The 83,646-nt window shown below is 71.7% G+C and carries 73 protein-coding genes, 1 rRNA gene and 1 pseudogene (1 of these 75 running past the window's edge); 19 read left to right on the forward strand and 56 right to left on the reverse strand.

The window, feature by feature from the left end:
* A protein-coding gene (locus C6Y14_RS36315; protein WP_107021227.1) for a DNA polymerase III subunit alpha crosses the window boundary here: on the reverse strand, window positions 1-722 show its 5' portion. The gene continues 2,920 nt to the left of window position 1, outside the view; only the first 722 of its 3,642 coding nucleotides appear in the window; the start codon lies at window positions 720-722; its stop codon lies off the left edge, out of view.
* A gap of 165 nt (window positions 723-887) precedes the next feature.
* Here C6Y14_RS36315 and C6Y14_RS36320 point away from each other — a divergent pair, with 165 nt between their 5' ends.
* On the forward strand, window positions 888-1,925 hold the full coding sequence (locus C6Y14_RS36320) for an ABC transporter permease (RefSeq protein ID WP_107021148.1): 1,038 nt from the start codon (window positions 888-890) through the stop codon (window positions 1,923-1,925).
* Window positions 1,926-2,147: 222 nt separating this feature from the next.
* Here the strand turns inward: C6Y14_RS36320 and C6Y14_RS36325 are convergent, their stop codons facing one another.
* A complete protein-coding gene (locus C6Y14_RS36325) occupies window positions 2,148-3,230 on the reverse strand; it encodes a S1 family peptidase (protein WP_107021149.1) in 1,083 nt (360 codons plus the stop codon).
* A gap of 286 nt (window positions 3,231-3,516) precedes the next feature.
* A complete protein-coding gene (locus tag C6Y14_RS36330; RefSeq protein WP_199854986.1) occupies window positions 3,517-4,581 on the reverse strand; it encodes a slipin family protein in 1,065 nt (354 codons plus the stop codon).
* Between the two features lie 89 nt (window positions 4,582-4,670).
* Between C6Y14_RS36330 and C6Y14_RS36335 the strand changes: the two genes are divergently transcribed.
* Window positions 4,671-5,552, forward strand: a complete 882-nt coding sequence (locus tag C6Y14_RS36335; RefSeq protein ID WP_107021150.1) for an alpha/beta fold hydrolase — start codon at window positions 4,671-4,673, stop codon at window positions 5,550-5,552.
* A gap of 122 nt (window positions 5,553-5,674) precedes the next feature.
* Here the strand turns inward: C6Y14_RS36335 and C6Y14_RS36340 are convergent, their stop codons facing one another.
* The 9 genes from C6Y14_RS36340 to C6Y14_RS36380 all read right to left on the reverse strand — a co-directional run bounded on the left by C6Y14_RS36340 (window position 5,675) and on the right by C6Y14_RS36380 (window position 15,336).
* Window positions 5,675-6,577: a S1 family peptidase gene (locus C6Y14_RS36340; protein WP_107021151.1), complete on the reverse strand. Its 903-nt coding sequence runs from the start codon at window positions 6,575-6,577 to the stop codon at window positions 5,675-5,677.
* 251 nt (window positions 6,578-6,828) lie between these two features.
* Entirely contained in the window at window positions 6,829-7,614 is a 786-nt protein-coding gene (locus C6Y14_RS36345; protein ID WP_107021152.1) for a DUF1684 domain-containing protein, read from the reverse strand.
* Between the two features lie 4 nt (window positions 7,615-7,618).
* The gene (locus tag C6Y14_RS36350; protein ID WP_107021153.1) at window positions 7,619-8,629 is read right to left on the reverse strand and encodes an LLM class flavin-dependent oxidoreductase; all 1,011 of its coding nucleotides are present in this window, start codon (window positions 8,627-8,629) and stop codon (window positions 7,619-7,621) included.
* Window positions 8,626-9,603, reverse strand: coding sequence for an LLM class flavin-dependent oxidoreductase (locus tag C6Y14_RS36355; protein ID WP_107021154.1), 978 nt, complete (start codon window positions 9,601-9,603; stop codon window positions 8,626-8,628). Before C6Y14_RS36355 ends, C6Y14_RS36350 begins: the two co-directional genes overlap by 4 nt.
* A gap of 114 nt (window positions 9,604-9,717) precedes the next feature.
* On the reverse strand, window positions 9,718-10,689 hold the full coding sequence (locus C6Y14_RS36360; RefSeq protein WP_107021155.1) for an ABC transporter substrate-binding protein: 972 nt from the start codon (window positions 10,687-10,689) through the stop codon (window positions 9,718-9,720).
* Between the two features lie 125 nt (window positions 10,690-10,814).
* Window positions 10,815-11,567: an amino acid ABC transporter ATP-binding protein gene (locus tag C6Y14_RS36365; RefSeq protein WP_107021228.1), complete on the reverse strand. Its 753-nt coding sequence runs from the start codon at window positions 11,565-11,567 to the stop codon at window positions 10,815-10,817.
* Window positions 11,568-11,638: 71 nt separating this feature from the next.
* Window positions 11,639-12,520 carry an amino acid ABC transporter permease gene (locus C6Y14_RS36370; protein WP_107021156.1) on the reverse strand — a complete coding sequence of 294 codons (882 nt, stop codon included), beginning with the start codon at window positions 12,518-12,520 and terminating at the stop codon, window positions 11,639-11,641.
* A gap of 102 nt (window positions 12,521-12,622) precedes the next feature.
* Window positions 12,623-14,494, reverse strand: a complete 1,872-nt coding sequence (locus tag C6Y14_RS36375; protein ID WP_199854987.1) for an FAD/NAD(P)-binding protein — start codon at window positions 14,492-14,494, stop codon at window positions 12,623-12,625.
* The gene (locus C6Y14_RS36380) at window positions 14,491-15,336 is read right to left on the reverse strand and encodes an amino acid ABC transporter permease (protein ID WP_107021158.1); all 846 of its coding nucleotides are present in this window, start codon (window positions 15,334-15,336) and stop codon (window positions 14,491-14,493) included. The genes C6Y14_RS36375 and C6Y14_RS36380 overlap by 4 nt, the downstream gene beginning before the upstream one ends.
* 500 nt (window positions 15,337-15,836) lie before the next feature.
* Between C6Y14_RS36380 and C6Y14_RS36385 the strand changes: the two genes are divergently transcribed.
* A complete protein-coding gene (locus tag C6Y14_RS36385; RefSeq protein ID WP_107021159.1) occupies window positions 15,837-16,811 on the forward strand; it encodes an ABC transporter substrate-binding protein in 975 nt (324 codons plus the stop codon).
* A gap of 267 nt (window positions 16,812-17,078) precedes the next feature.
* Here C6Y14_RS36385 and C6Y14_RS36390 read toward each other — a convergent pair whose 3' ends face one another.
* A complete protein-coding gene (locus tag C6Y14_RS36390) occupies window positions 17,079-18,236 on the reverse strand; it encodes a DUF5685 family protein (protein WP_107021160.1) in 1,158 nt (385 codons plus the stop codon).
* 288 nt (window positions 18,237-18,524) lie between these two features.
* On the opposite strand from C6Y14_RS36390, the gene C6Y14_RS36395 reads away from it, so the two are divergent.
* Complete coding sequence (locus tag C6Y14_RS36395; protein WP_107021161.1) at window positions 18,525-18,968, forward strand: cell division protein SepF; 444 nt, start codon at window positions 18,525-18,527, stop codon at window positions 18,966-18,968.
* Window positions 18,969-19,043: 75 nt separating this feature from the next.
* Here the strand turns inward: C6Y14_RS36395 and C6Y14_RS36400 are convergent, their stop codons facing one another.
* Window positions 19,044-20,225, reverse strand: coding sequence for an acyl-CoA dehydrogenase family protein (locus C6Y14_RS36400; protein ID WP_107021162.1), 1,182 nt, complete (start codon window positions 20,223-20,225; stop codon window positions 19,044-19,046).
* A 213-nt stretch (window positions 20,226-20,438) separates the two neighbouring features.
* Window positions 20,439-22,052, reverse strand: coding sequence for an MFS transporter (locus C6Y14_RS36405; RefSeq protein ID WP_107021163.1), 1,614 nt, complete (start codon window positions 22,050-22,052; stop codon window positions 20,439-20,441).
* A 271-nt stretch (window positions 22,053-22,323) separates the two neighbouring features.
* On the opposite strand from C6Y14_RS36405, the gene C6Y14_RS36410 reads away from it, so the two are divergent.
* Both C6Y14_RS36410 and C6Y14_RS36415 read left to right on the forward strand, forming a co-directional pair.
* Complete coding sequence (locus tag C6Y14_RS36410) at window positions 22,324-23,493, forward strand: glycosyltransferase family 39 protein (RefSeq protein WP_107021164.1); 1,170 nt, start codon at window positions 22,324-22,326, stop codon at window positions 23,491-23,493.
* Window positions 23,494-23,730: 237 nt separating this feature from the next.
* Window positions 23,731-24,759, forward strand: a complete 1,029-nt coding sequence (locus tag C6Y14_RS36415; RefSeq protein ID WP_107021165.1) for a phosphatase PAP2 family protein — start codon at window positions 23,731-23,733, stop codon at window positions 24,757-24,759.
* 420 nt (window positions 24,760-25,179) lie between these two features.
* Here C6Y14_RS36415 and C6Y14_RS36420 read toward each other — a convergent pair whose 3' ends face one another.
* Complete coding sequence (locus C6Y14_RS36420) at window positions 25,180-25,395, reverse strand: I78 family peptidase inhibitor (protein ID WP_107021166.1); 216 nt, start codon at window positions 25,393-25,395, stop codon at window positions 25,180-25,182.
* Between the two features lie 436 nt (window positions 25,396-25,831).
* Here C6Y14_RS36420 and ctaD point away from each other — a divergent pair, with 436 nt between their 5' ends.
* Entirely contained in the window at window positions 25,832-27,562 is a 1,731-nt protein-coding gene (gene ctaD / locus C6Y14_RS36425; RefSeq protein WP_107021167.1) for an aa3-type cytochrome oxidase subunit I, read from the forward strand.
* 67 nt (window positions 27,563-27,629) lie between these two features.
* On the opposite strand, the gene C6Y14_RS36430 is transcribed toward ctaD, so the two are convergent.
* The 4 genes from C6Y14_RS36430 to C6Y14_RS36445 all read right to left on the reverse strand — a co-directional run bounded on the left by C6Y14_RS36430 (window position 27,630) and on the right by C6Y14_RS36445 (window position 31,699).
* Window positions 27,630-28,478: a hypothetical protein gene (locus C6Y14_RS36430; protein ID WP_107021168.1), complete on the reverse strand. Its 849-nt coding sequence runs from the start codon at window positions 28,476-28,478 to the stop codon at window positions 27,630-27,632.
* Complete coding sequence (locus C6Y14_RS36435; RefSeq protein WP_107021169.1) at window positions 28,475-29,743, reverse strand: glycosyltransferase family 4 protein; 1,269 nt, start codon at window positions 29,741-29,743, stop codon at window positions 28,475-28,477. Before C6Y14_RS36435 ends, C6Y14_RS36430 begins: the two co-directional genes overlap by 4 nt.
* A 143-nt stretch (window positions 29,744-29,886) precedes the next feature.
* Window positions 29,887-31,185: an ABC transporter substrate-binding protein gene (locus tag C6Y14_RS36440; protein WP_107021170.1), complete on the reverse strand. Its 1,299-nt coding sequence runs from the start codon at window positions 31,183-31,185 to the stop codon at window positions 29,887-29,889.
* A complete protein-coding gene (locus tag C6Y14_RS36445; protein WP_107021171.1) occupies window positions 31,160-31,699 on the reverse strand; it encodes a hypothetical protein in 540 nt (179 codons plus the stop codon). The genes C6Y14_RS36440 and C6Y14_RS36445 overlap by 26 nt, the downstream gene beginning before the upstream one ends.
* Before the next feature lie 141 nt (window positions 31,700-31,840).
* Here C6Y14_RS36445 and C6Y14_RS36450 point away from each other — a divergent pair, with 141 nt between their 5' ends.
* Genes C6Y14_RS36450 through C6Y14_RS36460 form a run of 3 tightly spaced genes read left to right on the forward strand, consistent with a single transcriptional unit; the run spans window position 31,841 to window position 36,230 of the window.
* Window positions 31,841-32,401, forward strand: a complete 561-nt coding sequence (locus tag C6Y14_RS36450; protein ID WP_107021172.1) for a hypothetical protein — start codon at window positions 31,841-31,843, stop codon at window positions 32,399-32,401.
* 26 nt (window positions 32,402-32,427) lie between these two features.
* Window positions 32,428-35,511, forward strand: a complete 3,084-nt coding sequence (locus C6Y14_RS36455; RefSeq protein WP_107021173.1) for a branched-chain amino acid ABC transporter permease/ATP-binding protein — start codon at window positions 32,428-32,430, stop codon at window positions 35,509-35,511.
* Window positions 35,508-36,230 carry an ATP-binding cassette domain-containing protein gene (locus C6Y14_RS36460; protein WP_107021174.1) on the forward strand — a complete coding sequence of 241 codons (723 nt, stop codon included), beginning with the start codon at window positions 35,508-35,510 and terminating at the stop codon, window positions 36,228-36,230. The genes C6Y14_RS36455 and C6Y14_RS36460 overlap by 4 nt, the downstream gene beginning before the upstream one ends.
* Here the strand turns inward: C6Y14_RS36460 and C6Y14_RS36465 are convergent.
* Window positions 36,130-36,957 (reverse strand): LysM peptidoglycan-binding domain-containing protein, encoded by an 828-nt coding sequence (locus C6Y14_RS36465; RefSeq protein WP_107021175.1) that lies wholly within the window; start codon window positions 36,955-36,957, stop codon window positions 36,130-36,132. The two genes, C6Y14_RS36460 and C6Y14_RS36465, sit on opposite strands and share 101 nt — an antisense overlap.
* A gap of 232 nt (window positions 36,958-37,189) precedes the next feature.
* Window positions 37,190-37,825: a LysM peptidoglycan-binding domain-containing protein gene (locus tag C6Y14_RS36470; protein ID WP_107021176.1), complete on the reverse strand. Its 636-nt coding sequence runs from the start codon at window positions 37,823-37,825 to the stop codon at window positions 37,190-37,192.
* A gap of 562 nt (window positions 37,826-38,387) precedes the next feature.
* Here C6Y14_RS36470 and C6Y14_RS36475 point away from each other — a divergent pair.
* Window positions 38,388-39,164, forward strand: coding sequence for a hypothetical protein (locus C6Y14_RS36475; RefSeq protein WP_107021177.1), 777 nt, complete (start codon window positions 38,388-38,390; stop codon window positions 39,162-39,164).
* A gap of 160 nt (window positions 39,165-39,324) precedes the next feature.
* A complete protein-coding gene (locus C6Y14_RS36480) occupies window positions 39,325-39,819 on the forward strand; it encodes a hypothetical protein (protein WP_107021178.1) in 495 nt (164 codons plus the stop codon).
* A 93-nt stretch (window positions 39,820-39,912) separates the two neighbouring features.
* On the opposite strand, the gene der is transcribed toward C6Y14_RS36480, so the two are convergent.
* The 11 genes from der to aroH all read right to left on the reverse strand — a co-directional run bounded on the left by der (window position 39,913) and on the right by aroH (window position 50,033).
* Entirely contained in the window at window positions 39,913-41,382 is a 1,470-nt protein-coding gene (gene der / locus C6Y14_RS36485) for a ribosome biogenesis GTPase Der (RefSeq protein WP_107021179.1), read from the reverse strand.
* A gap of 81 nt (window positions 41,383-41,463) precedes the next feature.
* Window positions 41,464-42,162, reverse strand: a complete 699-nt coding sequence (locus C6Y14_RS36490) for a lysophospholipid acyltransferase family protein (protein ID WP_107021180.1) — start codon at window positions 42,160-42,162, stop codon at window positions 41,464-41,466.
* Window positions 42,120-42,815, reverse strand: a complete 696-nt coding sequence (gene cmk, locus C6Y14_RS36495) for a (d)CMP kinase (protein WP_107021181.1) — start codon at window positions 42,813-42,815, stop codon at window positions 42,120-42,122. Before cmk ends, C6Y14_RS36490 begins: the two co-directional genes overlap by 43 nt.
* 255 nt (window positions 42,816-43,070) lie before the next feature.
* Complete coding sequence (locus C6Y14_RS36505) at window positions 43,071-44,369, reverse strand: hypothetical protein (RefSeq protein ID WP_107021229.1); 1,299 nt, start codon at window positions 44,367-44,369, stop codon at window positions 43,071-43,073.
* Window positions 44,370-44,478: 109 nt separating this feature from the next.
* Entirely contained in the window at window positions 44,479-45,255 is a 777-nt protein-coding gene (locus C6Y14_RS36510) for a PP2C family serine/threonine-protein phosphatase (RefSeq protein ID WP_225891456.1), read from the reverse strand.
* Between the two features lie 175 nt (window positions 45,256-45,430).
* Window positions 45,431-46,195: a vWA domain-containing protein gene (locus C6Y14_RS36515; protein ID WP_107021183.1), complete on the reverse strand. Its 765-nt coding sequence runs from the start codon at window positions 46,193-46,195 to the stop codon at window positions 45,431-45,433.
* 39 nt (window positions 46,196-46,234) lie between these two features.
* Window positions 46,235-46,726 (reverse strand): hypothetical protein, encoded by a 492-nt coding sequence (locus C6Y14_RS36520; protein WP_159074384.1) that lies wholly within the window; start codon window positions 46,724-46,726, stop codon window positions 46,235-46,237.
* Window positions 46,727-46,916: 190 nt separating this feature from the next.
* Complete coding sequence (locus C6Y14_RS36525) at window positions 46,917-47,375, reverse strand: hypothetical protein (protein ID WP_107021185.1); 459 nt, start codon at window positions 47,373-47,375, stop codon at window positions 46,917-46,919.
* Window positions 47,362-48,366 (reverse strand): serine/threonine-protein kinase, encoded by a 1,005-nt coding sequence (locus tag C6Y14_RS36530; RefSeq protein WP_199854988.1) that lies wholly within the window; start codon window positions 48,364-48,366, stop codon window positions 47,362-47,364. The genes C6Y14_RS36525 and C6Y14_RS36530 overlap by 14 nt, the downstream gene beginning before the upstream one ends.
* A gap of 222 nt (window positions 48,367-48,588) precedes the next feature.
* On the reverse strand, window positions 48,589-49,674 hold the full coding sequence (locus tag C6Y14_RS36535) for a prephenate dehydrogenase (protein WP_107021187.1): 1,086 nt from the start codon (window positions 49,672-49,674) through the stop codon (window positions 48,589-48,591).
* Window positions 49,671-50,033, reverse strand: coding sequence for a chorismate mutase (gene aroH / locus C6Y14_RS36540; protein WP_107021188.1), 363 nt, complete (start codon window positions 50,031-50,033; stop codon window positions 49,671-49,673). Before aroH ends, C6Y14_RS36535 begins: the two co-directional genes overlap by 4 nt.
* Before the next feature lie 234 nt (window positions 50,034-50,267).
* Between aroH and C6Y14_RS36545 the strand changes: the two genes are divergently transcribed.
* The 3 genes from C6Y14_RS36545 to C6Y14_RS36555 all read left to right on the forward strand — a co-directional run bounded on the left by C6Y14_RS36545 (window position 50,268) and on the right by C6Y14_RS36555 (window position 52,162).
* Window positions 50,268-50,966, forward strand: a complete 699-nt coding sequence (locus tag C6Y14_RS36545) for a hypothetical protein (protein WP_107021189.1) — start codon at window positions 50,268-50,270, stop codon at window positions 50,964-50,966.
* A gap of 141 nt (window positions 50,967-51,107) precedes the next feature.
* A complete protein-coding gene (locus tag C6Y14_RS36550) occupies window positions 51,108-51,692 on the forward strand; it encodes a DUF6529 family protein (protein ID WP_107021190.1) in 585 nt (194 codons plus the stop codon).
* Window positions 51,693-51,709: 17 nt separating this feature from the next.
* Window positions 51,710-52,162, forward strand: coding sequence for a Rieske (2Fe-2S) protein (locus tag C6Y14_RS36555; RefSeq protein ID WP_107021191.1), 453 nt, complete (start codon window positions 51,710-51,712; stop codon window positions 52,160-52,162).
* 75 nt (window positions 52,163-52,237) lie between these two features.
* On the opposite strand, the gene C6Y14_RS36560 is transcribed toward C6Y14_RS36555, so the two are convergent.
* The 11 genes from C6Y14_RS36560 to C6Y14_RS36610 all read right to left on the reverse strand — a co-directional run bounded on the left by C6Y14_RS36560 (window position 52,238) and on the right by C6Y14_RS36610 (window position 65,349).
* Window positions 52,238-53,257: an ADP-ribosylglycohydrolase family protein gene (locus C6Y14_RS36560; protein ID WP_107021192.1), complete on the reverse strand. Its 1,020-nt coding sequence runs from the start codon at window positions 53,255-53,257 to the stop codon at window positions 52,238-52,240.
* Complete coding sequence (locus C6Y14_RS36565) at window positions 53,254-54,045, reverse strand: NUDIX hydrolase (protein WP_107021193.1); 792 nt, start codon at window positions 54,043-54,045, stop codon at window positions 53,254-53,256. Before C6Y14_RS36565 ends, C6Y14_RS36560 begins: the two co-directional genes overlap by 4 nt.
* A gap of 268 nt (window positions 54,046-54,313) precedes the next feature.
* Window positions 54,314-55,603 (reverse strand): pseudouridine synthase, encoded by a 1,290-nt coding sequence (locus C6Y14_RS36570; RefSeq protein ID WP_107021194.1) that lies wholly within the window; start codon window positions 55,601-55,603, stop codon window positions 54,314-54,316.
* Complete coding sequence (scpB, locus tag C6Y14_RS36575; RefSeq protein ID WP_107021195.1) at window positions 55,603-56,259, reverse strand: SMC-Scp complex subunit ScpB; 657 nt, start codon at window positions 56,257-56,259, stop codon at window positions 55,603-55,605. The genes C6Y14_RS36570 and scpB overlap by 1 nt, the downstream gene beginning before the upstream one ends.
* A 4-nt stretch (window positions 56,260-56,263) precedes the next feature.
* A complete protein-coding gene (locus C6Y14_RS36580) occupies window positions 56,264-57,250 on the reverse strand; it encodes a segregation and condensation protein A (protein ID WP_107021196.1) in 987 nt (328 codons plus the stop codon).
* Window positions 57,251-57,268: 18 nt separating this feature from the next.
* A complete protein-coding gene (locus C6Y14_RS36585; RefSeq protein WP_107021197.1) occupies window positions 57,269-57,844 on the reverse strand; it encodes a hypothetical protein in 576 nt (191 codons plus the stop codon).
* Entirely contained in the window at window positions 57,829-58,956 is a 1,128-nt protein-coding gene (locus C6Y14_RS36590; protein WP_079053143.1) for a ParA family protein, read from the reverse strand. The genes C6Y14_RS36585 and C6Y14_RS36590 overlap by 16 nt, the downstream gene beginning before the upstream one ends.
* A 423-nt stretch (window positions 58,957-59,379) precedes the next feature.
* Window positions 59,380-60,504, reverse strand: coding sequence for an alanine dehydrogenase (gene ald / locus C6Y14_RS36595; protein ID WP_199854989.1), 1,125 nt, complete (start codon window positions 60,502-60,504; stop codon window positions 59,380-59,382).
* A gap of 166 nt (window positions 60,505-60,670) precedes the next feature.
* Window positions 60,671-62,752 (reverse strand): tetratricopeptide repeat protein, encoded by a 2,082-nt coding sequence (locus C6Y14_RS36600; protein WP_107021198.1) that lies wholly within the window; start codon window positions 62,750-62,752, stop codon window positions 60,671-60,673.
* Between the two features lie 172 nt (window positions 62,753-62,924).
* The gene (locus C6Y14_RS36605; RefSeq protein WP_107021199.1) at window positions 62,925-63,551 is read right to left on the reverse strand and encodes an NUDIX domain-containing protein; all 627 of its coding nucleotides are present in this window, start codon (window positions 63,549-63,551) and stop codon (window positions 62,925-62,927) included.
* 130 nt (window positions 63,552-63,681) lie between these two features.
* Entirely contained in the window at window positions 63,682-65,349 is a 1,668-nt protein-coding gene (locus tag C6Y14_RS36610; protein WP_107021231.1) for a CTP synthase, read from the reverse strand.
* Window positions 65,350-65,842: 493 nt separating this feature from the next.
* Here C6Y14_RS36610 and C6Y14_RS36615 point away from each other — a divergent pair, with 493 nt between their 5' ends.
* The gene (locus C6Y14_RS36615) at window positions 65,843-67,645 is read left to right on the forward strand and encodes a glycoside hydrolase family 15 protein (protein ID WP_199854992.1); all 1,803 of its coding nucleotides are present in this window, start codon (window positions 65,843-65,845) and stop codon (window positions 67,643-67,645) included.
* Between the two features lie 62 nt (window positions 67,646-67,707).
* On the forward strand, window positions 67,708-69,399 hold the full coding sequence (locus C6Y14_RS36620; protein WP_107021201.1) for a PucR family transcriptional regulator: 1,692 nt from the start codon (window positions 67,708-67,710) through the stop codon (window positions 69,397-69,399).
* A gap of 39 nt (window positions 69,400-69,438) precedes the next feature.
* Here C6Y14_RS36620 and C6Y14_RS36625 read toward each other — a convergent pair whose 3' ends face one another.
* From C6Y14_RS36625 to C6Y14_RS36645, 5 genes are all read right to left on the reverse strand, one after another.
* Window positions 69,439-70,599: a glycosyltransferase family 4 protein gene (locus C6Y14_RS36625; RefSeq protein ID WP_107021202.1), complete on the reverse strand. Its 1,161-nt coding sequence runs from the start codon at window positions 70,597-70,599 to the stop codon at window positions 69,439-69,441.
* 330 nt (window positions 70,600-70,929) lie between these two features.
* Window positions 70,930-72,672: a DNA repair protein RecN gene (recN, locus tag C6Y14_RS36630; RefSeq protein WP_199854990.1), complete on the reverse strand. Its 1,743-nt coding sequence runs from the start codon at window positions 72,670-72,672 to the stop codon at window positions 70,930-70,932.
* A 191-nt stretch (window positions 72,673-72,863) separates the two neighbouring features.
* Window positions 72,864-73,769: an NAD kinase gene (locus C6Y14_RS36635; protein ID WP_107021203.1), complete on the reverse strand. Its 906-nt coding sequence runs from the start codon at window positions 73,767-73,769 to the stop codon at window positions 72,864-72,866.
* Entirely contained in the window at window positions 73,766-74,581 is an 816-nt protein-coding gene (locus C6Y14_RS36640) for a TlyA family RNA methyltransferase (RefSeq protein ID WP_107021204.1), read from the reverse strand. Before C6Y14_RS36640 ends, C6Y14_RS36635 begins: the two co-directional genes overlap by 4 nt.
* Before the next feature lie 7 nt (window positions 74,582-74,588).
* Window positions 74,589-75,002 (reverse strand): hypothetical protein, encoded by a 414-nt coding sequence (locus C6Y14_RS36645; RefSeq protein ID WP_404828878.1) that lies wholly within the window; start codon window positions 75,000-75,002, stop codon window positions 74,589-74,591.
* Window positions 75,003-75,056: 54 nt separating this feature from the next.
* On the opposite strand from C6Y14_RS36645, the gene C6Y14_RS36650 reads away from it, so the two are divergent.
* A complete protein-coding gene (locus C6Y14_RS36650; protein ID WP_107021206.1) occupies window positions 75,057-75,404 on the forward strand; it encodes an SCP2 sterol-binding domain-containing protein in 348 nt (115 codons plus the stop codon).
* A gap of 21 nt (window positions 75,405-75,425) precedes the next feature.
* Here the strand turns inward: C6Y14_RS36650 and C6Y14_RS36655 are convergent, their stop codons facing one another.
* From C6Y14_RS36655 to C6Y14_RS36670, 4 genes are all read right to left on the reverse strand, one after another.
* Window positions 75,426-76,400 carry an ABC transporter ATP-binding protein gene (locus tag C6Y14_RS36655; protein WP_225891457.1) on the reverse strand — a complete coding sequence of 325 codons (975 nt, stop codon included), beginning with the start codon at window positions 76,398-76,400 and terminating at the stop codon, window positions 75,426-75,428.
* A complete protein-coding gene (locus C6Y14_RS36660) occupies window positions 76,361-77,362 on the reverse strand; it encodes a FecCD family ABC transporter permease (RefSeq protein WP_225891459.1) in 1,002 nt (333 codons plus the stop codon). Before C6Y14_RS36660 ends, C6Y14_RS36655 begins: the two co-directional genes overlap by 40 nt.
* Window positions 77,363-77,460: 98 nt before the next feature.
* Window positions 77,461-78,504 (reverse strand): FecCD family ABC transporter permease, encoded by a 1,044-nt coding sequence (locus tag C6Y14_RS36665; RefSeq protein WP_107021208.1) that lies wholly within the window; start codon window positions 78,502-78,504, stop codon window positions 77,461-77,463.
* 92 nt (window positions 78,505-78,596) lie between these two features.
* The gene (locus C6Y14_RS36670) at window positions 78,597-79,625 is read right to left on the reverse strand and encodes an HAD hydrolase-like protein (protein WP_107021209.1); all 1,029 of its coding nucleotides are present in this window, start codon (window positions 79,623-79,625) and stop codon (window positions 78,597-78,599) included.
* Between the two features lie 72 nt (window positions 79,626-79,697).
* Here C6Y14_RS36670 and C6Y14_RS36675 point away from each other — a divergent pair, with 72 nt between their 5' ends.
* The gene (locus C6Y14_RS36675; RefSeq protein ID WP_107021210.1) at window positions 79,698-80,984 is read left to right on the forward strand and encodes a DUF1015 domain-containing protein; all 1,287 of its coding nucleotides are present in this window, start codon (window positions 79,698-79,700) and stop codon (window positions 80,982-80,984) included.
* 76 nt (window positions 80,985-81,060) lie between these two features.
* On the opposite strand, the gene C6Y14_RS36680 is transcribed toward C6Y14_RS36675, so the two are convergent.
* The 3 genes and pseudogenes from C6Y14_RS36680 to rrf all read right to left on the reverse strand — a co-directional run.
* Window positions 81,061-81,891, reverse strand: a complete 831-nt coding sequence (locus tag C6Y14_RS36680; protein ID WP_107021211.1) for a tetratricopeptide repeat protein — start codon at window positions 81,889-81,891, stop codon at window positions 81,061-81,063.
* A gap of 342 nt (window positions 81,892-82,233) precedes the next feature.
* Window positions 82,234-82,824 (reverse strand): annotated as a pseudogene (locus C6Y14_RS46050) (DEAD/DEAH box helicase); the annotation flags it as partial.
* A 745-nt stretch (window positions 82,825-83,569) separates the two neighbouring features.
* Window positions 83,570-83,646: ribosomal RNA gene (rrf, locus tag C6Y14_RS36690) — 5S ribosomal RNA — on the reverse strand; the annotation flags it as partial.

The raw sequence follows: 83,646 nt of genomic DNA on the forward strand, positions 1-83,646 counted from the left end.
ACCGGGCCCATGCCGGGGTCGGCGTACCGGACGGCGTTGGTGAGCACCGGGCGCACCCGCTGCTCGGCGGCGAAGCCGACGGTACGGGCGGCAAGGCGCAGGGAGCCGGGTCCGGTGCCCTCGCGTCCGTGCCAGACCGCTTCCAGGCGCAGCGCGTCGCCGTACACCTCCCGCCAGGGCGCGAGCAGTCTCGCCGCCCGGTCGGGCCGTCCGGCGGTGAGCGCGCGGCCGACGTCGGAGGCCGGGCCGAGCAGCACGGTCAGCCCCTCGGCGTGGTTCTCGGCCCGGGGCAGCAGCGGCTGCCCCTCGCCCGCATGGGCCGCAGTAACGATCCTGCAGAGATCGGCCCAGCCCTTCGCACCGTCCCGGGCGAGGAAGGTCACGCGCGGTGTCGACTCGTCGATGAAGGCACCGCCCCGCACGGGGGTTCGGCGCCGCTCACTCCGTACGGACTCTGCGGCAGCCCTTCCGACGGGCCCTCCGGTGAATCCTCCGGCGGGCTCTTCGACCGCGAGGTCGACCCCGAACAGCGGGCGCACGCCCACACCCTGCGCGGCGCAGGCCTTCGCGAAGCGGACCGCGCCCGCGACGGTGTCCCGGTCGGTGAGCGCCAGCGCGTCCATGCCCCGCTCGGAGGCGCGCTCGGCGAGGCGCTCCGGGTGGGAGCCCCCGTACCGCAGGGAGTATCCGGAGGCGGTGTGCAGATGCGTGAAGCCGGACACGCGCACCTCCACCACCAGGGGCTTTCACTCGGCCCTCGAACATTAGTTCCCAAGTTCCTCACCTCCACCATAGACCATTCCCAGGTCGCGCATCGAACATCTGTACGACATCCGTTCGGACCCGTCCCACCTGCGGAAACGTCACGGCACCCGGACCGTGGGGACATGTCACGGACAGCAGAGGCCCCGCCGAAGTCCTTCCTCTCCGAGGTCAAGGACGCGGTCACCCCGCGGGCCACGCTGCTCGTCATCGGCGTGGTCGCCCTGCAGCTGCTCTTCATCGCCTCCTACGTGGGGGCGCTGCACCATCCGAAGCCGAAGGACGTGGCGTTCGGAGTGGTCGCGCCGGGCGCCGCGGCGGGGCAGACGGTGGCCCGGCTCGAAAAACTCCCCGGCGGCCCCCTGGACCCCCGGACGCTCACCGACGAGAAGACGGCCCGCGAACAGATCGCGAACCGTGACATCGACGGCGCCCTGCTCGTCGACCCGAACGGCACCACCGACACCCTGCTGGTCGCCTCCGGCGGCGGCAAGACCCTGTCGAACGCCCTGATCGCGCTCACCACCGAGCTGGAGAAGGACCAGGGGCGCACGGTACGGACCGTCGACGTGGTCCCTGCCGACGCCCAGGACGCCAACGGACTGACCCCCTTCTACCTGGTCGTCGGCTGGTGCGTGGGCGGCTATCTGTGCGCGTCGGCGCTGGCGATCAGCGCGGGGGCGCGGCCGGCCAATCCGCGGCGCGCGGTGATCCGGCTCGCCGCGATGGCCCTGGTCTCGATCGTCGGCGGACTCGGCGGGGCGGTCATCGTCGGACCGGTCCTGGGCGCCCTGCCGGGAAGCGTGGCGGCCCTCTGGGGACTCGGCGCGCTCATCACCTTCGCGGTGGGCGCCGCCACGCTGGCGCTCCAGTGCGTCTTCGGGATCGTCGGCATCGGAGTGGCGGTCCTGCTGGTGGTGATCCTGGGCAACCCGAGCGCGGGCGGCGCCCTCCCCCCGCCGATGCTCCCCCCGTTCTGGAAGGCGATCGGCCCCGCGCTCCCCCCGGGCGCCGGCACCTGGGCGGCCCGCTCGATCGCCTACTTCAAGTCCAACGACATCACCACCTCCATGCTGGTACTGGCGGCATGGGCGGCCTTGGGCACAGCAATCACCCTGGCTGCGGGCTCACGTAACAGACAGGCTCCGCCCCAAGGCCTTTAGGGGCGCGGGGAACGGCGCAATCTTTCGGGCGCGCCCCCACCGGACCCACACCCTCCAGCCGGCCAAGGCGCACGCGAAGCGGCGCCTCCAGGGGCGCGGGGAACGGCGCAATCTCTTGGGCGCGCCCCACCGAACCCGCACCCTCCGGACAACGCGCCGGCCCCGCCCCCACCAGGCAGGTGGGAACGGGGCCGGCGCACACCCGGCAGGACGGCGGAGCCGTCAGCCGATCTGCGTACCCGTGGCGGACAACGCCTCGGTCACCGGCTGGAAGAACGTCTCCCCACCGGAGGTGCAGTCACCACTGCCACCGGACGTGAGTCCGATCGCGCTGCTCCCCGAGAACAGCGACCCACCACTGTCCCCCGGCTCCGCGCAGACATCGGTCTGGATGAGCCCGTTGACGATGTCGCCGTTGCCGTAGTTCACGGTCGCGTCAAGACCGGTCACCGACCCGTCGTGCACCTGGGTCGTGGACCCGCTCCGGGTGACCTCCATCCCGACAGTCGCCTCCGCGGCGCCCGATATCTGCTGAGCGGAGCCGTTGTAGAGGTTCACCTCGCTCGGGTGGTCCACGTCCGCGGTGTACTTCACCAGGCCGTAGTCGTTGTCGGGGAAGCTGGAGTCCGCGTTCTCGCCGATCTCCGTGCCGGAGGAGTCCGACCAGTTGGTGATCCCTTCGGTGCAGTGCCCGGCGGTGAGGAAGAACGGCTCGCCGCCCTTGACCACGTTGAAGCCGAGCGAGCAGCGGCCGCTGCCACCGGTGATGGCGTCACCGCCGGCCACGAAGGTCCTGAACTCCCCCTTCGTGCGCTTGAGTTCGGTCGTGCCGCCGAGCCCGTCGACGACCTTGGTCAGCTTGGTCAGCTCGGCACCGGTGACCGTACGGTCCGCGGTGACGACGACCTTGTTGGTCGCGGGGTCGAGCGCCCACGAGGTGCCGGGGATGGTCGCGTCCTGCTTCAGCGTCGTACGGGCGCTCTTCAGGTCGGCGAGGGAGTTCTCGACGACTCTCGCCCTGGCGCCCGCCGACTCGACGGTCTCGGCCGCGGCCGCGTCCAGCACGTTCACGACAAGGCTCTTGGCCTTCGCGTCGTAGTACGTTCCCGCGGCGTCGCCGCCGAGGTCCTTGCCGAGCGTCGAGGCGAGCTTTCCGGCCGCCGTGACCGAGAGGACCTTCGGCTCGGGAGCGGGCGCGTTCTCACTCGCGTTCGCACTCTGCAAGGTGACTCCGCCCGCGACGAGTGCGGCGATGCCCGCGCCGGCCGCGACGGCCCGTCGCCTGGATATGCGTCGGTGCTTCAACTCGTGTCCTCCTGTGGGGGGTCGGACGCGGCGGTTGTGGGGACCATCGCGACCGAAAGGTGTGTGGCAAGGGTGACGACTCATGAAAAAAGCCGCGTCCATGCCAACGGACACCGCCCACTATTCCGAGGCCGCACCGGGGCACACAAGGTCGACTTCAGGACGCGCGCACCACAACCGACGTGCGCCCCCGCACGGTTGACGCGCGTTGACAAGAACGCCGTCACACCACGTCGATCCCCATTGCAAATACTACGAGCGAGTAACCAACGCCCCTCTGTGAGGTCTAGTCCTGTCCGGATTTCGACCCTCGGGAGTCCGGATCCAGCGGTGTCTCGACGGGCGGGAGTTGCTCCTGCATCGATTGCTGCCACTGGGTCAGCAACTGCTGCGCCTGAGCCGCCAGCTCCAGCGGCCGGTCCGCGGTGCCGTCCGAGGTCTGGCCCGAAGCCCCGTCGAGGGCCTGCCGCGATTCGGCCGGCTCCTGCGGTGACTGCTGTGCCTGCGGCGCTTGCGGTGGCCGCGGCGCCTGCTGGGACTGCACGTGAGCCGTCCCCGGATGCGCCGGGTGTGCCGGATGCGGGCCGTGCCCCGGCTGGGCCCGCTCAAGGAACCGCAGCAGCTCGACCGGGAAGGGCAGCACGAGCGTGGAGTTCTTCTCCGCCGCGACCGCCACCACGGTCTGCAGCAGCCGCAGCTGGAGCGCGGCGGGCTGCTCCGACATCACTCCGGCGGCCTCCGCCAGCTTCTTGGAGGCCTGCAGTTCGGCGTCCGCGTTGATGACCCGGGCCCGCCGCTCACGGTCGGCCTCCGCCTGGCGCGCCATCGACCGCTTCATCGTCTCCGGCAGCGACACGTCCTTGATCTCGACCCGGTCGATGGAGACGCCCCACTCCACGGCCGGGCTGTCGATCATCAGCTCCAGGCCCTGGTTCAGCTTCTCGCGGTTGGAGAGCAGATCGTCCAGCTCGCTCTTGCCGATGATCGAACGCAGCGAGGTCTGCGCCATCTGCGAGACCGCGAACCGGTAGTCCTCGACCTTGATGACCGCGTCGGCGGCGGACACCACCTTGAAGTAGACGACGGCGTCCACCCTGACCGTGACGTTGTCCCGGGTGATCCCCTCCTGCGCGGGCACCGGCATCGTCACGATCTGCATATTGACCTTCTGCAGCCGGTCCACGAAGGGCATGATCATGGTGAAGCCCGGACCGCGTATCCCCGATCGCAGCTTTCCGAGCCGGAGCACCACTCCGCGCTCGTATTGTTTGACGACTCGGGCCGCCGCCATCCCGTACACCGCTCCGACGGACGCGAGTGCCACTCCCGCCGTCACCAGCTCCTCGACCATGACGACCCCCAGGGTCCGTAACGGGCGCAAAAGGTGTGTACTTCGACGGTAACTCCGGCGCGCGGACGAAGGGGAGATGGAGGACAGCGGTGCCTGGCGGGATACGGATGCGGGACGGACGGCGGCTGGCGTTCGAGGAATGGGGCGACCCTCAGGGGACGCCGGTGGTGCTGCTGCACGGCACACCGGGCTGCCGGACGGGGGTGGTGCCGCAGGACATGATCGAAGCACGCCCCGGCGTACGGTTCATCGCGTACGACCGCCCCGGGTACGGGGATTCGGACCGCGGCCCCGGTCGCCGGGTGGCCCAGGCTGCACGGGACGTGGCCGCGCTGGCCGACGCACTCGAACTGGGTCCGTTCGCGGTGCTGGGCCGGGCGGGCGGTGCCCCGCACGCGCTGGCCTGTGCGGCGCTGCTGCCGACCCGGGTACGGCGGGCCGCCGCGCTGGCGAGCCTCGCGCCGCCCTCCAGCGAGGGGCTGAACTGGTTCGAGGGGATGGCGGAGTCCCACGTCGAGGAGTTCACCCGGGCGCTGACCGACCCCGTGGACTTCTCGGAGCGGCTCGCCTCGCGGGCCGCCGAGATCCGCACGGACCCGGCGCAGCTCCTCGCGTCGATCCGGGACGGCCTCACCGAGTCCGACCGGCGGATCGTGTCCACTCCGGCCGTGAGCGACATGCTGTTGCGCAACTACCGTGCGGCGCTGCGCACTTCGGCGTACGGCTGGCTCGACGACAATCTCGCGCTGCTGAGCCACTGGGGCTTCGACCCGGCGCGCATCACCCGGCCCGTGCTGCTGTGGCACGGCGCCGAGGACACCTTCTCCCCGGTGGGCCATTTCGAGTGGCTGGCCCGGAACATCCCCCGCGCCCGCCCCGTCCTGGACCCCAAGGGGGGCCACTTCTCGGCGCTGGAAGCCCTCCCCGACGTACTGGACTGGCTGTGCGCCACCCCTAGGAGCGACGGCTGAGCCGGCGCGGGCCACGCAGGGCAGGGCAAGGGACGAGCCCCCGCACCGCGAACGGTGTGCGGGGGCTCGTCTGCTGCTGGCTGCAGGTCGGGCCGTACGGATGCTGCTTCGGTGCGGGCCGGTCAGAAAACGCTGACGCCGTAGGCGCTCAGGGCCTCGGTGACCGGCTGGAAGAACGTGGTGCCGCCGGAGGTGCAGTTGCCGCTGCCGCCGGAGGTCAGACCGTAGGCGACACCGTTGCTGCCGTAGAGCGGACCGCCGGAGTCGCCGGGCTCGGCGCAGACCGTGGTCTGGATCATGCCGTAGACGACGTCGCCGCCACCGTAGTTGACGGTCGCGTTCAGGGCGGTGACCCGTCCGGTGCGCGTACCGGTGGTGGAGCCGGTGCGGATGACGTTGGTGCCCACGCTCGGGGTGGCCGCGCTGGTGATGTCGACGCTGCCGGCGGTGCCGTCCTTGGCGATCGTGGTGTTCGAGTAACGCACCAGCCCGTAGTCGTTCGTCGGGAAGCTGGACCCGGCTGTCGGCCCGAGGACCGTGGTGCGACCGGAGTTGGAGTACCAGGTGCCCGCACCGTCGGTGCAGTGTCCGGCGGTCACGAAGTAGTTCGTGCTGCCACTGCGGACGTTGAAGCCGAGAGAACAACGCCAGCTGGTCGCGTAGATGGCGTCGCCACCCTTGATCAGCTTGTTGATCTTGCCGGGGGTGCTCTTGATCTGCAGGGCTCCGGCGTTGGCGCCCGCGGCCTGCTTGATCTTCGCGATCTCCGCCTTGGAGACAGTGCTGTCGACCGTGACGACGACCTTGCCGGTCTTGGCGTCGGTCGCCCAGGCGGTACCCGGCACATCGGCCTTGAGCACCGCGGAGTTGGCGCTCTTCAGCTGGGTCGTGCTGAACGTCGATGCGTCGCTCGCGTTCGCCGCGGGGACGGTGAACGCGGCCGCGGCCACGAGTCCGGTGCTCACGGCGATCAGCCGGGTCCGTCTCGCTATGCCACTACGGGGGGTGGTGCGCTTGGTCCTCACTGTTCGTTCCCTCCAAAGGGAAGTCGGGGGCCCGCGTGGGGTCGGGGCCCGTGAGGCGCACGCCAGAGGCAGAGTGTCCGGATTCCGGATACGCCGTGCCCCTGACAAGGCGCTGGGGGGAGTATTTGGCCGCGCACCCGAACGACGCAAGGGCGCCTTTCGGCCGTACGGCGTTCAACATACGTATGTCCCACGGGTGTTGATCTCTTCGGCGCCGATATATGGGTCGCGTACGGATCGGGCTGAGCGCGTCACCGGAGCAGATTGCGCTCTCCGGCCGCAATCTCCGCGCCCAGGGTATTCCCCGGCGGCGGGAATGGGCAGATGAAGTGGTCCGCGAATGCGCACGGTGGGAGCAGGGCCCGGTTGAAGTCCACCGTCGTGCGCCCCCTGGCGTCGGGCGCCGCAGGTCGCAGGAACCGGAAGCGGTAACTGCCGTGCCCGCTGGTGGAATCGCCGAAGACGGCCCACAGCGAACCGTCCTCCTGGACCGTCACCTGCAGCGTCAGCTCCCGGCCGTCCAGAGTGAAGGCGAGTTCCCCGCCGAGCCCGAGCCCCCGCTCGCGCCCGTCGGCGTTCCCCACGCGCACGGTCCGTCTCTCCCCGTACGGCGTGAAGCGCCCCGGCACCGACCAGCGCGGGTCGTACGAGGTGGCGTCGATGCCGCGGAACGCCTGCCGGGCAGGTGAGGCGGGGTCGAAGTCGCGTACGCCCCAGACACCCTCGCGTACGAGGACGACGAACCGGCGCTCCCCGTACGCGACCCGGGCTTCGCCCGCCGGACCGAGGTCGGCCACCAGCCTGACCTGGCCGTTCAGGGGCCGTCCGGCCACCAGGACGCCCTCGGACTCCCCCGCCGCGAGCAGCACCGCGCCCCCGTCGAGGGTCCAGCGGCCGGGCATGTCCGGAATTCGTCCCTCCGGATGATCTTCGATCCAGTGCGTTCCGCGGAGCGCGAGGGGCCCGTGGGGCGCGGAGACCGTCAGGGTGCGCTGCTCGTGCCAGTGCTTCCAGTCCTCCGCCGCGTCCGTCGTCATGCGATCAGCCCTTCCACACGGGTTCCGGCAACCCGAGGTGTGAGCGCAGCGTCGTACCGGTGTATTCCGCACGGAACGCGCCACGCTCCTGGAGCAGCGGCACGACCCGGTCCACGAACGCGTCGAGGCCGTCTGTCGCCGGATGCGGTACGAGGACGAAACCGTCGGCCGCGCCGGCCCGTACGGAGTCCTCGATCCCGGCGGCGACCGACTCCGCCGTGCCGACGAAGGACCACCGGCCGTCCGGCGCCCCGATCCCGGCGGCCCTCTCCCGCGCCTCGGCGTCCGTGGCGCCGAGTACGACGGTGGCCTCGGCCATGATCTTCAGGTCCGTGCGGTCACGGCCGTACCCGGCGAGTCGGCTCCGCACCTCGGCGTGGAGCGCACGGCCCGCCGCCGGGGTCCCGTACCGCGTGAGGAGCACCTCGGCGGTGGACGCGGCGAACGCGCGTCCCTCCGGGGAGTCGTCGGCGGGACGGATGACGACGGGGTGGCCCTGCGGGGAGCGCGGCACGGTGAACTCGCCCGCGATGTCGAAGTGCCGCCCGCGGTGCGCGAACGGGCGCACGACGCCGTCCGGCGTCCAGGAGTCCCACAACTCCCGTGCCACCTCGACGAATTCGGCGGTACGGGCGAGCGGGTCGGCGGACGCCGCCACGTTCCAGGCGGCCCGCCCGGCGCTGAGGTGGTCCAACGTGGCCAGCCTGCGGGCGAGTTCGTACGGTTCGTTGGAGGCCGTGTCGACCGTGGCGGCGAGCCCGATCCGCTCGGTGACGCCGACGAGGGCGTTCAGCACGGTGACCGGCTCGGGCCGTCCGGCCGCGTCCAGGTCGGCGAGGAGGAGGAAGTCGAACAGTCCGCGCTCGGCGGTGCGCGCGAGACGCTCGAAGGACGCGAAGTCGGCCCCGGCGGTGCTCTCGCCACCTCCGGGGAGGTACGCGGCGAGGTGCACCTGCTCGGGAAGGCGCTGGAAGGGCTCACGAGGAGGCTGCTCTGCGGGCGTCCGTACGGTCATGACGTTCCCCCTGTCACGGCGTACCGGTGGGCGGGCCTGCCCAGCCCCAGATGCTCGCGGAGCGTGCTGCCCGGATAGAAGGTGCGGAGGAGTCCGCGGTGCTGGAGCAGCGCGGCCGTGCCGTTGACCAGGCGTTCCAGGTCCCGGCGGGGCTCGACCGGGGTGAGGTGGAAGCCGTCGGCGGCACCGGTCTCGTGCCAGGCGGCGATCAGTTCGGCGAGGTCGACGGGTCCGCCGCGGTACAGCGGGCCCTGCGCGGTCTGACGCGGGCCTCCGCCGCCGTGGCCCGGTTCGGCCGCGCGCTCGCCGTCACCGAGGTCGACGGTGAGGGCGGCGAGGACCCGCAGCTCGTCCGGGTCCCGGCCGTGGGCGAGCGCGATGGCCTGCAACTCGGCCCGGATCGCCCCCACTTGGGCCGGGTTCGTACCCTGGACCAGAGCCACGTCCGCGTACCGGGCGGCGGTCGTACGCGCGTGCCGGTCGGTGGCGTCGACGACCCGTACCGGGTGGTGGACAGGGTGCGGGTCCGCACGGTCGGCGCCGGCCCACAGCCGGGCGGCCACCTCGGCGGCCTGTCCCGCCTCCTGCCACAGCGCGTCGACGGGCGCGGCGTGCCGACGACCGAAGAGGCGGGCCTCGCCCTCGGTGGTCGACACATCGATACACCAGCCCGCCCGGCCGCGGCTCACCCGGTCGAGGGTCGCCACGGCGGCCTGGACCTGGAACGGCTCGGTGTGGGTGGTGGTGACGGTCGGCACCAGCCCGATGCGGGTCGTGGCGGGCGCGACCCGCGCCAGTACGGCGAGCGCGTCGAACCCCGGCCGAGCGAAGCTGTCGCCCAGGGTCACGAAGTCGAAGCCGCCGCTCTCCGCGAGCCGCGTCAGCTCGACGTGGACCGAGACGTCGTCGTGGGCCGCCGTCTGGTCGACGGCTGCGGCCAGGTGCAGAAGCCCCCGGCCGTTCGGTGGCGTCATGGGAGGGAGAACCTTTCTGGGAGGCCCCCGTGCCGCCGCCGCGACGGCGGCGGCACGGGGCCTAGGTGAAACAGGACGTAGGTGGAACAGGACGCAGGTGGAAGGGCTCCGGCGTCAGATCTTCGGCAGGCCCGGCGGGTTGATCTCCGACTTCGGGACGGCCTCGCTCGACAGGCCCCAGCGCTTGAGCACCTTCGCGTAACTGCCGTCCTCGATCACGTGGTTGACGGCGGCGGCGTACGCGTCGACGAGTCCGCTGCCCTTCTTCGTGGTCGCGGCGATCTTGCCCTGGAGGTCGTCACCGGCGCCCGAGAGCGTGCCGACGATCTCCGACTGCCCGGCGCTGGACACGTGGTACGCGGCCGACGGGCTCGGGCCGAGATAGGCGTCGATACGGCCCGACTGGAGAGCCAGGTAGTAGTCCGTGTCCTTCTGGAAGTACTTGATGGAGACGGCCTTGCGACCCGCCTTCTCGTTCTGCTTGCTCCAGTCGACGAGGATCTTCTCCTGGTTGGTGCCGGAGGAGACGGCGATCGTCCTGCCGGCCACGTCCTCGGGCCCGTCGACCTTCCAGCCGCTGCCCTTCTTCGCCTCGAACGCGATGTTGTCGAGCCGGTAGGTGGCGAAGTCGTACTTCTCCTTGCGCTCCTCGGTCACGGTGACGTTCGAGAAGACGGCGTCGAACTTGCCGCTGTCCAGGCCGACGAAGAGGTTCTCCCAGGAGACCTCGTCGTTGTCGAGCTTCAGGCCGAGCGTGTCGGCGACGAGGGTCGCGAGGTCGATCTCGGAGCCGATTCTCGTCTTGTCGTCGGTCGCGTAGAAGCCGAGTGGCGGCGAGGCGTCGGCGCTCTGGCCGAGCTTCAGCGTGCCGCGTTCGCGGATCGCCGCCGGGACGAGCGCGGCGATCTCGTCGGCCTTCTTGCCGCGGATCCGGTTCTGGTCGGGGCCGATGTTGACGTCGCCGACCTTCTTGGTGCCGGACGAGCCCGTTCCGGTCGCCGCGTCGCTGTCACCGCCGCAGGCGCTGAGCAGCGGGGCGACGACGAGGGCTGCGACGGAGACGGCGAGGGTGCGTCGGGATGTCACGGTGAACTCCTGTGCTGGAAAGGGACGGACGGTGAACGGAGGCGGCCTCGACCGGAAAGCCGGTCGGCAGGCCGGTAGGGAATCGGCAGGCCGGTGGAGAAGTTGGTCAGGGAGCGCTCGGGACCTCAGAGGACCTTGGAGAGGAAGGCACGGGTGCGCTCGTGCTTCGGCGCGTCGAGTACGTCGCCGGGGGCGCCCTGTTCGACGATGCGGCCGTCGTCCATGAACACGACGGTGTCCGCGACCTCACGGGCGAAGCCGATCTCGTGCGTGACGACGATCATCGTGGTGCCCTGGTGGGCCAGGTCCTTGATGACGTCGAGGACTTCGCCGACCAGCTCGGGGTCGAGCGCGGACGTCGGCTCGTCGAAGAGGAGCAGCCTCGGTTCCAGGGCGAGCGCGCGGGCGATGGCCACCCGCTGCTGCTGTCCGCCGGACAGCTGCTTCGGGTAGGCGTCGGCCTTGTCGGCGAGCCCCACCCGGTCGAGCAGCCTGCGCGCCGCCTCGGTGACGTCCTTGCGGGACCGCTTCAGCGCGGAGACCGGGGCCTCGACGATGTTGTCCAGGACCGTGAGGTGCGGGAAGAGGTTGAAGTTCTGGAAGACGAACCCGATCCGGGTGCGCTGCTTGAGGATCTCGCGCTCGCGCAGCTCGTAGAGCTTGTCGCCGGAGCGCCGGTAGCCGACCAGGGAGCCGTCCACGCTGATCCAGCCCTGGTCGACCTTCTCCAGGTGGTTGATGGTGCGCAGCAGCGTGGACTTGCCGGAGCCGGAGGGGCCGAGGATGACGGTGACCTCGCCCGCGCGCACCTCCAGGTCGACGCCCTTGAGCACCTCCAGCGAACCGAAGCTCTTGTGGACGGCCCTGACGTCGACCATGGGCGCGGCAGGCCCGTCGGCCGTGCCGTCGGTGGCGGTGCCAGTGCCGGCGGCAGGGGTGGTGGGCGCGCTCATCGGGTGCTTCCCTTCGCGAAGTGGCGTTCGACGTAGTGCTGGAGGACGGAGAGCGCGGTGGTCAGGAGGATGTACCAGGCCGTGGCGACCATGAGCAGCGGTACGACCCGGCCGTTGCGTCCGTAGATGACCTGGACCTGGTAGAAGAGCTCGCCGATCGCCATGACGGAGACGATCGAGGTGCCCTTGAAGAGGGAGATCACCTCGTTGGCCGCGTTCGGCAGGATGGAGCGCATCGCCTGCGGCAGCACAATGCGGCGGATCTGCCGCAGACGTGGGATACCGAGGGCCGCGGCGGCCTCCAACTGGCCGCTGTCGACGGCCAGTACACCCCCGCGCACGATCTCGGCGGCGTACGCGGCCTGGTGCAGGGCCAGTCCCAGGACGGCCGCACTCATCGCGCCGACCAGGCCCATCGTGTCGAAGGTGAAGAAGCCCGGCCCGAAGGGGATGCCGAACTTCAACTCCTTGTAGAGATAGGCGAGGTTGAACCAGAAGAGCAGCTGCACGATCAGCGGGATGGACCGGAAGGCCCAGATGTACGCGAAGGAGACGGCCTTCAGGAACGGGCTGTCCGAGAGCCGCATGAAGGCGAGGACGATCCCGAGGGCGAAGCCCAACGCCGTACCGTACGCGGTGAGTTGCAGAGTCACCCAGACGGCCTTGAGGATCACCTCGGCGGTGAAGAACTCGGCGAACACCTCCCATTCCCAGCCGGGGTTGGTGGCGAGGCCGTGGGCGAACTGGGCGAGCAGCACCGCGGTCACGATCACGGCGGCCCAGCGCCAGGGGTGCCGCACGGGCACCACCTTGAGCGCGCCGTAGTCCTCGGGCTCGGCCGGCGCCTTGACGAAGGGTGGATCACTGGTCAGCGACATGGGGTCCTCGGGGCGGAAGGAGGGAACGGGGTGCGCGGTGCGGGCGCGGGGTGCGCCGTGGGCGCGGGTGCGGTGAACGCGCCTGCGGCTGCGGGGCGCTGGTTACGCGGCGGTGGCGCGACAGGAGAGGTCGCGCAGGAACGCCAGCGCGGCCCGCGCGGTGGCGTCGTTCTGCCGGAAGGCGGGCCCTCCGGTACGGGGCCGGGTGAAGGCGCCGGAACCCCGGGCGTCGGTGTGCGGGCCGAGCGCGAAGCGCCGTGGGTGCGGGGCGCCGGACCGGTCGAGGACGCGTCCGTCGGCGGGGTCCACGGCGAGCAGGCCCTCGGGCGTCGCGGCGGCCCCTTCGGCGTACAGCTCGCGCAGCAGGGTGTCGCGGGTCCGCTCGACCGTGGGGTGCGGCAGCCGTGCCTCGACGAGGGCGCGGGCCTCGACGTACTCGTCGGGCACGGTGGTGGTCGTGGCGCGGAAGACCCCGTCCGCGGCCGTCACGGTCATGCCGGCGCCGAGGAAGTTCAGTACGCCCGCCCGTGACAGGGCGAGCATCTGCCGCAGCCTCGGTCCGGGCGGCCCCGAGGCGAGGTAGCTGAAGAAGCCGTGCCACCAGGGCCCGATGTCGCCGAGTCGCACCAACTGCCCGTAGACGGACAGGAGTCCGAGGAACACGGCCAGGTCGGGGCTGTGCGCGGGATCGTGCCGCCGGGCGAGGTCCCCTTCGATGTAGGCGCGCAGACCGTCCTGGAGCGTGTCGTACGAGGGATGGCGTACGCCGTCCAGGGGGTGGTCGAGCGCCGCCAGATCCAGGCGGTCGGCGGGGTCGGGCACGGCGGCGGCGACCAGCGCACGGAGCTCGGCGCCGCCTGTCCCGCCTGCCCCGTCCGTTCCGCCTGTTCCGCCCGCGTCGTCGACGGCTGCGCACTTCTCGTAGCGCCGCTCGAAGTCGGTCCAGGGCATGGCCGTGCGGTCGGGGTGGGCCGCGAACAGCCGGTGGTAGTGGGCGAGGCCCAGCTCCTTCTCGACCAGCGGCCACACGTCCCGCCGGAAGTCGAACCCACCGGGCCTCGCCAGCAGTTCATCGACCTCACCGGGCCCGAAGAACCGTGGCAGCGGCGGGCGTTCGCCGGTCCAGTCGTAGCCGATCTTCGAGTGGTACGGGACCCCGCGCCGCGACCCGACGTACAGCACGGGCTCCCGCCCGGACGCCCGGTACGTCAACCCCCCGTCCGCATCGGTCTCGTAGCGGCCACCGCGGCCTTCCGTGAGGAGGACCATCAGGTCGACGAAGGCGAGCCCGAAGCCGCGTACGAGCACCGGCTCACCGGCGCCGAGGGCGGACAGATCGCTGTCGGCGGTGAAGTCGGGCGGCAGATGGACGAGGTCGTGCGCACGGGCGTACGCGGCCAACTCACGCTGTTCCGAGTCGAGTTCCGCGTCAAGATGACCGAGGGCGAGGACGACGAGGTCGGCAAGGAGCGGACGCGGCACGCCCTCCAGCCACACCTGCTGACGGCCCTCGCGCGGACCCCCGACCCGCACGGCGCGGTGGGGGTGGTGACGGACCCGGATGCCCGGCGGGAGGGCGGCGACGGTCCGCTCGTACACCCAGCGCATATAGGCGCCCTGCCGCTGCCGGTCCGCGAAGTGGCGTCCGTCCAGTTCGGCCCACTCGTGCAGGGTGGGGCCCTCCCGTACGGGTCCGGCCATGTCCACGGTGTCGTCGGTGAACATGGTGACGTCCTGGGCCTGCGAGTTCATCCACAGCAGCGGTGGCTGCTCCTCGCGCCAGATGCGTCCGCCGCCCGGCGGATACGGGTCGACGAGATGCACGTCGAGCCCCGAACCGGCGTACAGCTCGGGCGCGTTGGCGGCGATCCGCTCCAGCAGCCCGGTCCCGCGCGGCCCGGCGCCCACGATCACCAGCGACGGGCGCACCGCACCCGTCCCGCCCGCGCCGCCTGTTCCGCCCGCCCCGCTCATCGCGCGCGCTCCGAACCGCGTCCGTAGTGCCGCTCCACGTAGTACTGGCCGACGCTGAGCACGGAGGTGACGATGATGTACCAGAGCGTGGCCACCATCAGGAGCGGGATGACTTGGTAGGTGCGGTGGTAGACGAGCTGCACCGAGTAGAGCAGGTCCTGCACGGCGATCACGCTGATGATCGAGGTGCCCTTCAGCGTCCCGATCAGCATGTTCCCTGCCGGCGGCACGATGGAACGCATGGCCTGAGGCAGCACGATCTTCCACCAGCGGCGCCATCGGCTCAGCCCGAGCGCCTCGGCGGCCTCGATCTGGCCCCGGTCGACGGAGAGGATGCCGCCGCGTACGACCTCGGCGGCGTACGCGGCCTCATGCAGGGTGAGGCCGATGATCGCGACCGTGACCGGGCCGAGCAGATTCACCGTCTTCACGCCGAAGAGCGTCGGGTAGAGCGCCCCGATGTTGAACCAGAACAGCAGCTGCACCAGGATCGGCATCGACCTGAAGAGCCAGACGTACCCCCAACTCACCGCTCGCAGCACGGGGTTGCCGGACAACCGGCCCGCGGCGAGCAGGGCGCCGAGGGCGAAGCCGAGCGCCATGACGAGGCCGGTCAGCCACAGGGTGAGGCCGAGGCCGCGCAGGACCGAGGCAGAGGTGAAGTAGTCGCCGACCACGTCCCACTGGAACGCCTCGTTGCGTGCGACGGAGTTGACGGCGAGCCCGAGCAGGATCAGGACGAGGCCCGCGGCGGTCCACTGGCCGGTCCGGCGCCGGGGAACGATGCGCGAGGGCACCGCGTCTTCCGGTGCGGCCACCTTGGTGAGGGTGTGCGAGGACATGCGAAGGCTCCGTGATGCGTCGAGTCGAGTCGAACACGGGTGGTGCCTTCACGCGGATCACGGCCAAACCCCTCAGCAGGACCGTCCGTTGAGAGTACGGGGGCGTTTCCCCGGGCTGTCAAGGCTGTCCACACTGTGAGCGGTACGTCTCACGCCGGTTGACGTGCAACCGAATGCCTGTTCCACTTGTGCGCATGTATTCGCAGCAGTGGCTGGTCACGCGCTCCCACATCGACTTCGGTCGAGTGTGGTCCTCATCCTGTTGAGCTGACCCCCTGCGCGCCCGGGCCCTTCCAGGGCGGGCGCCATCCTCATTTCTTCACCCGCAGCCCCGCCTTCACACGCGCACCCCTCCCCTCGCGCTCTTCGGACCTCGTGCTCTTCGGACCTCGCGCTCCAGCACGCACTTCCTGCCCTTCAGTGCCCCCTTCGGCGCTCCCCTTCGCGTTTCCTCACCGCGCGATCCTTCGTCCCGCGCTCTGCTTCCAGGAGACCGCTCCATGCGTACGTTCCCGCGTGCCCGCACTCACCGTGCCCGCAACCAGCTCCTGCTGCCGTTCGCCCTCATCACCTCCGCGACCCTGCTGCTCACCGCGTGCGGCTCCGGCGGCGACGACACCGCGGCGGGCGGCACCGCCCAGGCCGCCGCCGGCAAGAGCAACGAGATCCCCACCACCGACGTCGTCTCCACCGTCCCGAAGAACGCGGCCGCCGCGGAACTGCTGCCAGCCGGCACCGACTCGCTCACCCTCGCCGTCAGCGTCGGCGGCTCGCCGCCCGGCACCAACTACCTGGAGGACGGCAAGACCCTCGCGGGCCAGGACGTCGACTTCGCGGACGCCGTCGCGAAGACGCTCGGCCTGCGGCTCAAGCGTGAGGCCGCGAGCTTCGAGGCGATCCTGCCGGCCCTGGACAGCGGCAAGTACGACGTCGGGGTCGGCAACTTCGGTGTCACCGACGAGCGCCGCAAGACCATCGACTTCGTCACCTACATCAACGACGGGCAGGGGTTCGCGACCCGCGAGGACAGCGACCTGGACAAGGTCACCGACCTCGCCCAGCTGTGCGGGCTGAACGTGGCGACCGGGGCGGGCACCACGTTCGAGGCCACGCTGGAGGACCAGAAGCATGTGTGCTCCGACGCGGGCGAGAAGGCGTACAAGGTGCAGACCTACAGCGAGCAGGGTGCGCTGTGGTCGTCGCTGCAGCAGGGGCGCAGTGATGTGGTGATGAGCACGATCAACGGGCTTCGGTATGCCGTCGCGCGGCAGGAGGGGCTGAAGTTCCTGAACGAGTTCCGTCGGCTGGATGTGGGGTTCGCGTTCAAGAAGGGCACGAAGCTGGCGCCTGCGGTGCAGGCGGCCGTGAACGGGCTGATCTCCGACGGCACGTACGCGAAGATCCTCAAGAAGTGGGGTACGACGGGCTCGGCGATCACCAAGTCCCAGATCTCCCCACCAGAACTCAAGGACTGACCCACCAAGACCTCCGCCCCCGCCGCCCCTACCCATTCCCGTCCACGCATGGGGGCTCCGCCCCCGAACCCCCATTGCGCAGTTCCCCGCGCCCCCAGGCACCTGGGGTCCGCCCTACCTTTCAGGGCCGCGGGAAACTCCGCAGTCTTTCAGGGGCGCGGGGAACTGCGCGGCCAGCCGCAGCGGACCCGCACCCGACAACGCGTCCCTAGGCACCCAGGGGCGCGGGGAACTGCGCAATCTGTTGGGCCGGCCACAGCGCAGCGATCAGCAGCTGCAGTCGCAACCGCAACCGTCACAACAGCAATCGCATCCGTCACAGCACTCGCAGCAATCGCAGCACCCGTCACAGCCGTCACACCGCTGACAGAACCCCGGCTTCTGCTCCCCCGACCACGGATCGTGGTACTCCCCGCAGCACATCTGACACGTACAGGCCAGCCCCACCCACACCGCGCACCCCGCGAGCAGCCCCCGCCGGTCACGCCGCGGCGGCTCGGGCGGCGGAGGCGGGCCCCCCGGGCCCGAGGGCGCGTACGGGTTGCCGTACGAAGTGGCGTGCGAGCAGGACGCCGTCCCGAACGCCCGGTCCACCGAGTTCCGCAGCTCGTGCACGAGCAGCACATGCGCCAGCTTCGCGTTCGTGAACTCCACGTCACGCAGCGCGAGCCGCATCCCGTGCAGCGCGTCGTCGGCGAGCCGCCGCGCCTCCGCGAGCGACGCCCCCGTGGCGGTGAGCGGGTTCCAGGCACCGGCGGCGGCATCGGCCGCCCGGTCCTCCACCGCGTCCAGCAGATGCGCGAGCCGCCCGAAGAGCCGCCCGGCCTCGGCGAGCGGCGCCGCGTTGCCGGGCCGGCCCGCCAGGACCGCGGTGTGCGCGAAGGCCGCCGCGGTCGCGGACTCGGTCGGCTCGGTGACGGTCAGCAGCGGTGTACCGGGCCCGGCGAGCGTCTCGATGCCCACCTGCCGGTCCACCGCGTCGACGAGCACCGCGGTGTCGAACCCGACGGCCGAGCCGGTCCTGGCGCCCGCCCTGCTCCAGTTCGTGGCAACGCGGCGCGCCGCGAGCGCCACCGGGCGGCGCGCCAGCAGCCCGTCCCCGTCGGCCATGTGATCGCGCATCTTCGCCGAGGCGAGCACCAGCGAAACGGCCGCGGCGAGCCGCGCTCCCTCACCCTGCGCTACCGATGCGCTCCGCATTCCGCGCAGCGGACAAGGCCCCGCGGTACGCCGCCACTCCGTTCCCGGCGCGGCCTGAGCCTCCGTCAGAACCGATATCAGCAAGCCGTCATAGTTCGTGACGACGCGCGCGAACTGTCCGTGGTCTCCGCGCAGTGCGAGGCAAAGCCCGCACAAATGCGCCATCCATTGGGTTTTGAGGTTCTCTCCGAGCCGATGACGGCAGGGCCTGACGATTCCGAACACGACGATCCCCCGTGGTGTGTACGACGTTGAGCTGCGGCGTCCTGGCGGCGGCTCGTTCACCCGAACGCTCCAGCCGTCACCCGTCCGCCGTGAAGAATCATATTTCACTCACAGTCAGCAGCGGTGTAGCGCAGGACCCTTGGGGTACGCGGGCTCTCGACGAATTCGCTGTGCACCAGTACCGTCACGAAACCCCAGCGCGGCGTCTATCCCCTTGGCGCGACATCCGCATCATGCACGACCATGGGGATGCGGAAAGAAGAAAGACCGCTGTGAGAGGAGGCGTCCATGGGATCGGTGCGCAAGGCGAGTGCCTGGCTTGGCCTCGTCGACGACAACGATGACGAGCGTTACTACGACGACGACTACGCCGAGGGATCCGAGACCGGGAGCCGGGAGGTCTGGGTCACGGATCCTCGGGTCAAGGTGGCATCGGAAGCCGCCGAGGAGAAGGGCCGACGGATCGGCACGGTCACCCCGGACAGCTTCCGGGACGCCCGTGGCATCGGTGAGCTCTTCCGCGACGGTGTGCCCGTCATCATGAACCTCACGGCCATGGAGGCCGCCGACGCCAAGCGCGTCGTCGACTTCGCGGCCGGCCTGATCTTCGGCCTGCGCGGCTCGATCGAGCGCGTGTCGAACCGGGTTTTCCTGCTGACCCCCGCCGACACAGAGATCGTCAGCGGGGAGCCCGCCGCCCGTCGTGTGGACGGCTTCTTCAACCAGAGCTAGGCAAGGCCGCTCACCGGACCCGTCTCCGGGCGCCGCGGTGGGACATCCCGGCCGGGGTCCTGCCGAACCGGGGTCCTACCGGAACGCGTCGAGACCGGTGAGCGCCTTGCCCAGTACCAGTTGATGCATCTCGACGGTGCCTTCGTAGGTCAGCACCGATTCGAGGTTCGTCGCGTGGCGCATGACGGGGTATTCGAGCGAGATCCCGTTGGCGCCGAGGATCGTCCGCGCGGTGCGGCAGATGTCGATCGCCTCCCGTACGTTGTTGAGCTTGCCGAAACTGACCTGTTCGGGACGGAGCCGTCCCGCGTCCATGCGCCGGCCCAGGTGGTGGGCCAGCAGAATCCCCTTGTGCAGTTCGACCGCCATGTCGGCGAGCTTGGCCTGGGTGAGCTGGAATCCGCCGATGGGCCGCCCGAACTGCTCACGCGTCTTCGCGTACTCCACCGCCGCCTCGAAACTCGCCCGCGCGGCGCCCATCGAGCCCCACACGATCCCGTACCGGGCGTGGGACAGACAGCTGAGCGGGCCCTTGAGCCCGGTGACGTCGGGCAGTACGGCGTCGGCGGGCAGCCGCACCTCGTCGAGGACCAGTTCGCTGGTGACCGACGCCCGCAGTGACCACTTGTGCTTGATCTCCGGCGCGGAGAAGCCGGGTCGGTCGGTCGGCACGACGAACCCGCGGATGCCGTCGTCGGTCTGCGCCCACACGACGGCGACGCCCGCCACGGACCCGTTGGTGATCCACATCTTGCGTCCGGTGAGGACCCAGTCGCCGCCGTCCCGCTTGGCGTACGTCCGCATGCCCGCGGGGTCGGACCCGTGGTCGGGCTCGGTCAGCCCGAAGCAGCCGATGACCTCGCCGGCGGCCATCCGCGGCAGCCAGGTCTGCTTCTGCTCCTCGCTGCCGAACCGGTGGATCGCGTACATGGCGAGCGAGCCCTGTACGGAGACGAGCGAGCGGATTCCGGAGTCGGCGGCCTCCAGTTCCAGGCAGGCGAGGCCGTACTGCACGGCGGAGGCGCCGGCGCACCCGTATCCGTCGAGCGACATCCCGAGGGCGCCGATCCCGCCCAGCTCGCGCGCCAGCTCCCGGATCCCGGGCAGCTCCCCCTGCTCGTACCAGTCGGCGACATACGGCAGCACCCGGTCCGCGGCCCAGGCCCGCACGGTGTCCCGGACCGCCAGATCCTCCACGCTCAGCAGATCGTCGACCCCGAGCGGATCGGCGGGATCGAACGGCGGCAACTTCGACATGGAGACCTCCGACGCATAAAACTAGCAGTGGTAACTACGGGCGCCTCAGACCGTACGACGCGCTACGACGCACGTCCAGGACCGCACAGAAACCACCTCTCACTGCCCCGCAGCCGCCGACGGCGGGGCCGCCCCACGGGAAACCCGCACGGTGTAGCGCCCCGCACGGGCGGAGCGGGCGGGTAAGGCTTGGGCGCGAGCCACGACGCACGGTCAGCGAACAGACTCGAAGGGCACGGGAGCACCGGAGCCCTCCCTCGGCCCCGGCACCTCAGCCCGAGAGGGCTCCCCGCACTCCATCGCCCGGGGCAACCGCAACGCCATCACCGCCCCCAGCAACAACAGCCCCGCACTCACCAGCAACGTCACATGCAGCCCGTGCACGAACGCATGCCGCGCGGCGGACCGCAGAGCCTCCCCCGACCCCCCGCCCAGCCGCGCAGCGACCTCGTACGCCTCCCCCAGCGAATGCCCCGCCGCGGCGGCGTCCCGGGGCGGCACCCCCGAAACGGACGCGAGCCCGGGCGCGTACGCCGCGTTCATCACGCTTCCGAGGAGCGCGATCCCGATCCCCGCCCCGAGCTGGTACGACGTCTCGCCGATCGCCGCCGCCCCGCCGGCCTGTTCCGGCGGAGCCTCGCTCAGCATCGACTCGTACGCGCCGAAGAGCGTGACCTCCAGGCCGAAGCCGAGCATCACGAAGCCGGTCAGCAGGAGCGGGGCGTTGTCCTCGCCGCCCATCGCCGTCAGTGTGACGACCGCGGCGGCGGTGAGGCAGAAGCCGGCGCACACCATGGTCCGCGGCCCGAAGCGCTGCAGCAGCTTCGCCCCGGCGAGCCCCGCGGCCATCGCGGCGACGGTGAGCGGCAGCAGCCGCAGCCCGGTCTCCAGCGGGGAGAGCTCCAGGACGAGCTGGAGATACTGCGCGGCGATCAGTTCCAGCCCGACCAGCGCGAGCATCGCCAGCACGATGCAGCCGACGGACGTACTGAAGGCGGGCCGGGAGAACATCGTGAGGTCGACCAGCGGATGGCGCCGCCGACGCTGCCGCCGTACGAAGCCGACGAGGAGTCCGGCCCCCAGCATCAGCGGTACCGCGGTGAAGAGGCTCAGCGGGTCCTCTCCGCCGCCGAGCCGCTTCACGCCGAGCACCACGCCGAAGAGGCCGGCCGCGGCCATCAGTGCGCCGACGACGTCCCACGGTCCGTCGCGCTCGCCCTTCGACTCGGGCAGCAGGAGCCGTCCGACGGGCAGGCTGACGAGCATGAGCGGGATGTTGATGAGGAAGACCGAGCCCCACCAGAAGTGCTCCAGGAGGAATCCGCCGAGAAGCGGTCCGACGGCCGCGCCCACGGCGGCGACGGCGCTCCAGACACCGATGGCGAGGGCCCGCTCGCGCCGGGCGGGAAAGACCTGCCGCAGGATGGACAGCGTCGCGGGCATGATCATCGCGCCGCCGACGCCGAGCAGGGCGCGCGCCGCGATCAGCACCTCCGCACTGTCGGCGAGGGCCGCGACGGCGGAGGCGACGCCGAAGAGCGCGTAACCGAGGAGGAGGACGCGTCTGCGGCCGATCCGGTCACCCAGGGTGCCGAAGAGGATGAGGAGCGAGGCGCAGACGAGCGGGTAGATGTCGACGATCCACAGCAGCTCTATCGCGCCGGGCGTGAGGTCCTCGGAGACGGCGGGCACGGCGACGTGGAGCACGGTGGCGTCGACGGCGACCAGGAGCAGGCTGACACACAGCACCACAAGGACGACCCAGCGGCTTGCACCGGCCCCGGTCTCCCGACGGCGACGCGCGGCGGCCGTGGTCGTCCCGGACATGTACGTACCTCCCAGATGTTCCCTCGCGTTCGGCGATCCGCTGGGTGGGGACTCCCTGCGACTGCGGCTCGGGAGGAGCGGTGTCCCGGCCCACGCAACAAAGGCGAGTGAGACGTCAGAGTACGCGAGTTCCTCCCGGCGCCGGGTGGCGGACCTCTCACGTTCTCCTGGGACACGTGTGGCGTGCGCCACGCCGCTCCACGCCGGGCCGTGTGCCGGAGCACGCCCCCGCCGGGGTCCGCGGTTGCGGGCCCCCTCGATAATCGAGCCCGTGACCGACCTTGAGACGCCCGCCGCGCCGCCCCGCCCGGGGCCGTCCTGGCGCCGCGCCGCGCCCGCCCTCCTCGGGTACGCGGCGGTGCGCGCGCTCGGCCTGCTGGTGCTCACGGTGTGGAGCGCCACGCGGGACACGAGCGCGCTGCGGCTGCTCTCGGCCCGCTGGGACTCCCTCTGGTACTCCCGGGTCGCCGAGCTGGGTTACGGCTACGAGGTGCGCCTGCCCAACGGCGACGTGCACTCGAACCTGGCGTTCTTCCCCCTGCTGCCGTGGCTGGAGCGGGCGGTGTCGGCGGTGTCCCCTCTCTCCGCCGCGCACGCGGGCCTGCTGGTCAGCTGGCTCGCCTCGCTCGCGGCGGCCTGGGGGATCTTCGCGGTCGCGGACCAGGTGTACGGCCGCCGGGCCGGAGTCTGCGCCGTGCTGCTGTGGGCGGTCCTGCCGGTCGGCATCGTGCAGTCGATGGCGTACAGCGAGTCGCTGTTCACGGCGCTCGCGGCCTGGTCCCTGTACGCGGTCCTGACCGGCCGCTGGCTGACCGCGGGCCTGCTCGCCTCACTGGCGGGTCTGACCCGCCCGGTGGGCGCGGCGGTCGTTGCGGCCGTGTGGGTGACGGCGATCGCCTCTTTCGTACGGGAGCGGAGCGTGCCCGACGAGGAGGGCGCGTCCTGGTGGCGGCGCGCCCTGGCCATGCTGATCGCGCCCCTCGGCGCGGCGGGCTACGTCCTGTGGGTCGGCCGTCGCACGGGCGGGGGCCCGCTCGGCTACCTCGACGTCCAGGCGGGCTGGCGCAACGGCTTCGACGGCGGTTACGCGTTCGCCCGCTTCGTCGCCGACAAGTTCACCTCGTTCCCGTCGGCCCTGGCCGGGCTGGCCCTGATCGCCGGAGTCGCCCTGCTCGTACGGCTGTACGTGATCTGCGTACGGCAGCGCCAGCCGTTGCCGCTCCTGGTGTACGCGGGGGTCGTCACCGCCCTCGCACTGTGCGCGTCGAGCTATTTCGGCTCGAAACCACGCCTTCTGCTGCCCGCCTTCCCTCTTCTCCTGCCCCTCGCCCTGGCCCTCGCGCGACGGCGAACGTCCAGGTCGGCGTGGGTGCTGGGCGGTGTGGCGGTGGCGTCGGCGGTGTACGGCGCGTGGTGGCTGAACGGGTCGGGTCCGCCGTGATCACACACGGTGGCCGGTGAGCGCCCGGAGAAGCGCACGCAAGCATTCGGTGAACGAATTCGAAAGCGCCATAAAACTCCGCTCCGGAATGATCAATCGAATTGAAGGAAGAGCGGACGGGGGATTCCATAATCCACGGCGATAAACCCCCTTCTGAGAGCAATCCCACATCACATCGTCATCACAAAGACGGTGCTTCGGCCTGGAACACAGCTCACTCGCTGTAACGTCGATTGGGTGCGTACCGAACGAAAGCTGACTCGTCTGGACCGGGTCTTCGCCCGGCTGGACCGTGAGCCGGAACGACCGGCCCACATCGACGTGCCCAGGATGAGCCGGCACCGGGTGGTCCTCTTCGCGTCCACGCTCGCCTTCTACGCGGCCATCGTGTGGGCCGTCGTGATCACCTCATGGCTGGTCCGGCTCGACTGGCAGGTCATGTTCTTCCGGCCGTACCAGCAGTGGCCGGAGATCCACGCGTTCCTCGACTACTACGTGGTCCTGGGCCAGCGCGGCCCCACCGCCGTGATGATCGCCGCCTGGCTGGGCTGGCGCTCCTGGCGGCAGCACACACTGCGCCCGCTGCTCACGCTGGGCGCCTCGCTGCTGCTCCTGAACCTCACGGTCGGCGCGGCGAAGATCAGCATGGGCCGACTCGGTCCGCACTACGCGACCAGCGTCGGCTCGAACGAGATGTGGCTGGGCGGCGACATATTTCCTTCGGGGCACACCGCCAACGCCGTCGTGACCTGGGGCATCCTCGCCTACCTGGCCTCGACGCCGCGCGCCCGCCGGTGGCTGTCCGCCCTCTCCGCCGTGGTCTCCCTCGGAGTCGGCCTGACCACGGTGTACCTGGGTACGCACTGGCTGAGCGATGTGGTGCTCGGGTGGGCCGCGGGACTGCTGATCCTGCTGGCGCTGCCATGGTTCGAGCCGCTGATCGCCCGTGCGGAGTCCGGCATCTTCGATCTGCGGGACGCATGGCGCGACCGCCGTCGTGGCGCGTCTCCGGCTCCGGCTCCGGCTCCGGCCGAGGTGCCCGTGCCGCTCACCCCGATCGGCAGCCCGGCTGGTGAGCAGGAGCCGGTGGTGCGTGAGCCGGTGGCCGCGTCCCGGCCGGCCCGGCCGCCTGGGCATATGGCCCCCGGGCCGCATCTGAGCCGCTCGGAGCGTACGCCGGTGACTCCGCTGGGCAGTCGGCGTCCGCCGCAGTCGGACCGGGTGACACGTGGCACGCAGCCCGCACGGCCCCTGGCCGGGGGCTGAACACGGTCCAGCCACGGCGGGGCCGGTACGCACACCACTCCCCCCACGCACTTCCGTCTGCGGCCCGGTGGGGGCTGACCGCGCCGTTCCCCGCGCCCCTGAAGGCGCCCTGGCCCGCGCTCTTGAGCCTGCGGCCCGGTGGGGGCTGAGCGCGCAGTTCCCCGCGCCCCTGACGGGGCGCAGCCCCGCTCTTAAGGGGCGCGGGGAACTGCGCGGCCAACCCCCACGCACCCGCGCGTACAAACGCACCGGCCCCGCCCCGCCAGGGGCACTTTCAGGGGCGCGGGGAACTGCGCGGCCAACCCCCACGCACCCGCGCGTACAAACGCACCCGGTTCCGCCCCGTCAGGGGCACTTCAGGGGCGCGGGGAACTGCGCGGCACGCCCCCACCAGCCCGTACCCGCCCCGTACCGGCCAGGTCACCCCTTCCAGCAGCGCGTGACCCGTCCGTCCGTGACCTCGAAGTTCAGGCGTCCGGACAAGTACTCCATCGTGATGATCGCCCCCGGCGGCAACGCCCGCACGGTCGACCACCCGCGCGCACGAGCCTGCCGCTCCGCACCCCCCGCGTCGAGGCCGACATACGCGTCCGGAGTGTCCGAGGGCTCCGCGGGCGGAGTGGGAATGGGTGCCATGCCGCCACGTTAGGCGCCCCCGCGCGGACACGGAACCCCGGCCCCGCCACCATCAGTCACCGGTCCCCCTCCGGTCACGCTTCTGTCACAGGACAACGACATCCGTTCCGCCCGCCCCGACATCAGCGGTTACGCGACAAGGCGTCACACGAACGGGCGGTTCCACACGTTTTCCGCCCGCCTTCGAACGTAATTCTGCGCCGCCCGGGACTATCTTCGAAGCGGCTCCGAATGCCACGGCCAAAAGCGGGTATCCGGACCGTTTTCCCTGCCTTTCCTTTCCGATTGCGCGGCTCCGCAAGGAAGTTGGCCCGCCACAGGAAATACATGGTTCAAGCACAGAGCCCACGTACGCCCCCTGTCGGAGCGCGGTGCCACGCGAGCATCATGGCGTGTGCTTCAGGAGGCCCGGGACGCGACGAGCGAGGGGGCGGCGATGGGGACGGACACCGCACAGGCGGCGCTACGGCCCGTACCGGTGAGGCGGCCGGGACGGCTGGTCGTGGACTGGCTGACGACCACCGACCACAAGAAGATCGGCCACCTCTACCTCATCACGTCGTTCGCCTTCTTCCTGGTCGGCGGTCTGATGGCACTGCTGATGCGGGCGGAGCTGGCGCGGCCCGGTACGCAGCTCATCGACAACAACACGTTCAACCAGATGTTCACGATGCACGGCACGATCATGCTGCTGCTCTTCGCGACGCCGACCTTCGCCGGTTTCGCCAACGAGATCATGCCGCTGCAGATCGGCGCGCCCGACGTGGCCTTCCCCCGGCTGAACATGCTGTCGTACTGGCTGTTCCTTTTCGGCGGGCTGATCGTGCTGGGCTCGCTGCTGGTGCCCGAGGGCCCGGCGAACTTCGGCTGGTTCGCGTACGCGCCGCTGAACAGCATGGAACGGTCACCCGGTATCGGCGCCGACATGTGGATCATGGGTCTCGCGCTGGCCGGCTTCGGCACGATCCTCGGCGCGGTGAACTTCCTGACGACGATCATCGGGATGCGCGCCCCGGGCATGACGATGTTCCGGATGCCGATCTTCACCTGGAACACGCTGTTCACGTCGATCCTGATCCTGCTGGCGTTCCCGGTGCTCGCTGCCGCGCTCCTGGTCCTGGAGGCGGACCGCAGGTTCGGCTCGCAGGTCTTCGCCTCGGCGAACGGCGGGGCACTGCTGTGGCAGCACCTCTTCTGGTTCTTCGGGCATCCCGAGGTCTACATCATCGCGCTGCCGTTCTTCGGGATCATCACGGAGATCATCCCGGTCTTCAGCAGGAAGCCGGTCTTCGGTTATCTGACGCTGGTCGGCGCCACGATGGCCATCACCGGTCTGTCGGTGGTCGTGTGGGCCCATCACATGTTCGCGACGGGCGCGGTGCTGCTGCCGTTCTTCTCGTTCGTGTCGTTCCTGATCGCGGTGCCCACGGGGGTGAAGTTCTTCAACTGGACCGGCACGATGCTGAAGGGGTCGCTGTCCTTCGAGACGCCCATGCTCTGGGCGACGGGCTTCCTGGTGTCGTTCCTGTTCGGCGGGCTGACGGGGGTGATCCTGGCCTCGCCGCCACTGGACTTCCACGTCACGGACACGTACTTCGTGGTGGCGCACTTCCACTACGTGGTGTTCGGCACCGTCGTCTTCGCGACCTTCGGCGGCTTCTACTTCTGGTGGCCCAAGTTCACCGGCAAGATGCTCGACGAACGCCTCGGCAAGCTGCACTTCTGGACGCTGTTCGTCGGCTTCCACACCACGTTCCTGGTGCAGCACTGGCTGGGCGCGGAGGGCATGCCGCGCCGCTACGCCGACTATCTGGCGGCCGACGGGTTCACGGCGCTCAACACCATCTCGTCGATCGGCGCGTTCCTGCTGGGCATGTCGACGCTGCCGTTCCTCTACAACGTCTGGAAGACGTCCAGGTACGGCGTGCCCGTCGACTCCGACGACCCCTGGGGCTTCGGCCGCTCACTGGAGTGGGCGACCTCGTGCCCTCCCCCGCGGCACAACTTCACCACGCTGCCCCGGATCCGTTCCGAGTCGCCGGCGTTCGACCTGCACCACCCGCGGTTCGCGGCGATCACCCCGCCCCAGACCCGCTCCGGCCAGGAGGACAGCCCGCAGATCCGCTTCGGGCAGGAGCGTCCGGGGGCCGGCCCCGAGCAGTACTGATCGTGTCCGCACCGTCCGCGGGCGCGTCGTGGCCGGGCGCGCAGTTCCCCGCGCCCCTTCGGGCCCCCTAGCCTGCTGCCGCCGTGACGGCCACCGAGAGGTCGTTGTCGCCCGTGTAGTACGGCCCGGCCGTCACCGTGCCGTACTCCGTCTCCACTGTGACCTTCGGGTACGTGAAGATGGGCTTCTTGTCGGCGATGTCGTCGAGCAGCCGCGCGATCCGTACCCGCGGCCCGCTCTCCCCCGCCGGACGCAGCCACAGGTCCCACACGCCCTCGGGCAGATCGCCGTAGTCCACGGTGAAGCGGAACAGCGCCTGGTCCCGCTGGACCCCGATCCTCGGCGCGTCGGCCCCCGCCCCGGGTTCCGTCTCCTCGCGGCCGGCCAGTTCGACGTACGCGTCCGGGGTGAGCGCGACCCCGTACACCTGGCCGTGGACGCCGAGGCCGCCCTCTCCTACGTGCAGTTCGCCGGCCTCCGCGTGCGGGGCGCGCAGCCAGCTGCGGACGGAGAGGTTGCCGTGCTTGGTCGCGTACGGGATACGGACGGCGACATGGCCGCGCGCGCCGCTCGGCACCCGGTCGACGAGGGAGCGCAGGTCGTTGAGGCCGGGGGTCAGGCGCTGCGGTTCGCCGTCGCCGGTCTGCGCGAAGGCGTCCCAGCGGCCCTCGGGCAGTTCGACGCCGCTGGGCAGCGCGGCGCGCAGCCGGCCGTCGGCGGCCGGGGCGAGCGGCAGCCGGACCTCCTGGACGCCGTCGCGGTGGATCAGCACGAGGTGGGTGTCACCGCTCTCGCCCGTCTCGGCCATGTCGAAGGTGAGACCGCCCGCGGAGTCGGCGAGGCAGTCGGCGCGCGGCGGCATGGCGGCGTCCTCGTCGGTGGGTGTCTGCGCGGTCTGCGGAGCCAGCGTCATCATGCGGAACGCTCCTTCCCGAATACGGTCAGTCCGGCGTCCCGCACGGCGTACGCGCTGCCGAGCAGGGCTCCTCGGGTGCGGTGCAGTGAGCCGCGCACCCGGCCGATCTTCGTGGTGCCGCCCCGTGAGACGAGACCGCCGAAGATCGATTCGTAGCGCTCGGCGATCCGGGACGGGTCGAAGCGCTCGGAGTCCTTGAGCGCCGCGTCCGCCATCCGCCGGCGCAGCGTGTCGTCGTTGATGAGTTCGAGCAGGCCGCCCGCGATGGCCTGGACGTTGCCGACCTGTACGAGGCGTCCGTCGACACCGTTGTCGATGATCTCCCCCGGGCCGTGCGGGCAGTCGGTGGAGACGACGGGCAGGCCGCAGCGCATGGCCTCGACGATGGTCATGCCGAACGATTCGAGGCTGGAGGTGACGGCGGCGATGGAGCCCTTGGCCCACTCCGGTTCGATGGGGTTGGCCGCTCCCATCAGCAGTACGTGGTTGTAGAGGCCCAGTTCGTCGATGAGGTGGCGCAGTTTGTCCTTCTGCTTCCCGCTGCCGTAGATCCGCAGGCGCCAGTCGGGCCGCTCGGCGCGCACCAGGTCGAAGGCCTTGATGAGCAGGTCGTACCGCTTGACCGGGGCGAGCCGGCCGGCCGCGACGACCCATTTGCCGTTGCCGTCCGCGGGCTCTATGCCGGGCGCGGGCACCGAGTTGGGCACGGCTTCGACGTGCACCCCGGGCAGCCGCATCTTGGTGCGGTACGCGGCGGCGTCCGCCTCCGTGGTCGTGGTGACCGCGTCGAGACGCGGGTAGGCGCCGCGCAGTTCGGTGCGCAGTCCGACGGAGTGGCTGTCGAGGGTGAGGTGCTCCTGGCCGACGCGGGCCGGGCCGCGCCTGGTCTCGCGGGCCAGGTGCACGTTCAGGCCGGGGCGGGTGCCGACCACGACATCGGCGTCGACGGTGGAGAGGTGCTCGGCGATACGGCGGTCGGTCAGGGCGCTGTACTGCTCGTAGCGGATCTCTCCCTTCGGGAAGACCCGGGCAGGTTTCCGGTAGTCGGGGTCGTCGCCCTCGTACCCGGGGCCGCCCCTGCGCAGGTCCACGAGGTGGCGCAGGCGCACGCGCGGGTTCCGTGCGAAGACCGGCTCCTCGCGGTGGCGGAGGACGGAGACGATCTCCACGTCGTGCTGTTCGGCCAGGGTGTTCGCAAGGTTGTACGTCGTCCGGATCGTCCCACCGATTCCGTAGGCGTTGTGTATAAGGAAGGAAATCTGCATGCGTCCCCGTATCTCCGGCTCGTCCAGCTACCAGAGGGTTAGACCTGGGTACGGATGCGATGGTTGGGCTTGCTTATCACTCTGTTCCCGAACAGTTGCGCCATCGGTAACCAGATGGGGGAACCTTTTGGGGCCCGCGTGCATCAGGGCTTGTAGGAGAGCTGCGGGACGTCGTGGCACTCGTGGTCCATGTCTCCCTGGCTCACCCATCCGCGGGCGTCCTCCCAGCGGGCCACCGACAGGCACGTCCTGCGCGTCCTGGGCGGTTCGGGCAGGTGCGCGAACCGGACCGGCAGCAGCAGCCCCTTCGCGGTGTACGGCTTCCCCGCGGCCATGTAGCGGTCGACGCACGCGCGCGTGACGCCCGTCCTCACGCAGGAGGTGGCCGCGTCCGTGAACCACATCGCGGCGGCCCAGCCCTCCACCTGCCACTGGGAGCGGGTCTTCAGCGCCTTCGTGCCGTCCCGGAACTCCCGTACGGCCTCGTGGCCCGTGTCCTCGTAGTTGCGGCTCGCGCCCGTCGCCCACAGGGTGTTGCGGCAGCGCGGGGAGTCCTTGTAGTCCTCGCGGACGGTGGACGTCCAGTTCTGCACGTTGGTGACCTTGGCGAGGACCTTCACCCCGACGTCGTCCATCGCCGCGCACAGCCGGGCGTTGCCGTAGGTGTCGATGGCGTCGAGGACCAGGTCGGCGCCCTGCTCCCGCAGATCGGCCGCGACAGCCCGGAAGTTGGGGAGCGCGAAGTCGACCTGCTCGGTGACGACCTCGTACCCCTCGGCCTTCAGGCCCCGGACGACGAGCCGGGCGTACGCCGCCGACGCGGGCTGGTTGTACGAGACGACGGCCGCCGTACGCGCGCCCTGCCGCTCCTTGAAGTAGCGGTAGATCTCGGTGCCGCCGTACAACTCGCCGTCCCAGCCGGGTTCTCCGTTCCTCGGCGCGAGGCTGCCGTAGATCCCGTAGAGGTGCGGCCAGGTGTCGTAGGCCGCGCCGATGGGCTGCCCTCCGATGTCGGGCACGCGCGCGCGGGAGACCCGGGAGGCGCCCGCGTAGTCGAGGGCGGTGGTGGCGACGAGGGCCACCACCTCGTCCTCGTCGACGAGCTTGTGCACGCACTCGTTGTTGCCGACGCCGCTGCCGCCGTCGTCGCACGTGCGCACCTCGACCCTGCGTCCCGCGATGCCGCCGCGTGCGTTCAGGGCGTCGAACCAGGCCTTCGCGCCGTCGCGCGGACCGGTGAAGGCGTCGCCGCCGACCGGGCTGGTGGCGCTCGTGACGATGCCCACGCGGATCGGCTCCGCGGTGGTGCTGGCGGGCGTGCGGTCGGGCCGGTTCTCGAAGTCGCTCTCGGGGAGGCGGCTGCCGCAGGCCGTGCCCGCCAGGAGCAGCAGGAACAGCAGGCCCGCGACAGCGGATTCAGCAGCCCGGCCCCGGCGAGGCATTGCCGCTCAGCGTGACCAGACCGCACAGCGTCCTGACCGACACCTTCCAGGTGCCGTCCTGTTCGACGGAGGTCCCGGCGGCGTCCGGCATGACCGTGGCGCCCTTCAGGGTGAGCGTGTACGTGACGTCCGCGCCGGTCGGCGAGGTGAAGGCGACCTTGCCGACCGTCGCCTCCACCTGTCCGCCCCGCTCGTCGCCGCTGAAGCTCTTCAGGACCGCGTCCATCGCGTCGCCGTTCTCCAGGACGGCCTGTTTCTCCTTCGTGGGGACGGCGGGGTCGAAGAACTTCTTCCAGTTCTCCTTGATCTCCTTCTCGGCCGCCGCCGGGTCGTCCGGCGCGCTCGCGCTCGGACTCGGCACGGCCTCCGAGGTCCGCTCCGCGGAGGGCGAGGGCGGATCCGTGTCGTCACCGCCGCTGTCGTCGCCGCACGCCGTGAGGGCCGGGGCGAGCAGGAGCACCGCCACCGCCAGCCCACGGCCCGTACCCCGCCTGAGATCACTCCCGAGAACCATCTGGCTCACCACCGGGTGTCGGTCCGGGCCGTGCGCGCCCGGAGCTTTCAGGGACAGCTTCCAGAAGGCATAGTGCAAGTCCGTCGGCGGACTTGGAAGACAGCCGCACACATACGGCCGGACACATCATGTGGAGCCCCCATGCGGACTGCTCGACTGCGGAATGTGCGTCCCGTCCTCTGGGCCGGGTGGGCGGCGCTCGCCACGGGCGCGGTGCTGTGCGTCCTCGGCTGGTACGGGATCTCCGGCGAGCGGTACGCGGAACGGCAGCTGCCCTACCTCGCGTCCTGCACGGTGCCCGGAGCGGCCCTGATCATCGCCGCGGCGGTCCTCCTCACCCACGGCAGGAACGCCCTCGCGGCGACTCGTGTGGAGGAGCTGTACGGGCTCCTGGTGGCGGCCGGCCCCGAGGACGCCGCCTCCGCCGACGGGCCGGCCGCCGCGCCCGTGGCGGTCAGCGGGGATCTGCTGATGGTGCCGGGCGGCACGCTGTGGCACCGCGCGGACTGCCCGCTCGTCGCCGGGAAGCCGGAAGCCCTGCCGGTCGACTCGCGGGTCCTCGCGGGCGGGGACCTGGCCCCCTGCCCGATCTGCGAACCTACGGCCTCGGACGACCCCGCGGACGAGTCCCCAGGCGCCTCCCCCGATGTCTCCCCCGGCGCCTCCTCGGACGGTCCCTCGTCCGGGGCGGCGACCGGCTGATGGCGTCACCGATGTCGTCACCACTGATGTCGTCACTGACGTACGACCTCACGCTCGCCGGGCTCTCCGTGGGCAGCGCCGCCGCGCTCACCGGGATCGGACTGGTCGTCACCCACCGGGCGACGGGCGTGCTCAACTTCGCGCACGGCGCTATCGCGATGGTGTGCGCCTACGTGCTGCGCGGGCTCACCGTCGAGTGGGACTGGCCACTCTCGCTCGCCGCGCCGCTCACCCTGCTCGTGGTGGCTCCGGCGATCGGTGCGGCGCTGGAACGATTCGTCTTCCGCCCCCTGGCCGTCCTGGGCGGCGACCCCGCGCAGACCCTCGTCGCGTCCATCGGCGTGTTCGTCCTGCTCGTCGGAGGGGCGGCGCTCGTATGGGGGCCGGGCGCGCGCTCGGACGCGCCGACGCTCGTCTCCGCGGACCCCTGGGGGCAGTTGACGGTGGCAGTCGTGCTGGCCGCCGGCGTGGGAGCGGTGATCCGCCGTACCCGCTTCGGCCGCGAACTGCGGGCCGTCGTCGACGACCGTTCGCTCGCCGCGCTGACCGGCGTCGACGCGGACCGGGTGGCCGCGGCGGGCTGGGCGTTCGGCTCGTTCACCGCGGGCCTGACGGGGGTGCTGCTGGCCCCGTACGTACGCCTGGACCCGTACGGCATGCCCCTGCTGGTCATGGAGGTGGTGGCGGTCGCGGTGGCCGCCCGGATGCGGAGCCTGCCGGTGGCGGTGGTGGTGGCCCTGGGCATCGGCGTCGCCCAGAGCCAGCTGACCCGGCTGCACCCCGGAGGCCGCCTCGAACCCCTCCTCCAGGCGGTCGGCGCGAACCTCTTCGTCGTCGCCCTGCTTGTCGCCGCCCTGGTGCTGCCGGGGATCGGCGCCCGGGACGCCCTCCCGCGCACGGCGACGGCCCGCGTGCCGACCCCGCCGGGCGCGTGGATCGTCGCGGCGGTCCTGTTCCTCCTTCCCCTGGGCTTCGCGGGTACGGACCTGCACACGGCGGTCCAGGTACCGGCGCTGGGCGTGGTCCTGCTCTCCCTGGTCGTGGTCACGGGCCGCGGCGGCCAGATCTCCCTCGGCCAGGCCGCGTACGCGGGTCTGGGCGCCCTCTTCACGGCACTGCTGGCGGCGGGCCGCTTCCCGGGCCTGCCCGAACTCCCGGAACTGGCCGCGCTCATGGCCGCCGTACTGCTGGTGGCGCCCCTGGGCCTGCTGACGGGCTGGCCCGCCATCCGCCGCCACGGTCTGGCCCTCGCCCTGGCGACCTTCGCGGTGGGCGTCGGCGTCAGCCGCTTCGTCCTCGCCCAGCCGTACGCCACCTCGGGCCTGAGCCTGGGCCGCCCGGCCGCCTTCGAGGGCGACCGCGCGTACTACGCACTGGAACTCCTCCTCCTGGCGGGCGCGGTGTGGGCCGTCCACGCGCTCCGCCGGGGCCGTACCGGCCGTGCCCTGGCCGCGATGCGGGACCACGAGGCGGGCGCGTCGGCGGCGGGCGTCCGCGTCCCGCGCCTCAAACTGACGGCCTTCGTCGCGGGCGCGGCGCTGGCCGCGCTGGGCGGCGGCATGCTCGGCATGGGCGTACGCGCCTTCGACCCGGCGGCGTACGACCCGGTCCGCGCTCTGCTGTGGTTCGCCGCGATCGTGGTGCTCGGCGCCGACAGCGTCCTGGGTGCCCTGCTCGCGGCGGCCCTCCTGGTCGGCCTGGACGCGGGCACGCGCGGCGGCGTGGCAGCGGCGGCGACAGGCATCCTGGCGGTCCTGATCGGCCGCTTCCCCGGCGGCCCGTACGAGGCCCTGCGCTCAGCTGCATCAGGCCTGCGCCTGCACCGCGAAGTGACATTGACCCCGCTGGGGGCGGGGGCGCGACGAACGGTCCGAGCGCGGCTACGGAACGCGGGCACGTCGCGGGGTTCGCGGGACGCCACGGCCGAGTCACGCTCGGCCGGCACGCCCACGGCGGAAGCACCCTGGGCGGGAACGCCCGGAAAGGGATCGCCCAGGGAGGGATCGCCCCCGCCGGGGAGGCCTGCCGCGGCGACGCTCCCGGAGGGGACGCGCCCGGAGGGGAGGCCGGCGGTGGGGAGGCCGGTTGTAGAGAGGCCCACGGTGGGGACACCTCCGGTGGAGAGGCCCGTGCCGGGGACGTCTGCCGCCACTGACACGCTGCGCTTTCGCGCCGTCGAACAGCCGCTGGTACGACGGCCGGTGCCACCGGCCGGGTCCGACGCCGACGGCTCCGGTACGCGGTGGCCGTCCGGCGCGGCGGAACGGGCCGGGTCCGACCGTGGCCCTGGCCCGTGCGCGGCCGCTGCGGGCGCGGGCGGCGCGGGCGGCCCCGGTGGCGCCGCGGGGGCTGGGGTGAGGCCCCTCCGCCCTCCGGGTGGCCGCTCGGCACCCGGCCCTCCCGTACTGCGGGCCCGGGCCCTGCGCGTCGCGTACGACGGGTTCACCGCGCTGGACGGGGTCGACCTCGATCTGCCGCCCGGCCGGATCACCGCGGTCGTCGGGCCCAACGGGGCCGGGAAGAGCACGCTGTTCCACTGCCTCGCCGGAACCGTCCGGCCGGTGTCGGGCCGCGTCGCGCTCGGGGAACGGGACATCACCCGGCTGCCCGCCCACGCACGGACACGGCTCGGCATCGCCCGCACGTTCCAGCAACTGGCCGTCTTCCCGACCCTGACCGTGGCCGAGAACGTCCAAGTGGGCGCCGAGCAGGGGCGGGTCACGGACACCGGAGCGGCGGAACGGGCCCTGCGGCTGCTCGGGCTCGACGGAACCGTACGGACGCTGCCCGCCGCGGACCTGCCCACCGGGACCCTGCGACGCGTCGAACTCGCCCGCGCCCTCGCCGCAAGCCCACGCGTCCTGCTGCTCGACGAACCCGCGGCCGGTCTCGACACGGGCGAAGTGACGGCACTGGCCCGCGTGCTGCGCGCGCTCGCCGCCGACGGAACGGCCCTGCTCGTCGTCGAGCACGATCTCGACCTGGTCGCCGGACTCGCCGACACCGTGCACGTCATGACCGCGGGCCGCGTCGTCGCCTCCGGCCCCGCCGACCACGTACTCGAAGGGCTGGACGAGTACGACGACGGGGCAGGCAGGTCCGGCGGATGAGCGCGGCCGGGATCTCGCTGCGCCACGCGCGCGTGCGCTACGGCCCACTGGAGGCCCTGCACGGCGTCACCCTCCACGCGCCCGCGCCCGGCGTCACCGTCCTGCTCGGCCGCAACGGCTCCGGCCGTACGACCGCGCTCCGCGCCCTGGCCGGCACCCTGCCCCTGTCCCACGGCGCCGTGGTCTGGGACGGCGCCGACGTCACACGTCTGCGCGCGTACGAACGGGCCCGCCGCGGCCTGTGCCTCGTCCCTGACCGCCGTGCGGTGTTCGCCTCGCTCACGGTTCGCGAGAACCTCGAACTGGCCGCCTCGGGACGCCCCTTCTCGCCCGCCCTCGACGCCTACCCACGGCTCGACGCCCTGCTGCCCCGAAGAGCGGGCACGCTCTCCGGCGGCGAGCAGCGCATGCTCGCCCTCTCCCGCGCCCTGCTGGCACGCGCGCGCGTGGTCCTCGTCGACGAGCCCGCACAGGGCATGTCCCCGACGGTCGCGGCCCGCACGTACGAGCTGCTGCGCGGCCTCGACGCCTGCGTGGTCGTGGCCGAACAGCGCCTGCCGCCCGGCCTGTGCGCCGCCCCGAACCTCGTGTACGAACTCCGGCGCGGCGCGGTCGTGTTCAGCGGCGAGGCGACAGAGAGGGTGACAGCGACGGGAACGGGGACGGGGACGGGGAGGTCTGCGGCGTCGGGTCCGTCAGGACCGGCGAGGCCGACGTGACCGGCGCGGAGGGGACGGCCGGGGGGACAGGGAGGACCGGCTGAGTCGGCTGGACCGGCTGGGTCGGCCGGGTCGGCCGGGTCGAGGGGATCAGCGGAGTCGGTGTGCTCGGGCGGCTCGCGGCGGGCGCCGGCTCACCCCCTCCGCCGGTCTGGGAAGTGAGCCGCCGTCCCGGGCCCGCCCCCTTCGGAAGCCGCAGCATCGTGCCGATGTTCAGGCGGTCCGGACGCGCCCCGACCAGCTGCCGGTTGAGCTTGTAGAGCGCCTTCCACCCGCCCTTGACGCGGTAGGCCCGGGCAATCGAGGAGAGACTCTCCCCCCGCCTCACCACATGCGCGCGGCCCGTGAGCCCGTACCTCTTGGAGCAGACGGGCCAGGCCTTCCAGCCCTGCACGCGCAGTACTTCCTCGGCGACCCTGATCTGTTCGTCGCGCGTGGCCAGGTCGGCCCGCCGCGCGTAGGCGAGGCCGCCGAACGTCCGCCAGGTGGGCTGCCAGAACTGCAGCCCTCCGTAGAAGCCGTTCCCGGTGTTCGCGTTCCAGCGGCCGGAGCTCTCGCACTTCGCAACGCAGCCCCACGGCCAGCGGTCCTTCGCACAGGCGTACGGCGCCCGGTCCGCCGTCGCGGGGCCGGACGCCGGGGTCGGTGGTGCCGCCGCCTCCGCGGGGGCCGGCAGGGCCAGAACCGCGGCGACGACAGCCGCGTACCGCATGCGCTTGATCGACATCGGGCCACGCTAGGTGGGGGTGCGGCGCCCTTCCACGAGCCGCGCGGGCGGTTGCAGGGGGCCCACCCGGTCGGCCGCGTGCGTTCTTGCCTGCGGGCCGGTGGGGGCTGAGCGCGCAGTTCCCCGCGCCCCTCAAAAGCGGGGCTGCGCCCCTGCTTTTGCCTTTGGGGGCGCGGGGAACTGCGCGGCCCGCCCCCACCGGACCCGCAGCCGAACGCAGATCCTCAGACCGTCAGACCCTCAGCCGCTGTCCAGGCACGATGACATCGGGATCCCCACCGATGACGGCCCTGTTGGCCGCATACACGCGCTGCCACGTCGTCCCATGCCGCGCCGCGATACCGCTCAACGTGTCACCACTCCGAACGGTGTAGCCACCACGGGCCGAGCCACGCCCGGTGTGCCCCACCGACCGCTCCGGCGCCTTCGCCGACTTGGACGACTTGGAGGGCTTTGACGGCGCGGCCTTGCCGGTCGCACCCGACGCGGCCCCCGCCGGAGCGTTCCCCGACGCCCCCGCGCGCGCCGCGCAGGTCGGCCACGCGCCCCACCCCTGCGCACGCTGCAGCTTCGTAGCGACAGCGATCTGCTGCGCCTTGGACGCCTTGTCGGCCGTGGACGCGTAGGCCGTACCGCCGTACGCGCGCCAGGAACCGGCGGAGAACTGGAGCCCTCCGTAGTAACCGTTCCCGGTGTTGATGTGCCAGTTGCCGCCGCTCTCGCACTGGGCGATGCGGTCCCACACCCCACCGTCCGCCGCGACGGCGTTGCCGTTCGCGGCGAGCAGTCCGAGTGGGGCGAGCAGAGCCGCCCCGGCGAGAACCGCGGTCGTACGAGCCTTACGGGTGTTGTCGGCACATTCGGACATGTATTTCCCTCTCGAAGGACCCGGGGTCCCCCGAGGCGGTACGGGACCGCCGCGTCTCGGCGCGGTCGCCCCGACCCGCCCCGTCCGCCGGAGGTGGTGCGGAGTACTGCGGGTGGTGCGAATGATGCAGGTGGTGCGTGTGGTGCGGGCGGCGGACGTACCCGAGCGGTGCTCGCTGCACACGGCGGAGCAATGTAGAGAGGAAAGAGGTCCGGTATCAACCAACTCCTCGTCATTCCAGGCCAGTTCACCGTTACCGTAGGTATCATCGATTTTGAGCCACCCACTTCATTCGTGGATTTCCTGATTTGTCGACCATTGAGCCCGGTGATCTGTGACTCACGTCACCGGGTCAACTTCCGCGCTGATCAAGGGAGTTGGCGTGGAGTGACGGATTCCGCCGCCGGGTTCACCGTGTGCGCAGGATGGTTCGATTCCGTTCGCTCTGGGGCGTGACCCCCGCCACAGATCCTCCGTTGTCTTCTTCATGAGCCGGGAACCCCTCCGGTTCACGGACCGGGAGCCCCCGGCCACAACACGCACCGCACCCGAGGAGCCCCCCGTGCCGCGCATGCTCGACGTCAGCGACGACGTACGCGCCGAGATCGGCGACGAAGAAGCCGACCGGCTGCTCGCCGGAGAGAACGCCCCGGGCAGTTACGACTGCACGTCCTGCCGCACCCAGGGCGACTCCGAACAGGAGCGCACCAGCACCGTCCTGTTCATCGGCGACGAGACGGCCGTACTCGCGTTCGCCCACGCCACCTGCCTGCCCTCGCAGGTCGTCCAGGTGACCGAGGAGCAGCTGCAGGGCGCCGTCCGGTCCATCACCGGGGACGAGCGCCCCTCCGAGGCCCTGCCCGAGCAGGCCGTCCTCGGCGTCACCAGCGGACTCATCCTGCTCGGCGGCGAACTGCACCCCGCGCTCGTCGTCGAACCGACCGGGCGCATCGCCCGGCCGGGCACCACGGGAGGGGGCGGCGACGACTTCCTGCCGCTCCTCATCGAGCAGGGCTTCATGCCGGTCAGTCAGCTCACCGAGGTGCCGCCGGTGCTGCACGGCTGGTCCGTGCTGCTCGCGATGGGCCAGCTGCACGCGGTCCTGCAGCCCAGCAGCAGCGGCGGCTCGCCCGTCGCCTGGTGGCAGGCCCATCAGCCGCTCCAGGTCACCGACAGCTGGCGGGCGGCCGCCAACAAGCACCAGCAGGTGCTGCTGTTCGCGGCCCCGGTCGGCTCCATCGGCCGGCAGCCCCGCGAGGACCTGCTGCGCGACGCCCTCGACAAGGCCGCGGTGGGCGGCCGACTGGTGGCGAGCGCGATGCCCCTCGCCGGCACCTGACCGGCACCGGACCGGCACCGGACCTGCGCCCGTCCCGCATCCGCCCCGTAGCCGTCCTGCAGCCGTCCTGCAGCCGTCCTGCATTCGATCGACAGCGCTGTGACCTGCGAAAGCGGGCCGTCGGCCGCATCCGAAGGGCGGCGGGGTCGTTGGCACGTACGTGTACACCTACGACACCCCCCGCCGCCCGCCCTACTCGTCACCGATCCCGGCCATGCGCCCGGCCCGGGACGCCACGGGCGGCTCTTCGGCCACCCCGATCTACGACGCGCTCTACGCGGAGTACCTCAGGACCTTCCGGGCCCTGCCGGGTGACCGCATCGGCGAGGAGGAGCTGGGCTTCACGGCTTTCGGGATCAGCCCGCACGGACAGGGGTCGCACGGATCGGGCCTGCCCGGATCAGGCCTGCACGCCTCCGGCCTGCCCGGATCGGGACTGCACAGCGCCGGCCTGCTCAGCAGCGGCTCGTACGGCTCAGGCGCGTACACGCCGACCGTGTACGGCATGCGGCAGGTCGCCGGGCAGCACCAGACGGGGTACGCGGCCACGCACCAGAGCCAGACGGTCACCTCCGTGTGGCAGCCGGTGGCACGGCAGCACGCCACGGGCCTGACACCGGCGGCGCTGCCGCCCGGCCCGCGCAGAGAACGCTGACGCGAGCCGAACACGAACGGGAGAGGGCCCCTGCTTCACGCAGGGGCCCTCTCCCATGTCCACCGTCCACGCACACCGCTCGCGCGGCGGCGGTTACTTCTTCTTGCCGCGCTTCTCGCGCACCCGCACCGAGATGTGGATCGGCGTGCCCTCGAAGCCGAACTCCTCGCGCAGACGGCGCTCCACGAACCGGCGGTAGCCGTGCTCGATGAAGCCCGAGGAGAAGAGCACGAACCGCGGCGGCTTGGTGCCCGCCTGCGTGCCGAAGAGGATGCGCGGCTGCTTGCCGCCCCGGATCGGGTGCGGGTGGGCGGCGACCAGCTCGCCCAGGAAGGCGTTCAGCCGACCCGTCGGGACACGCGCCTCCCAGCCCGCCAGCGCGGCCTCGATCGCCGGGACCAGCTTCTCCATGTGGCGGCCCGTACGCGCCGAGACGTTGACCCGCGGCGCCCACGCCACCTGGAGCAGCTCGGTGTCGATCTCCCGCTCCAGGTAGTAGCGGCGTTCCTCGTCGAGGGTGTCCCACTTGTTGAAGGCCAGCACGATCGCGCGGCCCGCCTCGACGGCCATCGTCACGATGCGCTGGTCCTGGACGCTGATGTTCTCGCTGGCGTCCAGCAGGATGACCGCGACCTCGGCCTTCTCGACGGCGGCGGCCGTGCGCAGCGAGGCGTAGTAGTCGGCGCCCTGCTGGAGGTGGACGCGCTTGCGGATACCGGCCGTGTCGACGAACTTCCAGGTGACACCGCCCAGCTCAATCAGCTCGTCGACCGGGTCGCGGGTGGTGCCGGCGATCTCGTTGACGACCACACGGTCCTCGCCGGCCACCTTGTTCAGGAGCGACGACTTGCCGACGTTCGGGCGGCCGATGAGCGCGATGCGGCGGGGGCCGCCGACCGCGATACCGAAGGTCTGCGCGGGCGCGTCGGGCAGCGCCTCCAGGACGGCGTCCAGCATGTCGCCGGTGCCGCGGCCGTGCAGCGCGGAGACGGGGTGCGGCTCGCCGAGCCCCAGCGACCAGAGGTACGAGGCGTCAGCCTCGCCGCTCAGGCCGTCGACCTTGTTGGCGCACAGCACGACGGGCTTGCCCGCCTTGCGCAGCAGCCGCACGACGGCCTCGTCGGTGTCGGTGGCGCCGACCTTGGCGTCGACGACGAAGACGACCGCGTCGGCCGCCTCGATGGCGAACTCGGCCTGCGCGGCCACGGACGCGTCGATGCCGAGGACGTCCTGCTCCCAGCCGCCGGTGTCGACGAGCTTGAAGCGGCGGCCCGCCCACTCGGCGTCGTAGGTGACGCGGTCGCGGGTGACGCCCGGCTTGTCCTCGACGACGGCCTCGCGGCGGCCGATGATGCGGTTCACCAGGGTCGACTTGCCGACGTTCGGCCGGCCGACGACGGCGAGGACCGGGAGCGGGCCGTGGCCCGCCGCCTCGATCGCGCCCTCGATGTCCTCGGCGTCGAAGCCCTCTTCCGCGGCGAGCTCCATGAACTCCGCGTACTCGGCATCGCCAAGCGCCCCGTGCTCGTGCTCCGAGCCGTCGGGCTGGATCTGGTCGTTCATGAAGTCCGTACCTCGTTCATCGTGGTGATCGGTGGAACCGCCCGTATCGGACGATCCACTACTCAAGTACTCAAGTGTTACTCAGCGCCCGGTGAGACGCCTGGCGTTTTCCAGGTGCGCGGAGAGCTGCTTCTGGATGCGCACGGTCGCCTCGTCGAGCGCCTTGCGCGTACGCCGTCCGCTGCCGTCGCCCGCCTCGAAGGGGTCGCCGAAGACGACGTCGACCCGGCTGCGCAGCGGGGGCAGCTGCTTTATCAGCCGTCCGCGCCGCTCGGTGCTGCCCAGGACGGCGACCGGCACGATCGGGGCCCCGCTGCGGACCGCGAAGTAGGAGAGACCGGCGCGCAGCGAGGCGAAGTCTCCCTCGCCACGGGTGCCCTCGGGGAAGATTCCGAGGACGCCGCCGTCGTCCAGGACGCCCAGCGCCCGGGTGATCGCGCTGCGGTCGGCGATCGTGCGGTCCACCTTCACCTGCCCGATGGCGAGCAGGAAGGGGTCCAGCGGGCCGACGAACGCCTCTTTCTTGATCAGGAAGTGCGTGGGCCGGGGTGCCACCCCCATGACCATCGGGCCGTCGATCATGTGGGAGTGGTTGACGGCGAGGATCGCCGCACCGCTCGCCGGAACCCGCCAGGCCCCGAGGACGCGCGGCTTCCACAGTCCGTACATCAGGCCGACGCCGATACGGCGGCCGACGTCGGCCCGCCGGGCTGTCGGCGCTGCGTTCGGAGCTTCGCTCACTTCGCGGCCCGCTTCTCCTCGACGAGGGTGACGACGCACTCGATGACCTGCTGGAGCGTGAGGTCGGAGGTGTCCACCTCGACCGCGTCGTCCGCCTTCGCGAGCGGGGAGGTCTTGCGGGTGGAGTCGGCGGTGTCCCGTTTGATGAGCGCCTCGCGGGTGGCGGCGACGTCGGCGCCCTTCAGCTCACCGCTGCGGCGGGCGGCGCGGGCCTCCGGCGAGGCGGTGAGGAAGATCTTGAGGTCGGCGTCGGGCAGCACGGTCGTACCGATGTCCCGGCCCTCGACGACGATGCCCTGTCCGGCCGCCGAGGCGATCGAGCGCTGCAGCTCGGTGATCCGGGCGCGCACCTCGGGGACGGCGCTGACCGCGCTGACCTTCGAGGTGACCTCCTGGGTGCGGATGGGGCCCGCGACATCCGTGCCGTCGACCGTGATGGCGGGCGCCGCCGGGTCCGTACCGGACACGATGTCGGGCTTGCCGGCCGCGTCCGCGATGGAGGCGGGGTCGGCGATGTCGATGCCGTTGTTCACCATCCACCAGGTGATCGCCCGGTACTGGGCGCCCGTGTCCAGGTAGCTCAGGCCGAGCTGCGCCGCGACGGCCTTCGAGGTGCTCGACTTGCCGGTGCCGGAGGGACCGTCGATGGCGACAATCACGGCCGGGGTGGTCCGGGCGTCGGTGGATTCCACGGGTGCGGACACCTTCCTGGTACGGGGTACTGGCTGGTTCGGGCACGAGCGCGCCCCGAACAAGGTTACTGGCTCCCCGGGCCCCGGCTTACGGACCCCGCGGCGCCCCGGCCCGCGCCCCCGCCGCCACCTCCGCCGCCACCTCCGCTGCCGCCACCGTCACCGCGTCCCTCGCCGCGTCCCTCGTCACCTCCGTCGCCGTGTCCCTCGTCACCTTCGTCGCCACCTCCGTCGCCGATTCCGTGACCGCCTTCGTCAGTGTCCCTGCGCCAGGTTCACGACGATCACCAGGACCAGGACCGCCACCAGGATGGTCAGCCCCAGGGCGAGAGGCCGTCCGGTGTCCGGCAGCCAGGTCGGTGCCTGCCGCGACGGCGGCCCGGCCTGTTCCCGCCGCCGCTGCCGCCGCTTCTGCTGCGTCGGGTGCACCGGCTGCACCGGCTGCATCAGGTGCATCTGTTTCGTCTGCCTCGACGCGGCGGAGGCGGCCGACGGATTCGGCCCGGTCGGTGAGGTGTCGTTGAACACGTCGTGCCCCGTGACCGCGGCCCGCGCGCACCAGGGGCAGGTGGTCAGATGGGAGCCGTGGCTGTGCCGCGGCCGGTCGGGGCAGACCCGGGCCAGGCGGCGTTCCTCGTCGAGGGCGCGCAGCCAGTCCTGTGCCTGGGGCCGGGCGGCCGGGTGGGTGACACCGGGGCCGAAGGCGCGGCGGGCGAGGGCGAGCAGTGCGGGCGGCAGGATCGTCGGGTCGACGACACCGCGCGGGACGATCACACAGCCGGGTGCGGCGACGTAGGAGCGGCTGGCCGCGATGTTGTCCTTGACCGTCGTCTCGGACTCGCTGTCGCGCGGCACGCCTCCGAAGGGGTGGTTCCCGGCGGTCAGGAGCTGGTAGATCAGCACAGCGAGGGCGAAGTCGTCGCTCTGCCGGGTGGCGGGGCCGCCCGCCAGCCGTTCCGGGGCGGCGTAGTCGGCGGTCTGCATCAGACAGGGGAACTCCTCGTGCGTCGCCGGGTCGGTGAAGGCGATGGAGTCGCAGTCGAGGAAGGTGACGAAGCCGTTGGCGTCGACCACCACGTTGTTGCTGGAGAAGTCGCCGACGACCAGACCTTCGTAATGCATCCGGGCGGTCATGAAGGCGAGGTTCCAGCCGACGCCGAGCATGAACCGCCAGTCGGTGCGCTCCGGGAACAGCCGCAGTCGCTGGGCGCGGGTGAAGAGGCCGACGAGCTGGACGTGCCCCGGCTCGCCGAACCGGCGCATCGCGTAGCCGAGGAACTCTCCCCCGGCGCCCCGGGCCACCGCCGTGGGCCAGGCCAGTTCCGGCGGCTGGCCGGGGCCGATGGGGCGGCCGCCGAGCGGGGTCAGGGTCAGCATGCGTTCCAGGCGGCGCTCCTGTTCCGCGCCGGGCGGCTCGCGGTAGAGCTTGACCACGATCTGCCGGTGGTCGGCGACGGGGTAGACGGCAGCCTGTCCGCCTCCCTTGAGCGGTTGCGGGCCGAGCGTCACCCGCCGTCCGTCGAGGAGGACACGCTGCCCTGTCGGGGCCGTCACGAGCCGGGCCCCGTCACCCACGGGCCGGAGTCCGTACCGCTGGAATCCCGGCGGCCGACGCCCCGACGACCGGCGCCCCGACGACCGGGATCCGGACCGCCGCCCCGGCTCATGCGCTCACCGCCCTGCCGGTGCTGCCCGTTCTGACCGCCCGGAGCAGTGTCTTGTCGTCGGCGTTGAGGGCGGTCAGCCGGTCGGAGCGCAGCAGCGCCGCCAGGTCGTCCTCGTCCCCCTCGGGGTCGTCGCCCGGGGTGTCCAGGGACCGCAGGACGGCCGAGGTGAAGGAGGCGTTCGGTACCGGCGGCCGGCCGCCGAGCGCGGCCTGGGCGAGCCCGTCGGTGGACAGGAGCACCCCGTCGACGCCCTCGTCGAGTACACAGGCGGTGCTCACCCTGTCCTCGGCCCCGGGCGAGGTGAGGAAGACGGTCTCGTTGCTGTACTCACTGACGGCGGCGGGCCGCGGCAGCAGATGGAACTGCCGCTCCCCGTCACCGGTGCGGCCCGCCCGCAGGACGACGAAGCCGTCGCCGACCGAGAGGTGGCCGAGCCAGGCGGGAGTGAGGACCACCACCGTGAGGGTGGTGGCGAAGTCGTACGCCTCTCCCCCGGTGCGGTGCAGGAACTCCTCGCAGACCTCGCGGAAGGTCTCGGTCAGCAGGGTGTGGACGGCCTCGCCGGGCGGGCAGCGCCGGTCGGCCCGGCGGGCGAAGTGCTCGGTGGCCAGCTCGACCGCCAGCCGGGCCCCCTCGTCGGACCGGCTGCGGCTGCCCGCCCCGTCCGCGACCGCCAGCACGGTGGCGTCATCCGCGTCGGCATGCCCCCAGGCGTCCTGGCACGGCGCCCCGCTCCGCCGGTGCCGGTACCCCTCGACACTCAGCCCGTGCACCCGCCACGCCCCATTCACGCCGTCACCCCGCTCCGGTCGCCCACCCCGCGCATGCCTCCTGTCCCCCGCATGCCTCCCATGCCCCTCACGGCTGCCATCCCTCTCACGGCTGCCGTTCCTCCGCCGGCCGGCATCCCTCTCATGGCTGCCGTTCCTCTCGTGGCTGCCATCCCGTTCATGCCTCCCAGGCCGGCCGCTGCGTCCTGAACTGGGCGAAGATCTTCTCGAAGACCTCGTCCCCGGCGCCGCGCTGCTCGGCGTTGGCGCTGGCCGACATCATCTGGAGCAGTTCACGGAACGGGAAGCCGTGCAGCCGTGCGTTGAAGGCGGGCGCGAGGGCCTTGAGCACCTGCTCGCCCATGTCGGAGATGTCGCCGACCCCGATCGCGTACAGGCGGTACTTCCTGGCGAGCTGGTCGTCCGTGAGCGTCGGTACGAGGCGCTGCCAGGCGTTGGTCCAGCGGCCGGTGCCGTCGGTGGGCAGGCCGTCCGTGACCAGGCAGATCTGCGGGCGGTAGTACTGCAGTCCGCCCGCGCGCAGCTCGGCCTTGCGGTCGGCGACGATCCGTACGGCCAGTTCGAGGGCCTCGGTGAGCAGGGTGACCCCGGCGGCGCCCAGGACCGGGGCCTGGAACGCGTGTGCCGGCACGAAGGGGCTCACGGGGACTTGCGGGGGCAGCGGCTGCGCCCCTCTCCAGGCGCACACGCCCTGTCCGCCGAAGGTGACGACGGCGACCTCGACGCTGTAGCTGAGGCTCACGTCGTCGTGGAGTTCGCGGGTCCAGGAGCGCAGCGCGTCGTTGAGGGTCTGGATGGGCGGGCCCGTCATGGAGCTGGAGGTGTCGAGGCAGAGCACCAGCGGAAGGCGCTGTGCGTTGTTCTCGAACTCGATGTCCGCGTACGACGCCGGGAGCGTCCGGGGCTGCCGTTCGTTGCGCATGGTCTCTCCGCGGGGCAGTGGGTCGGGCGGTTCGGGCGGTCAGTCGTGCTCGTCCGTGGTCGGCGGCCGGTGCTGGCACGGGACGGCGAGCAGGACGTCCGCGGGTCCGGAGGCCCCCTCGGGATCCGCCCGCGCGGGGTCCGTCACGTCGACCGGGGCGCCGGGCGCGGGCGGCGGGGTGCCGGAGTCGGTCCACTCGGCCCGGTGGAGGCAGTGGTCCAGCTCGACGTACCCCTGCGGGTGCAGTCCGGTGCGCACGGTGGCCGTCCGGCGCGGCACCTCGGCTTCGCGGTCCCGGCGCCGGCGCCTGCGGGGGAGGGGCAGGGGCCGGGGCGTGCCGCGGTGGCGGGGGCCCCGGGCGGGGTCGGGTCCGTCCGCGGCGGGGCTCACGCGGGTGCGGTGGACGGCGAGGACGACCAGGGCGAGCAGGAGGGCGAGGGCGGTGGCCGCGCCGACGGCGAGCCAGATCAGCGTGCGCTTCTCGCCGGCCGCGGCGGTCACGGAATGCACGGCGGCCACGTCGGAAGACATCGACAGCATGATGGTGCGACCCATGACACCCCCGTCTGCCACCCCGCTCGGTACGCCGCTCGGCACCCCGTCCGGCACCTCGTTTGACATCCCGTTCGGGAGCGGGAAAGCACATCGCATATTAGAGGCGAATATCGGCCTGCCGGATAGCCGTCGGGACATTTCGTGGCCGTCTTACGAAGCCCTTTTTCTAGAGGCGGAACACCTCCTGGCACCTGGTGAACATATGTCGCGCGTGTTCCGCCCAGTCACTGGCCAGCTGCTCGAAGTCGTACGGCGTCATACGGCTGGTGAGCGGCAGGACGCAGACTCCGGCGAGGCAGGGACGGGGGCCGCGGACGTCCCAGACGGAGAGCATGGGGATCAGCTGTTCGGTATTCCACGCATTCGCCGCGGCGGCGGCCGGAGCCAGCTGGTCCTCCCGTAGGACATGACCGTCCGTCATGAAGGCGACGAGCAGTTTCCTGGTGGTCATGAAACGAATGGTGACCACGCCGCCCGTTTCGGGAACGGCGAATTCCAGAGTGACGGAAGTGGAATCCGAGACGGCCGGTCCTGCCCGGCTGCGGCCGGCCCAGTTCTCGACCAGTCGGCGCCAGTGGGTGCCCACTTCGGGGAGGGGGCCGAAGGCGGCGTCAGCGTGCGCCACGGCGGGCCGCCTCCCTGACCATGCTGCCGGTCAGCCCGGCGTCGAGCAGTGCCTGCGCGTGCAGCAGCAGGCAGGAGGGGACGCTCGGGGTGAGGCCGCGGTCCCGGTCCGGTCCCGCCTCGACCCGGGCGGCCAGGTCCTTGACGCGGTCCCGGACGGCCTCGGCGACGGCGGGCGGCGGCCAGTCCGCGGCGTCCCCCACCCCGGTGAGGAACTCGCCCAGCAGGGCGTCGAGGCCGGGCCGCTCCCCGGGCTGCCGAGCGAAGCAGCGGGTGAGGGTGGCACGCAGGGCGTCCGGTACGTCGTCCAGGTCGGGTGAGCCGTCGACGACCCGGTAGATCACATCGGCGGCGTCCCCGAAGGGCGGGTGGCCGGCCGCCGCGTAGACGAGCACGCCGGCCAGCGAGAAGACGTCGCTCGGCGGGCCGACCGGCCGGGCCATCAGCTGCTCGGGCGACATGTAGTGCGGGGTGCCCATGGCGATGCCGGGCCGGGTGAGCTTGGGCGCTCCGGACAGCAGGGAGATGCCGAAGTCGATGACGCGGGGTCCGTCGGCGGCCAGCAGGACGTTGGCGGGCTTGAGGTCCCTGTGCACGACCTGGCCCGCGTGGATGGCCTGGAGCGCCTCGACCAGGCCCGCGCCCAGGACGCGTACCTGCGTCTCGGTGAAGGGGCCAGCGGCGCGGACGGCCTCCGAGAGGGCCGGGCCGGGTACGTAGACGGTGGCCAGCCAGGGCGGATCACCCTCGGGGTCCGCGTCGACGACGGCCGCGGTGAAGGCGCCGCCGACGGCCCGGGCGGCCGTCACCTCCCGCGCGAACCGCTGCCGGAACTCCGGGTCGGCCGCGTACTCCGGCCGCACCACCTTGACGGCGACGGCCCGCCCGCCGGGCGACCGGGCGAGATACACCCACCCCATGCCGCCCGATCCGAGCCGCCCCACGATGCGATAGGCCCCCACCCGCAGGGGATCGCTGACCGGCGTCCGCACACGGCCCACCTCCTTCGCGAGGAGAAACACGGAGATACACGGAGAGGAGTTACATGAGGAGTTACATGAGGAGTTACGTAGAAAAACGCAGCGATACCGAGTGTGCCCCGAACCTCCCCGCCGCGAAGCCCCGTCGACCCACATCTACGGCCGAACCACGCACACTCCGCCCACGCCGCGCCCCTGCTGCCGGACCGCCCCGCCGACACCGGACACCCGGCCCTACTGCCGAACCGCCCAGCCCCGCTCCCGCAGCGCCGCGGTCAGCACCGCCGCCGCGGACGGCTGCACCGACAGCTCGATCAGACCCACCTGCTGACCGGTGGCGTGCTCGATCCGGACATCCTCGATGTTGACGCCCGCGCGGCCCGCGTCGGCGAAGATGCGGGCCAGCTGGCCCGGCTGGTCGTCGATGAGGACGACGACGCTCTCGTACGTGGCGGGAGCCGTGCCGTGCTTGCCGGGGACGCGGATCTGGCCGGCGTTGCCCCGGCGCAGGACGTCCTCGATGCCGGTGGTGCCGGCGCGGCGCTTGGCCTCGTCGGAGGACTGGAGGGCGCGCAGCGCCTGCACGGTCTCGTCCAGGTCGGCGGAGACGTCCGCGAGGAGGTCGGCGACCGGGCCAGGATTCGCGGACAGGATGTCGATCCACATCCGCGGGTCGGACGCGGCGATCCGGGTCACGTCACGGATGCCCTGCCCGCACAGGCGTACGGCGGCGTCCTCGGCGTTCTCCAGCCGTGCGGCGACCATGCTGGACACCAGATGGGGCATGTGCGAGACGAGCGCGACCGCCCGGTCGTGCGCGTCGGCGTCCATCACCACCGGGACGGCCCGGCAGAACGAGACCAGCTCCAGCGCGAGGTTGAGCACCTCGGTGTCGGTGTCCCGGGTCGGCGTCAGCACCCAGGGCCGCCCCTCGAAGAGGTCGGCCGTGGCGGCCAGCGGGCCCGACTTCTCCCGGCCCGACATGGGGTGCGACCCGATGTACGCGGACAGGTCGAGGCCCAGCGCCTCCAGCTCGCGGCGCGGCCCGCCCTTGACGCTGGCCACGTCGAGGTAGGCGCGCGCGACCCCGCCCCGCATCGCGTCGGCGAGCGCTCCGGCCACATGAGCCGGCGGCGCCGCGATGATCGCGAGGTCGACGGGGCCCGTGGGCTCCTCGTCCGTGCCGGCGCCGAGCGCCGCCGCGGTACGGGCCTGCCCCGGGTCGTGGTCGGCGAGGTGCACGACGACGCCCCGCCCGGTCAGGGCCAGCGCGGCCGACGTCCCGATGAGGCCGGTGCCGATGACGAGTGCGGTTCTCACTGGGCGATGTCCTTGCGCAGCGCGCCCGCGGAGCCCAGGTAGACATGCGCGATCTCGGCGCGCGGCAGGTCGGACTCGATGTGCGCGAGGACCCGTACGACCCGGGGCATGGCCCCTTCGATGTCCAGCTCCTGCGCGCAGATCAGCGGCACGTCGACGATGCCGAGCTTGCGCGCCGCGGCCGCCGGGAAGTCGCTGTGCAGGTCGGGTGTCGCCGTGAACCAGATGCTGATCAGCTCGTCGGCGGTCAGCCCGTTCCGCTCCAGGATGGCGGTGAGCAGCTCGCTGACCTGCTCGTCCATGTGACCGGCTTCGTCCCGCTCCAGCTGGACGGCGCCCCGGACCGCTCGTACCGCCACGGTGATGCTCCTCGTTCAAATACGGATCGTGCATATACGGATCGGCTCTACCGCATCCAGCCTAGTCAGCCCTCGACGGCCCGATACGCGGCGCCCGTCTGCCGAGACGGCCGCCCCTCTCTCGCTTCTCGCTCTCCCAATCTCCGCCAAGTGGCGCCTGTGCGCCTCTGGACGCGGGAGCCACGGTCCGCTTGCATGGTGAGGCTGTCCGCGCCACGCCTCGGGGGAGGCTCGATGAAGCGTTCCGGACCACTTTTCACGCTCCTCGCGGGACTGCTGCTCGCCCTGTTCATGCTGTCGCTCAACGCGACGACAGGGACGCGCAGCACGACGACCGGGAGCGACTCGGCGGCCGACGCCGTGTCGGCGAGCCCGGCACCCGTGGCGACGGCCACGGTCACGCCGGGCAAGCGGTCGCCGTCACCGTCGCCCAGCCCGTCCAAGTCGAAGCCCAGGTCCACCGCGCCGGACGCCGACTACGCGGGCCGCACCGACGACGACTCCTCCGCGGTCGCGGTGACGCTGCGCGACGGCAAGGCGGTCGCGTACTTCTGCGACGGCCGGGACCAGGAGTCGTGGCTCAAGGGCGACGTCGAGCCCGACGGCAGCATGCGCCTGACGAACCAGAAGAACAAGAACCAGGTCCTCACCGGCAAACTGGCGGGCAAGCGGATCACCGGCACGGTCGACATGGGCCGGCGGGAGTACGGCTTCACGGCCGACAAGTCCCTGAAGCCCAACGCGCTGTACCGCGCCACCGACACCGTGGCCGACACCGAGATCGACGGCGGCTGGATCCTGCTGCAGGACGACAGCCAGGTCGGCATCCTCAAGCGGGACGGCAAGGTGAGCCCCGCGCCCCGTATCGACCCGGAGACCGGCACCGTGACGGTCGACGGTGAGCAGCTCACCGCCCGCCCCGTGACCCCTTGATCCCGTAGAGCCCCTTGATCCCCGGGCTCCGCCCATCACCCATCACCCATCGCTCTTCGCCCGCCGTTCCGACCTTCGCTCTTCGTGCCACCTCCGCTCCGCCCCATGACCGCGAGATCGCGTGACCGCCGGGAGCCGACCATGACAGTGGACCCGAACGCCGCAACCCAGGGTTTCCCCGCACCCGACCCGGCCCGCCGGGGCCCGGGTGCCGCCCGCTATCTCGTACCCGCCCTGGTCGCGAGCGCCGTCGCGGTCGGCCTCGGCGTCTACGGGAACGTGCACGACCCGGAGGGCACCGCCTTCAACCTCGCCGGCTTCAGCAGCACGAGCGCGGTGAAGTCCTGGCTGGCCACGGTCGCGATGGGCTTCGCGGTCGTCCAGCTCGTCTCGGCACTCATGCTGTACGGGCGACTGCCGGGCCCGAGCTGGTCAGGCGTACTGCACCGCTGGTCGGGCCGGATCGCGTTCCTGGTCGCGGTACCCGTGGCGGTGCACTGTCTGTACGCGCTGGGCTACCAGACGTACGAACCGCGCGTCCTGTGGCACTCGCTCCTGGGCTGCTTCTTCTTCGGTGCCTTCAGCGCCAAGATGCTGCTGCTCCGCACGGAGCGGCTGCCCGGCTGGCTGCTGCCCATCGTCGGCGGGCTCGCCTTCTCCGCCCTCACGGTGATCTGGCTGACCTCCGCCCTCTGGTTCTTCCGCACTTTCGGAGTGACGACATGAACCTTCGGAGGGACGACATGGGCAATCCCTCGACGCGGCGCACGGTGCTCGCGACGGGCGCGGCGAGCGCGCTGCTCCTGGGCTGCAGCAAGTACGGGGACGAGAACAGCGGGGGTGCCCCGGAGGAAGCACCCTCCGTGGCCCCGTCCGGCAGTGCGAGCGGAGGCGAGGCACCACCCGGCGGCAAGGAACTCACCAGGACCGCCGACGTCCCGGTCGGCGGCGGAAAGATCTTCAAGGACGAGAAGGTCGTCGTCACCCAGCCGGAGAAGGGCGGCTTCAAGGCCTTCTCGGCGGTCTGCACCCATCAGGGATGCGTCGTCGCCAACGTCTCGGACGGCACGATCAACTGCACGTGCCACGGCAGCAAGTTCCGGGTCGCCGACGGCTCGGTGGCCGGCGGCCCGGCCCCGAAGCCGCTTCCCGCGAGGCAGATCACGGTCGAGGGAGACTCGATCAGCCTCGCCTGATCCGCGGGCCTGATCCGCGGGCCTGATCCTCAGGCCTGATCCTCAGGCCTGGTCCTCAGGGGCGAAACGCTCGGCTCAGGCGTCCCAGAGCGCGCCCAGCGCCACCAGGTCGCCCTGGTGCTCGATCCTGTCGGCCCATTCCGTGGGCCAGGCGTCCGCACCGAGGTACGCCCCCGCGAAGGCACCGGCCAGGCATGCGATCGAGTCCGAGTCCCCCGACGTGCAGGCGGCCCGGCGCAGAGCCGTCACCGGCTCGTCCACGAAGAGCAGGAAACTCAGCAGGCCGGTTGCGAGGGCCTCCTCGGCGATCCACCCGGCGCCGGTGGCCAGGCACGGGTCCGTCTCGGGCGACGGCGACCGCAGGGCCTGCCGAAGCCGTTCCAGAGCCTCCAGGCACTCGTCCCAGCCCCGCGAGATGAAGTGCGTGGGCGTCGGGTCCTGGGCGCGGGTCCACAGGTCACCGAGCCAGCGCTCGTGATAGTGCGTCCGGTTCTCGTACGCGTACGACCGGAGCTGTCCGACCAGGCCGGTCGGTTCGGCGCCCTGCGCGAGGAGCCGTATCGCGTGCGCGGTGAGGTCGGCGGCGGCCAGCGCCGTCGGGTGCCCGTGCGTGAGGGCGGCCTGCAACTGGGCTGCTCCGGCGCGCTGTTCGTCACTGAGGCCCGGGGCGAGGCCGAGGGGCGCGACCCGCATGTTGGCGCCGCAGCCCTTCGAACCCGTCTGGCTGGCGTCCTGCCAGGGACGGCCTTCGCGCTCCAGCAGTTCGCAGGCCGTGAGGCAGGTGTTGCCCGGTGCGCGGTTGTTCTCCGGCGACCGGTTCCAGGCGATGAACTCCTTGCGCACCGACTCCGCCAGTTCCCGTGGACCGAGCAGCCCTCTGTCCATCGCGGCGCGCAGCGCCCGCGCCACCGCCAGCGTCATCTGCGTGTCATCGGTGATGTACGCGGGATCCGGCAGCTCCAGCTCCCGCCAGGGCCCGTACGCGGCAAGGATCGACGGCACGTCCTTGAACTCGGTCGGGTAGCCGAGCGCGTCCCCGAGGGCGAGCCCCACCAACGCCCCGGTGGCGGCCTGCTTCCTGACGGTCGTGGTCATGAGGACGATCCTTTCGAAGACGTGGGTGTAGACGAGGACGAGGACGAGGCCGGAGGAGAAGGGGAAGTGGTTGGCGGGGGCGACCCGGCCGCGGCCCGCAACAGCGGTGGATGCAACGCCGTCGCATCCCCCGCCCGATACAGCGCGGCGGGTTTCCCCCGCCCTCCCGTCAGCCGCGCCGCCCCCGGTACCGGCTCGACGAACCCGGGCGTGGCAAGGACCTTGCGCCGGAAGTTCGGGCGGTCGAGCACGGCCCCCCACACCGTCTCGTAGACCTGCTGCAGCTCCCCGAGGGTGAACTCCGGCGGGCAGAACGCGGTGGCGAGGCAGGTGTACTCCAGCTTCGCGCCGATCCGTTCCCGGGCGTCGGCGAGAATCCGTTCGTGGTCGAAGGCGAGCGGCCCGAGTCCGTCGTACGGCAGCCAGTGCGCACTGGCCGCGTCGCCGCCGCCGCGCGGTTCGGGAGCGTCCGGCAGCAGCGCCGCGTACGCCACGGAGACCACCCGCATCCGGGGATCGCGGTCCGGCTCGCTGTACGTGCGCAGCTGCTCCAGGTGCAGCCCGGAGACGTCCGACAGACCGGTCTCCTCGGCGAGTTCACGCCGGGCCGCCGTCCCTGCGGACTCCTTCGGCAGCACGAATCCCCCGGGCAGCGCCCGGCACCCCGCGTACGGTTCCTGTCCGCGCTCGATCAGCAGCACCTGGAGCGCGCCCGCCCGGACCGTGAACACCGCGAGATCGACGGTGACGGCGAAGGGCTCGAAGGCGTGCTTGTCGTAGCCCTCCATGCCCCCTCCTCGTGTGGCCTCGGCGGCCGTCGGCGCACCGTGCCGGGCGACGGCCGACGGACCGGGACCACCCCCGTGGGCCCTGCTCCACCGGCCGCGCCCGGCACGGGCGTTTCCTTAATGGTCAGTACGACTATAAATCGCGAACCGCCCGCCCACAACCCCCCGGACGCAGAACGGCCGGCCCCGGGAGAACCCGGAACCGGCCGATGCCGCACTGCGAGAGCAGCGAAAAGCCAAAAGCGAGAAACGAAGGGAACCGAGGTGCCTAGAGGCCGACTTCCTGCATCAGCATCCCGACCTCGGTGTTGGACAGCCGTCGCAGCCACCCGGACTTCTGGTCGCCGAGGGCGATCGGTCCGAAGGACACGCGCACCAGCTTGTCGACCGGGAAGCCGGCCTCGGCGAGCATGCGCCGCACGATGTGCTTGCGGCCCTCGTGCAGGGTCACCTCGACCATGTAGTTCTTGCCGGTCTGCTCGACGACTCTGAAGTGGTCCGCCTTCGCGTACCCGTCCTCCAGCTGGATGCCGTCCTTGAGCTGCTTGCCCAGGTCGCGCGGGATCGGGCCCACGATGTGCGCGAGGTAGACCTTCTTCACGCCGTACTTGGGGTGGGTCAGGCGGTGGGCCAGCTCACCGTGGTTGGTGAGCAGGATCAGGCCCTCGGTCTCGGTGTCGAGCCGTCCCACGTGGAAGAGCCGCGTCTCGCGGTTCGTCACGTAGTCGCCGAGGCACTGACGGCCCTCGTTGTCCTCCATGGTGGACACGACACCTGCGGGCTTGTTGAGCACGAAGAACTGGTACGACTGCGTCGCGACCGTCAGCCCGTCGACCTTGATCTCGTCGTTCTCGGGGTCGACGCGCATGCCCTGCTCAAGGACGATCTCCCCGTTGACCTCGACGCGGGCCTGCTCGACCAGCTCCTCGCAGGAACGGCGCGAACCGTAGCCCGCGCGCGCGAGCACCTTCTGCAGGCGCTCGCCCTCCTGCTCGGCGCCCGGGAAGGTCTTGACCGTCTTGACGTCGGGCTTGCCCGCGTACCGGTCCCTGTTGCGCTCCTCAGTACGCGTCTCGTACTCACGCGAGCGCGCGTTCTCCGTACGGCCGCCGCGCTGCTGGCCCTGCTTGGGGCCGCCCTTGGCACCGCCGCGGGCCGCGTTGCCGCGCCCCGACTTCGCACCCTCGTGGGTGGCGCCGGGGCCCACGTCGTAGCGACGCTCCTCGGGACGGGGCTTGCTGGGACGCTTCGGCCGGTCGTCGGAGCCTCCCGCGCCGCCCTGCTGGGAGCCGCCGCCGGCGGGCCCCCGTGAGTTGAATCCGCTGCCGGAGGTACGGGGGCCACCGCTGCCGGCACCACGGGGACCGCCGCCACCGGAGCCGCGGGGTCCACCGCCGCCGGAGCCACGGGAGCCGCCGCCTCCGCCGCCGGACCCGCGGGGGTTGCCGCCCCCACCGCCGGAGCCACGGGAGCCACCGCTCCCGCCGCTCCCGCCGGTTCCGCGGGGGTTGCCGCGCCCGCCGCTGTTCCTGCCGCTGCCACTGCCACTGCTTCGCATCAAAGTTCCGTCGTCGTCGTGTCGTCTGCATCTGCGTCCGGCGCATCCGGATCGAACGACGGGACCCCTTCCAGCGTCTCTGCTTCGATCGCGTCCGCCTCCGGAAGGAAGGGCGCGAGCTCCGGGAGCTCGTACAGGCCGCGCAGGCCCATTCGCTCCAGGAAGTAGTTCGTCGTCCTGTACAGGATCGCACCTGTTTCGGGTTCCGCGCCCGCCTCCTGGACCAGACCCCTCTGCAGGAGGGTCCGCATCACGCCGTCACAGTTCACTCCGCGGACCGCCGAGACCCTCGATCGGCTGACCGGCTGCCGGTACGCGACCACGGCGAGGGTCTCCAGCGCGGCCTGCGTGAGCCGGGCGTGCTGCCCGTCCAGGACGAAGCGCTCGACGGCCGCCGCGTACTCCGGACGACTGTAGAACCGCCAGCCGCCGGCGACGATCCGCAGTTCGAAGCCGCGTCTTTGGAGGCTGTACTCGTCGGCCAGCGCGCGCAGCGCGTCCGCGACCTGCCGTCTGGGCCGCTCCAGGATCTTCGCGAGGTGCTCCTCGGTGGCGGGTTCGTCCACGACCATGAGGACGGCCTCCAGCGCGGGCCGGAGGTCGAGATCCGCGACGCCGCGAGCCCCCTCGGGGGCTCCGGTGGTGTCCTCGCTCACACCTTCACACCTTCTTCTCCCTGACCGGATCCGGGACAGGATCCGGTGGCCGGTCGAATTCGTCCGTCACCGTCGGCTGCGCATCCCCCTCCCCGCCCGTCCAGCGCACCACCAGGTCCCCCAGAGCCTCCTCCTGGTCCAGGGAGACCGCCTTCTCCCGATAGAGCTCCAGAAGGGCCAGGAAACGCGCCACGACGGTGAGGGTGTCGTCGACGTCCTCGACGAGCGAGCGGAAACTGGCCTCGCCGAGCTCCCGCAGCCGTGCCACCACGATCGCGGCCTGCTCCTGCACGCTCACGAGCGGCGCGTGGATGTGGTCGACGTACACCTGGGGCTTGGCCCGGGGCTGCATCGCCTTCACGGCGAGCCTGGCGAATCCTTCCGCCCCGATGCTGATGACGACTTCGGGCAGCAGTTCGGCGTGGTGCGCCTCAAGCCCGACGGTACGGGGGTAGCGGCGCGCCTCCTCGTCGAGGCGGCGGTTGAAGATGTCGGCGATCTGTTTGTACGCGCGGTACTGCAGCAGCCGGGCGAAGAGCAGGTCGCGGGCTTCCAGGAGCGCCAGGTCGCCCTCGTCCTCGACCTCGGCGGAGGGCAGCAGCCGGGCGGCCTTCAGATCGAGCAGGGTCGCCGCGACGACCAGGAACTCGGTGGTCTGGTCGAGGTCCCAGTCCGGCCCCATGGCCCGGATGTGCGCCATGAACTCATCGGTGACCTTGGACAACGCGACTTCGGTGACATCCATCTTGTGCTTGGAGATCAACTGAAGCAGCAGATCGAACGGCCCTTCGAAGTTGACAAGCCGAACCTTGAAGACCCCGTCGTCCGCGGACTCTTCGGGATCACCCTCGGGCTCGACCGCAGCCGGGCTCTCCGCCGCAGGAGGCTCAGCAGGGGGCCCACTCCCGGGCCCCCGCCCCAACGCACGCCGCCGCCCACCCCCGCCGGAGGCGGATGCTGAGGTCGACGCACGGCCGTCGTTCGAGGTCATAGCCGTCGCAGGCTACCGCTACCGCCCACGCAACCGTCGTACGAGAATGCTCGCGTCGCCACGCGATTCGAGATCCGCGAGGACCACCGCGACGGCCTCCCGCACGATCCGCCCGCGGTCGACCGCGAGCCCGTGCTCCCCGCGGAGCACCAGCCGCGCGTGTTCGAGGTCCATGAGCTCCTCGGCGGACACGTACACGGTGATCTTCTCGTCGTGCCGCTCGCGCCCGCTGGGCCGCCGCCCGGAGCCCCGCCCGCGCTTGCGGGACTGGCCCTGCGGCTGGACCCCGGCAGCGCCTTCCGGCGGCGGCGGACGCCGCCCGGAACGGTCCGCCGTGGCGGCGCCCCGGCTCCGGGACTCCCCGTCGGCGGAGTCGGCGTCGGCCGCGACATGTTCGTCGCCCTCGCCGTCACCACCCCGCACGGGCACCGACTGCGGCCCGTCCTCACCGGCCGCGGCGTCGCTCTCGCCCGCCGGAGCGGGCACCCGCGCCTCGCCGTTGGCCGGACGCCGCGGGCTGGAGGACTGGAGCGCCATCCCCCCGGTCGTACGGAACAGTTCGTCGGCCCCCGGCAGACTCACTCGGCGTGACACCGGGCGAGCACCTCCCTGGCGAGCTGACGGTAGGCGGCGGCGCCGACGGAGTTGGAGGCGTACGTCGTGATCGGCTCACCGGCGACCGTGGTCTCCGGGAAGCGGACGGTCCGGCCGATCACCGTGTGGTAGACGTGATCGTCGAACGCCTCGACCACGCGCGCGAGCACCTCACGGCTGTGCACCGTCCGCGAGTCGTACATCGTGGCGAGGATGCCGTCGAGCTCCAGCTCGGGGTTGAGCCGCTCCTGGACCTTCTCGATGGTCTCGGTGAGCAGCGCGACCCCGCGCAACGCGAAGAACTCGCACTCCAGTGGCACTATCACCTTGTGAGCGGCCGTCAGCGCGTTCACGGTGAGCAGGCCGAGCGAGGGCTGACAGTCGATCACGATGTAGTCGTAGTCGGCCATCAGCGGCTTCAGGGCGCGCTGCAGCGTGGACTCGCGGGCGACCTCGCTCACCAGCTGAACCTCGGCGGCGGACAGGTCGATGTTGCTGGGCAGCAGGTCCATGTTCGGAACCGCGGTCTTCAGGAGCACCTCGTCGGCCGCCATGCCCCGCTCCATGAGCAGGTTGTAGACCGTGAGGTCGAGCTCCATCGGGTTGACTCCGAGCCCCACGGACAGTGCGCCCTGCGGGTCGAAGTCGACGAGCAGGACCCGGCGTCCGTACTCCGCGAGGGCGGCACCCAGGTTGATGGTCGACGTGGTCTTGCCCACGCCGCCCTTCTGGTTGCACATCGCGATGATCTTCGCGGGGCCGTGGTCGGTCAGCGGGCCCGGGATCGGGAAGTACGGCAGCGGGCGACCGGTCGGGCCGATGCGCTCGCGCCGCTGGCGCGCCGCGTCGGGCGCGAGCGTGGCCGCGTACTCCGGATCGGGCTCGTACTCGGCGTCGGGGTCGTAGAAATGCCCCTCGGGCAGGTCGTCGTAGTCGGCGAAGTGGGTGCGGTTCTCGCCACTTCCGTTGCCGGCCATGGCGTTCACGTGATGGCCATCCATGCTCTGGTGTGCTGTCTGAGTCATCTTCGGACTCTGGTGGGCTGCGAAGGTGCGCACCGCAACGGAGCCGACAGCTTCGAGCCCCGTTGGCCTTGAGCCCTGCGCAGGCATTCCTGGTTGACCACCCCCGGGAGTAAATGTCGACTCATTCACAAGTCGTCTTACCTCCTTGGTGACCAGGAAACTTCTCGATAGGTCAGCGTGGCACCATGCCGACGGTTGGCGACTCTATGGCGTGTCACCGCTTCGCAGCAACACAATCCGCCGGACCCGGCCCGATGTGTCGGCAACGGAACACCCCTCTGTCAAGGGCGTAAGGGCGTCGCACGGCAGGTTCCAGGGGTGTGCGAAACGGTTCAAGGGTTACGTTCGAGGCGAGTTGAACGAGTCTCGCAAAGTGACCCGACACACATCCGGCCGGGCCCTGTGGAACAAGGTCCGGCCGTACGTGCGATGTTGACGAGTCGTGTTGACGTATCGCCTTTTGTCGGTGGAGAAGCCGTCCGCCGAAGCGGGACGAACCAGGCGGGAACGTCAGCCGAGCAGGCTCTCCAACTCGGCGTGCTCCAGGCCGTGGGCCTCCGCGACCTCACGGTAGACGACCTTGCCGTCATGGGTGTTGAGGCCCCGGGCGAGCGCGGGATCCCGGCGCAGCGCCTCGACCCAGCCGCGGTTCGCGAGCTCCACGATGTACGGAAGCGTGGCGTTGGTGAGCGCGTACGTCGAGGTGTTGGGCACCGCGCCCGGCATGTTGGCGACGCAGTAGAAGACCGAGTTGTGGACCGGGAAGGTCGGCTCGGCGTGGGTGGTCGGACGCGAGTCCTCGAAGCAGCCGCCCTGGTCGATGGCGATGTCGACAAGGACACTTCCGGGCTTCATCCGGGACACCAGCTCGTTGGTGACCAGCTTCGGCGCCTTCGCGCCGGGGATGAGCACGGCGCCGATGACGAGATCCGCCTCCAGGCACGCCTTCTCCAGCTCGAAGGCGTTCGAGACGACCGTCTGGATCTTCGTACCGAAGACTTTGTCGGCTTCCTTGAGCTTGTTGATGTCGCGGTCGAGCAGGGTCACGTGGAAGCCCATGCCGATGGCGATCTGCGCGGCGTTCCAGCCGGAGACCCCGCCGCCGATGACCACGGCACGGGCGGCCAGCACGCCCGGGACACCGCCGGGCAGGACGCCGCGGCCGCCGTTGGCACGCATCAGGTGGTAGGCGCCGACCTGCGGGGCGAGGCGGCCCGCGACCTCGGACATCGGGGCGAGCAGCGGCAGCGCGCGGCTGGGCAGCTCGACCGTTTCGTATGCGATCGCCGTGGTGCCGGACTCCAGGAGCGCGTCCGTGCACTCCTTGGACGCGGCCAGGTGCAGGTAGGTGAAGAGCGTCTGGTCCTTGCGGAGGCGGTGGTACTCCTCGGCGATGGGCTCCTTGACCTTCAGCAGCAGGTCGGCGGCGGTCCAGACCTCGTCGGCGGTGGCGACGATCCGCGCGCCGGCGGCGACGAACTCGTCGTCCGTGATCGAGGAGCCGACACCGGCGTGCCGCTCGATCAGGACCTGGTGGCCGTGGCGCACCAGCTCGTGCACACCGGCGGGGGTGATGGCCACCCGGAACTCGTTGTTCTTGACCTCGCGGGGGATGCCGACCTTCACGTCGATCACGGTTCCTTGGCTCAGGAGGGATGCAGCGGGGATCTGGGCCAGGCAGCGCAAGACATGACGATGCCTGACATACCCGGATGCACGGGAGCACACCGGGGAACACCACGAAAAGACGCGGCGGAGCCAGTCTAATGAAGGGATTCTCTCTGTCTAGCCTTTCAATGCATCAATCTTCTTCGGCTGCGCTACGGATTTCGCAGGCGTTGCGGTCTTGTTCCCTGGTTGATGCGCTCTCCGGGAGCTCATCGCCGAGCATTCGTTCGGCGGCGGTGCGGTGCAGCCGGGCGGCCGTGGGGTCGCCCAGCCGGTCGAGCGTGTCGGCCAGCCGCAGCTGCAGCGCGGCCTGCAGCCGGACGTCGTCGGCGCGGCGCGCCCACTCGGCCGCCTCCTGGCAGGTGACGAGGGACTCCTCGGGCCGGCCCGCGTACTCCTGCACCCGGGCCATTTCGCTCAACGCCCTTGCCTGGCCCGCCACATCGCCGGTCCTGCGGTGTCCGGTGACGGCGGAGCGCCAGTTGCGCAGCGCCTCGCCGTAGCGGCCCGCGTAGGTGTGCACGGTGGCGATCCGGCCGTGCAGTCTGGCCGCGTCGGCGCGCTCGTCGCGGGCGAGCCGCTGGGCCAGCGCGCGGCCGTACCAGTCGGCGGCCCGGTCGTAGTCGCCGAGCTCCTGGTGGGCGCCGCCTACGGATTCCATCGCGCGGCCGGTCGCGTAGGGGTCGTTCGCCTCGCGTCCGGCATCGAGAGCGGCCCGGTAGCGGGCCAGGGCGTCCGTCGTGCGGCCGGTCCGGGCGTCGAGGTCGGCGAGGTTCAGCAGCGCCGCGGCCTTCTCGCGGGGCAGGTTCCGACGTTCGGCGACGTCCAGGACGAGCCGGTGGATGCCGTACAGCTCGGGCGCCGCGGCCTGCGTACCGACATGCGCGACCAGCGCTCTGACCAGGGCGGCCATCAGCCGGCGGGCCAGGGTGTCCAGCTCGCCGTCGGAGACCGCGAGGCGGGCGGCGGCCAGCAGCGCGGGCCGGCGGATGCTCAGCCAGTCGGCGGCCGCGCGGGGGTTCGGGAAGCGCAGCGCGCGGGGCATCCCGGCGAGCTTCTCGCGGGCGGGCGAGCTGTCGGTCTCGGTGATCGCCCGGCAGGACACCAGCAGCCGTACGGTCCGCTCCAGCATGCGGGCACGGGCCAGCTGCAGCTCGGCCACGCGGTCCTCGGTCTCGGTCAGCGAGCGCAGTAGCGGCAGCAGGCAGCCGGGCACCTCGTACTGCGGCAGTGGCGACTCCACCGCCCGCACGAGGCCCAGCCCGGTGAAGTCGTCCAGGGTGGTGCGGGCGGCGCCGACCGAGCAGCCGGCGAGCGCGGACGCGGTGTGCGGGTCGACGAGGCCGGCAGGGGCGAGCGAGAGGAGGCGCAGTATCCGCGCGGCGGTCGACGGCAGGGCCGCATAGGTGAGCCGGAAGATGCGTTCGAGGACCGGGCCGTCGTCACCGTCGGTGTGCAGTTGCTTGGCGAGATCGGCGACGGCGGACTTGGGCCGGTGGGCGAGCCAGGCCCCGGCGAGGACGAGCGCGGCGGGCTGGGCCGCGCAGGTCTCCACGAGTCCTTCGGCGGCGCGCGGGTCCACGGTGATGCGTACGGAGCCGGTGAAGCGGTCCAGGAGTTCGAGGGCGGACTTGGTGTCCATGCCGCCGAGGGTGCAGGGGCGGACGTCCGAGATCCCGGTCAGGGGCCCGCCGGAGACGGCGACGACGAGGCAGTCGGGGGTCTCCGGAAGGAGCGGGTCCACTTGCTGCGCGTCGGCCGCGTCGTCGAGCAGGAGCACGGTCCTGCGGGTCGCGAGCGCCTCGCGCAGCCGCTCGGAGAGGTCGTCCTCGTCCGCTCCGGCGGGGGCGTTCAGTTCGAGCGCGGTGAGCAGGTCACGGGCGGTTCGTTCGGTCGGTACGGGCGTGCCGTCGGGCTCGGTGAGCCGGGCCCGCAGGACACCGTCCGGGTAACTGTCCGCGACCTGCCGTACGAGTTCCTCGGCGAGCGCGGTACGGCCGGATCCGGGTCTGCCCGCGATGAGCAGCACGCGCGCGCGGGGCGCCTTGCGGCCGGCGAGGGTGTCGAGCCCCGCGCGGTCGATGTCGGCCCGCAGCTCCTTCAACTCTCTTGCACGGCCGAGGAACTGACTCCCCGTGAGGGCGGACGCGGCAGCCGGGCGCCGCCCCTTCTCCGACACCGTCGTGCCGCCGGCATCCACCGCCTGATCCGTCACGGGCCACACTCCCGTCCCACTGCGCGCGCAAGCCCGCCGGGACTCCGGACGGGGCGTTTTTGAGAGCCTAGTTCACGCTCTGCGACGATCCGTGCGGAGCGCGGCGGGCAGATCCCCCGATCGGATCAGGCGATCGTCACATCGGTGGGCCGATTGCACGCACCGAAGTGGATCACGCCTCGAACGGGCGTGCGGGCCACGGGGCCTCGGCGGGGCGCAGCGCGTCCAGACCCTCGCCGGCCCGGGCGGCGGTCAGCGCGAGGACGCCCACGACGAGGCAGTTGTTGTGCAGCTCACCGGCGAGGACACCGCGGACCAGCTCGTCGACCGGGACCCGGGAGAGCTCCATGTCGGCCTCCTCGTCCTCGACCTCGAAGCGCTGCCCCTCGGCCTCGGAGAGATCACGGGCCAGGAAGATCCGGACGGCTTCGTCGCAGCCGCCGGGCGTGGTGTACACGTCGGTGAGCACCCGCCAGTCCTCGGCCTTGACGTGCGCCTCCTCGTACAGCTCGCGCTGCGCGGCGTGCAGGGGGTTCTCGCCCGGGACGTCGAGCAGTCCGGCCGGGATCTCCCAGAGCTTGTGGCGCACGGGGTGCCGGTACTGGCGGATGACCAGGGCGCGGCCCTGGTCGTCGAGGGCGAGGACAGCCACCGAACCGGGGTGCACCTGGTAGTCGCGCCGGGCGACCGTTCCGTCGGGCATGACCACGTCGTCGGTGCGCACGGAGGTCTTCTTGCCCGTGAACGGGGTCTCGGTCGCCCTGACCTCCCACTCCTCGGCGGTGTCCTTGATGGTCATGTCGACTTCTTCCTCCCACACGAACGAACCACACGCGCGAACCCGGTGCCGCAACAGAGCTGCGCACACGGCGAAAACCGGGGCACGCGCCCCAAAAGACGCGTACCCCGGCAACCGTACAACCCTCGGCCTACTTGGCCGTCTTGCGCTCCACCGCGGCCTTGACCAGGCCCGCGAACAGCGGGTGCGGCCGGGTCGGACGCGAGCGCAGCTCGGGGTGCGCCTGGGTCGCGACCAGGTACGGGTGGATCTCGCGCGGGTACTCCAGGAACTCCACGAGCTTGCCGTCCGGGGAGGTGCCGGAGAACTGCAGACCGGCCTTCTTCTCCAGCTCGGCGCGGTAGGAGTTGTTCACCTCGTAGCGGTGGCGGTGCCGCTCCTCGACGTACTCCTTGCCGTCGTAGACCTCGCGCACGAGGGAGCCCTCGGCGAGCTTGGCGGGGTACATGCCCAGGCGCATCGTGCCGCCCATGTCGCCGTCGCCCGCGACGATGTCCAGCTGCTCGGCCATGGTCGAGATGACCGGGTGGCCGGTGGCGGAGTCGAACTCGGTGGAGTTGGCGTCCTCGATGCCGGCGAGGTTGCGCGCCGCCTCGATCACGATGCACTGCAGGCCCAGGCACAGGCCCAGCAGCGGGATCTTGTTCTCACGGGCGTACTGGATCGCGCCGACCTTGCCGGCCACACCGCGGTCGCCGAAGCCGCCGGGGATGCAGATCGCGTCGACGTCACCGAGCTGCTTGGCGGCGCCCGCCGGGGTCTTGCAGTCGTCCGAGGCGACCCACTTGATCTTCACTCGGGCCTTGTTGGCGAAGCCGCCCGCGCGCAGCGCCTCGGTGACCGAGAGGTAGGCGTCGGGCAGGTCGATGTACTTGCCGACGAGCGCCATGTGGATCTCGTGCAGCGGGTTGTGGACGCGGTCGAGCAGGTCGCCCCAGGTCGACCAGTCCACGTCACGGAAGGGCAGGTCCAGCTTGCGCACGACGTACGCGTCCAGGCCCTCGGTGTGCAGGACCTTCGGGATGTCGTAGATCGAGCGGGCGTCGGGACAGGCGACGACGGCCGCCTCGTCGACGTCGCACATCAGCGAGATCTTGCGCTTGATCGCGGTGGGCACCTCGCGGTCGGCCCGCAGGACGATCGCGTCCGGCTGGATACCGATGTTGCGCAGGGCCGCAACCGAGTGCTGGGTGGGCTTCGTCTTCAGCTCCCCGGAGGGGCCGATGTACGGGAGGAGCGAGATGTGCACGACGAACACGTTGTCGCGGCCGACCTCGTGACGGACCTGACGGACCGTCTCCAGGAAGGGCAGCGACTCGATGTCGCCGACCGTGCCGCCGACCTCCGTGATGACGACGTCGACGTCGTCGGTGGCCATCCGGCGGATGCGGTGCTTGATCTCGTTCGTGATGTGCGGGATGACCTGCACGGTGTCGCCGAGGTACTCGCCGCGCCGTTCCTTGGCGATGACCGTGGAGTAGACCTGCCCGGTGGTGACGTTCGCGGAGCCGTCCAGGTCGACGTCGAGGAAACGCTCGTAGTGCCCGATGTCCAGGTCCGTCTCGGCGCCGTCGTTGGTGACGAACACCTCACCGTGCTGGAACGGGTTCATCGTGCCGGGGTCGACGTTCAGATACGGGTCGAGCTTCTGCATGGTGACCCGCAGACCCCGAGCCTTGAGCAGCGCGCCCAGGCTGGAGGCGGTCAGGCCCTTGCCGAGGGAGGAGGCGACACCCCCGGTGACGAAGATGTGCTTGGTCGTCGTGGCGGTGCTGCTTCGGAAAGCAGCGGGCGGCATGGCCAAGAGGGGGCTCCCGTGGTCGCGGTTTCGGTTGCGGTACGGCTGCCCGGCCCGGAGGTTCCCGGCGGTGCCGTCGCTGCGGTTCGGGGGTCCCTTTTCCTGCTCGGGCGTCCACCGGTCCACGGGCTACCAGGGTATCAGCGACGCGGGGAGGTCGCTTCCGGCCACGCTCCGCGCACGGGCCGACACGCGCCACACCCGTGCTCACACGTTCGGACCAGGCGGGTTGTCGGGAGGGGCGCGCGGAACATCATCGTGCGTCGTATCCTGCTCGGACACTCGCTGCCGAGCCAGGCCGGCAAACGGCACCACCCCGCCGGTATTCCTGGGCCAAGAGCTCGTCGGTTCGCCTCGCGAAGACAATCGCTGCAACCATTGACATGCGTGACACGCGACAACTGACGTTCCGCAACGACGCTTTACCAATGATCCTCTGACCGCAAGAACACCGCCCCATCGGGGCGAAGTGGCCGTTCGACTGGAGTTGCACGTGGCCGGGCGCATCGAAGACTACGCACTTATCGGAGACATGCAGACGGCCGCGCTGGTCTGCAGGGACGGCACGGTGGACTGGCTGTGCCTCCCCCGCTTCGACTCCCACGCCGTCTTCGCCGGACTGCTCGGCACGGAGGAGCACGGCTTCTGGCGGCTGGGCCCCGCGCACGCCGCCGACGCCGAACCCCCGAGAGCGGTCCGCCGCCACTACCGCGGCGACTCGCTCATCCTCGAATCCGAGTGGGACACCTCACGCGGCACGGTCCGGGTGACCGATTTCATGCCCCCGCGTGACGGCGCCCCGCAGCTCATCCGGATCGTCGAGGGCGTCACGGGCCGCGTCCCGATGCGCTCCGCCCTGCGGATGCGTTTCTCCTACGGGCGTGTGGTGCCGTGGGTGCACAAGCACGAGGGGCGCACGGTGGCCGTCGCCGGACCCGACTCCGTGTGGTTCGACACGGAGTGCGAGACGTACGGCAAGGCGCTGACGACGTACTCGGACTTCACCGTCGCGCCGGGTGACCGGATCGCGTTCACCATCTCCTGGGAGCCCTCGCACAAGCAGCCGCCCGCGCTGCCCGAGCCGGAGCAGGCCCTGGAGGCCACCGAGGAGTTCTGGCGCGACTGGGTGGCCCAGTGCACGTACCACGGGCCGTACCGCGAGGCCGTGGTCCGCTCGCTGATCACGCTGAAGGCGCTGACGTACGGGCCGACCGGCGGCATCGTGGCCGCCCCCACGACCTCCCTGCCGGAGGAGATCGGCGGGGTCCGCAACTGGGACTACCGCTACACCTGGCTGCGGGACGCGGCGATCACCCTGTCCTCGCTGCTGCGCACCGGCTACCGCGAGGAGGCGCGCGCCTGGCGCGAGTGGCTGCTGCGCGCCGTGGCGGGCGACCCCGAGAACCTGCAGATCATGTACGGCATCGCGGGCGAGCGGGAACTGGGCGAGGCGGAGCTGGACTGGCTGCCGGGCTACGAGAACTCCGGTCCCGTACGCGTCGGGAACGGCGCCGCGAACCAGCTCCAGCTGGACGTCTACGGCGAGGTGACGGAAGCCCTGCACCTGGCCCACATGACGGGTCTGGCCCGCAACGACTACGCCTCGCTCCTCCAGCTCAAGCTGATCCGCTACCTGGAGGACCACTGGGACGAGCCCGACGAGGGCATCTGGGAGGTCCGCGGGCCGCGCCGCCACTTCGTCCACTCGAAGGTGATGGCGTGGGTCGCCGTGGACCGCACGATCAAGCTGATCGAGTCCGGGGACGCGGACGGTCCGCTGGAGAAGTGGCGCGAGCTGCGCGACGACATCCACCGGGACGTGTGCGAGAAGGGCTACGACAAGGAACGCAACACGTTCACGCAGTCGTACGGCTCCAAGGAGCTGGACGCCTCCCTGCTGCTGATCCCGCAGATGGGCTTCCTGCCCCCGGACGACAAGCGCGTGATCGGCACGATCGAGGCCATCCAGCGCGAGCTGTCCACCTCGGACGGCTTCATCCTGCGCTACCCCACCTCCGGTGACGACGCGGGCGTGGACGGCCTGGAGGGCGACGAGGGCGCGTTCCTCGCCTGTTCGTTCTGGATGGCGGACGACCTCGCGATGATCGGCCGGGTGGACGAGGCCCGCAAGCTCTTCGAGAAGCTGCTGGCCCTGCGCAACGACCTGGGTCTCCTCGCGGAGGAGTGGGACCCGGTCCTGCAACGCCAGGTGGGCAACTTCCCGCAGGCGTTCAGCCATGTGCCGCTGATCGACACGGCCCTGCGTCTGACGGCCTCCGGGGCGTACGGCGGCTGACCGGCCCGGTTGACCCCCGTCCGGCGCGTCACGGCAGGTGGCGGACGGGGTAGCGTCCGGTCATGGACAGCCGCACCGACACGCCGGACACGCAGCACAGTGGCGGGATCACCGTGCGGCGGGCCCTGGAGCTGCCCGGACTGCGCGGTGGCCTGCCGGAGATCCTGGCGGGCGCCGACCGTCTCGGCCGCACCGTGCGCTGGGTCCACGCGGGCGAGGTACCGAACATCGCCTCCCTCCTCAAGGGCGGCGAACTGCTCCTGACCACCGGTTACGGGCTCGGCACCCGCCCCGCCGACCAGCGGGCGTTCGTCCGTACGCTGGCCGACCGCGGTATCGCGGCCCTCGTCGTCGAACTGGGGCCGCGCTTCACGAGACTGCCCGCCGCGCTCGTGGAGACGGCACGCACGGCCGGTCTCCCCCTGGTGCAGCTGCACCGCGAGGTGGCGTTCGTGACGGTCACGGAGGAGATCCACACCGAGATCGTCAACGGCCACTACGCCCTGCTCCAGCGCGCCGAGGAGGTCCACCGGCGCTGCACCGAGGCCCTGCTCGGCGGGGGCGGCATCCCCCAGGTCCTCGGTATCCTCGCCGACTTCGCGGGCAACCCCGTCTTCCTGGAGACCCCCGACGGCCAGCTCCTGTACGCCGCCGGGGCCGGCCCCGCGAACGCCGACCCGCTCCAGGTGTGGGAGGGGCTGCGCGGCCCGCACAAGGCCGACCAGCACGGCACAGGTCAGCACGGCGCAGGCCGGCACAGGGCCGGGCCGCCCGCCGGCACGGTCCTCGTGGAGGTGCCCGGCGGCGGACAGGGCGGCGGGCCGGGATCCGTCCGGGCACGGCTGGTCCTCCTGCCCGTGAACTCCCCGCTCGCGCCCGTGCACCGGATCGCGACGGAGCGGGCGGCGGCCGTCCTCGCCGTGGTCCTGATGCAGGCCCGCCAGGAGGAGGAGCTGGCGGCCCGCGGGCGCGGCGACTTCCTCACCGACCTCGCCGAGGGCCGGATCGCGGCCGAGGACGCGCCCGCGCAGGCCCGGGTCCTCGGTTTCAAGCCCGGCGCGAGCCCGCTGCTCCCGGTCGTCATGCGCCTCGCCGACGGGCTGTCCCCCGGCGGCGGCTGGGCGGTGCTGGCGCGGGCGGTCGCCGAGGAGCTGGCCTCGGTGGGCGTACCGGTCCTGCTGGGCGTACGCCCCGTGGAGGGCCGCGTACCGCTGCTGGTGGGGCTGCGTACGGAGTCCGAGCGGCCCGCGGTCGCCGACCGGGTCGCCGCGGCGCTGCGGGCGGGTGTGGAGCGGGCCGGGACACAGCGGCCCGGAGCGCAGCCGCCGGTCGTGGTGGTCGGTGTGGCGGGCGGCTGGGCGGCCGCGTCGGCGGGCCTGCGGCACGCGGCCGAGACCGCAACGGCCGCCCAGGGGCTGTCCGACCGGCCCTGGTACGACGCCCGGCGCCTGGACATCGACCTGCTGCTGTGGCGGCTGCGGGACCATCAGGACCTGGCGGCCTTCGTGGACCGCGCGATCGGCCCCCTGCGCGAGCACGACCAGCGCTCGAAGCCGCCGCTGCTGCCCACTCTGGAGACGTATCTCGCGCACGCGGGCCGCAAGGCGGAGACCGCGCGCGAACTGCACCTCAACCGGCAGACGCTCTACAACCGGCTCGCGCGGATCGGGGAGTTGCTCGGGACGGACCTCGACGACCCGCAGACGGTACTGGCCCTGAGCCTGGCGCTGCGGGCCCGCAGACTCGTGCCGTGAGCCCGGACCACCGCTCGGCCCGGGGTCTCGCACAGGGCGCTAAGGCAGCGGCAGGGGCCGGGTCAGCTCGTCGTACACGCTGAGGACCTGGGCCACCGTCTCGTCCTCGGTCGGCCAGGTGGCCGCCTGACGCGTGCCCCGGTCCTTCAGCCGCTCGCACCGGCCGGGGTCGGCGAGCAGCGCGGTGACGGCCTCGGCGAGCGCCTGCGGGTCGCCGTGCGGGACGAGTTCGGCCGCGTCGCCGACGAGTTCGGGCATGCCCGCGGTGGAAGGCGCGACCAGGGGCACGCGCGCGTGCAGGGCCTCCTGGGCGAACAGGGAGCGCGCCTCCGGGCAGCCGGGCAGCAGGGCGAGGTCCGCGGCGGCGAGCAACTCCCCGATGTCGTCCCGGCGGCCGATGAGCCGTACGGGAAGCCCCTCGTTCTCGATGCGCCGCTGGAGTGTTTCGCGCAGCGGTCCCTCGCCGGCGATCACGAGCAGGGGCAGCGGGTCGAGCCGTCGCCACGCGCGCGCGGCGTCCAGCAGCGTGTCGTACCCGCGGTGCCGGTCGAGGGAGCCGACAGCCATCAGCAACGGCCGGTCGGTCGTGCCGAGTTCCGCGCGCGTCTTGTGCCGCGGTCCGTCGGTCTCCGCTCCCTCGTGCGCGGCGCCGGGCCGTCGTCCGGCAGGCAGCGCGACCGCGGCGAGCCGGGCGTCCCGGGCGCCCCTGCTGCGGGCGCGGTCCACCAGGTCGGACGAGGAGCCGAGGACCACCGACGCGGCCTTCGCCACCCGGCGCTCCAGGGCGCGCAGCAGATGAGCCCGCGCGCCCTCGGCGTACGGGCGGGTGTGCCAGGTGACGACGAGCGGGACGCGCCGTCCGCTGAGCGCGAGCGCGGCCCGCAGCGCGGCGTGCAGCCCGTGCGCGTGGACCAGGTCGGCTTCCCCGCAGACCGCCCGCAACGTGGCCACGGAGGACGGGTCGTTGCGCCTGGGCACATGGACGTGATCGGCGCCGACGCCGGTGAAGCCGTAGGCGTGATCCGCCTCGGCCGGGGCGCACACGGTCACCCGCACGCCCCGTGCGACGAGCCCCGAGGTCAGCGACCGCACATGGGCGCAGCTGCCCGCGCTGCCGCCGCCGAGCACCTGGACGGTACGCAGCGGCGACTGTCCGTGCGGTGCGTGTCCGTGCGGTGAGTGGCTGCTCACGTGGGTCACGTGGCCGTGGCTCCTGGTTCGGCGTCGGGCGGTCACGAAGAAAAGTACCGAAGGAACGGGCGACGGGGGTGTACCGCTCGTCCTGCTCCTAAGGATGCCAGGACGGGGGCGGGTTGCCGACCACCGCGGGGCCGATGCGGGACCGGTGGGACGCATGGGATTCGGACGGGATACGAGCGGGTGCGGGCGAGTTGCGGGCGGTCACTCGCACGAGTGAGGGCCGGGGGATGTCCGAAGACAGTCGGGGGCGGGTGTCGTTCCTGGCGAGCCCCGCTACACGCCCCTTTCGCGCCCCTGCCCGTGCCCGTATCCGCGCCCCTGTCCGTGCCCCTATCCGTCCGCCCGGGCCGTCGCCAGCAGTTCCTCCGCGTGGGCCCGTGCCGTCTCCGAGTCCTCCTGGCCGGCCAGCATCCGGGAGAGCTCACGGATGCGCTCCTCGCCCTCCAGGACCTTCACGCCGGAGCGGGTCACCGAGCCGTCGTTGGTCTTCTCGACCAGCAGCTGCCGGTCGGCGAACGCGGCCACCTGCGGGAGGTGGGTGACGACGACGACCTGCGCGCTCCTGGCGAGCTTCGCGAGGCGCCTGCCGATCTCGACGGCGGCCTTGCCGCCGACACCGGCGTCGACCTCGTCGAAGAGATAGGTCGGCACCGGATCCGTACCCGCGAAGACGACCTCGACGGCGAGCATGACACGCGACAGTTCACCGCCGGACGCGCCCTTGGCGATGGGTCGCGGCGGTGCTCCCGGGTGCGGGGCGAGGAGCAGTTCGACCTCGTCGCACCCTGCGGGCCCGTACGAGACGGCACGTCCGCCGACCTCCACGCCCTCCGGGTCCTCGCTCTGGCGGATCTCGAACGACACGCGCGCGTGCGGCATGGCGAGCGAGGCCAGTTCGGCCGTCACGGCGGCGGCGAAACGCTCGGCGGCCTCCGTACGGGCGTCGGTGAGGGCCTGCGCCAGTCCGCCCAGCTCGGCCCGCAGCGCGTCCCGCTCGGCGGTCAGCTCGCCGATCCGGTCGTCGTCGCCGTCCAGTTCCAGCAGCCGCGCGGCGCTCTGCTCGGCCCAGGTCAGCACGGCGCCGACATCCTCGCCGTACTTGCGGGTCAGCGCGGTGAGCGCGGCACGCCGCTCCTCGACCGCCGCGAGCCGCAGCGGATCCGCGTCGAGGTCGTCGGCGTAGCCCGCCAGCTCCCCCGCCACGTCGCCCAGCAGGATCCCGATCTCCCCGATACGGCCCGCGAGGCCGCCGAGGGCCGCGTCGTGGGACCGTACGGCCTCCAGGGCCCGGTGGGCGCCCGCGACGAGGGTCGTGGCGTCGATGCCCTCCGGGTCCTCCGGATTGCCCGCCAGGGCGGCGTGCGCGACCGTGGCGGCCGACGCGAGCGCCTCCGCGTGCCCGAGCCGCTCGGCCTCGGCCGCGAGCTCCACGTCCTCGCCCGCCCTGGGTTCCACCCCGGCGATCTCGTCGAGCCCGAAGCGCAGCATGTCGGCTTCCTGGGCGCGTTCACGGGCGCGGGTGGTGATCTGGTCCAGCTCGGTGGTGATGGCGCGCAGCCGGCGGTAGGCGCCCGAGTACTTCGCGAGCGGCACGGCGACCGCGTCGCCCGCGTACCGGTCGAGGGCCTGCCGTTGCCGGGACAGCTTGAGCAGCCCCTGCTGATCGGTCTGCCCGTGCACGGCCACCAGGTCGTCGGCGAGTTCGGCGAGCAGGCCCACCGGCACCGACCGCCCGCCGAGATGCGCGCGCGAGCGGCCCTCGGCGGAAACGGTACGGCTGATGAGCAGCGTGCCGTCGTCGAGCTCCGCGCCGGCCTCCTCGGCCCGCACGATCGCAGAGGCGCCGTCGGGGACGGAGATCCGTCCCTCCACGACCGCGCTCTTCGCCCCGATCCGCACCAGGGCGGCGTCGGCGCGTCCACCCATCAGCAGGCCCAGGCTGGTGACCACCATCGTCTTGCCCGCGCCGGTCTCACCGGTGACCGCGGTGAAGCCGGGCGACAGCTCGACCACCGCGTCGTCGATGACTCCGAGCGACCGTATCCGCATCTCCTCCAACACGGACATGACCATACGAGGTTTCTCCCACCCGGCGCGACGCCGCCCCATTCCCTGCACAAACGTCCAGGTGCGACCACCCGGGGTACCCGCCCCCCTGAAGGCTCAAAAGCTGGGGCGCAGCCCCGCTTTTGAGGGGCGCGGGGAACTGCGCGGCCCGCCCCCACCGGGCCCGCAGGTTCGTCACCTGCCTGGCGGCGGAGCCCCTAGTGGGGCGCACCCCGCCACCCGGCGACGGGCAGCGCGAACTTCGCCACCAGCCGGTCGGTGAACGAAGCATGGTGCAACCGAGCCAACCGCACCGGCACCGCCCCGCGCCGAACCTCCACCCGAGCCCCCGGCGGCAGCTCGATCGTGCGCCGCCCGTCACACCACAGCACCCCCGGCGGAATGTGCGGCAGGATCTCCACCGCGAGCACCGAGTTCGGCGAGGTCACCAGCGGCTTCGCGAACAGCGCGTGCGCGCTGATCGGCACCATGAGCAGCGCCTCGACCTCCGGCCACACCACGGGCCCGCCCGCGGAGAACGCGTACGCCGTGGAGCCGGTCGGCGTCGACAGGACGATCCCGTCGCAGCCGAAGCCGGTCACCGGCCGCCCGTCGATCTCCAGGACCACTTCGAGCAGCTTCTCGGCGCCGGCCTTCTGCACGGCGGCCTCGTTGAGCGCCCAGTCCGTGTGCACGACGTCGCCGTTGCTGTGCACGACGACGTCGACGGTCATGCGCTCCTCGACCTCGTACGCCCTCGTCACGACCCGGTCGACGACCTTGTCGAGGTCGTCGCGCTCGGCCTCCGCGAGGAAGCCGACGCGCCCGAGGTTGACGCCGAGCATCGGCACACCGGACGCGCGGGCGAACTCGGCACCGCGCAGCAGCGTGCCGTCGCCGCCGAGGACGATCAGCAGCTCACATCCGTCGAGGCACTCCGGAGTCGCCTCCTTGACGAGCTCCACGGTCGGCGGCAGCGGCAGGTCGGCCGCCTCCGCCTCCAGGACGCGTACGCCGAGGCCGGAGCGCAGCAGCCCCTCGACGACGAGCTCGGCACTGCGGATGGCCGCGGGCCGTCCGGTGTGGGCGAGCAGGAAAACTGTACGAGATCGGGTGTCGGTCAACGCGGCCCCTCCGCCACTGCACGGTCAACATCGGCCGGGTCCAGTGCGGGTGCCCCGGCACGCAGCCACAGAAAGTACTCGACATTCCCCGAGGGTCCGGGCAGCGGACTGGCCGTCACACCCTTCACCCCGAGCCCCAGTTCGCCCGCCTGGCGGGCCACACCGCGCACGGCGTCCGCCCGCAGCTCGGGGCTGCGGACGACGCCGCCGCTCCCGAGCCGTTCCCTGCCCACCTCGAACTGCGGCTTGACCATCATCACCAGGTCGGCATCGGGTGCCGCGCACCGCACAAGGGCGGGCAGCACCAGGCCGAGCGGGATGAAGGACAAATCACCGACTACAAGATCCACCGGCTCCCCATCGATCGCCTCCAACGTCAACTCGCGTACGTTCGTACGGTCCTTGACGGTGACGCGTTCATCACTTCGGAGAGACCACGCCAACTGCCCGTAGCCGACGTCCACGGCGAGGACGTGCGAGACGCCCGCGCGCAGCAGCACATCGGTGAACCCGCCGGTCGAGGCGCCGGCGTCCAGCGCCCGCCGCCCCTGGACCTCCAGGCCCAGCGGTACGAAGGCCTCCAGGGCCCCGGCGAGCTTGTGGCCGCCGCGCGAGACGTAGTCCGGGTCGTCGTCGTCCTGGCTGACCAGGATGGGGGCCGCGGTCTCCACCTGGGTGGCGGGTTTGGTCGCGAGGTTCTTGCCGACGGTGACGCGTCCGGCGGCGATCAGCTGTCCGGCGTGCTCGCGCGAGCGGGCGAGCTTGCGTCGGACCAGCTCGGCGTCGAGGCGGCGTCGTGCCACTCCTGCCACGTTCGGTTCAGCTCCTGTTGCTGTTGCTGTAGCTGTTGCCAGCGCTGTAGTTGCTGTCATTGCTGCTGCTGTTCGGCGCCGGGGGCGCCGGAGGCCCCGGGCGGGCGTCGAGCTCGGTGAGCGCGTCGCGCAGCCCCCGGTGCACATCCTCGTACACCTCCACGTGGCCGCCCGTGTCGAGGTGGTCCGCGTCGGCCAGCCGGTCCAGCAGGGCGTCGACCCCGGCGTCACCCGTGGGTGCGCGCGGCACGGACAGCGGGGCGGGGGCGGCGGGGTCGTACTCGGGCCGGGCGTCGGGGTCCGGCCGGGCACCGGACCCGGCGTGCGGCTCCGTCTCCGGCTCAGTACCGAAAGGCTCCGTACCGAAAGGCTCCGTACCGGAGGGTTCCGTACCGGGGCTGTCGGTCTCCGGGCCGGTCATGGACTCGCTCATGCCCCGACGCTACCGCGAAGCGCTGAGGTACCGTCGATCACGATGGCGACGATCGAGGAGTGCCGCAGCGCACTCGACAAACTCTCGGACAACATGGCCGGCGCGAACGGTGACGTACAGAGCGCGGTCGCGTTGGACCGCTCCCTGAGCTGCCGTATCACCGACCTGGACATCACCTTCGTGGGCCGTCTGCGGGACGGCCGGATCGTGGTGCTCGACACGGTCGAGGGCCCGCCGCCCGAAAAGGCCGAGATCCGGCTCGCGATGACCGGCGACGACCTGGTCGCGATGGTCGACGGCGAGCTGCATTTCGCGAAGGCCTGGGGCTCGGGCCGCGTCAAGCTCGAAGCGGGCCTGCGCGACCTGATGCGGCTCAGAAAGCTGCTCTGACCTCCACCCGGCCCGCCCTGCTCAGCCCTTGCCGACACCGACGGACGGGACGCCGACAGACTTGACGGCGGCCGTACGGGCTTTGCGCGCCGCCGGCACCACCAGCGGTGTGCCCGTCTCCGGGTCGTCGATGACCTGGCAGCGCAGCCCGAAGACCTCCTCGACCAGTTCGGCCGTGACGATGTCCGCCGGGGCGCCCTCCGCGATCACCGCGCCCTCGCGCAGGGCGATCAGATGGGTGGCGTAGCGGGCGGCGTGGTTGAGGTCGTGCAGTACGGCCACCAGGGTGCGCCCCTGTTCCTCGTGGAGTTCGGCACACAGGTCGAGTACGTCGATCTGGTGCTGGATGTCGAGGAAGGTCGTCGGTTCGTCGAGCAGCAGCAGCGGTGTCTGCTGGGCGAGCGCCATGGCGATCCACACGCGCTGGCGCTGTCCTCCGGAGAGCTCGTCGACATACCGGTCGGCCAGTTCGGCGACCCCGGTGGCGGTCATGGACTCCCGTACGATCCGCTCGTCGTCGGTGGACCACTGGCGCAGCAGCCCCTGGTGCGGGTAGCGGCCGCGCCCCACGAGGTCGCCGACGGTGATCCCGTCCGGCGCGATCGACGACTGCGGGAGCAGTCCGAGCGTCCTCGCCACCTTCCTCGCGGGCATCGACTGGATGGCCTGGCCGTCGAGAAGGACCCGGCCCTGCCGCGGCTTCAGCATGCGGGACAGGGCGCGCAGGAGGGTGGACTTGCCGCAGGCGTTGGGGCCGACGATCACCGTGAACGAGTTGTCCGGTATCTCGACCGACAGCCGCTCGGCGATGACGCGCTGGTCATAGGCGAGGGTGACGTCCTCGGCGGACAGGCGGCTCACGGTGCTCCTTCGGTGGTTCGGCCCCGTACGTGTCGTGCGTGTCGTACGTGTCTCGCCGTCGGTGTCAGCGTCGGTGCGGGCGTGGGCGTCGGGATTCATATGCGGCCCGCCTTGCGTTCGGTGACCAGGAGCCACAGCAGGTAGACGCCGCCGAGGATGCCGGTGACCACGCCGACGGGCAGCTGGTCGGCTCCGAAGACCCGCTGCGAGGCCCAGTCCGCGACGACCAGGAGCGTGGCGCCCATGCACATCGCCGGTACCAGGTTGGGTCCCGGTGAGCAGGTCAGGCGCCGGGCGAGCTGTGGCGCGGTGAGCGCGACGAAGCCGACCGGGCCCGCGGCGGCGGTGGCCGACGCGGTGAGCAGCACGGCGGCGACCAGGAGCAGCAGCCGCGTCCGCTCGACGCGCACACCGAGCGCGTACGCCACGTCGTCGCCCATCTCCAGCATCCGCAGGGCGCGCGCGTTACCGAGGACCAGTGGTACGAGTACGGCGCACAGGCCGAGCAGGGGCCAGACCTGCTCCCAGTCGCGGCCGTTGAGGGAGCCGGTCATCCAGACGACCGCGCGGGTCGCGTCGACCAGGTCAGCCTTGGTGATCAGATAGCCGTTGACGGCCGTGACGATCGCGGAGACACCGATACCGACCAGGACCAGCCGGTATCCGTGCACGCCCCGCTTCCAGGCGAGCAGATAGATGGCGAGGCCGGTCACCAGTCCGCCGATCAGCGCCCCAACGGTGACCTGCCTGGCGGTCCCGGAGAACAGCACGATCATCACGAGCGCGCCGGCCGTCGAACCCTGCCCGAGGCCGAGCACGTCCGGACTGCCCAGCGGGTTGCGGGAGATGGCCTGGAAGAGCGCGCCGCCGAGTCCGAGCGACGCGCCGACCAGGAGCCCCACCAGGACGCGCGGCAGCCGCAGTTCGTTGACGATGAACTCCTGGCCCGCGTCTCCGTTGCCGAGCAGCGTCCGGACGACGTCACCGGCGGAGATCGGGAAGTCGCCGGTGCCGATGAGCACGACGCCGGCGGTGAGGGCCGCCACCAGCAGCAGGACGACGACCGTGAACGCGCGGACGTCGACCCGGACCGACAGCCCGCCGACGGTACGGACCGTACGGCCGCGGGAGACCCGGGCGGGCGCCGCCTGCGCGGTCTCGGCCTGGTCGCGTGGGGCCTGCTTGCGTGGGGCCTTCACAGCTGTGCCGTCCTCCGCCGTCGTACGAGAAAGATGAAGACCGGGCCACCGAGGATCGCGGTGACGATGCCGACCTGGAGTTCCGCGGGCCGTGCCACGATCCGGCCGATCACGTCGGCGCCGAGCAGCAGCACCGGCGACAGCACGGTGGCGTACGGCAGGATCCAGCGGAGGTCGGGCCCGGTGAAGGACCGCACGACGTGCGGGACCATCAGCCCCACGAAGACGATCGGCCCGCAGGCGGCGGTCGCTGCCCCGCACAGCACCGTGGCGGCGGCCATGGACAGGGCGCGGGTGCGGTTCAGATGCGCGCCCAGCGCTCGGGCGGTGTCGTCGCCCATGGCCATGGCGTTCAGCGGCCGGGCGAGGGCCAGCGCGAGGACCGTACCGGCCGCGAGGAACGGCAGCACCTGCCAGATGATGTCGCTGGTCGCCGAGGCCAGCGAACCGACCGTCCAGAAGCGCATCTTGCCGAGCGCCGCCTCGTCCGTGATCATCACGGCCTGGAGATAGCCGTAGAGCGCGGCGCTGATCGCGGTACCGGCCAGGGCAAGCCGCACCGGAGTGGCGCCCCGGCTGCCGCCGAGGAAGAACACGAGCACGCCGACCGCGGCCGCGCCCGCGAAGGCGAACCACACATAGCCGTTCAGCGAGGTGACACCGAAGAAGGTGATCGCCGTGACGACCGCGGCGGACGCGCCCGCGTTGATGCCGAGCAGCCCCGGGTCGGCGAGCGGGTTGCGGGTGAGCGCCTGGAGCACGGCCCCGGCGAGGCCGAGCGCGGCGCCGACGAGCAGCCCGAGGACCGTACGCGACAGCCGCTCCCCCACCACGACGTCGCCGTACGTACCGGAGTCCTGGAACAGGCCGTGCCAGACCTGTTCCAGGGACAGCTCTTTCGCGCCGATGGCGATGCTCGCCACGGCGACGAGCACCAGCACGACGAGGGACACCAGGAGCCCTGCGGCTCGGACCGCCCGGCGCCTCGGGGGCGCGGGGGCGGTCTCCGCGCTCGGTTCGGGGGGACTGTCGACCAACACGGCAGTTAGGTTAGCCTAACTTGCATTGTGCTTCGATCGGCGGTCGCCCGGCGGTCGCCGTGACCAGGCCCCGTGAGGACCTTGAGCCGCCCTCAGAGCCCCAGCCGGGCCAGCGCCTTGCCTCCGTCCAGCTCACAGGCCGCGTCGCCGCCCGCCGTCCAGGCAGCGGCACACAGCGCCCTCAGCCCGTCCATGGGCTCGCCGTCACCGTCCAGTTCCAGCCTCTCGCCAGCCGCCGTCGCCGTGTAACCCCCGCACCGGAAGCCGTCGCCCGCCTCGACGACCTCGGGCTGCCCGGTCAGCATCCCCCGCAGATCGGCGTCGACATAGGTCGGCCGGTGCTGCGGAGGCGCGGCGAGAAGCTGCGCCCCGTCGGTCACTCCGGTGAGGACGAGCAACGAGTCCACCTCGCCGTTGAACGCGCCCTCGATGTCCGTGTCGAGCCGGTCCCCGACGACCAGCGGACGCTTCGCCCCGGTCCTCAGGATCGTCTCGCGGTGCATCGGGGGCAGCGGCTTGCCCGCCACCTGCGGCTCGGCACCCGTGGCGATCCGTACGACCTCCACGGCCGCCCCGTTGCCCGGCGCGATGCCACGGGCGCCGGGGATCGTCAGGTCGGTGTTGGACGCGAACCACGGGACCCCGCGCGCGATGGCGTAACAGGCCTCCGCGAAGCGCCCCCACGCCAGGTCGGGGCCGCCGAATCCCTGCACGACGGCCGCCGGGTCGTCGTCGGCCGACTCGACGGGCTCAAGGCCGCGCTCGCGCAGCGCGACGCGCAGTCCCTCCCCGCCGATCACCAGCACGCGCGCGCCCTGCGGCAGCTGCTCGCTGATCAGCCGGGCCACGGCCTGCGCCGAGGTGATGACGTCCGACGCCTCGGTCGCTATGCCCAGCTCCGTGAGGTGTTCCGCGACGTGGTCGGGCGTGCGCAGCGCGTTGTTCGTGACGTACGCGAGGCGCATCCCGCCCGTGTGGGCCGTGCCGAGCGACTCGACCGCGTGCGCGATCGCGTTGCCACCCGCGTACACCACGCCGTCCAGGTCGAGCAGCGCAGTGTCGTACGCCTCGCTCAGGGCCCTGTCACTGCCCTCGGGCCGCGTCCTGGCGGTCTGGCTCATTACGCATCGCTCCTCGTTCGGTCTCTTTCCCCCGATCATCGCTCATGGCACTGACACACTTACGATGCATCAATGAACACGGCAGGTACCGCGGACGTACCGGCACGCATGGGCCTTGACCTCACCCCGTTCCGGGGCCTGCGCTACGACCCCGACCGGGTCGGCAGCCTCTCCGCAGTCACATCCCCGCCGTACGACGTGGTCGTACGGCCCGACGGCCTGCACCATCTGGAGTCGGCGGACCCGCACAACATCGTCCGTCTGATCCTGCCGCAGGCCCCCACTCCCGGCATCCGCAACGAACAGGCGGCGGACACCCTGCACCGTTGGGTGTCCGAGGGCGTCCTGAGAACCGACTCCCGGCCGGGCCTGTACGTCTACGAGCAGCGGGACGACGAGGGCATGTTCCAGCGGGGCGTCATCGGTGCCCTGCGGCTGTCGGAGCCGTCGGAGGGCGTGGTGCTGCCGCACGAGGACGTCATGCCGCACGTCGTCGCGGACCGCGCGGCCCTCATGCGGGCCACCTCCGCGAACCTCGAACCCCTGCTGCTGACCTACCGGGGCGACGACGCGGTCTCCGGTACGACGGCCGTCATCGAGCGCACCGCGAAACATCCGCCCCTGTTGTCGACCACCACGGAGGACGGCTTCAGCCACCGTCTGTGGGCCGTCACCCATGAGGCCGACCTCGCCGAGGTCCACGCGGACCTGGCCGGCCGCCAGGCGCTCATCGCGGACGGCCACCACCGCTGGGCGACCTATCTGCGGGTACGCGGGGAGCACCCTTCCCCCAGCCCCTGGGACTACGGCCTGGTACTCCTGGTGGACACCGTGCGTCACCCCCTCCGGGTGCGCGCCATCCACCGGCTCCTGCACCGCCTCCCGGTGCCGGAAGCCCTCGCGGCCCTGGACGGCGCCTTCCGCGTACGCCGCCTCGACGGCCCCCTCTCCGAGGCTCTGTCGGCCCTCTCCGTAGCGACCGCCGAGGGAAATGCGTTCCTCCTTGCGGGCGACGGCTCCTTCCACCTGGTCGACCGCCCCTCCCCCGACCTCCTCGCCCGTACGATCCCGCCGGACCCCCCGCAGGCCTGGCGCACCCTCGACGCGACGGTCCTGCACGCCACGCTCCTCGACCATGTGTGGCGGATCCCGGACGTCCCGGAGCACATCGCCTACATCCACGACACGGCCGCCACGGTCGCCAAGGCGGAGCGCGACGGCGGCACGGCCGTCCTGATGCACCCGGTCCGCGAGGAGGTCGTACGCGAGCTGGCGAGCCAGGGCGTCACGATGCCCCGCAAGTCCACGTCCTTCGGCCCGAAGCCGGCGTCGGGCCTGGTCCTGCGCGCACTCCTCTGACACGGCCCGCCCCGGAAACACGAACGGGCGGGACTCCCCTCAGGGAATCCCGCCCGTGTGTTCCTACCTGTCGACCTCAGTCCGTCCGGTCGCCCTCGGCCTTGTCGCCGGTCGGCGCCTCGGGGGTCACGGCCTCCGGAGCGCCGTGGTCAGCACCGACACCATCTCCGTCGACATCGCCGTCGTCGGCAAGGTCGTCATCAAGGTCGTCGTCGAGGTCGCTGTCACTGTCGAGCTCCTGCGCTTCCACGTCCTCGACGACTGCGGCCTCCGCCTCGTTCTCGTCGTCGACGAGTGCGTCCACGAACTCGACACCGTCGAGTTCCGCGAGACGGTCCGAGGCGTCCGTGCTGCCGTCCTTGTCGGACTCGACGGCCTTGGCGAACCACTCACGGGCCTCGCCCTCACGGCCGGCGGCGAGAAGCGCGTCGGCGTACGCGTAACGCAGCCGCGCGGTCCAGGGCTGGACGGAGTTGGAGGCCAGCTCGGGGCTCTGCAGCGTGACGATGGCCGCTTCGAGCTGGTCCATGTCCCGTCGCGCACCGGCCGCCACGAGCCGCATCTCGACCTGGCCGGCCTTGTCGAGCTTCTGCACCTCGGGGGCGCCGGCCATGTCGAGCGCCTTCTCGGGGCGCCCCAGGCCCCGCTCGCAGTCCGCCATGACGGGCCACAGGTCGACGTTGCCGGTCATGCGCCGCGCGGCCCTGAACTCGGCGAGCGCCTCGCTGTACTTCTGGGTCGCGTACGCCGCGAAACCGGCCGCCTCCCGCACGGCAGCGACGCGAGAGGCGAGCCGCAGCGCGACCCTGGAGTAGCCGTACGCGCCTTCGGGGTCCTCGTCGATGAGCCGGGCCACCATGACCAGGTTCCGGGAGACGTCGTCGGCGAGTCCCTTCGGCAGGCTCATGAGCTCCTGGCGTACGTCCTTGTCGATCTCCTCGCCCGTGACGTCGTCCGGGATCGGCAGGCGCTTGATCGGCTCACGGTCACGGTCCCGCTCGTCGCGGAAACGGCCTCCGCCGCCGCTGCGGTCGCCTCCACGGTCGTCGCGCCCACGGAACCCACCACCACTGGGGCGGCCACGGCTGTCGTCGCGGCGGGGTCCGCCACGGCCACGGTCGTCGCGCCCGCCTCGGTCGTCCCGGCCACGGAACCCACCGCGGTCGCCACCACGGTTGTCGTCACGGTTGAAACCGCCACGATCGCCACCGCCCCGGTTGTCGTCGCGCCGGAAGGCCGGACGGTCGCTGCCACCCCGGTTGTCATCGCGGCGGTCGTCACGGCGGAAGGCCGGACGGTCGTTGTCGCGGCGCGGGGCACCACGGTCGTCGTCGCGCCGGAACGCGGGACGGTCACTGCCGCCCCGGTTGTCGTCACGTCGGAACGCGGGACGGTCGCCGCCACCGCGGTTGTCGTCACGGCGGTCATCACGGCGGAACGGCGGACGGTCGTTGTCACGGCGCGGGGCACCACGGTCACGGTCGTCGCGGCGGTCATCGCGCCCACGGAAGCCACCGCGGTCGTCGTCACGTCGGAACGCAGGACGGTCGCTGCCGCCCCGGTTGTCATCGCGGCGGTCGTCGCGACGGAACGCCGGACGGTCATTGTCACGACGCGGAGCACCCCGATCGTCGTCACGCCGGAACGCAGGACGGTCACTGCCGCCACGGTTGTCGTCACGCCGGAAACCGCCGCGGTCGCCACCGCCACTGCGGTCGTCACGGCCACGGAAGCCACCGCGGTCGCCGCCGCCGCGGTTGTCGTCGCGGCGGAAACCACCACGGTCACCGCCACCGCGGTTGTCGTCACGGCGGTCGTCGCGACGGAACGCCGGACGGTCATTGTCACGACGCGGGGCGCCACGCTCGTCGTCGCGCCGGAACGCGGGACGGTCACTGCCGCCCCGGTTGTCATCTCGCCGGAACGGGGGACGGTCGCCACCACCACGGCTGTCGTCACGGCGGAAGCCGCCACGGTCGCCACCGCCGCGGTTGTCGTCACGGCGGTCGTCGCGGCGGAACGGCGGCCGGTCGTTGTCACGACGCGGAGCACCGCGGTCACGGTCGTCACGGCTCGGCCCGCTGGGCCGGTCGTCACGACGGAACGGGGGACGGCTCCCACCACCGCGGTTGTCGTCACGCCGGAAACCACCACGGTCGCCACCGCCGCCGCCACGGTTGTCGTCGCGGCGGAATGCACCACGGTCACCGCCACCGCGGTTGTCGTCGCGGCGGTTGTCGTCGCGGCGGAAGGCCGGCCGGTCACCGTCACGCCGCGGAGCACCGCGCTCATCGTCACGACGGAACGGCGGACGGGCGCCACCGCCACGGTTGTCGTCACGCCTGCCGGCTCCGCCACGGTCGTTGTCGCGGCTCGGGCCTCCGCGGTAGCCGCCGCGGTCACCACTGTCCCGGCGTCGCTGATCGCGCTCCGGTCGCTCGTCGGGAGAGTTGGTGGACATGGGTGACTCCTGTCATCGGTACCGCAAGTCATTCTCGCGCAGCCGGGTACCCGGCGCGCTTCGGGAAAACAAAAAAGGACCTCTGGTCCCAGCGAGTCGCTGGGACCAGAGGTCCTCAAAGATTGTTCGGCGGCGTCCTACTCTCCCACAGGGTCCCCCCTGCAGTACCATCGGCGCTGTAAGGCTTAGCTTCCGGGTTCG

This window comes from Streptomyces dioscori (assembly GCF_003024195.1).
GTDB lineage: Bacteria > Actinomycetota > Actinomycetes > Streptomycetales > Streptomycetaceae > Streptomyces > Streptomyces dioscori.

Bases quoted from the DNA above. Each gene is read 5' to 3' on its own strand.
- C6Y14_RS36320 (WP_107021148.1), top strand. From the start codon at position 888: ATGTCACGGACAGCAGAGGCCCCGCCGAAGTCCTTCCTCTCCGAGGTC.
- C6Y14_RS36330 (WP_199854986.1), bottom strand. From the start codon at position 4,581: ATGGTCGAGGAGCTGGTGACGGCGGGAGTGGCACTCGCGTCCGTCGGA.
- C6Y14_RS36345 (WP_107021152.1), bottom strand. From the start codon at position 7,614: ATGACGACGGACGCGGCGGAGGACTGGAAGCACTGGCACGAGCAGCGC.
- C6Y14_RS36350 (WP_107021153.1), bottom strand. From the start codon at position 8,629: ATGACCGTACGGACGCCCGCAGAGCAGCCTCCTCGTGAGCCCTTCCAG.
- C6Y14_RS36355 (WP_107021154.1), bottom strand. From the start codon at position 9,603: ATGACGCCACCGAACGGCCGGGGGCTTCTGCACCTGGCCGCAGCCGTC.
- C6Y14_RS36365 (WP_107021228.1), bottom strand. From the start codon at position 11,567: ATGGTCGACGTCAGGGCCGTCCACAAGAGCTTCGGTTCGCTGGAGGTG.
- C6Y14_RS36370 (WP_107021156.1), bottom strand. From the start codon at position 12,520: ATGTCGCTGACCAGTGATCCACCCTTCGTCAAGGCGCCGGCCGAGCCC.
- C6Y14_RS36375 (WP_199854987.1), bottom strand. From the start codon at position 14,494: ATGAGCGGGGCGGGCGGAACAGGCGGCGCGGGCGGGACGGGTGCGGTG.
- C6Y14_RS36380 (WP_107021158.1), bottom strand. From the start codon at position 15,336: ATGTCCTCGCACACCCTCACCAAGGTGGCCGCACCGGAAGACGCGGTG.
- C6Y14_RS36385 (WP_107021159.1), top strand. From the start codon at position 15,837: ATGCGTACGTTCCCGCGTGCCCGCACTCACCGTGCCCGCAACCAGCTC.
- C6Y14_RS36395 (WP_107021161.1), top strand. From the start codon at position 18,525: ATGGGATCGGTGCGCAAGGCGAGTGCCTGGCTTGGCCTCGTCGACGAC.
- C6Y14_RS36400 (WP_107021162.1), bottom strand. From the start codon at position 20,225: ATGTCGAAGTTGCCGCCGTTCGATCCCGCCGATCCGCTCGGGGTCGAC.
- C6Y14_RS36405 (WP_107021163.1), bottom strand. From the start codon at position 22,052: ATGTCCGGGACGACCACGGCCGCCGCGCGTCGCCGTCGGGAGACCGGG.
- C6Y14_RS36420 (WP_107021166.1), bottom strand. From the start codon at position 25,395: ATGGCACCCATTCCCACTCCGCCCGCGGAGCCCTCGGACACTCCGGAC.
- ctaD (WP_107021167.1), top strand. From the start codon at position 25,832: ATGGGGACGGACACCGCACAGGCGGCGCTACGGCCCGTACCGGTGAGG.
- C6Y14_RS36430 (WP_107021168.1), bottom strand. From the start codon at position 28,478: ATGATGACGCTGGCTCCGCAGACCGCGCAGACACCCACCGACGAGGAC.
- C6Y14_RS36435 (WP_107021169.1), bottom strand. From the start codon at position 29,743: ATGCAGATTTCCTTCCTTATACACAACGCCTACGGAATCGGTGGGACG.
- C6Y14_RS36440 (WP_107021170.1), bottom strand. From the start codon at position 31,185: ATGCCTCGCCGGGGCCGGGCTGCTGAATCCGCTGTCGCGGGCCTGCTG.
- C6Y14_RS36445 (WP_107021171.1), bottom strand. From the start codon at position 31,699: ATGGTTCTCGGGAGTGATCTCAGGCGGGGTACGGGCCGTGGGCTGGCG.
- C6Y14_RS36450 (WP_107021172.1), top strand. From the start codon at position 31,841: ATGCGGACTGCTCGACTGCGGAATGTGCGTCCCGTCCTCTGGGCCGGG.
- C6Y14_RS36455 (WP_107021173.1), top strand. From the start codon at position 32,428: ATGTCGTCACTGACGTACGACCTCACGCTCGCCGGGCTCTCCGTGGGC.
- C6Y14_RS36460 (WP_107021174.1), top strand. From the start codon at position 35,508: ATGAGCGCGGCCGGGATCTCGCTGCGCCACGCGCGCGTGCGCTACGGC.
- C6Y14_RS36465 (WP_107021175.1), bottom strand. From the start codon at position 36,957: ATGTCGATCAAGCGCATGCGGTACGCGGCTGTCGTCGCCGCGGTTCTG.
- C6Y14_RS36470 (WP_107021176.1), bottom strand. From the start codon at position 37,825: ATGTCCGAATGTGCCGACAACACCCGTAAGGCTCGTACGACCGCGGTT.
- der (WP_107021179.1), bottom strand. From the start codon at position 41,382: ATGAACGACCAGATCCAGCCCGACGGCTCGGAGCACGAGCACGGGGCG.
- C6Y14_RS36515 (WP_107021183.1), bottom strand. From the start codon at position 46,195: ATGCGCAACGAACGGCAGCCCCGGACGCTCCCGGCGTCGTACGCGGAC.
- C6Y14_RS36520 (WP_159074384.1), bottom strand. From the start codon at position 46,726: ATGTCTTCCGACGTGGCCGCCGTGCATTCCGTGACCGCCGCGGCCGGC.
- C6Y14_RS36545 (WP_107021189.1), top strand. From the start codon at position 50,268: ATGAAGCGTTCCGGACCACTTTTCACGCTCCTCGCGGGACTGCTGCTC.
- C6Y14_RS36550 (WP_107021190.1), top strand. From the start codon at position 51,108: ATGACAGTGGACCCGAACGCCGCAACCCAGGGTTTCCCCGCACCCGAC.
- C6Y14_RS36555 (WP_107021191.1), top strand. From the start codon at position 51,710: ATGGGCAATCCCTCGACGCGGCGCACGGTGCTCGCGACGGGCGCGGCG.
- C6Y14_RS36560 (WP_107021192.1), bottom strand. From the start codon at position 53,257: ATGACCACGACCGTCAGGAAGCAGGCCGCCACCGGGGCGTTGGTGGGG.
- C6Y14_RS36565 (WP_107021193.1), bottom strand. From the start codon at position 54,045: ATGGAGGGCTACGACAAGCACGCCTTCGAGCCCTTCGCCGTCACCGTC.
- C6Y14_RS36570 (WP_107021194.1), bottom strand. From the start codon at position 55,603: ATGCGAAGCAGTGGCAGTGGCAGCGGCAGGAACAGCGGCGGGCGCGGC.
- C6Y14_RS36580 (WP_107021196.1), bottom strand. From the start codon at position 57,250: ATGACCTCGAACGACGGCCGTGCGTCGACCTCAGCATCCGCCTCCGGC.
- C6Y14_RS36590 (WP_079053143.1), bottom strand. From the start codon at position 58,956: ATGCCTGCGCAGGGCTCAAGGCCAACGGGGCTCGAAGCTGTCGGCTCC.
- C6Y14_RS36605 (WP_107021199.1), bottom strand. From the start codon at position 63,551: ATGACCATCAAGGACACCGCCGAGGAGTGGGAGGTCAGGGCGACCGAG.
- C6Y14_RS36610 (WP_107021231.1), bottom strand. From the start codon at position 65,349: ATGCCGCCCGCTGCTTTCCGAAGCAGCACCGCCACGACGACCAAGCAC.
- C6Y14_RS36620 (WP_107021201.1), top strand. From the start codon at position 67,708: ATGGACAGCCGCACCGACACGCCGGACACGCAGCACAGTGGCGGGATC.
- recN (WP_199854990.1), bottom strand. From the start codon at position 72,672: ATGGTCATGTCCGTGTTGGAGGAGATGCGGATACGGTCGCTCGGAGTC.
- C6Y14_RS36645 (WP_404828878.1), bottom strand. From the start codon at position 75,002: ATGACCGGCCCGGAGACCGACAGCCCCGGTACGGAACCCTCCGGTACG.
- C6Y14_RS36650 (WP_107021206.1), top strand. From the start codon at position 75,057: ATGGCGACGATCGAGGAGTGCCGCAGCGCACTCGACAAACTCTCGGAC.
- C6Y14_RS36670 (WP_107021209.1), bottom strand. From the start codon at position 79,625: ATGAGCCAGACCGCCAGGACGCGGCCCGAGGGCAGTGACAGGGCCCTG.
- C6Y14_RS36675 (WP_107021210.1), top strand. From the start codon at position 79,698: ATGAACACGGCAGGTACCGCGGACGTACCGGCACGCATGGGCCTTGAC.
- C6Y14_RS36680 (WP_107021211.1), bottom strand. From the start codon at position 81,891: ATGAGCCTGCCGAAGGGACTCGCCGACGACGTCTCCCGGAACCTGGTC.